Source organism: Kitasatospora sp. NPDC042419 (assembly GCF_056437345.1).
In genome coordinates, this window is sequence record NZ_JBWKAW010000024.1 from 1 (window position 1) to 115343 (window position 115343).

Here is a 115343-nt window from a genome sequence, read left to right on the forward strand (position 1 = left end):
TGCAGGGGGGACCCTGTGGGAGAGTAGGACGCCGCCGAACAATCATTCACAAAGAACCCCCGTCCGGGATCCGGACGGGGGTTCTTTGCGTTGTGGCGGAATCAGCGGAGAACGTGGATCCGGTGGATTCACCGGATCAGGCGGAACGGTACGGACGGTGCTGGGGAGCCGGCAACGGGGGATGACGACGGAGTCCCTGGAGCTTGTCCTTCTCGCAGCGCTTGTGAGGCTCCCGAGAAGGCGTTGCAGGATGCTCGGGGGAGCAGTGGGGAGGCCCTGGCGAGTGTCGGGGAAGGCAGCTGTTTCCCGGCCTTCCTCCTCCCCGTCCCCGCTGGCCTCGCTCAGGCAGCCGCGCGGGGGCCCGCCGGGACGCCGGTAGGCCCGCGTGGACCTTCCCGAGAGATCCGTGCAGGGCAGATGAAAGCCCCGCCACCAGCAGGTGGCGGGGCTTTTCGGCTTTAGGGGGCCGGGGGTGGGGAGCCGCTCAGAGGCGGCCGGCGGCCTTGAGGGCGAGGTAGGTGTCGGCGAGGGCGGGGGCGACGGAGGCGGGCGGGGCGTCCAGGACGGTGACGCCGGCGCGGGTGAGCCGGTCCGCGGTGAGGCGGCGGTCGGCGCGGGTCTGCTCGGCGGCGGCCGCGCCGTAGACGGCCTCGACGGTGCCGCGGCCGGCGGCGAGTTCGTCGAGGTGCGGGTCGGAGACGGACGCGAGCACGACCTCGTGGCGCTTGGTGAGCAGCGGGAGGAGGGGGAGGAGGCCGTCCTCGACGGGGGCCGCGTCGAGGCCGGTGAGGAGCACGATCAGCGAGCGGTGCGGCGCCATCTTCAGGGCGGTGGCGACCAGCGAGCGCATGTCGGTCTCGTACAGGGCGGGCTCCAGGACGGCCATCGCGTTGGTGAAGGCCGGGAGGATCTCGTTGGGGGACCGCCCGGCGACCGAGACCCGCTTGCGCAGGTCGTGGGCGAGCAGGTCGACCCGGTCGCCGGCCTTGGTGGCGAGCGCGGTGAGCAGCAGCGCGGCGTCGAGGGAGGCGTCCAGGCGCGGGGCGTCGCCGACCCGGCCGGCGGAGGTGCGGCCGGTGTCGAGGACGATCAGGATGTGCCGGTCGCGTTCGGGGCGCCAGGTGCGGACGGCGACGGTCTGTCGGCGGGCGCTGGCCCGCCAGTCGATGGAGCGGACGTCATCGCCGGGCAGGTACTCGCGGAGGGAGTCGAACTCGGTGCCCTGGCCGCGGGTCAGGACGGAGGTGCGGCCGTCGAGTTCGCGCAGCCGGGCGAGTCGGGAGGGCAGGTGCTTGCGGCTGTTGAACGGCGGGAGGGCGCGGACCGTCCAGGGGACGAGGTGCGAGCCCTGACGGCCGGCCAGGCCGAGCGGGCCGAGGGAACGGACCGTCACCTTGTGGGCGTGGTGGTCGCCGCGCCGGGTCGGGGTGAGGACGGTGGTGACGCGGCGTCGTTCGCGGCCGGGGACCCGCAGGGTGTGCCGGGAGGCGGCGATCTCGGTGCCCGGCCGCCAGGCGGAGGGGGCCCAGGCGTCGCGGATCCGGGCGCGCAGCGGGCGCCCGGCGGGGTTGGTGACGGTCAGGTCGACGGCGACGGGTTCGCCGAGGCGGACGGTGGTGTCGCCGCCCCGGGTGATCCGCAGGCTGCGGACGGGGGCGGAGAGCACCAGGTCGGCGAGGACGGCGAGCAGGACCGTGCCGGTGACGGTGCCGACTCCGGCCCAGGAGGGCAGCAGCAGGCCCGTGACGAGGGCGCCGAGCGCGGCGAGCAGGGCGGTTCGCCCGGTGAGGGCCATGCGGTGCGTTCCTTCGTCGGGGCCGGAAGCGGGGCGGGAGGCTCGGGGCCGGGGTCAGTGAGGGCTGGAGTCAGTGCGGGCCGGGGGTCAGCGCGGGGCCGGCGTCTGGGCGAGGACGGCCTGGATGACGGAGTCGGCGGTGACGCCCTCCATCTCGGCCTCGGCGCGCAGGGCGACGCGGTGGCGCAGGGTGGGCAGGGCGAGGGCCTTGACGTCGTCGGGGGTGACGTAGTCGCGGCCGGCCAGCCAGGCCCAGGCGCGGGAGGCGCCGAGCAGGGCGGTGGCACCGCGGGGGGAGACGCCGATGGAGAGCGACGGGGACTGCCGGGTGGCCCGGCAGAGGTCGACGATGTAGGCGAGGACCTCGGGGGCGACGGTCAGCCGGGCGATCTGCTCGCGGGCGGCGGCGATGTGCTCGGGGCCGGCGACCGGGCGGACGCCGGCGGCGCCGAGGTCGCGCGGGTCGAAGCCGGAGGCGTGCCGGGCGAGGACCTGGAACTCCTGGTCCCGGTCGGGCAGCGGCAGGACCAGCTTGAGCAGGAACCGGTCGAGCTGGGCCTCGGGCAGCGGGTAGGTGCCCTCGTACTCGACCGGGTTCTGGGTCGCCGCGACCAGGAACGGGACGGGCAGGGCGCGGGGCTCGCCGTCGACGGTGACCTGGTGCTCCTCCATGGCCTCCAGCAGGGCGGCCTGGGTCTTCGGCGGGGTGCGGTTGATCTCGTCGGCGAGCAGCAGGTTGGTGAAGACCGGGCCGGGCTGGAAGGAGAACTCGGCGGTGCGGGCGTCGTAGACGAGGGAGCCGGTGACGTCGCCGGGCATCAGGTCGGGGGTGAACTGGATGCGCTTGGTCTCCAGGCTGAGCGCGGTGGAGAGGGTGCGGACCAGCAGGGTCTTCGCGACGCCGGGGACGCCTTCGAGCAGCACGTGGCCGCCGCAGAGCAGGGCGACGACCAGACCGGTGACGGCGGCGTCCTGCCCGACCACGGCCTTGGCGATCTCGGCGCGCAGGGCGGTCAGCGCCTCACGCGGGTCGCCTACCCGGGGGTCGGTCGAGGGGCCGGGGGTGCCGGGCGCCGTGCCGGGGGTGATGCGGAGCTGGGCGGTGGCCTGTTCGGTCACGGCTTCCGTACCTGCCTTTCGAGGGTGTCGAGGTCGTCGGCGAGCCGCAGCAGCGCGGCGTCGTCGGTGGGGGGCGGGCCGTACAGGAGGGTCCGTACGTCCCCGGCGGGCCGCTCGGGGAGGCGGTCGGCGACGGCCGCGCAGAGAGCGGTGGGGTCGGGTGCGCCGGCGACGGGCGGAACGCCCAGGGCCGGGGCGAGGCGGTGGGCGGCGGCGCGGCGCAGGGCGTCGGCGGCGCGGCCGCGGGCCCTGGCACGGCGGTAGAGGCGGGCGCGGCCCTCGGTGGTCTCCGCGGCGCGGACCACGACGGGCAGGTTCTCGCTGACGACCGGGCCGAGCCGGCGGGACCGCCAGAGGGCGGCGAGCAGGACGGCGACGGTCAGCTGGTAGCCGGCCCACCGCCAGCCCTCGGGGATGTAGTCGTTGAAGGTCTTCAGCCCGCTGCCCTCGGCGACCGGGGCGGTGTAGTCGGGCAGGTGCCAGGTGAGGTGGGGCCGGGCGCCGAGGAGGCCGACGCCGAGGGCGGCGTTGCCGTCCTTCCCGAGCAGCTCGTTGGTGAGGAACTCGCCGCTGCCGAGGACGACGACGTCGGCGTTCCTCCCGGTGGCGACCGCGACCAGCGGGTAGCCGTGGCCGCGCTGGTAGCAGCCCTCGCCGCGGCTGCCGGCCGTGTAGAGCACGCCGCCGAGGTGCGCGGTGCCGGCCCGGACGGCCTCGGGGAGCGAGCACTGGGCGGCGGTGCTGCGGACGGAGGCGTAGGGGAGGCCGCCGTTCTCGTCGGAGGTGCGGACACCGGGGACGAGTGCGCTGAGGGCAGCGGGTCCGGGGGCGATCAGGACCAGCCGGGTGTGTCCGGCGGCGGCGACGGCGCGCAACTGCTCGGGGGTGAGCAGGTCGGGCTCGGGCAGGACGAGGGTGCCGGCGTCGCCGGTCCGGGCGGCGGGGTCGGAGGTGAGGTCGACCTTGAGGCCCTCGCGCTGGAGCAGGGCGATCACGGCGTGGCCGCCGGCGGGCTCGTAGGAGCGCGGGTCGAGCGGCGGGTAGCTGCGGTCCTGGTTGAACGCGGCCAGGACGACGGCCGCGAGCAGCAGGAGGACGGCGGTGAGCAGGTACCAGCGGCCGCGGCGCCAGAGGCCGCGGCCGGTGGGCGCGAGGCTGGTGGCGGCGAGGCCGCCGGCCGGGCCGGTGCCGGGGGGCGCGACGGGCACGGGCGTCGGCCCGGCGGGGGTGGTGCTGGTCATGCGGCTCCTCCGGCGGCCGGGACGAGGACCGGGCGGGCGCGCTCCAGGGTTCGGTCGAGGTCGCGCAGCAGCTGGTAGGCGGCCTGGTCGGCGGTGCGGTCGCCGTAGGCGATGTCGTCGAAGGCGCGGGCGGCCGCGGTGAGTGCCGCGGCGTGCTCGGGCAGGGTGCGGCCGGCTTCGGCGGCTGCCTCGTCGGCGGTGCGGCCGGGGCGGGTGTCGAGCAGGGTGCGCTCCTCCAGGCCGCGGACCAGGGCGCGCATCTGCTCGCGGACGGCCTCGGTCCACTGGCCGGAGGTGGCGTGGCGTTCGGCGTCGGCCCGGTGCTGGTCCGCGGTGCGCGGGCCGACGGCACCGAAGACGTCGAGGGTGGTGCGGGCGGCCCGCTTGGGGGCGCCGAGGCGCCACCAGAGGGCGGCGCCGATCAGGACGGCGACCACCAGGAAGAGCACCAGGCCGGTGGTGCCGGTGGTGCCTTCGCCGGCGATGGCGCCGAGCGCCTCGTCGATCCGGTCCATGATCCAGTCGACGACCCGCTCCTGGAGGCTCGGGTCGTGCCGGTGGTAGTCGGCCTTGACCAGTTCGTCGCGTGCGGCGTCGCGTGCGGCGTCGCGCGGCGTCGTGACCGGGGCGCCGCCCGCGGCCAGGAGCCTCTCCCCCCAGTGCGGCATCGGGCTCAGAGCCTCGCGGACGGGTTCGGGCCGGCCTGCCCGCCCCAGCCGGTGCCGCCGTACTCGGACAGGCCGGCGGCGCGGGCGAGCTCGATGTCCAGGGCCTCGCGGCGGATCCGCTGGTCGACGTAGAGGAGCACGCCGATGGTGGCGGTGAACGGGAGCGTGATGGTGGAGGAGATGACGCCGCCGATCGCCATGGTGACCAGCATGGCGGTGGGCAGGGCGCCGGAGTCCCCGGAGTCGGCCTGGCGGGCGAGGTCGTCGAAGCCGAGGACCAGGCCGGCGATCATGAACGGCGTGCTGATCACGCCCGCGACGAAGGCGGCGATGATCTGGCTGAGCACGTTGATGCCGCAGATCCGCCACCAGGAGCCGCGGACCAGGCGGCGGGAGCGCGAGAGGGCGGTGAGCACGCCCTGCTTCTCCAGCATGAGCGCGGGGGCGGCCAGGCTGAGCTGGATCCAGATCCAGACGGCGACCGGGAAGCTGAGCATGCCGACGACGGCGAGCGGGATCACGATCGCCGGTTCGTCCGCGCCGGCCAGCAGGTAGCCGATCAGCGGGGTGAAGCCGAGCAGCACGATGCCGACGCCGATCAGGCCGGTGAGCAGCGTGAGGCCGGTGAGCTGGAGCAGTCGCGGCCGGGCGTCGCGCCAGGCGTCCCGGACGGTGACGGACTGGCCGAGGATGGCGCGGCTGACGACCATGGTGAGCAGGGCCGCGGCCACCACGCCGAGGAGCAGCGTGACCGGCATGCTGACCAGGGCGGTGACCACGGGGGTGAACTCGCCGGTGTCGCCCTTGACGGCGAGCTGGGCGCCGAGCGAGGCGCCCTGCTGGACGACCGCGACGCCGAGCGAGAGTCCGAGGGTGGTGCGCCAGTGCTTGCGGACGGTGGAGACGGCGCCGTCGAGGATCTCGCCGAGGCCGAGCGGGCGCAGCGGGATGATGCCGGGCTTGGGGCTCTGCGGCACGCCCCAGCCGTACTGGCCGCCGGGGCCGCCGTAGGGGCCGGGCTGCTGTCCGTACCCGCCGGGCTGCTGTCCGTAGGGGGGCTGCGGGGCGCCGGGGGCGGTGCCCCAGGCGGGCGGGGTGTCGTGGGGCGGTACCGACTGGCCGGGCACGGAGGGCACGTCGGCCGTGGGCCGGGTGCCGTCGCGGGGCGGCTCGGACGAGCCGGGCGAGGCCCAGCCCGGAGTGTCGGTCATCACTGCTCCTCGGAGGGCGTCAGGGTTCGCGGCGCCGGGTGGATCTTCACGTGGGCGCAGCGCCCATCGTGCCATGGTGGCCGTACGCGCCCCAGGGGGATCCGGTTGCTGAACGGCAACGGCCCGGCCGCGGACGGTTCGTGGGCTCCCCCGGGGGCCGCGGGGGTGGAGGGGTGCAGGTCTTTCGCCCGGTATGGCCGGAATTCGCCCGGTCGCCAGTTGGCCGTTCTGGAGCAAAGGGACTGCTGTGCGGCAGGTCACAATCCGGTAATGAGAAGATGGACGCATGAAGGGACGCGTCCTCGTCGTTGATGACGACTCCGCACTGGCCGAGATGCTCGGCATCGTGCTGCGTGGTGAGGGTTTTGAGCCGTTTTTCGTCGCGGATGGGGACAGGGCGCTAGCTGCGTTCCGGGAGACCAAGCCCGACCTCGTCCTGCTCGACCTGATGCTGCCGGGGCGGGACGGGATCGACGTCTGCCGGCAGATCCGGGCGGAGTCGGGTATTCCGATCGTCATGCTGACCGCCAAGACCGACACGGTGGATGTCGTGGTCGGCCTGGAGTCGGGTGCCGACGACTACGTCACCAAGCCGTTCAAGCCGAAGGAGCTGGTGGCCCGCGTTCGTGCCCGGTTGCGCCGTGCCGAGGAGCCGACCCCGGAGCAGCTGACCATCGGCGATCTGGTGATCGACGTGGCCGGTCACTCCGTGAAGCGGGACGGCCGGGGCATCCCGCTGACCCCGCTGGAGTTCGACCTGCTGGTCGCGCTGGCCCGCAAGCCCTGGCAGGTGTTCACCCGGGAGGTGCTGCTGGAGCAGGTCTGGGGCTACCGCCACGCGGCGGACACCCGTCTGGTGAACGTCCACGTGCAGCGACTGCGGTCCAAGATCGAGAAGGATCCGGAGCGCCCCGAGATCGTCGTGACCGTCCGCGGCGTCGGCTACAAGGCCGGGCCCAGCTGACGTGATGTACCAGGCTGACGAGACCCCGTCGGGTTCCGCGACCGACGGGGCCGGTGCCGTGCGCGGGGACGTGCTGAGCTCGACCGTGCGCAGGCGGCGCGGTCCGGCGGCCCTGATCGCGTTGCTCGCCCGTCAGCTGCGCCGGCCCGTGCACCGGGTGGCGGCGCTGTACCGGCGCTCGATCCAGCTGCGGGTGGTGGCGGCGACCCTGATGCTGTCGGTCCTGGTGGTGATGGTGCTGGGCGTCGTGGTGGTGGCGCAGGTCCGCACCGGGCTGCTGGACACCAAGCGGGCCTCGGCCCGGGACCAGGCGCTGAGCGGCTTCCAGATCGAGCAGAAGAAGATCGACGAGGCGAAGGAGCTCCGGCAGCGGGGCACGACGACCGATCCGACCACCGAGGAGATCGGCACCTGGCTGCTCAAGCAGGTGGGTGACCTGGCCGCCAGCGGGCAGAGCGTCTACACGGTCATCGCGATGCTGCCGGGCACCACCCAGACCGTCGCGCCGGACAAGACCGGGCTCGGCCCGCGCTACTCCGCGGACATCCTGCCGAGCAGCATCCCGGAGAGCCTGAGGGACCGGGTCGGGCAGGAGCCGGGCCAGAGCTTCAGCCAGCCGACCGTGATCCACCGGTCCGCCGAGAGCGGCAACCGGACCGAGCCGGGCCTGGTCTTCGGCATGCAGTTCGTCGGCCCCACCGACAAGAGCTACCAGGTCTACTACGTCTTCTCCTTCGGCCAGGAGACCAAGACCCTCGGGCTGGTCACCGGCACCCTGGCGACCGCCGGCATCTTCGTGGTGATCATGATGGGCGGCATCGCCTGGCTGGTGGTGCGCCAGGTGGTCACCCCGGTCCGGATGGCCGCCGGGATCTCCGAGCGGCTGGCCGCGGGGCACCTGGAAGAACGGATGAAGGTCACCGGGACGGACGACATCGCCCGGCTCGGCGAATCGTTCAACCGGATGGCGAACGCCCTCCAGGCGCAGATCCGCCAGCTGGAGGAGCTGTCCCGGGTGCAGCGGCGCTTCGTCTCGGACGTGTCGCACGAGCTGCGCACCCCGCTGACCACCGTCCGGATGGCCGCCGACCTGATCTACGACAGCCGCGAGGACCTCGACCCGATGGCGGCCCGGTCGGCCGAGCTGCTCCAGGGCCAGCTGGACCGCTTCGAGTCGCTGCTCGCCGACCTGCTGGAGATCAGCCGCTTCGACGCCGGCGCCGCGGTCCTGGACGCCGAGCCGGTCGACCTGCGCGAGATCGTCGGCCGGGTGGTCGAGGCCGCCGACCCGCTGGCCCAGGCCAAGGGCAGCGCCGTGGTGATCCGCGGCGACGGCGAGCCGGTGCTGGCCGAGGTCGACTCCCGGCGGATCGAGCGCATCCTGCGCAACCTGGTGGTCAACGCGCTGGAGCACGGCGAGGGCCGGGACGTCGTGGTCCGGCTCGGCTCGCAGGACGGCGCGGTCGCGGTGGGCGTGCGGGACTACGGCATCGGGCTCAAGCCGGGCGAGGCGTCCCGGGTGTTCCACCGCTTCTGGCGGGCCGACCCGTCCCGGGTGCGGACCACCGGCGGTACCGGGCTCGGCCTGTCCATCGCCGTCGAGGACGCGCACCTGCACGGCGGCTGGCTCCAGGCCTGGGGCGAGCCCGGCGGCGGCTCGCACTTCCGGCTCACGCTGCCGCGCACCCGCGGCGGGGAGATCAGCCGGGCGCCGTTCCGGCTGGAGCCGGAGGACTCGCGCAACAACCGCGGCCTCGGCACCTACGGGACGCCGTACCGGCGGGCGATCCGTCCGGCCGGCGCCACCGCGCTGACCGCGACGGACGAGCAGGCCGTCCCGGAGACGCCGGAGACCTCCGGCAACGGCTTCGGCGGCGGGCTGGGCAGTGGGCTGGGCGGCGTGCTCGGCATCGGCCCGGGCCTGGGACGCCGGATGCCGGAGGGACCGCGCGCCGACCCGTCGGACGTGCGCCCGGTCGGGGCCGGGTACGGTGCGACCGGCGCCCAGGTCATGGTGGACCCGACGCCGGGCCGGCCGTCGGTGGCACCGCGGACGGCGGAGACCGACGCGATGGACACGATGGACGGCACGGGCGGAACGGACACGGAGGGGTCGCAGCGTGCGAAGGACGAGCGGAAGGACTGAGCCGCGGCCGGCCGGACTGGCCGGGGTGGCCGGCGCGGTGCTCGGCGCTCTGCTGGCGGCCGGCTGCGCGGGGATGCCGGATTCGGGCGGTGTCACCAAGGTCGAGCTGTCACAGGGTTCGGCGGACAAGAACCTGCAGGTCAGGATCTCTCCGGTGGAGCCCACGAAGGGCGCCAAGCCGCAGGAGCTGCTGACCGGCTTCCTGGACGCGCTGACCGCCGACGACGGCTACGTCACGGCGCGCAAGTACCTGACGGCGGGCGCCGGGGCGGGCTGGCACCCGGAGGCGGGCGTCAAGGTGCTGGCGGCCAACCCGGGGCACCTCTCCGTGACCGTGACCGACGCCGACACCGAGGTGCCCATCCCGGTCACCGGGCAGCTGGTCTCGCAGGTCGACGACCGGCACTCGTTCAAGGTGGAGCCGGTCGCGAAGATGGTCACCTTCAACTTCTCCTTCCTCCGGGAGAAGTCGGGGGAGTGGCGGATCGACCAGCTGCCGGACGGGCTGATCATCAACGAGACCAACTTCCGCAACAGCTACCGCCAGGTGGACCGGTTCTTCTACGCGGCGCCGGACCCCTCCGCGCCCACCGCCGCGGCGGCGATCAACCAGGACGTGCTGATCGCCGACCCGATCTACCTGCGGCGTCGAATAGACCCGCTCGTCTCGGCCGCCAAGGCCGTGGTCGCCGGTCCGTCGACCTGGCTCGCGCCGGTGTCGAAGTCGGCCTTCCCGGCCGGCGCGTCCGTCGACGCGGTCACCGTCGACGACAACCGCACCGCGCACGTCACGCTCGCCGACGTGGACCTGGGCGCCGCCACCACCTGCCGCCGGATGGCCACCCAGCTCCTCTACACCCTCGCCGACCAGGGGAACGGGCAGGTCGACCGGCTGGAGCTCAGGGCGAAGCGCGGCGGGCCGAGCTGCCAGGCGGGCCGCAGCGACGAGCCCTTCACCGGGCCCGGCTCGCTGGCCGGCACGATGGCCAGCCGGCAGTTCTACCAGCGGGCCGACGACGGCACGCTGTACGAGACGCACGGCGACGTCGCCAGCGAGCCGGTCCACGGCCCGCTGGGCAAGCCGCAGCCGAACGGCCGGGCGCTCGGTGCCGTCGCGGTGGCGCGGGACGGCGAGCGCGCCGCGGCGATCGGCGCCGACGGCCACCAGCTCTACACGGTGCCGTTCTCGGACGCCGTGGCGGGGATGCCGCAGCCGGTGCTCACCACCCAGGCGCGGCCCGGGGCGAAGGCCGACGACGGGCTGGCCTCGCCCAGCTGGGACGGCCGTGGCGACCTCTACGTGGTGGACCGGGACCCGCAGAACCAGCGGGTGCTGATGGTGCGTGACAAGCAGGTCGTCCCGGTGGCGGTGGAAGAGCTGGGCGGGCGGTCCGTGCAGGCCGTCAAGGTCTCCTCGGACGGCGTCCGGATCGCCCTGCTGGTCAAGGACGGCAAGGACCAGAAGCTCCTGCTGGGCCTGGTCGTCCACGGCGGCACCAAGGAGGCGCCCACCGCCCGGATCGTCGGCCTGAGGCTGGCCAACCCGGTGTTCCAGGAGGTGTTCTCGGTGTCCTGGGTGGAGGCCGACCAGCTGCTGGTGCTGGGCAAGGAGAAGGACCGCCTGCAGCAGCTGTACTACGTCAGCACCGACGGCTCGCTGGGCACGGGGCCGGCGATGCAGGCGTTCGGCGGGATGGCCGTCGCCCAGGCCTCCGAGGCGCGCGGGAACAGCTCGGCGCCGCCCTCGCCGGCGCTCGCCCTGGACACCCAGGGAAAGCTGTACCGGCTGGTCAACAACCAGTGGCGGGAGCTGGCGCTGTCCTACCAGGCGTCCGCCTTCATCTACCCGGGCTGAGGCGTCCGGCCGCCGGTCCGGAGCACCAGTCCGGGCCGCCGGCCCGGGCCGTCCGGTCGTGCGGTGCCGTGGTGCCGTTCCGCTGTGTCGCTGTGTCGCTGTGCCGCGCCGCGCTGCCGTCGGCCGTGCCGCTTCGGGAGTGCCGCTCAGGTGGTGCCGCCCCGGTGCGGGACGGCCGCCGCGACGGTGGCTGCCGCGCGGGGCGGCAGGCCTGCGCCGGCCAGGGCCCGGGCGGCCTCGGCGAGGCTGGAACCGGTGGTCACCAGGTCGTCCACCAGCACCGGGCACCGGCCGGCCGCTCGCCGGTGGGCGCGGGGCCGGACGGTGAGCGCACCGTGCAGGTTGTGCCGCCGCTCCGCCGCGGAGAGCCCGGCCTGGTCGGCGACCGGGCGGGCGTGCCGCAGCAGGGGCGCGGCCCGGGCGTCCAGACCCGTCCGACGCAGCGACCGGGCCGCGGCGTCGGCCAGCCGCAGCGTCGCGTCGTGGCCCCGGGCGCGGACGGCGGACCGGGCGGAGGGCACCGGGACGAGCAGCAGCGGGGCCCGGCCGGCGTCCGGCCCGAGCGAGGAGCGCACCGCGCGGGCGAGGGCGTCGCCGAGCGGGCCGGCCAGCCGGAGCGCGCCGCGTTCCTTGTGGGCGAGCAGCAGCCGGCGGACCGGATCGGCGTACGGCGCCGCGGCGTGCACCCAGGGAAGGGCCGTGGCGGCCCTGGGGACGGCTGTGGCGAGTACGTGCCGGCAGTCCGGGCAGAGTTGCCCCCGGTCGGTGTCGCAACCCGCGCAGCGGGCGGGGAGCAGGACGTCGAGCAGCCCGGCGAGTGCGTGGGCGAACGGCCCGCGGGCGGGCTGGTGACGGGGCGGGGTGGCGGTGGTCGGCACGGCTGCTCCTCGCGGTGACAGGCACGCAGAGTGAGCAAAGAATGCGCCGTACGGGGGGTGTTGTCCAGGTATTTACCTGTGTTTCACTCGCAGGAGGGTAGACAGGGGTCAGCAGCTTGACCGCCAGCCCATAGCACCGGTCATACCCACTGTCCCCGCTGCGGAGGCGAAAACCCCGTGTGAGGTGTTCGATGAGGCTCCAGGGGGTTTCAAGCGTCCCTGGTGGGGAGGAAGTGAGATGAGGGCCAGTCGTTCCCGCCGTTGCCGGCGGGACGGAGGGCCGGCAGAGGATTGGCTGGTCCGGCTGGGTCTCAGCCCGATCCGGTAGCACCCGGATCGGCGACAGAACGAGGGATCGGAGTTCTGCGTGGACATCGTCGTCAAGGGCCGCAAGACCGAGGTGCCCAAGAGGTTCCGGGATCACGTGGCCGAGAAGCTGGAGAAGGTCCAGAAGTTCGACACCAAGGCGATCAGCCTCGATGTCGAGGTGTCCAAGGAACACAACCCGCGGCAGGCCGACCGGTCGGACCGCGTGGAGATCACTCTCCGTACCCGTGGCCCGGTGATCCGGGCCGAGGCCGCCGCCGCCGACGCCTACGCGGCGCTCGACCTGGCCTCGGCGAAGCTCGACGCCCAGCTCCGCAAGTCCGCGGACCGGCGTCGGGTCCACAAGGGCGGCAACGGCCGCACCCCGATCAGCGTCGCCGAGGCGACCGCGGCCCTGGCCGCGCTGCCCGAGACGCCGCCGCCGGGGCGCGAGACCAACGGGGCCGTCCGCAAGACCATGATGGGATCCCTGGAAGTGGAGGGCGAAGGCCCGCTGGTGGTCCGGGAGAAGACCCACCCGGCCGCCCCGATGGCGCTCGACCAGGCGCTCTACGAGATGGAGCTGGTCGGCCACGACTTCTACCTCTTCGTGGAGAAGGACAGCGGCCTGCCGAGCGTCGTCTACCGTCGGCACGGTTACCACTACGGCGTCATCCACCTGAAGGCCGACGGCTCGTCCGTCGAGGGTGGCGGCGCCGGAGGGGCGATCGGCAGCTCCGGCGACGACGACTGACCGTTCGAGCGGGATGGGAGAGTGACCCCGACGGCCGGTGCCGCCGGGGTCACCCGCTTTTCCGGCGCCCGTGCTGTCCTGGCGCCTCGCCCGACGGCCCTTCCCGGTGCCTCGCCCCGGCGCCGTGCCTGACACCCGGTCCGACGCCCCGCCCGGTGCCCTCGTTGGGCTCCTGCCTGACGCTTCGCCGGTCCGGCGCGCCGGACCGGCCGTCAGGTCGGCCCCTTTGCGGCTTCCTCACGGGCTCCCCCACGGTTTCCCGGCAGCTCTCCGGCGCTCCCGGCCGACTTCCGGGCGGTCCGGGGCGGTCCGGGGAGGTGTGCGGAGGGCCGTCCCGGCGGTGCCGGGGGCGGGTCGGCCGGGAGGGTCACCCGATGCGGGCCAATGGCGCCGGAGGGTGACCGTGGGGGCCCCGAGCCGTGGAATGATTGGCGGACGACGACCGGCGACGGGGGAGGAGCGGATGGGGGATCACTTCGGGCTGGGGCCCGCTACAGGGCCAGGTGCGGGGGTGCCGCCGAGGCCCGGGGATGAGCCCGAGTACGACCTCCGCCGCAGGGAGCCGATCCGCGTCCTGGTGGTGGACGACCACGCGCTCTTCCGGCGGGGCCTGGAGATCGTGCTGGCCGAGGAGGAGGACATCACCGTCGTCGGCGAGGCGGGCGACGGCGCCGAGGCGGTCCTCAAGGCGGCGGACCTGCTGCCCGACATCATCCTGATGGACGTTCGGATGCCGCGCCGCAGCGGGATCGAGGCCTGCACCGCGATCAAGGACGTGGCGCCGAGCACCAAGATCATCATGCTGACGATAAGCGACGAGGAGGCCGACCTCTACGAGGCGATCAAGGCCGGTGCCACCGGCTACCTGCTCAAGGAGATCTCCACCGACGAGGTCGCCACGGCGATCCGCGCGGTCGCCGACGGGCAGTCCCAGATCAGCCCGTCGATGGCGTCCAAGCTGCTGACCGAGTTCAAGTCGATGATCCAGCGCCGTTCCGACGAACGGGAGTTGGTACCCGCGCCCCGGTTGACCGACCGGGAGCTGGAGGTGCTGAAGCTGGTGGCCACCGGGATGAACAACCGGGAGATCGCCAAGGAGCTGTTCATCAGCGAGAACACCGTGAAGAACCACGTGCGCAACATCCTGGAGAAGCTCCAACTGCACTCCCGGATGGAGGCCGTGGTCTACGCGATGCGGGAGAAGATCCTCGAAATAGGGTGACCGGCGGGAGCGGGCCGGCGGGGGTCCGCCTCCCGCTCCCGCTCCGCCTCCCGCTCCCGCCGCCCCGGGATTCGCGGCTCGCGCGGCCCAGGGCTCAGCGGCCCGGGACTCAGGCGAGCAGGTGCTCCAGGGCCGGGCGCACCGCCTCGTCGTGCAGCGCCTCCACCCGGACGGCGTCGCAGCCGACCCAGTCGGCCGCCTCGCGCAGTGCGGTGGCCAGCGCCTCGACGTGCCGCGGCGAGTCCAGCGAGACCTGACGGGCCACCAGCGTCCTGCCCTCGCGGGCCGGATCGACCCGGCCGACCAGCCGGCCGCCGGCCAGCAGCGGCATCGCGAAGTAGCCGTGCACCCGCTTGTGCTTCGGGGTGTACGCCTCCAGCCGGTGGGCCATGCCGAAGATCCGCTCGGTGCGCGGACGGTCCCAGACCAGTGAGTCGAACGGCGAGAGCAGCGTGGTGCGGTGGCGGCCGCGGGGCGGGCTCGCGAGCGCCGCCGGATCGGCCCAGGCGGCGGCCGGGGCGCCGCCCGGGCCCCAGCCGGCCACCTCTACCGGGACGAGGCCGGAGTCGGCGATCACCGCGTCGAACTGCTCGGCGCGCAGCCGGTGGTAGTCGAGCAGGTCGGCCCGGGTGGCCACGCCCAGCGCCGCGCCGGACTGGGCGACCAGGGTGCGGAGGCACTCCTCGTCGGTCGGCTCCTGCGCGAACAGCTCGGCGGGGACGGCCTGTTCGGCCAGCGAGTAGACGCGCTTCCAGCTGCGGCGGTCGGCGCAGACCACATCGCCGAAGCTCAGCGCCCGCTCCACCGCGATCTTGGTGTCGGACCAGTCCCACCAGTCGGCGGTCTTCTTGGCGCCGCCCAGCTCGGTGGAGGTGAGCGGGCCCTCGGCGCGCAGCTTGGCCAGCACCGAACGGTAGGTGGTGTCGTCGACCTGCTTGCCCCAGACGTGGGCGCGCTCGCGGTTGTGGCGGCGCCGGAAGGCGAACAGCGGCCACTCCTCGACGGGCAGGATGCACGCCGCGTGCGACCAGTACTCGAAGCTCGTCCCGCTGCCCCAGTACGCGGCCTCGACCGCCGGGCGGCCGACCGCGCCGAGCCGCGCGTACGGGATCAGCTCGTGGGAGCGGGCCAGCACCGAGATGGTGTCGAGCTGGACGGCGCCGAGGTGGCGGAGTACCCCGCGCACGCCGCCGCGGCGGTCCGGGGCGCCGAGCAGGCCCTGTGCGCGCAGGGCGATCCGGCGGGCTTCGTCGGCGCCGAGCGTGGTCACCGGGGCCGGGGCGGCGGCCGGTCCGGCGGGGCGGCCGGCCGGGCGCGAAGTCGAGGCGGTCATGCCGGCGAGCGTAGACCGGGGCACTGACAATCCGCCCGGCCCGCCCGGGGCCTCGGGGTTCGCCGGGGCTGCGGGCGGGTCGGCCGGGAGCGGCCGGGACCGGTCCGCCCGGTCCCGGCCGGTCCTGGCCGGTTCAGCCGGTGGGGTCGGCGGGCTCGGCGGCGAGGTCGGTGGCCAGCAGCGAGCCGATCCAGGCGTCGTGGAACACGCCGCGCTGCTCGGCGTAGGAGCGCAGGGTGCCCTCCAGCCGGAAGCCGACCTTCTCGGCGACCGCGCGGGAGCCGTCGTTGCCCACGTAGGCGATCCACTCCAGGCGGCGCAGGCCCAGCTCGGTGAGGCCGTAGCGGGCGACCGCGCGGGCGGCCTCCGCGGTGTACCCGCGGCCGCGGAACTCCTTGGCGGCCCACCAGCCGACCTCGGCGGCGCCCGGCCGGCCGGGACAGCCGGTGAGCCCCTGGGTGCCGACCAGGGCGCCGGTCTCGCGCTCGACCACGCACCAGATCCGGTTCTCGCCGGTCCGCCAGCCGGCGAGGGCGAGGTCGCGGACGAAGTACTCGGCGTCCTCGCGCCGGTACGGACTGGGTACGACCGTCCACTGCTGGATGGCCTCGTCCTGGCAGGCCGCGAAGACCGCGTCGATGTCGGACTCCTGCGGGGCGCGCAGGACCAGGCGGTCGGTGGTGAGGACGACGGGCTCGCCGCCGCGTGCTTCGGTCTGCTCTTCCGGCTGCTCTTCCATGCGCGGATTATTCCGTGCAGGGAGGAATCCGAGCATCCGATTAACGGATCGAACGGTCCAACTCTCCGGACAGTCGCCCGGTTTGCCCCGGTGGGTGGGGCTATCGGGGCAAGTGCTCGCACGGGTGACACGGGAATACCGTGCTGACGCACCTCCCGGGGCATTGGACTCCTCGCATACGATGGCCCGTGCGGTGGGGTGGATCCGCCGTGCAGTCGTCCAGTGCCAATACAGGCAAGGAGCCCGCTCAAGTGTCCGTCTTCGACAAGATCCTGCGCGCCGGCGAAGGCAAGATCCTTCGCAAGCTGCAGCGGATTGCTGCCCAGGTCAACTCCATCGAAGAGGACTTCGTCAACCTCACCGACGCCGAGCTGCGGGCGCTGACCGACGAGTACAAGCAGCGGCTCGCCGACGGCGAGACGCTGGACGACATCCTCCCCGAGGCGTTCGCCACCGTCCGCGAGGCCGCCAAGCGCGTGCTCGGCCAGCGGCACTACGACGTCCAGCTCATGGGCGGCGCCGCGCTGCACCTCGGCTACGTCGCCGAGATGCGCACCGGTGAGGGCAAGACCCTGGTCGGCACCCTGCCCGCGTACCTCAACGCGCTCACGGGCAAGGGCGTGCACCTGATCACCGTCAACGACTACCTCGCCGAGCGCGACTCGGAGTGGATGGGCCGGGTGCACCGCTTCCTCGGCCTCGAGGTCGGCGTGATCCTCGGCAGCATGACGCCGGCCGAGCGCAAGCGCCAGTACGCGATGGACATCACGTACGGCACGAACAACGAGTTCGGCTTCGACTACCTCCGCGACAACATGGCCTGGTCGAAGGACGAACTCGTCCAGCGCGGCCACTACTTCGCCGTGGTCGACGAGGTCGACTCGATCCTCATCGACGAGGCCCGTACCCCGCTGATCATCTCCGGGCCGGCCGACCAGGCGACCAAGTGGTACGCCGACTTCGCCAAGCTGGTCCAGCGCCTGAAGATCGAGCGCGACTACGAGGTCGACGAGAAGAAGCGCACCGTCGGCGTGCTGGAGGAGGGTGTCGGCCGGGTCGAGGACTACCTCGGCATCGACAACCTCTACGAGTCGGTGAACACCCCGCTGGTCGGCTTCCTGAACAACGCCATCAAGGCGAAGGAGCTGTACAAGCGGGACAAGGACTACGTCGTGATGAACGGCGAGGTCATGATCGTCGACGAGCACACCGGCCGCATCCTGGCCGGCCGCCGCTACAACGAGGGCATGCACCAGGCGATCGAGGCCAAGGAAGGGGTGGAGGTCCAGAACGAGAACCAGACCCTGGCCACCATCACCCTCCAGAACTTCTTCCGCCTGTACGACAAGCTGGCCGGCATGACCGGTACCGGCACCACCGAGGCGGCCGAGTTCCACCAGATCTACAAGCTCGGCGTGGTGCCGATCCCGACCAACAAGACGCCGCTGCGCATCGACCAGCCCGACCTGATCTACAAGTCGGAGCCGGCCAAGTTCGCCGCCGTGGTCGAGGACATCGCCGAGAAGCACGAGAAGGGCCAGCCGGTGCTGGTCGGCACCGTGTCGGTCGAGAAGTCCGAGTACCTGTCGCAGGAGCTCCGCAAGCGCGGGATCCCGCACGAGGTGCTGAACGCCAAGCACCACGAGCGCGAGGCGCAGATCGTCGCGCAGGCCGGCCGCAAGGGCGCCGTCACCGTCGCCACCAACATGGCCGGCCGAGGCACCGACATCATGCTCGGCGGCAACCCCGACCACCTCGCGGCGGCCGAGCTGGCCCAGCGCGGGCTCTCCCCGGTCGACAACCCGGAGGAGTACGAGTCGTCGCTCCCGGCCGCGCTGGAGAAGGCCAAGGCCTCCGTGAAGGCGGAGCAGGACGAGGTCAAGGAGGCCGGCGGCCTCTACGTCCTCGGCACCGAGCGGCACGAGTCCCGCCGGATCGACAACCAGCTGCGCGGCCGTTCCGGCCGTCAGGGCGACCCGGGCGAGTCCCGCTTCTACCTGTCCCTCGGCGACGACCTGATGCGCCTGTTCAAGGCCGGCATGGTCGAGCGCGTGCTCTCCATGGCCAACGTGCCCGAGGACGTGCCGATCGAGTCGAAGATGGTCACCCGGGCGATCGCCTCCGCGCAGACCCAGGTCGAGCAGCAGAACTTCGAGATCCGCAAGAACGTCCTCAAGTACGACGAGGTGCTGAACCGCCAGCGCGAGGTCATCTACGGCGAGCGCCGCCGCGTGCTGGAGGGCGAGGACCTGCAGGAGCAGGTCGGCCACTTCATGGACGACACCGTCGAGGCGTACGTCCGGGCCGCCACCGGCGAGGGCTTCGAGGACGACTGGGACCTGGAGAAGCTCTGGACCGCGCTCAAGCAGCTCTACCCGGTCACCCTGGAGCTGGAGGAGCTGGAGGAGGAGGCCGGCGGCACCGCCGGGCTCACCCCGGAGTTCCTCACCAAGGTCATCCAGGAGGACGTCCAGGCGCAGTACGGCGCCCGTGAGGACCAGCTCGGCGCGGAGATCATGCGCGAGCTGGAGCGCCGGGTCGTCCTCTCGGTGCTGGACCGCCGCTGGCGCGAGCACCTCTACGAGATGGACTACCTCCAGGAGGGCATCGGCCTGCGGGCCATGGCGCAGCGCGACCCGCTGGTCGAGTACCAGCGCGAGGGCTTCGACATGTTCACCGCGATGATGGAGGGCATCAAGGAGGAGTCCGTCGGCTACCTGTTCAATCTGGAGGTCCAGGTCGAGCAGCAGGTCGAGGAGGTCCCGGTCGAGGACGCCGAGGTGCTGCTCGACAAGCTGGAGAAGGACGCCGCCCGTCCGGAGATCAAGGCCAAGGGCCTGGAGGCCCCGAAGCCGCAGCGGCTGCACTACACGGCCCCCTCGGAGGAGGTCGGCGGCGGTGTGGTCGAGGGCGAGTTCGAGGACCTCGGCACGGAGGACGAGGGCGACGGGCTGACCCGCGCCGAGCGCCGCAAGGCCGCGAAGTCGGCCAAGGGCCGCCGCCGCAAGGGCTGAGGCGAGGCCGGCCGGTCCGGCCCGCCGCCGCGCAGGGCGCCGCTCCCGTACGGGGGTGGCGCCCTGCGCCGTTGGCGGGTGCGGGCGCCGGTTCCGGTTCCGGTTTTGGTGCGGCGCGTTCACCGGGCCTCCACGGCGGTGCACTGCCACTGGCCGGCCGGTCCGCGCGGCTCCAGCCGGAACGCCACCACGTGGTGCCGGCTGCCGAGGTCGACCCGGACACAGGCCTCGACCGCGTCCGGCGAGGGCGAGCGGTCGTGCACCGGGCCGAGTCTCGGCCGCTCGCCGGTGCGGCTCCGGCGCAGCGCACCGGCCCGGACCAGGGCGGAGAGCTGGCCGTAGCCGTCCAGCGTGGTGTGGCGCAGCAGCTGGCCGGACGGCCGGGCCCCGGTGAGCACCTCCACCAGCCGGTGGGCGAACCGGGTGCTCAGCCCGCTGCGCGGGTCCTGGGCGGGCGCGGTGGCGCAGGCGGTCCGGGGGTGGCGCGGGCGCCGTTCGGCCTCCGGTGCGCGGCAGCTCCGGGGCGCGGTGCGCGGGCGGTGCGGGCGCGCGGACAGCACCAGGGGCGGTGGGGCGGGCGGGACGGGCGGGACGGCGCGGTCGGGGCACGTGGCCATGGGCCTTCCTCGGAGCGGGTGGTGCGAGTACGGACGGGTCCTTGGTAGCGGGGCCTCGCGCGGGGCGGCAACCGGGTTCCCGACCGGGGCGCGGGCCGTCCGGAAGTTCACCTATCCGGGTGAGTCGGCCGGTGTGGCAACGGGCGACAGGGGCCCCGGGCGGCACACGGCTGACGCGCGCGGTCGCTCCGGAGGGCCCGAAAGAGGACGGTCGGATCGCCGGTACGGCGGCGGGACCGAGGGGGAAGGCGCTCTGGGCGGTGCCGGCGGCGCGGGCGCCGCGTTGCGCGGTCGGCCGGTCGGCGCGCACCATCGGAGCCTGACCCGAACCGGAACCGGAACCCGAACCGGAACCCGAACCGGAACCCGAACCGGAACCCGAACCGGAAGCAGGAACAGGGATCGGGCAGGGACCGGAACCGGAAGAGGGACCGGACGGGATGCGGCGCGTGTCCCGCCCCCGACGACCACCCCGACGACCACCGCCCCGACGACGACAGGCGGCCGGCATGACGACACGGGTACCGACGACACCGCTTTCCGGGACAGGGGCGGCGGCGCCGGGGAGCACCGGCGGCGCTCCCCGGCGCGGCCTGGTGCTGGGCGGCGGGGGCATGCTCGGCGCCGCCTGGACCGTCGGTGCGCTCTGCGCCGTCGAGGAGTCGGCCGGCTGGCGGCCCGGTGACGCGGAGGTCCTGCTCGGCACCTCGGCGGGCGCGATCCTGGCCGCGCTGCTGGCCGCCGGCGTCGACACCGACGGGCTCCGCGACCACCAGCGCGGCCTGCCGGTCACGGAAGGCCCGCTGGCCGGGATCGCCTTCGACTACGACACGGCGGTCGGCGGCGCGCTTCCGCCGCGTCCACGGGCCGGCATCGGCTCGCCGGGCCTGCTGCGGGACGCCGTCCGGCACCCGCGCGAGTACCCGCTGCTGACCATGGTCTCGGCGATGGCGCCGCACGGCCGGGGCTCGCTGGAGCCGGTCGGCGAGCTGGTCGGGGGCCTGTTCGGCCCGGGCGGCTGGCCGGTCGGGGTGCCGGCCTCGGCCCTGCGGGTCGTCGCGGTGGACTACCGCGGCGGGCACCGGGTGGTCTTCGGGGACGCGGACGCTCCGCCCGCCGACGTCGCCGAGGCGGTGATGGCCTCCTGCGCGATCCCCGGCTGGTTCGCGCCGGTCCGGCTGGACGGATCGGCGTACGTGGACGGCGGCTGCTGGTCGGCCACCAACGCCGATCTGGCGCTCGGCCGGGGTCTGGACGAGGTGTACGTGCTCGCTCCGATGGCCCTGCGCAACGATCCGCCGGGGCGTTCGAAGCCCGGACCGGGCGTGTCGGATCCGTCGCGCGCCCGGCGCGTTCGGGACCGTCCGCGAGGTGTGCTGGCCCAGCTGGTGAGCCGCTACCGCCGGGCGGTGACCCGGCAGCTGCTCCGTGAGGCGGGCTTGCTGCGGGCGAGCGGCGTCCGTGTGCACCTGCTCGCGCCCACTCCGGCCGACCTGGCGGCGATGGGGCCGAACATGATGGACCCGGCCCGCCGGGGCCCGGTCCTGGAGAGCGCCCTGGAGACCTGCCGCGCGGCCCTGCAGGCCGCGCGGTGAACGCGGTGCGGCGCCGGGCCCGGCCTGCCGGTCGGAGGGGGTGGGCCGTGCCGACCGGTGTCGGACAGCACGCGGCGGGCGGTGCCGGGCAGGTGCTCGGAGGCGTGCATGGACGGCCGCGCGCCAGGCGTGCACGCCCCTGAATCGGGGTGCCCGTGCGGCCGTCGGGCCGTGCGTCCGGCGGCGGCCGCGGAGGACGGGGACGAGCGGGGTGATCACAGGGCGGCGTTCGGCGCTTATTCTTGGGGCGCTGGAAGCTGTGCCGCTGGACGAACCGGAGAGTGCCACCGATGCGCGTGTACGTGCCCACCACCCTGACCGGCCTGGCGGCGGCGCACTCGGGCGGCGCGCTGGAGCAGTCCGCGGCGTACGCCGTGACGCCCGCGCTGCGCGAGTGGTACGTCAGCGACGACCTGGAGGAGCTGGAGTACGCGGCGCTCAACCGGGCCGCCCAGTCCTCGCTCCGGCTGCTGGCCGCGGAACCGGACGCCCCGCGCCGTCGCGTGGTGGTCGCGCTGGACGTCGCCGACTCGGCGGTGAAGCCGTTCCCCGGCGACGAGTACCAGGACCAGGCCTCGCTCGGCCGGGTCGTGCTGGCCGGCCCCGTGAAGCTGGCCAAGGCGGCCGCGGTGCACGCGGACGTGGCGGACGGGGACGTGGTCGCGGACGTCGAGGCGGCGGTCGCGGCGGTGACGGCGGCCGACGCGGGCGACCAGGACGCCCAGTTCACCGTGGACGGCGCGGAGGACCACGACCTGCTCTGGTTCGCCACCCAGGAGATCACCGCCCTGCTCGGCTGAGCCGCCCTGCCCGGCTGTGCCGCCCCGCCGGCCGGGCCGTCCCCGCCCGGCCGCGCCCGCGGCCCCGACGGGTCCGCAGGCCGGGCCGGGTGAGACCCGTCCTACCGGTCTGTCGGTGCCCGGCGTTACCGTTCCCTGCGTGCGCACTCATATCGTCTGGGACTGGAACGGCACGCTCTTCCATGACATGGAGGCGGTGCTCGGCGCGAGCAACGCCGCATTCGCGACCATCGGCGTCGGGCCGATGACGCTGCAGGAGTACCGCGAGCAGTACGAGATCCCGATTCCCCGTTTCTACCAGCGGCTGCTCGGCCGGCTGCCCTCCGACGCCGAGTGGCTGGAGCTGGACGACGCCTTCCACCGCCGCTACCACGAGCTGAGCGCGGCCTGCGGGCTGACCGAGGGCGCGCGGGAGCTGCTGGACGGCTGGCTGGCGGCCGGGCACAGTCAGTCGCTGCTGTCGCTGTACGAGCACGACCGGCTGCTGCCGGTGGTCGACGGGTTCGGCCTGACCGGGCAGTTCCTGCGGGTGGACGGGCGCAGCGGCCCGGCCGGCGGGCAGAAGGCGGAGCACCTGGTCCGGCACCTGGCGGCGCTGGGCGAGCACGTGGACCCGGCCCGGACGGTGCTGATCGGGGACGCGGCGGACGACGCGCTCGCGGCGCTGAGCGCGGGTGCGCGCGCGGTGCTGTACACCGGCGGCTCGCACACCCGGGAGAAGCTGGAGCCGGTGGGCGTGCCGGTGGTGGACACCCTGGCGGAGGCGGTGGAGCTGGCGGGCCGGCTCGCCGGCTGAGGCGGCACCCGGCCGGAGGACCGCCCGCCCGGGCCGCCCCGGCGGCGTGGCACGCGCCACGTCCACCGTTGGCGTGTCCGGGCGGGCGAACGGGCTCCCCGCTGGTCAGGCTGGAGGGCGTCGGGCCCGTCGTCGGAGCGGGCCGGCCGCCGGACGACGAGCGGAGCCCGCCATGCCCATCGACGCAGTCACCCAGGTCCCGGTCCCGGGCAACGAGCCGGTGCGGACGTACGCGCCCGGCAGCCCGGAGCGGGACCGGCTGGTGCGGCGGCTGGACGAGCTGGCCGCCGAGCCGGTCCCGCTGCCGATGACGATCGGCGGTGAGCAGCGGTTCGGCGGCGGGGAGCGGATCGACGTCGTCCAGCCGCACCACCACGCGGCCAAGCTGGGGGTGCTCGGCAACGCCACCCGGGAGGACGGCCGGGCCGCGGTGGACGCCGCGCTGGCGGCCGGCCGGGAGTGGCGCTCGCTCTCCTTCGACGACCGGGCGGCGGTCTTCCTGCGCGCCGCCGACCTGCTGGCGGGTCCGTGGCGGGACACCCTGAACGCGGCCACCATGCTCGGGCAGTCCAAGACGGCGCAGCAGGCGGAGATCGACTCGGCCTGCGAGCTGATCGACTTCTGGCGGTTCAACGTCCACTTCGCCCGGCAGGTCCTGGCCGAGCAGCCGGTCTCCTCGCCCGGGGTCTGGAACCGGACCGACCACCGCCCGCTGGAGGGGTTCGTCTACGCGGTCACGCCGTTCAACTTCACCGCGATCGCCGGCAACCTGCCGACCGCGCCCGCGCTGATGGGCAACACCGTGGTCTGGAAGCCCGCGCCGACCCAGACCCTGGCCGCGCACCACCTGATGCGGCTGCTGGAGGCGGCCGGGCTGCCGCCCGGGGTGGTCAACCTGGTGACCGGCGACGGGCAGCAGCTCTCCGCGGTGGCGCTCGCCGACCCGGCGCTCGCCGGACTCCACTTCACCGGTTCGACGGCCACCTTCCAGTCGCTCTGGCAGTCGATCGGCGCCAACATCGGCAGCTACCGGACGTACCCGCGGATCGTCGGGGAGACCGGCGGCAAGGACTTCCTGCTGGCGCACCGCTCGGCCGACCCGGAGATCCTGAAGACCGCGCTGATCCGCGGCGCCTTCGAGTACCAGGGCCAGAAGTGCTCCGCGCTCTCCCGCGCGTACCTGCCGCGCAGCCTCTGGCAGCGGATCAAGGACGACTTCCTGGCCGAGGTGGACGCGCTGGCCGTCGGCGACGTCACCGACCTGTCGAACTTCATGGGCGCGCTGATCGACCGGCGGGCGTTCGAGAAGAACCGGGACGCGATCGAGCGGGCCAAGGCCGACCCGACGGTGGAGCTGGCGGCCGGCGGCCAGTACGACGACGCGATCGGCTGGTTCGTCCGCCCGACCGTGCTGGTCTCCTCGGACCACCGCAACGAGATGTTCCGGACCGAGTACTTCGGCCCGATCCTCGCCGTCCACGTGTACGAGGACTCGCGCTGGGAGGACGTGCTCGGCCGGGTCGACTCCGGCGCGCCGTACGGGCTGACCGGTGCGGTGATCGCCCAGGACCGGTACGCGATCGCCAGGGCCGTGGAGGAGCTGCGGTTCGCGGCGGGGAACTTCTACATCAACGACAAGCCGACCGGTGCGGTGGTGGGCCAGCAGCCGTTCGGCGGCGGTCGGGCGTCGGGCACCAACGACAAGGCGGGCGCCGCGCAGAACCTGCTGCGCTGGACCTCGGCGCGGTCGATCAAGGAGACGTTCGTGCCTCCGACCGACCATGTTTACCCGCACATGGGGTGAGTGCTCAAGGCCTTTCGGCTTTCGGCGCAAACCCGCGGGCGGATTGGACAAGGTGTCCAGGACGGACCGATCTTCCTGCGGGTTTGCGCCTCCCTGTCCCCTGACACCTTCGATTGATCCCGTTAGGCTGGCTGGCGTCGTCGGGTGGCTCCGCAGGCCGAACGTCTCGTCCTACCCGCTGTGAGGGTGTTCCATGCGTGCCATGGGCTCCTTTCAGCTGGAGGGTGCGGCAGGATTGCGGAAGACCCGGCGGTGGACACCCACACACCACCGAGTCACGCAACGGCGCGCGACAGGAGCCAAGAAGTCATGCAGACCAAGCTGGACGCAGCCAAGGCCGAACTGCTCAGGAAGGCAGCAGCAGCCGCTGAGAACAGCCAGGTGGGGGGAGCGGCGCCGGGGGAGGGTCTGAGCAACGGCGCTCTGACCGCGTACCTGCACCACTACTACCTCCACACCGCGCCCGAGGACCTGGTCGACCGCGACCCGGTCGACGTGTACGGCGCGGCCGCCTCCCACTACCGCCTCGGCCTCAAGCGGCCGCAGGGTACCGCCGAGGTGCGGGTGCACACCCCCTCGGTGGAGGAGAACGGCTGGTCGTGCGGCCACACCGTGGTCGAGGTCGTCACCGACGACATGCCCTTCCTGGTCGACTCGGTCACCAACGAGCTGTCCCGCCAGGACCGCGCGATCCACGTGGTCATCCACCCGCAGCTGGTGGTCCGCCGTGACATCACCGGCAAGCTGCTGGAGATCGTCGACGTCGACGCCTGCGCCCGCAGCCAGGCCGCCGGCGCCGAGTGGCCGGCCGACGCGATCGTCGAGTCGTGGATGCACATCGAGATCGACCGCGAGACCGACCGCGAGGACCTGCGCGCGATCGAGACCGACCTGCGCCGCGTGCTCGGGGACGTCCGCGAGGTCGTCGAGGACTGGGGCAAGATGCGCGACTCCGCGCTCCGCCTCGCCGACGAGCTCGCCGAGGTGCCCCCGACCGGTCTGCCGGAGCAGGAGGTCGGCGAGGCCTGGGAGCTGATGCGCTGGCTCGCCGACGACCACTTCACCTTCCTCGGCTACCGCGAGTACGACCTGGTCGAGCACGAGGGCGAGGAGGTCCTCAAGGCCGTCGCCGGGACCGGCCTCGGCATCCTGCGCTCCGACCCGATCGGCCACGACGACCAGCACCACGCCGTGAGCGAGGCCTTCGGCCGGCTCTCCGCGCCGGTGCGCGCCAAGGCGCACGAGAAGAAGCTGCTCGTCCTCACCAAGGCCAACAGCCGCGCCACCGTGCACCGCCCGTCCTACCTCGACTACGTCGGCGTGAAGAAGTTCGACGCCAACGGCGAGGTCATCGGCGAGCGCCGCTTCCTCGGCCTGTTCTCGGCCGCCGCGTACACCGAGTCGGTCAACCGCATCCCGGTGGTCCGCCGCAAGGTCCAGGACGTCATCGCCGAGTCCGGCTTCTCCAGCGAGAGCCACGACGGCCGCGACCTGCTGCAGATCCTGGAGACCTTCCCCCGGGACGAGATCTTCCAGACCGCGGCCGACGAGCTGCTCCAGATCGCCACCAGCGTGCTGTACCTGCAGGAGCGCCGCAAGCTCCGCCTCTTCCTGCGCCAGGACGAGTACGGGCGCTACTTCTCGGCGCTGGTCTACCTGCCGCGCGACCGCTACACCACCCGCATCCGGCTGCGCCTGATGGACATCCTGGTGCAGGAGCTCAACGGCGCCTCGATCGACTACACGGTCTGGTCGACGGAGTCGGTGCTGACCCGACTGCACTTCGTGGTCCGGGTGACCCCGGGCAGCGAGCTGCCGCACCTGAGCGACGCCGAGGTCGAGCGGATCGAGGCCAAGCTGGCCGAGGCCGCCCGGTTCTGGATGGACGGCTTCAACGACCAGCTGCACGTCGAGCTGGGCGAGGAGAAGGCCGCCGAGCTGTCCCGCAAGTACGCCAACGCCTTCCCCGACGGCTACCGCGCCGACTTCACCGCGCGCACCGCCGTCGCCGACCTCAAGCAGATCGAGGCGCTGCACGGCGAGGGCGACTTCCGGCTCAACCTGTACCAGCCGGTCGGCGCCGGCGACGACGAGCGCCGCTTCAAGATCTACCGGGTGGGCGGCCCGATCTCGCTCACCGAGGTGCTGCCGGTCCTCCAGCGGCTCGGCGTCGAGGTGCTGGACGAGCACCCGTACGCGCTGACCCGCTCCGACCACACCACCGCGTGGGTCTACGACTTCGGCCTGCGGCTGCGCGAGGCCGTCGAGCTGACCGACGAGGCGCGCGAGCGCTTCCAGGAGACCTTCGCCGCCACCTGGACCGGCAAGGCCGAGAACGACGGCTTCAACGAGCTGGTCCTGACCGCCGGGCTGACCTGGCGCCAGGCGATGATGCTGCGCGCGTACGCCAAGTACCTGCGCCAGGCGGGCTCCACGTTCTCCCAGGACTACATGGAGGACGCGCTCCGCAACAACATGCACACCACGCGCCTGCTGGTGAACCTCTTCGAGGCCCGGCTGAGCCCCAGCCACCAGCAGGGCGCGCTCGAACTGACCGAGGGCATCCTCGAGGAGCTCTCCGGCGCGCTGGACGAGGTCGTCTCGCTGGACGAGGACCGCATCCTGCGCTCGTTCCTGCACCTGATCAAGGCCACCCTGCGGACCAACTTCTTCCAGCACGACGGCGCGGGCGAGTGGCACTCGTACGTGTCGATGAAGTTCGACCCGAAGGCCATCCCGGACCTGCCGGCCCCGCGCCCGGCGTTCGAGATCTGGGTCTACTCGCCGCAGGTCGAGGGCGTGCACCTGCGCTTCGGCAAGGTCGCCCGCGGCGGCCTGCGCTGGTCCGACCGGCGTGAGGACTTCCGGACCGAGATCCTCGGCCTGGTCAAGGCGCAGATGGTGAAGAACACCGTCATCGTGCCGGTCGGCGCCAAGGGCGGCTTCGTCGCCAAGCAGCTGCCGGACCCGTCGGTGGACCGCGACGCCTGGCTGGCCGAGGGCGTTTCGTCCTACAAGACGTTCATCTCGGCGCTGCTGGACATCACCGACAACCTGGTCGGCGGCGAGGTCGTCCACCCGGCCGACGTGGTCCGCCACGACGAGGACGACACCTACCTGGTCGTCGCCGCCGACAAGGGCACCGCGACCTTCTCCGACATCGCCAACGGCGTCGCCGAGTCGTACGGCTTCTGGCTGGGCGACGCGTTCGCCTCCGGCGGCTCGGCCGGCTACGACCACAAGGGCATGGGCATCACCGCCCGCGGCGCCTGGGAGTCCGTCAAGCGCAACTTCCGCGAGCTCGGCGTCGACACCCAGTCCGAGGACTTCACCGTCATCGGCATCGGCGACATGTCCGGCGACGTCTTCGGCAACGGCATGCTGCTCAGCGAGCACATCCGCCTGGTCGCCGCCTTCGACCACCGGCACATCTTCCTCGACCCCAACCCGGACGCGGCCGTCTCCTACGCCGAGCGCCGCCGCCTCTTCGAGCTGCCCCGCAGCTCCTGGGACGAGTACGACAAGTCGCTGATCTCGGCGGGCGGCGGCGTCTTCCCGCGCAGCGCCAAGTCCATCCAGCTCAGCCCGCAGGTCCGGGCCGTGCTGGGCGTCTCCGACAGCCGGCTGACCCCCGCCGAGCTGATGAAGGCCATCCTGCAGGCGCCCGTCGACCTGTTCTGGAACGGCGGCATCGGCACCTACATCAAGGCCTCCGCCGAGACCAACGCCGAGGTCGGCGACAAGGCCAACGACGCCATCCGGGTCAACGGCGAGCAGGTCCGCGCCCGCGTCATCGGCGAGGGCGGCAACCTGGGCTGCACCCAGCTCGGCCGCATCGAGTACGCGGCGACCGGCGGCCCGCAGAGCGCCGGCGGCTGGATCAACACCGACGCCATCGACAACTCGGCCGGCGTGGACACCTCGGACCACGAGGTCAACATCAAGATCCTGCTCAACCAGATCGTCGCCGACGGCGACATGACGGTGAAGCAGCGCAACACCCTGCTCGCCGAGATGACCGACGAGGTCGGCCACCTCGTCCTGCGCAACAACTACGCGCAGAACGTGGTGCTGGCCAACGCCGTCGCCCAGGCGCACAGCATGGTCAACGTCCACTCCCGGATGATCAACCGCCTGGAGGCGGCCGGCCAGCTCGACCGGGGCCTGGAGTTCCTGCCCGCCGAGCGGCAGATCCGCGAGCGCCAGCAGAACGGCCGCGGCCTCTCCCAGCCGGAGATGTCGGTGCTGCTCGCCTACACCAAGATCACCCTGGCCGACGAGCTGCTCGCCACCGAGCTGCCCGACGACCCGTTCTTCCGCACCGCGCTGCACGAGTACTTCCCGAGCGCGCTGCGGGCCCGGTTCGCGGAGCAGATCGACCAGCACGCGCTGCGCCGCGAGATCATCACCACGCTGATCGTCAACGACACGATCAACCGCGGTGGCTGCACCTTCGCCTTCCGCCTGAAGGAGGAGACCGGCGCCACCTACGAGGAGATCGCCCGGACGCACACCGCCGCACGGGCCGTCTTCGGCCTGGAGGAGATCTGGGGCGAGATCGAGGCGCTGGACAACGTGGTCCCGGCCCGCGCCCAGACCAAGATGCGCCTGCACTCGCGCCGCCTGGTCGAGCGCGCCACCCGCTGGATGCTCAACAACCGGCGCCAGCCGCTCGACATCGCCGGCACCATCGAGTTCTTCCACGACCGGGTCAACCTGGTCTGGGGCTCGCTGCCCAAGCCGCTCCGCGGCGAGGACCTGGCCTGGTTCGAGTCGGTCTACAACGAGCTGGCCGAGGCCGGCGTGCCGGAGGCGCTCGCCACCCGGATCGCGGGCCTCTCCTCGACCTTCCCGACCCTGGACATCACCGAGGTCGCGGACCGGTCCGGCAAGGACGTCGCCGAGGTCGCCGAGCTCTACTACGACCTCGCCGACCGCCTGCAGATCACCCACCTGCTCGACCGCATCATCGAGCTGCCCCGCACCGACCGCTGGTCGTCGATGGCCCGCGCCGCCATCCGCGAGGACCTCTTCGCGGCCCACGCGGCCCTGACCGCCGACATCCTGGCCTGCGGCCCCGACGGCGCCACCCCCGAGGAGCGCTACAGCGCCTGGGCGGACCTCAACTCCACCCTGCTGAACCGCGCCAAGAGCACCCTCGACGACATAAGGGGTTCGGACAACTACGAGCTGTCCAGCCTCTCGGTCGCGATGCGCGTCATCCGCACCCTGCTCCGCACGGGCTCGATGCGCTGACGGACGGCTGATCCACGGCGGGCCCGCGTCCTCGGACGCGGGCCCGCCGCTTTGCGCGGCCGCGCACGTTCACCCGGGGGAACCGCCTGCGGTGACCGCGTTGACCGGGTCCGGGTGGCCGCGGAGGGCGGCGCGGGCGCGGGCCGCACCCGTGGCGGCGGCGGGGCCGGTGGCGGCGGGGGTTCTCGGGACGAGGCCGGCGCACGGGCGGCAGATGCCGGGGCGGGGTACCGGGTCGTGGCAGCGGGCGCACTCGGCGTACGAGGCGGGCGGTGCCTCGGTGCGCGGGGGCGGCAGTTTGCGGCGGAGGCGGCTGCGGATCAGGGCGGCCGGGGAGTGCAGGGGCGAGGGCAGGCCGGGGAGCAGGGCGTGCGCCAGGTCGGTGGCGGTGCTGCCGCCGTCGAGCCACCGGGTGACGAGGGGCGCGAGCGTCTGCGCCTCGGCGAGCCCGAGGCGCAGACGCGGTTCGGGCCGGATCGCGCGGAACAGGGCCGCGACGGCGGTGCGGGTCTGTTCGTCGGGCAGCCCGGCGGGGAGGGCGGGTTCTTGCACCGGGTTCTTTACGGGAGGGGCGCCAGCGCGGCCGGTGCTCCGTTCACCGGCGACCGGGTGGGCGGCACACGGTGAGGGGCCGAGCTGAGGGGTGTCGAAGACGTGGGCCTCGGAGCGGATGGTGCCGTCGGGCCGGCGGACCCGGTGGACCCGGTAGTACCCGGCGTCCGTCAGCTCCTTGAGCGCGCGGCGGAGGGTGCCGCGCCCCTGCGGGCTGGTGTCGGCCATCTGGCGCCCGTCCTCGCGCCAGCCGTCCGGGCGGGAGAGCAGGTCGGCGAGCAGGCCGCGGGCGGTGTAGCTGAGGCGGCGGTCCTGCAACAGGCCGTTGGGAAGCACGGTGAAAGAGCGCGCGTGGGCGCTACGATGAATCTGCATCTCGGAGTGTCTGCTCCTGGTGCCGGACCCCGGGGTGTTCCACCACCGCCGGGGTCTTCTATGTTCTGTTGATGATGCGGAAAGTAGCACATCCGACACGGTGAGTGCGAAGCGTTCGGGAGAATCGGAAGAGGGCGGGGCCGACGCGGCGCCTCGGCCCCGCCCTCGGGTATCGGGCTCACGTCGCGTCGCCGATCGACCTGGGGCCGCACTCGCACCAGACCACCTTGCCGATCCCGTCCGGGCGCGGCGCGTGCCCCCACGCGAGCGCGAGGGCCTGATCAAGGAGCCCGGCACATGAAGCAGACCTTCGACCCCTCCGCGGCCGACTGGCGGAAGAGCACCTACAGCGGTGGCGACAACGAGTGCATCGAGGTGGCGGACGGCTTCCCCGGGGTGCTTCCGGTGCGGGACTCCAAGGATCCGCAGGGGCCGGCACTCGTCTTCTCCGCCGCCGCCTGGGCGGCGTTCGGCGCCGGTGTCCGGGCCGGGGAGTTCGGCGCCGGCGGCTGAGCGGACCGCTCCGGCGGGCCCGCGTCCTCGGACGCGGGCCCGCCGTGTTGTGCTGTGGGTGGGAACTCAGGACGGTGCTGCGGACAGGTGGGGGTGTGGAGCTGTCACAGCGGGGCCGGATACGGAATGGGGACCAGTGGGCGTTCGGGGAGCTGTTCGACGAGACGGCAGGTGACCTGTACCGCTACGCGGTGCGGGTGTCCGGGGACTGGGCGGTCGCCGAGGACGTCGTCCAGCTGACCTTCCTGGAGGCGTGGCGACTGCGGCACAAGCTGCACGCGGGCGACGAGCCGGTCCGGCCCTGGCTGTTCGGGGTCGCCGCCAACGTGCTGCGCAACACGGCGCGCGCGGCCCGGCGGCACCGCGCCGCGATGGAGCGGCTGCCGGAGCGCGACATCGTGCCGGACTTCGCCGACGAGCTGGTCGGGCGGCTGGACGACAGCGCCCAGTTGGCCGCCGCCCGACGGGCGCTGGCCCGGCTGCGGAAGGCCGAGCGTGAGGTGTTCGGCCTCTGCGTCTGGGCCGGCCTGGACTACGCGAGTGCCGCCGAAGCCCTCGGAGTGCCGATCGGGACGGTGCGTTCGCGGCTCTCGCGCGCCCGTACCAAGCTCCGGGCGCTGGCCGACGAGGAGTTGAGAAACGGGCGGGAACTCCGCGCGGAGGCCGGACAGGTACGGGTTGGCCGCACCGATGCGGCCCGGTCGATACGGGAGACGAACCGATGAACGAGCACGAGCGTGCCGAGCTGGCCCGGCTGCTGCCGCCGCCGGCGCGGCCCGAACTCTCCTCCGACCGCCACCGGCTGTTGAGGGGACATCTGATGAGTGAGATCCGGGAGACGAAGCCCGCGCGGGTCCGGCGCGGAAAGCTCGGCTGGGTGGCGATCCCCGCCCTCGCGGGCGGCCTGGCACTGGCGATGGTGCTGACCGGCGGGGGCGGCGACGGCAGCCCGCAGAAGGCGCAGCAGGCCCAGGGACAGCAGGCCCAGGGGCAGCAGAGCGGCCAGGCCGGAGGCGACACGTTCAACGCCGCCCCGGTCGCCGCCGTCCAGTTGCTGACCCAGGCCGCCGACACCGCGGCCGGCAAGCCCGACCCGAAGCCCGGCAAGAACCAGTTCGCCTACGTGGACAGCCTGGTGTCCTTCGCGGGCACCAACCTGGCCACCGGCGAGACGACCGTCGACAAGCCGCACCGCCGTCAGATCTGGCTCTCGGTGGACGGCAGCCAGTGGGGCGTCCTGAAGGAGGAGGGCAAGGGCGGCAAGTCCGGCGGGACCGAGGTCCGCAAGGACGGGGACAAGCGCCCCGCGCCGCGCCCCGACGGCGGCCTGTGGCTCGACCCGATCGGCAAGCCGAGCCTGGGCGCCGCCACCTACGAGTACCTGGCAGGGCTGCCGACCGACCCGGACGCGCTGCTGAAGAAGATCTACGCCGAGACCAAGGGCCAGGGTCGCACCCCTGACCAGGAGGCCTTCGTGACCATCGGGGACCTGCTGCGCGAGCAGATCGCCCCGCCGGCCGTCAGTGCCGCCCTCTACCGTGCCGCCGCCAAGATCCCCGGCGTCACCGCGGTCGAGGACTCGGTGGACGCCTCGGGCCGCCACGGCGTGGCCGTGGCGCACGTGGACAGCGGCGTCCGCACCGAATGGATCTTCGACCCGAAGACCCACGAGTTCCTCGGCGAGCGCCTGGTCGTCGTCGGCGAGGGCAGTGAGCTGGGCAAGCCGGGCACGGTGGTCGGCCACTCGGCGGTGCTCGGCCGCTCGATCACCAACCAGCCGGGCGAGGAGGCCGGGCAGCAGAACGCCTGACCATGTCCTGAACGAAGCTGTGGGGCCCGGTGGAAGCGGGCCCCACAGCCGTTTTTGCGCCCGGTGGCCGGTGGCCTGCAGCCGGCGCCGGTGCCGGCGCCTCAGCGTCCGGCCGCCCGCTGCAGCGCGCTGGCGAGCAGGGCGAGGTCGGTCGGCCCGTTGCCGAGCTCGCGGACCGGGCGGCGGGCCGGCGGGGCCCCCAGCTGGAGCGGGTCTATCGCCACGACGGTGGGCCGCAGGGTGGCGGTGCGCGGGATGCGGCCGCTGATCCGGGCGGTCTGGAACGCGGTGACACCGCCGTCCGGAAGCCGCAGGTAGCCGCGGCCCGGGGTGGAGTCCGGCAGCGCGGCGGCGTCGCCGAGGTGGATCAGCAGGTCGGAGTCGGCCGGGTCGTCGGTGCGCAGCGCGATCCGCAGCAGCGCGGCCTCGTCGACCTCGGTGCCGGCGCTCTCCTCCGGGCGGCCGGTGGCCACCGCGAGGTGGACGCCGAGCGGCCCGCCGCGCCGGGCGACGGCGGCGAGCGCCCGGGCCAGCGGCCGGCCCGCCGGGGAGGTGGGGGAGAGCAGCGCGTCGTAGTCGTCCACCACGACGACCAGCCGGGCCGGGACCGGGCCGGCCGGTGCGGCGGTCGGCGCGGGCGGTGCCGGCGGCTCGGGGCTGCGCGGCTGGACGATCCGGGCCACGGACGGCGTGCCGCCCGCTCCGACGGTGGCGGGTACGGGGACGGCCGGGCGGCCGGCGTGGACGGTGTCGCTCTCCGGCACGCCGTCCAGGATGCGGGCGGCGTGCCAGGAGGCGAAGTCCAGCCCGTCGAAGAGCCGCTCGCGCAGGGTCAGCTCGTCCTCCAGCGCCTCGGCGGCGAGCAGGGCGGCGCGCGGGTCGGTGGCGGCGTTGACCAGGCCGGTGACGTGCGGCAGCTCGGTGCACCCGGCCAGGCCGTCCTCGGCGGCCCGGCCCTCGACGATGGTGACGGCGAGCCGTTCGGGGCGCTCCGAGACCGCCAGTGAGGCGACCAGGGTGCGCAGCAGTTCGGTCTTGCCCGAGCCGCGCGCGCCGCCGACCAGCAGGTGCGGGCCGCCCGGGTCGGGGGAGGGGAGGGTGAGCTCCGGGTCGGCGAGGTCGAGGGTGCAGAGCTCGTCACGGGTGGTGCCGAGCAGGGCGGTGGCGGCGCCGATGCCGCCGGCGTGGGCGGCCCAGCGGGCGGAGAGCTTGGCGGGGGTGACGGTGTCGAGCTGGAGCAGGTCGAGCAGGCGCAGCGCGTCCGGGAGCGGGCCGCGGGTGGCGGGGGTGGCCTCGCGCAGCGGGGCGAGGACGCGGGCCAGCCGTTCGGCCCAGGCGTCCGAGACCGCGTCCAGGGAGACCTCGTGCAGGGTCTCGCGGCCGCGGGCGACCGGCCGGTCGAGCGAGAGCTGGGTGCCGACCTCGCCGGTGATCAGCGCGGTGGCGCCGATGCCGCGGGGCAGCAGTTCGGGCTGCTCGGCGAGGCAGACCGGGAAGATCCCGACGGCGGGGCCCTGCCGCAGCAGCAGGTCGAGGGCCTGCCGGGCGGCCTGGGTGTTCGGGCGGCCGTCGACCACGACGACGGTGGCGGGGTGGCCGCCGAGGCCGGTCGGTCCGGCGAGCCGGGTGGTGAGTTCGGTGAGCCGGGCGGTGGCCTGTTCGTCGTCGAGGCCGAGCAGCAGCCGGCAGTCCTGGCCGTCGGTGGGGCGCAGGTGGGGCAGCCAGAGCGCCCAGGCCCAGGTGTCGGCGCGGTCCTGCGGGGTGCGGGCCGGGTCGGCGTCGACGACGACGAGGCTGAGGCCGGTCGGCGGGTGCAGCGCGGCGAGCTGGGCGACGACGGCGCGGGTGAGCGCGTCGAGCCGGTCGCGGGGGCCGCTGAGGCCGAGGCTGCCGGCGGTCTGCAGGTCGAGGGTGACGGGGACGGCGGGCAGCAGGGTGCCGGGGGAGGTGCCGGGGCCGCCGGGGCGGTCGGCGGTGCCGAGGCGCAGGGTGAGCGCGTCGGGGTGGCCGGGGCCGCGCTCCCAGAGCCGGGGGCCGGGGCCGAGCGCGTTGAGCAGCAGGGTGGCGGGGTCGGGCCAGCGTTCGCGCTGGGCGGCGGCCTGCCGGGTGCGGACGGCGGCGTGGTGGCGCTCGGCGCTCTCCTGGCCGGGCGGCTCGGCGGTGGAGCGGCCGAGCCGGAGCGAGAGCAGGCCGCGGCCCCGGCCGGCGGGCGGTTCCGGGGCGGCGGGCGGTTCGGCGGCGGGCGGTGCGGGGCGGGTGGGTGCGGGGGCGGCGAGCTGGAGGTGGCCGTGGCCGTCGGGGAGCGCGGCGCGGGCGGGCGCCCCCGTGGTGTCCCCGGTCTCGGGGCCGGTGACCCGGAGGGTGGACTCGCCGATCCGGAGCAGTCCGGTGCCGTCGAGCGGGACGGCCTCCTCGGGCGGGCCGGCCGGCACGATCCGGCCGTCCACCGTGGTGCCGTTGGTGGAGCCGAGGTCGCGGACGGTCACCGTGCCGTCGTCGGCGAGGTGCAGGGCGAGGTGCAGCCGGGAGACGTCCGGGTCGTCGATCGGGACGTCGGCCTCGCCGGAGCGGCCGACCCGGATCTCCCGGCCGTGCAGGCGGTGCACGCCGCCGGCGTCGGGGCCGCCGACCACCCGGAGCTCGGCGGCGGCGTGGCCGTCGTCGGGGTCGTCGGCGGTCGGGTCGGGTTCGTTGAGGCTGAGGACGGCGCCGTCGAGCAGCGGGGGGTGGCCGAGCAGGGTGTGCTCGTCCACCCGGTGCGCCCCGGCGTACAGGTGCACGTGGGTGGCGGCTCGCGGGCCGCGCACGCCCACGGCGCCCGCGAGGGCGCCCGCGAGGGAGCCGAGCGCGGTGCCGACGGGCGCGGTGACCAGCACGTCGACGTAGGGAATGGCGGAGCCGGCGACTGCCGGGCCGCTGCGCGGTCGGAGGACGGTCAGCCGGATCTGCATCTCGCCCGCGGTCCCTTCTGCTGGTGTGACGCCTTGTGCCGCTGCCCCGGGCCGCCGCGAGTGCGGCCGGAGTGGCCGCGGCCCCGCTTGGGCCACAAGAGTGGCGAGTGTCATCCTGCCATCCGTCACGGACAGTCCGCGCACGGTACCGGATTTGACGATCTTGCGATCATCGCCATGTTGGAGGCGACGGGGGGTCAGGTCAACCGCCGTCCCGCCGGTGGCCGGGGCGGACCGCGCCGGAGGGTCCGGGTCCTCCCCCGGGGGATGTCCCCCAACCCGGGCGAACCCCCTCGCCGGTCGCCTCAAAAACCTGAACGGACACCGTTAGAGTGGCCGGAAACACGGGCCCGGCAGGCTCACCGCACCTGCGGGGGAGCGCCCCGCGCGGGCGGCACGGCGAGGAGTGCGACAGGTGCGGCCAGTCGGCAGCAAGTATCTGCTTGAGGAGACCCTCGGACGAGGGGCCACCGGCACCGTCTGGCGCGGACGGGTCCGCGCCGACGTCGCGGTGCCCGGCAGCGAGCCGGGCCAGTCGGTCGCGATCAAGGTGCTGCGCGAGGAGCTCGCCGCCGACCCCGACGTCGTGATGCGCTTCCTGCGTGAGCGCTCCGTGCTGGTCCGGCTCACCCACCCGAACATCGTCAAGGTCCGCGACCTGGTCGTCGAGGGCGAGCTGCTCGCCCTGGTGATGGACCTGATCGACGGCCCCGACCTGGCCCGCTACCTGCGCGGCAACGGCCCGTTCAGCCCGATCGCCGGCGCCTTGCTGATGGCCCAGGTCGCCGACGCGCTGGCCGTCAGCCACGCCGACGGCATCGTCCACCGCGACCTCAAGCCGGCCAACGTGCTGCTCGCCACCGCCGTCGTGGACGGCACCGAGCAGATGCACCCGATGCTGACCGACTTCGGCATCGCCCGGCTCGCCGACTCGCCCGGCATCACCCGCAGCCACGAGTTCGTCGGCACCCCCGCGTACGTCGCCCCGGAGTCCGCCGAGGGTCGCCCGCAGACCTCCGCGGTGGACGTCTACGGCGCCGGGATCATGCTGTACGAGCTGGTCACCGGCCGCCAGCCGTTCCAGGGCGACAACCCGCTGGCCATCCTCCAGGCCCACCTTGCCCAGGAACCGCAGCGCCCCTCCACCATGCCGGAGCCGCTCTGGACGGTGATCGAGCGCTGCCTGCGCAAGGACCCGGCGCAGCGGCCGAGCGCGGTGACGCTGGCCCGCGCACTGCGGGTGGTCGCGGCCGGGGTGGGCGTGCACGCCTCCCCGGCGGCGGTGGACGCGGCGCTGGCCGTCGGCACGCTGCTCCAGCCCGACCCGCAGCCCGCCGTGGTGCCGGGCGCCCCGATCGGCGTGCCGGGCGGACCGTTCGGCACCCCCGGCGGCCCCGGCGCCGAGGACCGCACCCAGGTGCTGCCGGCCGGCCAGGCCGGGCACCCCGGCGGGCCCGCACAGCCCGGCCACCCCGGTGAGCAGTACGACCCGGCGGCCGCGACCCGCGTGATGGGCACCCAGCCGCCCCCGTACGACCCGGCCGCCGCGACCCGGCTGATGCCGCCCGCCGGCGCCGTGCCGCCGCCCCCGCCCGGTCCGCCGCAGGCCGAGGCGCCGCACCCGTGGCAGACTCAGCTGCGCGCCGCGCGCGACCGCAACCAGCAGACCGAGGTCGGCTACTTCGCCCCCGAGGACTTCGAGGCCCCGCCGGTCGCCCCGCAGCCCTACCAGGCGCCGCCCGCGGGCCGCCCGCCGCAGGGCTACCAGGCCCAGCAGCAGCCCCAGCAGCAGCCGGGCGGCTACCGGCAGGCCCCGCCGCCCGGGTACGCCCAGCGCCCGCCGGTCGCCCCGCCGCCGTACCAGGCGCCGCCCGCGGGCCGCCCGCAGCCGCCCGGCGGCCACAACCCGCAGCCCCCCGGCGGCTACGGCGGGCCGCCGCAGCACGGGCAGCCCCAGCAGGGCCGCCCGCAGCAGGGCCACCAGCCGCCGCAGCCCTACGGGCAGCAGGCGCCGGGCCGCCCCGCGCCGCAGCAGGCCGCCCCGCCCCGGTCCGCCCCGCCCGCGCCGCCGCGCCGGGCCGAGCCGCCCGTCCCCCAGCACCGCGAGCCCCCGCAGCGCCGCGCCGAACCCCCGCAGGAGCCGGCCCGCCGGGAGCCGGCGCCCGCCCGGGAGCGGCGCCCGCGCAGCCGCAACCGGATGTACATCCCGGGCCTCGGCTGCCTGAAGGGCTGCCTGATGGTTCTGCTGGTGCTGGCGGTCGCCGCGGTGGCGCTGTGGAACTTCACCCCGCTGCCGGAGTACTGGGCCAACGTCCAGAGCTGGTTCTCCGACGCGAGCGACTGGGTGAGCCACTTCTTCGACAGCTCCAAGAACTGACGGCGGGTCGGGCACCGGCGATCCGACGACCGGACCGGCCGGGGTGCCCCGGCGGGGTCGCGGCGCGGTTCCGGCGGGGCGCGCGCGGCGGCGCCCGGTGCCGACGGCCCCGACCGGCGGCGGGATTGACGCTATGTCGACAATTCACAAGATTTCTCGGCCCCCAGTACCCGCCGAGCACGCTCAGGCGACCCGCGGAGGGGGTCCGGGCGCGTAGGTTGGACGCTGTTGTCCCGCCCCACCGAGCGCACCGGACCCTCCCGGGACGCTCCCGCCGCCCACGGAGCAGCATTGGCACGCAAGATCGGCAGCCGCTACACCGTCCACCAGGTGATCGGCCGGGGTTCGGCCGGGACGGTCTGGCTCGGTGAGGGCCCGGACGGCCCGGTCGCGGTCAAGCTGCTCCGCGAGGACCTGGCGGCCGACCAGGTGCTGGTCGGCCGCTTCGTGCAGGAGCGCGCGGCGCTCACCAGCCTCGACCACCCCCGGGTGGTCGGCGTGCGCGACATGGTCGTCGACGGCAGCGACCTCGCGCTCGTCATGGAACTGGTCCAGGGCACCGACCTGCGCTCCCGGCTGGAACGGGACGGCGCCCTCGCCCCGCAGACCGCCGTCTCGGTCATCGCGGACGTCGCCGACGGCCTGGCCGCCGCCCACGCCGCCGGCATCGTGCACCGCGACGTCAAGCCGGAGAACGTCCTGCTCGACCTCGCCGCCGCGCCCGGCCCCGGCGGTGCCCCGCGCGCCAAGCTGACCGACTTCGGAGTGGCCCGCCTGGTCGACGCCCCGCGCCGGACCCGCGCCACCCGGATCATCGGCACCCCCGACTACCTCGCCCCCGAGATCATCGAGGGCCTGGAACCGCGCGCCGCCGTCGACATCTACGCCCTCGCCACCGTGCTGTACGAGCTGCTCGCCGGGTTCACCCCGTTCGGCGGTGGCCACACCGGCGCGGTGCTGCGCCGGCACGTCACCGAGCAGGTGCCGCCGATCCCCGGCCTGCCCGACGGCCTCTGGCGGATCATCGCCGAATGCCTGGCCAAGGCCCCCGCCTCCCGGCTGCGCGCCGCCGAACTGGCCACCCGGCTGCGTGAGCAGCTGCCCGCGCTGGCCGGGCTGCCGGTGCTGGCCGTCCCGCAGCAGGGCCGCCCGGCGGCGGAGGAGCAGCTCACCCCGGGCGAGGCGGTGTACGCCGAGGTGGACGCCGGCCCCGGCGTCCACAAGCGCCGCCGCGGCCCGGCCGTCCCGCTGGTCCCCGGGGCGGCCCCGGACTCCACCCGGGACACCCACACCAGCCTGCGCCGCCCCTCCGCGCACGAGCTGGCCTCGTACGCGGCCGAGTCGCGGGCCCAGCGGACCGCCCCCGCGGCCCACCGCCGGGACCGCCAGGCGCTGCTGCGCCGCCGCCGGATGCTGGCCGTCCTGCTGGCCACGGTGCTGCTGCTGGCCGGCGCCGCCGCGGCCTGGACCGCCTTCGCCGCCACCGCTCCCGACGCCGGCCCGGGCCCCCGCCCGGCCACCGTCTCCACGGCACCGCGCGCCCCGTAGGGCGCCCCGGAGCCGCCCCGGGGGCAGCGTCGCGGCGCCGTCCGGGCAGTGTCCCGCGTCCGCGGGGGCGGCCCGGGCGGCGCGGTTCTCGGCCCGGACGCCCCCGGGGTCGTCAGTAGTCCCCCCGGAACCATTACCCTGGGGGCGTGGCAGCCGTCGATCCTTCCGAAGAGCTCAAGAACCTCGAAACGACCATGGGGTCGATCGAGGCCGTCCTCGACCTGGACAAGATCCGGGCCGACATCGCGGTCCTGGAGGAGGAGGCAGCGACCCCCAACCTGTGGGACGACCTCGCGAACGCGCAGAAGGTGACCAGCAGGCTCTCCTTCCTCCAGGGCGAACTGCGCAAGGTCGAGGGCCTGCGCAGCCGCATCGACGACCTGGGCGTCCTGTTCGAACTGGCCGAGGCCGAGGACGACGCGGACACCCGCGCCGAGGCCGAGACCGAGCTGGTGGCCGTCGGCAAGGCGGTCGAGGAGCTGGAGGTCCGCACCCTCCTCTCCGGCGAGTACGACGCCCGCGAGGCGCTGATCAACATCCGCGCCGAGGCCGGTGGCGTGGACGCCGCCGACTTCGCCGAGCAGCTCATGCGCATGTACCTGCGCTGGGCCGAGCGGCACGGGTACGCGACCGAGGTGTACGACACCTCGTACGCGGAGGAGGCCGGCATCAAGTCCGCGACCTTCACCGTCAAGGCCCCCTACGCCTACGGCACCCTCTCCGTCGAGCAGGGCACCCACCGCCTGGTCCGCATCTCGCCGTTCGACAACCAGGGCCGCCGGCAGACCTCGTTCGCCGGTGTCGAGGTGCTGCCGGTCGTCGAGCAGTCCGACCACGTCGACATCGACGAGGGCGACCTGCGCATCGACGTGTACCGCGCCTCCGGCCCGGGCGGCCAGGGCGTCAACACCACCGACTCGGCGGTGCGCATCACGCACATCCCGACCGGCGTGGTGGTCTCCTGCCAGAACGAGCGCTCGCAGATCCAGAACAAGGCGTCCGCGATGAACGTCCTCCAGGCGAAGCTGCTGGAGCGGCGCCGCCAGGAGGAGCGGGCCGCGATGGACGCGCTCAAGGACAGCGGCAGCTCCTGGGGCAACCAGATGCGCTCCTACGTCCTGCACCCGTACCAGATGGTGAAGGACGTCCGGACCGAGTACGAGGTCGGCAACCCGCAGGGTGTGCTGGACGGCGACATCGACGGCTTCATCGAGGCGGGCATCCGCTGGCGCAAGCAGCGCGAGACCGCCGCGCAGTAAGCACGCGCAGAACGAGAAGGCCCCCGACCGTTCCCGGTCGGGGGCCTTCTCGTTCGTCTCGCCCGTACCGCCTCCCGGTCAGGCCAGGGCCTGCCGCGCGAGCAGCGCCACCGCGAGCAGCCCGGCCAGGACGGCCAGCAGCATCGCGGGGGAGAGCGCGGCGAACGGGTTCTGCTGCTCCTGCAGCCTGGCCCGGGTGGCACGGCAAGCGGGGCAGCGGCCCTCGCTCACTCGGCCGTTGCAGTTGGCGCACACCAGATGGTCGCAGGTCATGCGATCTCCTCCTCGCTGCTACAGCCAACGCACCGGACCGGGCCTTGGTTCCTACATGTGCCCTGTGCGGGGGAGCGGTCAACCCCGACCGTCCCCTCCACTCTGCCAGGTTCTGTGCGTTCCGGCCCCCGGGCTGTGAGATGGCTCCCAGTTTTCGGGGCATAACCGCTCATTCTCCCCCAGCTCCGCGGTTCCGTCGCGGTCCGGGCCTGCGGGCCCGGCGTCGCTTCGCGTATGGTCCCAAGCCGGGAGCGGCCCTTTCGCTCCCCTCGCCCGCCCCTGGGCCGGGCAAGCCGAGGGGTGGACCGACCGAGGACTGGCGCCGCCTAGGATGGCCTCCGTGATGCAGCCGTGATCAGATTCGACAACGTCTCCAAGACCTATCCCAAGCAGAATCGTCCCGCCCTGGACAACGTCTCGCTGGAGATCGAGAAGGGCGAGTTCGTCTTCCTGGTCGGCTCGTCCGGCTCGGGCAAGTCCACCTTCCTGCGCCTGTGCCTGCGCGAGGAGCGCCCCAGCACCGGCGAGGTGCACGTGCTGGGCAAGGACCTGGGCAAGCTGTCCAACTGGAAGGTGCCGCACATGCGCCGCCAGCTGGGCACCGTCTTCCAGGACTTCCGCCTGCTGCCGAACAAGACGGTCTCGCAGAACGTGGCCTTCGCCCTCGAAGTGATCGGCAAGCCGAAGAGCGCCATCGGCAAGGTGGTGCCCGAGGTGCTCGACCTGGTCGGCCTCGGTGGCAAGGAGGACCGCATGCCGGGCGAGCTGTCCGGTGGTGAGCAGCAGCGCGTCGCGATCGCCCGGGCGTTCGTGAACCGTCCGATGCTGCTGATCGCGGACGAGCCCACCGGCAACCTCGACCCGCAGAACTCGGTCGGCATCATGAAGCTGCTCGACCGCATCAACCGCACCGGCACCACCGTGCTGATGGCCACCCACGACCAGGCCATCGTCGACCAGATGCGCAAGCGCGTCATCGAACTCGACAAGGGGCTGCTGGTCCGCGACCAGGCCCGCGGCGTCTACGGGTACCAGCACTGATCCTCCAGCGCTGAGCCCGTGGGCAGCCCGCCCGCCTCGCCCGACCAGCAGTACCGACCCTGGAGTTGTTGAACGCATGCGCGCCCAGTTCGTCCTGTCGGAGATCGGTGTGGGTCTCCGCCGCAACCTGACGATGACCATCGCGGTGGTCGTCAGTGTCGCGCTCTCCCTCGCCCTCGCCGGTGCCTCGCTCCTGGTCCGGGACCAGGTGAACTCCATGAAGGGGTACTGGTACGACAAGGTCGAGGTCAGCATCTACTTCTGCACCAAGTCGGACGCCCGCAACTCGCCGCAGTGCGACAAGGGCGCGGCCACCGACCAGCAGATCGCCGAGATCAAGACCCAGCTGGACAAGATGGACTCGGTGGTCCAGTCCTCGACCTTCGAGAACTCCGCCGAGGCGTACAAGCACTGGAAGGAGATGAACCCGGACAACCCGCTCATCTCCGTCCTCGGCCCGGAGGCCATCCCGCAGTCCTGGCGGGTGAAGCTCAAGGACCCGACCAAGTACGACGTCATCCAGAGCGCCTTCGCCGGCAAGCCCGGCGTCAAGTCGGTCGAGGACCAGCGGAAGATCCTGGAGAACCTCTTCGGTCTGCTGAACGGTCTGCAGACGGCGGCGTTCGTGATCATGGTGCTGATGCTCTTCGTGGCCCTGCTGCTGATCGTGAACACCGTTCGGGTGTCGGCGTACAGCAGGCGGCGCGAAACCGGCATCATGCGCCTGGTCGGTGCCTCGAACTTCTACGTGCAGATGCCGTTCATCGCGGAGGCCGCGTTCTCCGCGCTGCTCGGCGCGGTGATGGCCTCGGGCCTCCTGCTCTGCGGCCACTTCTTCGTCCACAGCTGGCTGGCCGAGCGGGTCCAGTTCATCAACTTCATCGGGCTCGGCTCGGTGCTGGCGGTGATACCGCTGCTGGTGGTGGTCGGCATGGCGATGGCGGGCATCGCGGCCTTCTTCACCCTGCGGAAGTACCTGAAGGTCTAGGAGTACCTGAAGGTCCGGCAGCACCCCCGCACCACCCCGAAGGCCCGGCCCGCGCCGGTCCCGACGGCTCCGGAGGACCCTGGGCGGCCCCGGACGGCACTGCGCCGTCCGGGGCCGCCGCCGCTCCGCCGTCCACCGTTCCGGCCCGGTGCGCTCCGTGCTGCGCCTACACTCCGTTTCCATGCCAGTAACTCCGCGCGGGGCACGTCAGGTGGCCACCCTCAGCCTGGTGTTCGGCGTGGTGCTGCTGGCCGGCGCCGCCACCGGTGCCTGGGGTGAGCCGGGCACGCCGGTGCGGCCGCCGTCCGCCGACACCGCCCCGGCCGTCGCCGCCACCCTCGGGGCCGGCCAGGACCCGGCCGGCGCCGACCTCTCCGAGCAGCAGGCCGAGCACCTGATCGGCGCGGTCGGCGACCGCTGGGGCGCCTACTACAGCGCGCAGGAGTACGCCGAGTTCAGCCAGGGCCTGGGCGGGCGCTACGTCGGTGTCGGACTCTCGGTCGGCCGCGGCCAGGACGGCGTCACCGCCGTCTCCCGGGTGCAGTCCGCCGGACCGGCCGCCGCCGCCGGGATCGCGGCCGGGGACCGGCTGCTGCGGATCGGCGCCGACCAGGCCGACCACCTGCCGGTCACCGAGGTGGTCGCCCGGCTGCGCGGGCGCGAGGACGGGGAGCGGGCGGTCGGCTCCGAGGTGGTCCTGGAGGTGCAGCGCGGCGAGGGCGAGGTCCGTGAGGTCCGGCTGCACCGGGCCCTGCTGGACAGTCAGCAGGTGGCCGTCGAGCACCTGGCGGGCGGCGCCGTCCGGATCACCGTCCGGGCCTTCACCAGCGGTGTGGCCGAGCAGGTGCGGGCCGCGGTGCGCGACGCGCGCGCCGGGGTGGTGCTCGACCTGCGCGGCAATTCCGGCGGGCTGGTCGAGGAGGCCGCCGGCACCGCCGGGGTCTTCCTGGACGGCGGCCCGGTCGGCTCGTACCAGGAGCGCGGCGGGACCCGCGAACTGACCGCCCCGCCCGGCGGCGACCAGCACACCCCGCTGGTGGTGCTGGTCGACGGCGGGACGATGAGCGCCGCCGAGCTGCTCACCGGAGCGCTCCAGGACCGCAGCCGGGCCGTGGTGGTCGGGAGCCGGACCTTCGGCAAGGGCACCGTGCAGCAGCCCAGCCGGCTCGCCGACGGCGCGGTGCTGGAGCTGACCGTCGGCCGCTACTTCACCCCGGCGGGCCGCTCCCCGGAGGGCACCGGGCTGGCCCCGGACGTCCCCGCGGCCGCCGGGGAGGACGCCGCCGACCTCGCCCTGCGGGTGCTCACCGGGCTCGGCAGCCGCGCCTGAGCCGCCGCCGGCCGGGCCCGAGCCGAGCCTGTGCCGCGCCCGAGCCGGGCCCGACCCGGGCCCGGGCCGCGGCACGCGCGCCCAAAAGGGGCTGCCCCGACCGGTCCCGAAGTGCGAGAATGGCCGACGCTATGGCAAAGGAAACCGGACAGAAGCTGATCGCGCAGAACAAGAAGGCGCGACACGAGTACACCATCCTCGACACCTACGAGTGCGGTCTCGTGCTCACCGGCACCGAGGTGAAGTCACTGCGCGAGGGTCGGGCCAACCTGGTCGACGGCTACGCCTACATCCAGAACCACGAGGCGTGGATCGACAACGTCTTCATCCCCGAGTACACCCAGGGGACGTGGACCAACCATGCGGCGCGGCGCAAGCGCAAGCTGCTCCTGCACAGGATGGAGATCCACAAGATCGAGGCGAAGGTCCGGGACGCGGGCCACACCCTCGTCCCGCTCTCGCTGTACTTCAAGGACGGCCGGGTGAAGCTCGAACTGGCGCTCGCCGTCGGCAAGAAGCTGTACGACAAGCGCCAGACCCTGCGGGAGAAGCAGGACACCCGCGAGACGGCCCGTGCGGTGGCGGCGGCGCGCCGGCGTCAGGGCTGACACGGGCGGCTCCGGCGTTAATCGGCTGGACCCTCACCCGTCGCCTCGCGTACTATGGCGCCAGCAACACGGACGGTCAACGTCCTGCTGTTTCTCAAAAAAACATGGGGATGATCGGTTTCGACAGGGGACGTCGAAACAGGAGAAGCGAGCCGAGGAACGCGGCAATGATCTCGTTAACCACGTGTCGCAAACAAATAATCGCCAACTCTAAGAGCGATTCCCAGCAGTTCGCTCTCGCTGCCTAATAAGCACCGATAGCGCTTGGGTGTCAGACCGGGGAGTTCCCGACCCGGACCCTGGCATAATCTAGGGAACTCAACCGTCCGCCCGGGCTGCGGGGGTGGATGGGAAATCAAACAGCAGCTGGGCCTGTTGGCGGCTTGTCCGCGTGACCGCCAGGGCCGAGAAAATCACAGCGGACTGCGCTCGGAGAAGTCCTGAATCCACTCCACTGGACCCGGGTTCGATTCCCGGCATCTCCACCACCCCATGTTCACAGTGCAGGCCGTCCACCGCTCAGCGGAGGGCGGCCTGCATGTTTTTCGCTCCCGGTGAGGCGTACTGCGGGGCCACGGCGTAGGATCTTCCGTCCGCTCGTTTCCCAGAGCCGGACTCCCGCCGCAACCACCGAGGCCATGCAGAGCAACACGGACACCAGCAACACGGGCAGCGCTGCCACCGACCACGAGACCGTGCGAGCGCGCGAGATCGCCGGGGAGCAGCGCCACCTGGACACCGTCTACCACCGCCTGGAGGAGAAGCTCGCCGAGGCCGAGTACATCCTGGAGGACGCCGCCAAGCGCGTGCACGTCGGCACCCCCGGCGCGCTCGCCGAGCGGGACGCCCAGGTGTACCGGGCCGGCGCCCACCTCCAGCGGCTCAACAACGAGTTCGAGGACTTCCTCTTCGGCCGCATCGACCTCCAGCAGGCCGATGCCCCGGAGGAGCACGGCATCCCCTCCGACACCCCGCTCGACCCGGCCGACCCGGCCGTCGCCGAGACCCTGCACATCGGCCGGCTCGGGGTGCTGGACGCCGAGTACGGCCCGCTGGTGATCGACTGGCGGGCGCCGGCCGCCGCACCGTTCTACCGGTCGACCCCGCTGGAGCCCGGCCGGGTGATCCGCCGCCGGGTGATCCGCTCCAAGGGCCGCAGGGTGATCGGCGTCGAGGACGACCTGCTCCGCCCCGACCTCACGCCCACACTGGGCGGCGAGGAGCTGGCGGTGGTCGGCGACGGCGCGCTGATGGCCTCGCTCGGCCGCGCCCGCAGCCACTCGATGCGCGACATCGTCTCCTCCATCCAGAAGGAGCAGGACGAGGTCATCCGCGCCGCCGCGGCCGGTGCCACACTCGTCACGGGCGGGCCCGGCACCGGCAAGACCGCCGTCGCGCTGCACCGCGCCGCCTTCCTGCTCTACCAGGACCGCCGCCGCTACGCCGGCGGCATCCTGGTGGTCTCGCCGACCCCGCTGCTGGTCTCCTACACCGAGGGCGTGCTGCCCTCGCTGGGGGAGGAGGGCCAGGTCGCCATCCGCGCGGTCGGCTCGCTGGTGGACGGCATCGAGGCCGGCACCTACGACACCCCGGAGGCGGCCCGGATCAAGGGCTCGGCCCGGATGACGCAGCTGCTGCGCCGGGCCGCCCGGGCCGCGCTGGAGCTGGGCGCGCCGCAGGAGCTGAAGGTGGTCGCGCGCGGCGAGGTGCTGCGGCTGGACGCCGGCCGGCTCAAGGCGGTGCGCGGCAACGTCGTCGGCTCCGGCGGGACCCCGCTGAACCTGCTCCGCCCGCGTGCCCGCCGGCTGCTGCTGGACGCGCTCTGGCAGGAGGTCACCCGGCACCTGCCGAGACCCGCCGACCACTACGCCCGCGAGCAGCGCCAGGAGGAGAAGGAGTCCTTCGACGAGTACGTCTCGGACGAGGCGCCGTTCCTGGACTTCCTGGACGCCTGGTGGCCCGCGGTCACCCCGCGCCGGGTGCTCGGCACGTTGAAGCGGACCCGGCACACCAACCGGATCGCGCGCCGGGCGGTCACCCCCGAGGAGGCGAGGGTGCTGGCCGAGTCCTGGCGGCACCTGTCGGAGCAGGGCGAGGGCGCGCTCTCCGCGCACGACGTGGCGCTGGTGGACGAGCTGCAGGTGCTGCTCGGCGAGCCGGTCCGGCCGAAGGTCCGCGAGGTCGACGCGGTGGACATGCTGACCGGTCTGGAGGAGGTCACCACCTTCGCCGACCGCTCGGCGCGCCAGCGCGAGCGGGTGCCGGTGGAGCGCACCGAGTACGCGCACGTCATCGTCGACGAGGCGCAGGACCTCACCCCGATGCAGTGGCGGATGATCGGCCGCCGGGCCCGGATGGCCACCTGGACCATCGTCGGCGACCCGGCGCAGTCCTCCTGGCCGTTCCCGCAGGAGGCGCAGGCCGCGCTGGACGACGTCCTCGCCGGCAAGCCGCGCCGCCGCTACACGCTGACCGTGAACTACCGGAACCCGGCCGAGATCGCCGAGGTGGCGGCCAAGGTGCTGGCGCTGGCGGCGCCCGGCACGCCGTCGCCGAGCGCGGTGCGGCACGTGGGGGTCGAGCCGCGGTTCGCGGCGGTGACCGACCCCTCGCCGGAGGCGTTCGGCGCGGCGGTCCGGGCGGAGCTGGCGCGGCTGCTGGACGAGGTGGACGGCACGGTGGCCGTGGTGGTGCCGATGGACCGGCGGGCCGAGGCGGCCGGCTGGACCGAGGGGCTGGGCGGGCGCGTGGTGGCGCTGGGCAGCCTGGAGGCCAAGGGCCTGGAGTACGACGCGACCGTGGTGGCCGATCCGACCGGCATCGCGGGCGAGTCGGAGGCGGGCCTGCGGGTGCTCTACGTGGCGCTGACGCGGGCGACCCAGCGGCTGTCGGTGCTGTCCGGTCCGGACGACCTGCCGGACGCGGCCGGGGTGCCGGCACTGCTGCGCGACTGACGGACCGTCGGGGCGGGCCCTTCCGGGGGTCCGCCCCGGCGGGCGCGCCGAAGGCCCGTCGCCCCATGCCGAAGGCCCCCCACCCGTCGGGTGAGGGGCCTTCAGAAGCTACGACACCGACCCGCCATGCTCGCCTCGCGGCAAGTGGTCCCTCGAAGGGACGAAGGTTGGGCCCGGGGGCTTGGATCGAGCCGGTGTCCCGTCCAATGTAACGCATCGGGCCGCTGAGGCAAGAAGTTGTCGGGTCCGCACACTCAATGAACGTTATTTCTGGCTACGCCCTGGTAGGTGCGACGATCGAGGTCTAGCATGCGCAGGCGAGAGCCTTCAACAATTTGTTGAACTCGCAGACGGACGGACGGAAGAAGGAACGTCGATGGCGACGGTGCCCAGTGTCTCGAACTCGATCACGGTGCGGCTGGAGGTTCCGGCCAGAGGCAACGCCGTCAGCGCGATCACCACGGCGGTCGAGTCCTCCGGCGGTTCGGTGACCGGTCTCGACGTGACCGCCTCGGGCCTGGAGGCACTGCGGATCGACGTGACGGTGGCCGCCTCCTCGGTCGCGCACGGCGAGGAGATCGTCGAGAAGCTCCGCACCATCGACGGCGTGGCGATCGGCAAGGTCTCGGACCGCACCTTCCTGATGCACCTCGGCGGCAAGATCGAGATGTCCTCGAAGCTGCCGATCCGCAACCGTGACGACCTCTCGATGATCTACACCCCGGGTGTCGCCCGGGTCTGCCTGGCGATCGCCGAGAACCCCGAGGACGCCCGCCGCCTCACCATCAAGCGCAACAGCGTCGCCGTGGTCACCGACGGCTCGGCGGTGCTGGGCCTGGGCAACATCGGCCCGGCCGCCGCGCTGCCGGTGATGGAGGGCAAGGCGGCCCTGTTCAAGCGCTTCGCCGGCATCGACGCCTGGCCGATCTGCCTGGACACCCAGGACACCGACGAGATCGTGGCCATCGTCAAGGCGATCGCCCCGGGCTTCGCCGGCATCAACCTGGAGGACATCTCGGCGCCGCGCTGCTTCGAGATCGAGGCCCGGCTGCGCGAGGCCCTGGACATCCCGGTCTTCCACGACGACCAGCACGGCACCGCGATCGTGGTGCTGGCGGCGCTCACCAACGCACTCAAGGTGGTCGGCAAGGAGATCGGCGACATCCGGGTCGTGATGTCGGGCGCCGGCGCCGCCGGCACCGCGATCCTCAAGCTGCTGCTGGCCGCCGGCGTCGAGCACGCCACCGTGGCGGACGTGCGGGGCGTGGTCCACGAGGGCCGCGACGACCTCAACGAGAGCCTGCGCTGGATCGCCGAGCACACCAACCGCACGGGCCGCACCGGAAGCCTCAAGGAGGCCGTGGCGGACGCCGACGTCTTCATCGGCGTCTCGGCCCCGAACGTGCTGGACGGCGACGACCTCGCCACCATGGCGCAGGACGCGATCGTCTTCGCGCTGGCGAACCCGGACCCGGAGGTCGACCCGGCGGTGGCCCGGCAGACCGCCGCGGTGGTCGCCACGGGCCGCAGCGACTTCCCGAACCAGATCAACAACGTGCTGGTCTTCCCGGGCGTCTTCCGCGGCCTGCTGGACGCCCAGAGCCGCACGGTCAACACCGAGATGATGATCGCCGCCGCCCGGGCGCTGGCCGCGACCGTCGGCGACGACGAGCGGAACCCGAACTACATCATCCCGAGCGTCTTCCACAAGGACGTCGCCAAGACCGTCGCCGCCGCCGTCCGGGACGCCGCCCTGGCCGCCGCCTCGGAGGCGCCCGTCCCGCCGCGGCCGACCCCGGGCATCGTCGGGACGCTCGACACGGCGTCCTTCCCGGCCGTCAAGCTCTGACCGGCCCGCGCGGCACGTGTCGCGGATCGGTCAAATGACCGAATAGCGACCTTACCCGCCCAATCCCGCCCCGAACCCTTGCGACACAAGGGCGAGGGGCGTGTTTGGGCTTGTCGGACCTAGGGCGTACGGTAGCCCTGCACGGGGCAGGCGTGTCCGACAAGTACGGAACGTCCCCCTGGTCTTCCGGCGCGTCGTCCCGACCGCCGCCCGCGCCCGGTACGCCGGAGCCGACGGAGCGTCACACCTCCGGCGGGCGGGCGCTGTTCGGGTCGTGACGTCGGGGCCCGATTGGCTTTCTCGGGGCCGGTCGGGGCAGGATTCGTATCCGGGCAGGCAGGCGGGCCTTTCACGGGCACGGCGCGCGGCACTGGGTGCGGACCCGGCCCGCGACCACGCATTGCCTGCATGAGCACAGTGTGCGGACCTGCGGCCCATCCGGGTGCCCCCGGTGGGAGCACCGATGGGCCCCCGCACACCGCAAGCGAACAGACCACAGGAGTACACATGAACCGCAGTGAGCTGGTGGCCGCGCTGTCCGAGCGCGCCGAGGTGACCCGCAAGGACGCCGACGCCGTTCTGGCCGCCTTCGCCGAGATCGTCGGCGAGGTCGTCGCCAAGGGCGACGAGAAGGTCACCATCCCCGGTTTCCTGACCTTCGAGCGCACCCACCGTGCCGCCCGCACCGCCCGTAACCCGCAGACCGGCGAGCCGATCCAGATCCCCGAGGGCTACAGCGCCAAGGTCAGCGCCGGCTCCAAGCTGAAGGAAGCCGCCAAGGGCGCCTGAACCACCCCTTGAACGCCCGAGAGGCCGGGCTCCCCGCGTGGGGAGCCCGGCCTCTCGCGTGGGCCGCCGGGCCGGTCAGGCGTCGACCAGCTGACCGTTCGGGAGCTCGCTGGGCAGCTCGACGTGGGCGCCGAGGTCGCGCAGCTTGTCCATGAAGTTCTCGTAGCCGCGGTTGATCAGGTCGATGCCGTGCACGGTCGAGGTGCCCTCGGCCGCCAGCGCCGCGATCAGGTACGAGAAGCCGCCGCGGAGGTCCGGGATGACCAGCTCGGCGCCGATCAGCTTGGACGGGCCGGAGACCACCGCGGAGTGCAGGAAGTTGCGGGCGCCGAAGCGGCACGGGGTGGCGCCCAGGCACTCGCGGTAGAGCTGGATGTGCGCACCCATCTGGTTGAGCGCGCCGGTGAAGCCGAGCCGCGACTCGTACACCGTCTCGTGGACGATGGACAGGCCGGTCGCCTGGGTCAGCGCGACCACCAGCGGCTGCTGCCAGTCGGTCTGGAAGCCCGGGTGCACGTCGGTCTCCAGGGCGATCGCCTTGAGCTCGCCGCCCGGGTGCCAGAACCGGATGCCCTCGTCGTCCACCTCGAAGGCGCCGCCGACCTTCCGGAAGGTGTTGAGGAAGGTCATCATCTCCAGCTGGCGGGCACCGCGGACGTAGATGTCGCCCTTGGTGGCCAGCGCCGCGCACGCCCAGGAGGCGGACTCCAGGCGGTCCGGCAGCGCGCGGTGGTTGTAGCCCGAGAGCTCGTCCACGCCGGTGATGAGGATGGTGCGGTCGGTGCCCATGGTGATGATCGCGCCCATCTTCTGCAGGATGCAGATGAGGTCGACGATCTCCGGCTCGACGGCCGCGTTGCGCAGCTCGGTGACGCCCTCGGCGAGGACGGCGGTGAGCAGGACCTGCTCGGTGGCGCCGACCGACGGGTAGGGCAGCTCGATCCGGGTGCCGCGCAGCCGCTGCTGGGCGACCAGGTAGGTGCCCTGCGGGTGCTTCTCGATGGTGGCGCCGAACTGGCGGAGCACCTCGAAGTGGAAGTCGACCGGGCGGCCGCCGATGTCGCAGCCGCCCAGGCCCGGGATGAAGGCGTGGCCGAGGCGGTGCAGCAGCGGGCCGCAGAAGAGGATCGGGATCCGCGAGGAGCCGGCGTGCGCGTCGATGTCGGCGACGTTGGCGCTCTCCACGTGGGACGGGTCGAGGATCAGCTCGCCCTCCTCGTCACCGGTGCGCACGGTGACCCCGTGCAGCTGGAGCAGGCCGCGGACCACCTTGACGTCGCGGATGTCCGGGACGTTGCGCAGTCTGCTGGGGCCCTGGCCGAGCAGGGCGGCGACCATGGCCTTGGGGACCAGGTTCTTCGCACCGCGGACGCGGATCTCGCCTTCGAGCGGGTTTCCGCCGTGGACCAGCAGGACGTCGTCGGTCATCGTTCTCGCAATCCGGGGTGCCAGAGGTGTGGGTGGGGCTCTGCGAGGAGCCGTGCGGTGGGCCGGTTTCACGGGCGTGTCGGGCCCCCGGCGTGACCGAGTCGGCACCGTGGAGGGGCGTCCACCATCAGTAGATGGTAGTGGTCGTGCCGACGGTTCCCGTGAGCCTCTCCCGTGATGGTGCTCTCCCCGGCCCGTCGGCCGCGCGCCGGTACGGCCGTACGGGTGTTCGCCGGGTGTTCGCCGGGGGCCCACCGGGCGTCCGGGGAAGGGCCCGGGTGGTCCCCGGTTTCGGGTGTCCGCCCGAGGGGGTTCTGCGGGATCATGTGAGGCATGACGGCGGCCCATTCGCACGGAGGTCGGTCCCACACCGGCCGCTTGCTCGTCGCGACGCCCGTGCTCACCGACCCGAACTTCGCCCGGGCGGTGGTGCTCCTCCTCGACCACGACGCCGAGGGGGCGCTCGGCGTAGTCCTCAACCGGCCGACGCCGATCGACGTGGGCAGCGTGCTGGACGGCTGGGGCGTGCTGGTCGGGCAGCCGGCCGTGGTGTTCCAGGGCGGGCCGGTGGCGCTGGACTCGGCGCTCGGGCTGGCCGTCGCGCCGGGGGAGCCGGGCACCGGCGAGCCGCTCGGCTGGCGGCGGGTGCACGGCGCGATCGGCCTGGTCGACCTGGAGGCGCCGCCCGAGGTGCTGGCCGGTGAGCTCGGGGCGCTGCGGATCTTCGCCGGGTACGCGGGCTGGGCGCCCGGACAGCTGGAGTCGGAGATCACGAGCGGGGCCTGGTACCTGGTGGACTGCGAGCCCGGGGACATCTCCAGCCCGGAGCCGGAGCGGCTCTGGCGCGCGGTGCTGCGCCGCCAGCGCGGTCCGGTGGCGCTGCTGGCGACCTACCCCGACGATCCCACCCTGAACTGAGCCGCGGACCGCCCGGGCCGCGGCGCCGGCACGCCCGCCGGGCCGGTGCGGTCGCGACACTGGCCCGGTTTTGCGGGGCGCCCATAGACTTGGCACCTATGAGCACTCTTGAGCCCGAGCGCGGCCTCGGCACCGGCACCCTGGTCGAGCCCGTCCCGCAGGTGTCAAACGGGGACGGCGACCACGAGCGCTTCGCGCACTACGTCCAGAAGGACAAGATCATGGAGAGCGCGCTCTCCGGGTCCCCCGTGGTGGCGCTCTGCGGCAAGGTGTGGGTGCCCGGGCGCGACCCGAAGAAGTACCCGGTCTGTCCGATGTGCAAGGAGATCTACGACGGCATCGGCAAGCCGCAGGGCGGCGACGACAAGTAGCGGTCCGCGCCGCTTGTCAGGACTGGACCATTTTGCAAACTGGTCTATGCCAGTGGGCCGGGCCGGAGGCAGGATGGCGGAATGGACCTCATTCCCGCCCCCTTGAGCTCCGTCCGCCTCCCGGACCAGGACTTCCCCCTCGACCAGACCACCACCCTGACCGCGCCGCCGGCGCTGGCCGGGGCCGAGCGGTGGCTGCGCTCCTCGCTGGCCGCCGCCACCGGCCTGCCGCTGGCCCCGGGGCGTCCCGGCGGGGGAGTCGAACTGGTCCACGACGAGACGCTGGCCGGCGAGGCGTACCGGCTCTCGGTGCGCCCCGGCCACGCCGTGATCACCGCCGGCGGTCCCGCCGGTGCGCTCTGGGGTGCGCAGACGTTGCGCCGGCTGCTCGGCCCGGACGCCTACCGGCGTGCCCCGCTGCGCTCCGCCGGCTGGGTGCTGCCCGGCGCCGACATCGAGGACGCGCCCCGGTTCGGCTGGCGCGGCGCGCTGCTGGACGTCGCCCGGCACTTCCTGCCCAAGTCCGACGTGCTCCGCTTCGTCGACCAGCTCTCCGCGCACAAGCTCAACGTGCTGCACCTGCACCTGACCGACGACCAGGGCTGGCGGCTGGAGATCAAGCGCTACCCGCGGCTCACCGAGCGGGCGTCCTGGCGTGAGCGCTCGATGGTCGGCTACCGGGCCGGCCAGCGCCGCGACGACCGCCCGCACGGCGGCTTCTACACCCAGGACGACCTGCGCGAGATCGTCGCGTACGCCGCCGAACGGGGTGTCACCGTCGTCCCGGAGATCGACCTGCCGGGCCACACCCAGGCCGCCGTGTCCGCCTACCCCGAACTGGGCAACACCGACGTGGTGGACACCGGCGCGCTGGGCGTCTGGACCGACTGGGGCGTCAGCCACAACGTGCTGAACGCCTCCGAGGCCACCCTCCGCTTCTTCGAAGGGGTGCTGGAGGAGGTCCTGGAGCTCTTCCCGTCCGAGTTCATCCACCTCGGCGGCGACGAGTGCCCCAAGGAGCAGTGGAAGGACAGCGCCGCCGCGCAGGCGCGGATCCGGGAGCTCGGCCTGGCCAACGAGGACGAGCTGCAGAGCCACATCATCCGGCACTTCGACGGCTGGCTCGCCGAGCGCGGCCGCCGGCTGATCGGCTGGGACGAGATCCTGGAGGGCGGCTTGGCTCCCGGCGCCGCGGTCTCCTCCTGGCGCGGCTACGGCGGTGGGGTCGCCGCCGCCCAGGCCGGGCACGACGTGGTGATGTGCCCCGAGCAGCACGTCTACCTGGACCACCGGCAGGCCCCGGGCGAGGACGAGCCGATCCCGGTCGGCTTCGTCCGCACCCTGGAGGACGTCTACCGGTTCGAGCCGGTGCCGGCGCAGCTCGACGAGGTCGCGGCCCGACGGGTGATCGGCACCCAGGCCAACCTGTGGAGCGAGTTCATGGACAGCGCCCGGGACGTCGACTACCGGGCCTTCCCCCGGCTCGCGGCCTTCGCCGAGGTCGCCTGGTCGGCCCTGCCCGCCGATCCCGCCGCGCGCGACTTCGCGGGCTTCGAGCGGCGGATGGAGGCCCACCGGGAGGTGCTGGACGCGCTCGGGGTCGAGTACCGGCCGGCCGGCGGTCCGCACCCCTGGCAGCGGTGGCCCGGGGTGCAGGGGCGGCCGATCGAGGGGCTTCCGCCGCTGGTCTGACGACGGCGGTACGACGACCGTCCGACCGCGGCCCCGCCGCCGGTGCGCCGCCGGCGGGGCCCCGCGGTCGGGCGTGTCCGGCGCGCCCGGCGGGCCGGCCCACCGGGCGGGTGTGGCGTACGGGAACTTCTGAGCGGTCGTCGGACGTCAAGAACAGATGAACATCTACTCCGGTTCGCATCGGACCGGAGCAGATACCGCCCGGTATCGGTCCCAAACGGGCAGTACCGTTCGCCCGTCCCGAAATGATCATCGAGCATTGTGTGCCAGAGTTGCCCAACCCGGCCCGATCGCCCGTACCCTACGGGCCAGGCCGGGCTGCCGCAGCGGACACCCCGGCCGAGGGCCGCGGGCGGCAGGCGATCGATGAGCAAGTGGAGCACGGTGGGACCCAGGTGAACCGGACGATCATGCTGCCGGCCTCCCTCGACGAGGCCGTCGAAGCGCTGGCCGCTCACCCGGCCGCGGTGCCGGTGGCCGGCGCCACCGACCTGATGGAGGCCGTCAACGCGGGACGGCTGCGCCCCGCCGCCCTGGTCGGCCTCGGCCGCATCACCGAACTCCGGGGCTGGCGCTACGAGGACGGCGGCACCGCCGTCCTGGGCGCCGGGCTCACCCACGCCCGGATGGACCGCCCCGACTTCGCCGCGCTGATCCCCGCGCTCGCGGACGCCGCCCGCACCGCCGGGCCACCGCAGGTCCGCAACGTCGGCACCCTCGGCGGCAACATCGCCACCGCCGCCCCGGCCGGGGACACCCTCCCGGTGCTCGCCGCGCTGGAGGCCAGCGTCACCCTCGCCAGGGCCGGCGCCACCCGCGAGGTCCCGGTCAGCCACCTGCTCACCGGCCTCGACCCGGTGCGCCCCGGCGAACTGCTCACCTGGGTGCGCGTCCCGCTGCTGCACGCTCCGCAGGTCTTCCTCAAGGCCACCGGCCGCAGCGGACCGGCCCGCGCCACCGCCTCCGTCGCCCTCGTGCTCGACCCCGCCCGGCGCGCCGTCCGCTGCGCCGTCGGCGCCGTCGCCCCGGTGCCGCTGCGGCCGCTGGAGGCCGAGGCCTGGGTGGCCGGCTGCATCGACTGGGACGGTTCGCGGGAGATCGACCCCGCCGCGACGGCCGCCTTCGGTGAGTACGTGGCCGCCGCCTGCGTACCCGACAGCTACGGCGCCGAGGGTGCCTGGGAGGCCGTGACCGAGGGGCCGAGCGCCGCCGCGGTCCGGTTGCGGCGTACCGTATCGGTGCTGGCCCGCCGGGCACTGGGAAGGGCGCTCAAGTGACCACAGACCACCCCATCGAGACCCTCGACGCGAGCCCGCCGGACCACGCGCCGCAGGTCAGCCGGGAACTGCGCCCCTGCACCTCGTACACGCTGCGGGTCAACGGCTTCGAACGGCCCGTCACCGACGCCTGGATCGGCGAGAGCCTGCTCTACGTGCTGCGCGAGCGGCTCGGCCTGGCCGGTGCCAAGGACGGCTGCGAGCAGGGCGAGTGCGGGGCCTGCTCGGTCCAGGTGGACGGTCAGCTGGTGGCCGGCTGCCTGGTGCCCGCCGCCCTGGCGCAGGACAGCGAGATCAACACCGTCGAGGGCCTGTCGGCCGGCGGCGGCGCCAGCGACGTCCAGCAGGCGCTGGCCGAGTCCGGAGCGGTGCAGTGCGGGTACTGCACGCCCGGCCTGGCGATGGCCGTGCACGACCTGCTCCAGCGCAACCACCGGCCCACCGAGGTCGAGGCGCGCCAGGCGCTCTGCGGCAACCTCTGCCGCTGCACCGGGTACCGGGGCGTGCTGGCCGCCGTGCAGACCGTCGCCGACGCGCGCGCCTCGGACGCCGAGCCGGTGGAGGAGACGGCGGCCGCCACGGAGACCGGCCCCGCCGCCGCTCCCGCCGCCTCCACCCCGACGGCCCCGACGGCCGCGGAGCCGGTCGCCGAGGCGGCCGTGCCCGCACCCCTGCCCGCCGACGACGGCCAGGCCGCCGGAGACCTGCCGGTCTACACCGACGGCGACGCCTGGATCGAACACGTTCCGCAGGAGCCCGCCGAGGAGACCCCGACCACGGCCGGCACGGGCGTCGGCGTCGGCATGCAGTACGGCGTCCCCGACGGTCAGGGCGGCTACGACACCGGGGTGTACGACACCACCGTGCTCGCCCCGATCCGGGACGTCCCCGCCCAGCCCGCCGGCGACGGCACCGGCTTCTTCCCGGCCCAGGGCTACCCCGAGCAGCCCTACCCGGGAACCACCCCGGCGCACGGCACCTACCTGCCCGGGCCCGGCGGGTACCCGGACGCGGGCGGCTACCCCCAGCAGCCCGGCTACGACGCCGCCTCGCCGTACGACGGCCCGGTGTACGAGAGCGCCCCGCCGCACGGCACCCCGGCGCACGGCACCCCGCTCCCGGGCTACGAGGGCCAGGCCTACGACGGCCAGGTCTACGACGGTCAGGGCTTCGACGGTCAGGCCTACGACGGCCGGGGCTTCCCGAACCAGGGCTACGACGGCACGCCCGCGCACGGCACGCCGTACGTCCCCATGCCCCCGCACGGCGCCCCGGCCGAGGGCGCCGCCCCCGCCGGCGTCCCGTACGGCGCCACCCCCGCCCACGGCATCCGGCTCCCCGAGGACGACCACGCATCATGACGTCGCCTACCGACATCGGCGCAGCACCCCAGCAGGACGGCGACCAGGGCGGCACGGCGGAGCCGTTCGGGCTGGGCAGCTCCCCGCTGCGCAGCGACGCCCTGCCGAAGGCGCTCGGCATCTACCCGTACGCCGCCGACCTCTGGGCCGAGGGCCTGCTCTGGGGCGCGGTGCTGCGCTCGCCGCACCCGCACGCCCGGATCCGCGGCATCGACACCTCGGCCGCGCTCGCCCTGCCCGGTGTGCACGCCGTGGTCACCGCCGCCGACCTGCCCGCCGGCCCGGACGGCAGCCCCGACGGGGCGCCCGCAGGGCCGATCGTCGCCGACCGGCCGGTGCTGGCCGCCGGCGTGGTCCGCCACCACGGCGAGCCGGTCGCCGCCGTCGCCGCCGACCACCCCGACACCGCTCGGCTCGCGGTCGGCCTGATCGCCGTCGACTACGAGCCGATGGAGGCCGTCACCGACCCGGAGCAGGCCTTCACCGCCCCGCCGCTGCACCCGGACGGCAACCTCTTCCGCCACCTCCCGCTGCGCACCGGGGACCCGGACGCCGCCGGCGAGGTCGTCGTCGAGGGCCTGTACCAGGTCGGCCGGCAGGACCCGGCGCCGCTCGGCGCGGAGGCCGGCCTGGCCGTGCCGCGCCCGGACGGCGGCGTCGAGCTGCACCTGTCCTCCACCGACCCGCACGGGGACCGCGACCGGACCGCAGCCTGCCTCGGCCTGGAGCCGGACCGGGTCCGGCTGGTGGTCACCGGGGTGCCCGGCGCGACCTCCGACCGCGAGGACCTCTCCTTCCAGGTCACCATGGCGCTGCTGGCGCTGCGCACCGGCCGGCCGGTGAAGATGACGCTGACCCGCGAGGAGTCCTTCCACACCCACACCTCGCGCCACCCCGCGCTGCTGCGCTACCGCCACCACGCCGACGCCGAGGGCCGGCTGGTCAAGGTCGAGGCGCAGATCCTGCTGGACGGCGGCGCCTACGCGGACGTCTCCGCCGAGGCACTGGCCGCCGCCACCGCCTTCTCGGTGGGCCCGTACAACTGCCCCAACGTCTTCGTGGACGCCTGGGCGGTGCGCACCAACAACCCGCCGGCCGGCCGGATGCGCGGCGAGGGCGCGCTCCAGGTGTGCTTCGCCTACGAGTCGCAGCTGGACCAGCTGGCCGCCCGGGTCGGCGTGGACCCGGTGGAGATCCGCCGCCGCAACGCGCTGGCCACCGGTGACCCGCTGCCCACCGGACAGGCCGTCACCTGCCCGGCCCCGGTGGGCGCGCTGCTGGAGGCGGTCGCCAAGGAGCCGCTGCCGGCCCTGCCGGTGGACGACCCGGACGCCGAGTGGCTGCTGCCGGGCGGGCCCGGCGGCGCCGGCGACCCGGCGGCGGTGCGGCGCGGGATCGGCTACGCGCTGGGCATGGTGCACATGCTGGGTGCCGAGGGCGAGGACGAGGTCTCCACGGCGACCGTCCGGGTCAGCGGCGACCACGCGACGGTGATCTGCGCGGCGGTCGACGCCGGCCACGGCTTCGCGACGCTGGCCCGGCAGATCGTGCAGACGGTGCTGGGCGTGAGCGAGGTGTACATCGCGCCGGCCGACAGCGACCAGTCGGTGGCCGGGCCGTCCGCCCGGGGCCGGCACACCTGGGTCTCCGGCGGCGCGGTCGAGCGGGCCGCACTGATGGTCCGCCACCAGCTGCTGCAGCCGATCGCCGCCAACTTCGGGATGTCGGTGGAGCTGCTGCAGATCGCCGACGGCAAGATCACCTCGTACGACGGGGTGCTCGGCATGCCGGTCGCCGAGGCGCTGGAGGGCAAGGAGCTCTGGGCCACCGCGCAGTGCCGCCCGCACCCGACCGAGCCGCTGGACGAGAACGGGCAGGGCGACGCCTTCGTCTCCATCGCGTTCTGCGCGATGCGCGCGGTGGTGGACGTGGACATCGAGCTGGGCGCCGTCCGGGTGGTCGAGATGACCGTCGCCCAGGACGTCGGCCGGGCGCTGAACCCGCGCCAGATCGAGGACCGGATCGAGGCGGGTGTCGCCCAGGGCGTCGGCCTGGCGCTGCTGGAGGAGCTGCGCACCGAGGGCGGCCTGCTGGTCAACCCCTCGCTGACCGGCTACCGGCTGCCGACGGCGCTGGACACCCCGGAGATCCGGATCGCCGCGCTGCTGGAGGAGCGTGACGTGGTCGCCTCGTTCGGTGCCAAGGCGGTCAGCGCCGTCCCCGCCGTGACGGCCCCGGCGGCCGTGGCCGCCGCCGTCCGCGCCGCGACCGGTCTGCCGGTCGGCCGGCTGCCGATCCGGCCCGAGGACGCCGTCACCGGCTGAGCCCCGCGGGGCGGCCGGACCGGATTCCGGTCCCGGCCGCCCGGCCGGGCCGGCCGTCGCGGAATTCCCGGAAAACGGCCGGGGGAAATCGGAAAAAGGCACGAAGAATTGCCGGTCGGCCTATCGGGCGCCGACCGGCAATTCTTTTCACGGAGGCCATGACGGGAATCGAACCCGTGTAAACCGCTTTGCAGGCGGTTCCCTAAACCACTCGGGCACACGGCCGTGGGGTGTGACTGGACTGCGGGTGCGGCTCAGGCGCAGCGGCAGCAGCGACAGGCGCGACAACACCGGGGAGCGGCGGCGCAGGTGCGGGGCGCGAGGGCCGCCGTCTTCCTGTCCATGTCCGACTCCTGTCGTCGTTCGCCGTGTTGGTGAATTCAGTTTGGCGGAATGGGCGGTGGAACGTCAATATCCATTTGTAAATTCTGTGTGGCGGGGTGTGCTACGGTCGGAGACAGGTGGCCGCTTCCCGGCCGCCCCGGACGAGCGCGTCGTACCCGGTGACGACAAGACGGCGCAGTACAGCGGCAACCCGGCCGCTGCTGACTGCGGAGGTACGGCCGTCATGGCTTGGCTCGTTCTGATCGTTTCCGGCGTCCTGGAGACCGTGTGGGCGGTCGCCCTGGAGTCGTCGAAGGGGTTCTCCCGGCTGGTCCCGACCGTGGTCTTCGGGGTGGCGCTGGCGCTCTCCATGGGCGGGCTGGCGTACGCGATGCGGTCGATCCCGATCGGTACCGGCTACGCGGTCTGGGTCGGCATCGGCGCGGTGGGGACGGCCCTGTACGGGATGGCCGTGCTGGGGGACGCGGTGACCGCGGCGCGGATCGGCTGCCTGCTGCTGATCGTCTCCGGCGTGGTGGGCCTCAAGGTGCTGCACTGAGCCACCGGTGCCCACCGGGCTGCCGGCTCCGGGTGCTGATCCGTACGGGGGCCACGGGTGCCACGGGCAGTACGGGCGGTCCGGGCGGTTCGGGCCGTCGGACCTAGGTCCAGCGGTGCAGGCGGGCGGCGACCATGGTCAGGGGTCATCGGCGCAGACGGCACTTACGATAATACGTATGACCACTGCCTCCCCCACCTCGGTCGATCCCGCCCCCGTCCCGATACCGGCCGACCCCGGTGGAGGGGTCCTCGGCAGCCGCTACCGGGCCCTCACCCTCGGCATCGTGTCGGTCGTGCTGCTGCTGGCCTTCGAGGCGACGGCGGTCAACACCGCGATGCCGGTGGCCGCCCGGGAGCTGGACGGGCTGGGGCTGTACGCCTTCGCGTTCTCCGGCTACTTCACCACCACGCTGTTCGCGCTGGTCGTCTCCGGCCAGTGGTGCGACCGGCGCGGGCCGCTGCAACCGCTGTTCAGCGGGATCGCGGTGTTCGGCGCGGGCCTGGTGGTCGCGGGCGCGGCGCCCGGCATGTGGATCTTCGTGGGCGGCCGGGCGATCCAGGGCCTGGGCGGCGGACTGGTGATCGTCGCGCTGTACGTGGTGGTCGGCCGGGCCTACCCGGAGCGGCTGCGGCCGGCGGTGTTCGCGGCCTTCTCCTCGGCCTGGGTGCTGCCCTCGATCATCGGCCCGGTGGTCTCCGGGGCGGTCACCCAGCACCTCGGCTGGCGCTGGGTCTTCCTCGCCGTACCGGCGCTGATCCTGCTGCCGCTGGCGGTGATGGGCCCGGCGCTGCGCCGTTCGGAGCGCGAGCAGCCGGTACCGAAGGGCGCGGACTTCGACCGCCGCCGGACCGTGCTGGCCGCGATGGCCGCGCTCGGCGCCGCCCTGCTGCAGTACGCGGGCCAGCGGCTGGACCTGCTCGGCCTGCTCCCGGCGGCGGCCGGTGCGGCGCTGCTGCTGCCCGCCGTGCTGGGGCTGCTGCCCGCCGGGACGCTGCGGGCCGGGCGCGGGCTGCCGACGGTGATCCTGCTGCGCGGGGTGGCGGCGGGGGCGTTCTTCGCGGCCGAGGCGTTCATCCCGCTGATGATGGTGACCGAGCGGGACCTCTCGCCGACGCTGGCCGGGCTGACCCTGACCAGCGGGGGCCTCTCCTGGGCGCTGGGCTCCTGGCTCCAGGGGCGGCCGGGCGCCGAGCGCTACCGCGAGGCGATGATCCGGGGCGGGTTCGTGCTGACCGCGGTGGCGATCGCGGGGGCCGCGCTGGTGCTGGTCCCGGCGGTGCCGGCCTGGGTGGCGGCGGTCGCCTGGGGCGTCGGCGGGATCGGGATGGGACTGACGGTGGCGAGCGTCAGCGTGCTGATGATGAAGCTGTCGGCGCCGGAGGACGCCGGGGCCAACTCGGCCTCGCTGCAGGTGAGCGACGCCCTCGGCAACGTGCTGCTGGTGGGTCTGTCCGGGGTGCTCTTCGCGGGGCTGGGCGGCGGCTCGGTGGCCGCCGCCCACGACGGCGCCGGGGGCACCGGCTCGACGGCCGCGTTCGCGGTGATCTTCCTGGTCATGACCGGGGTGGCGCTGCTGGGGGCGCTCGTCTCCGGCCGGGTCCGGAAGGGCTGAGCCATCCGGAAGGGCTGAGCCGCCCCGGCCGCGGCCGGCGGGACCGGCCGGGCCCGCGGCGGGCTCAGCCCGCCGCGGCGGCGGCCGGGGCGGGGGAGCCGAGGAAGGCCTCCCAGCCGCCGGGCGGCGCCTGGCCGACGGCGAGGCTCTGCAGCTTGCGCAGCACGGCGGGCTCCTGCGCGTCCAGCCAGTCGACCAGCTGCCGGAACGACACCAGCCGGACCTCCGGCCGGCCGGCGATCGTCCTGAGCACGTCCTCGACGGCGTTCATGTAGATGCCGCCGTTCCACTCCTCGAAGTGGTTGCCGATGACGAACGGCGCCCGGTTGGTGGTGTAGGCGCGCTCGAAGCCCATCAGGTAGGCGTCCCGGGCCTGGGTCTGGTAGCCCGGGTGGAGCGCCGGGGCGGCCTTGGTGTTGCTGCCGCACTGGTTGAACATGATGTTGTAGTCCATCGAGAGCACCTGGAAGGTGTGCCCGGGGAAGGGGATGGACTGCAGCGGGAGGTCCCAGAGCGCGCCGCCCTGGATCTTCTGCGGCCAGATCTGCGTCCCGTTGCCGCTGCTGTCGTAGCGCCAGCCGCGCTTGACGGCGGTGGGCAGCAGGTTGCGCTGCCCCTCCAGGCAGGGGGTGCGGCTGCCGATCAGCTCCTTGCGGTAGTCGAAGGGCAGCGCGGGCAGGTCGGTGAAGCCGGTGGTGGTCCGCCAGTTGGTGACGAAGTCCATCGCCTGCTGGATCTCGTGGTCCCACTCCTCCGGCGACCACTGGCCGACGCCGGTGGCGCCGCAGAAGTGGCCGTTGAAGTGGGTGCCGATCTCGTGGCCCTCCAGCCAGGCGGCGTGCACGTTCTCCAGGGTGTCGTGGATGTGCTGGTCGGTGAGGTAGCCGATGTCGGAGGCGCCGACCTTGTGCTGCGGGGGGTGGTAGAGGTCCTTCTTGGACTCGGGCAGCAGGTAGAGGCCGCTGAGGAAGAAGGTCATCGACGCGTTGTGCTCCGTGGCGAGCCGGCGGAACCGGGCGAACAGCCCGTTGTCCAGCTCGCCGGCGCCGTCCCAGGAGAAGACCACGAACTGCGGCGGGCGCCCGCCGAGCGCGAGCGGCTCGGCGGTGGGCTGGTTCGGCTGCGGGCCGGTGTCGGAGGTGGAGCCGTCGCCGAGCAGGGTGACCGGCGGCTTCGCGGCCTCGGTCGGCGGTCCGGCCTGGTCGATCCCCGGGGTGGCCGGTACCGGGTCCGGGGTGCCCACCAGCCCGTCGGCGTCGGTCCGGCCGCAGCCGGCCGCGAGGGCGGCGGCGCCGGCGGCACCCGCGGCCAGCAGGGTGCGGCGGGAGAGGACGTCCATGGTCACTCCGTTCGTGGGGCGTGCGCGGGAGGCGGGGCACGGCAGGCGGGCGCGACCGTCCGAGACGGACGGCGGTCCGGTCGGACAAATGCGGTGATAGGCCTGTGAACGGGGTCAGCATGGCATGTGGTCAAGATCGGTCAAGGTTCCACCACGGACGGTCGGAACTGATCGCCCTAATGGTGCAACCAGGACGGTGTTCCTGAGTGTCCGATGAAGAGGCCACCACGGTTCCCGGCATCCGCCAGGTGACGGGCAGGTGGCTTCGCGATGACATCTCACCCGCTCGGACCAGCCAGGGCCCGCTGGACCCTGCCGAATGGGGGGAGCAAGTACGACCGTCGTATGGATGTGGCATAAGGTCCGATCCGGTTGCATTGGTCTCAGGAAACTTCCAGGAACCGGCAGCCGGTCGTCTCGTCAGCAGAGGGGAGCGCCGGTGGGCGCCCAGCAGAGCAGGAGCCCGTGGCCGGGCACCCTGGCGGTCGGGGCCGCGCTCGTGCTGGGCGCGTGGCTGCTGAACGACGGCGGCCACGGCGCCCTCCCCCCGGCGCCCGGCGCCGGGCAGGCCCTCTCGGGCTTCGCCCCGGTCTCCGTGGTGCCGCCGCTCGGCCCCTCGGCGCCGACCCGGATCCGGATCCCCGCCGTCCGGCTCGACGCCCCGGTCACCGGCCTCGGCCTCGACCGGGAGGGCCACCTCCAGACCCCGCCGGAGTCCGACCGCAACCTCGCCGGCTGGTACCGCGGCGGGGCCTCCCCCGGACAGCGGGGCACCGCGATCATCGCCGGACACGTCGACAACGACAGTGGGCCCGCCGTCTTCTACGACCTGGGCGCGCTGCACCGCGGCGACCGCATCGAGATCCTCCGCGAGGACGGCCGCACCGCCGTCTACCAGCTCTACGCCATCGAAGTGCACAACCGAAAGGACTTCCCGGACGACCGGGTGTACGGCCAGGCTGCCGACGCTCAGCTGCGGGTGATCACCTGCGGCGGCGGATACAGCGAGGACCACGGCTATCAGGGGAACGTAGTCGCCTACGGCTTCCTGGCCGACACCACCCGGCCGGGGAAAGCCGCATGACCTCCCTCTCCGAAACCTCCCAGCTCGCCGTCCGCTGGAACCCGCTCGACTGGCCGCTCACGCACGGCCCGATCCCGTACGCGGTACTGGCCGCCGGCTGGGCCGCGCTGGCCCTGCTCGTGCTCTCGCGCGACCGCCGCTGGCTCGGGCTGCGCCCGGTCGGCGCCACCCTGCTCGCCGCCGCCCTCACCGGCGGGATCAAGTTCGTCGTCGACGGCTGGTGGCACCCCTTCCCCGAAGGCACGCCCGACTACGTGGTCGGCTGGGTCGCCCTCGCGCTGTTCGCGCTGAGCCTGGCCGGCTTCCGCGCCCCGCTGCTCCCCGGACGGCAGCGGTTCCTCGCCGCCGGCGGCGCCGCGCTGGTGGTGCTGATGGCGGCCTCGCAGGTCAACCGGGGCTTCGACCAGTACCCGACGGCCCGGGTGATGCTCGCGCCGAAGACCCAGGCCCTCACCACCGGCAAGGCGCCCGAGGTCGTCACCCCGCCGGCCGGCAAGGTGCTCGCCGAGGTCTGGCAGCCGCCGGCCGGGCTGCCCGAGAAGGGCACCGTGTCGACCGCGGCGATACCCGGGACCAAGTCCGGTTTCGAGGCCCGCGACGCGTACGTCTACCTGCCGCCCGCCTACCAGGCCAGCCCCCGGCCGCTGCTCCCGGTGCTGGTGCTGATGGCCGGCCAGCCCGGCAGCCCGTCCGACTGGGTCAACTCCGGCGGCATGCAGGAGCGGCTGGACGCCTTCGCCGCCGACCACCAGGGGCTCGCCCCGATCGTGGTGATGGTCGACCAGATCGCGACCATGTGGGGCAACAGCCTCTGCATGGACTCCCGGATCGCCCGGTCCCAGACCTACCTGGCCGAGGACGTCCCCGACTGGATCCACGGCCACCTGCAGACCGCCACCGGCCGCACCGCGCGCTCGATCGGCGGCGCCTCGCTCGGCGGCACCTGCGCGCTCCAGCTGGCCCTCAACGCCCCCGACGTCTACGCGTCCTTCATCGACATCTCCGGCCAGGACGAGCCCACCCTGGGCAGCCACGACGAGACGGTGGAGAAGGCCTTCGACGGGGACGAGAACGCCTTCGCCGCCGTCGACCCGCTGCACCTGATGACCACCCGCCAGTACCCGGACACCGCCGGCGTCTTCGCGGTCGGCGCAGGTGACGGGGACTTCCGCCCGCAGCAGGAGAAGATGTACGCCGCCGCGCAGAAGGCAGGGATGAAGGTGGACTTCCAGCCGATCCCGGGCGGCCACAGCTGGACCGTGTTCCGGGAGGCGCTCGACCGGAACCTGCCCTGGCTGGCCCAGCAGACCGGGATGATCCGGTGATCCGGCTCGGCGCCGCCCCGGCCCTCGTCGGGGAGCGCGAACGGGAACGGGAACGTCCGCGCGTCCCCGCGCAGCCGACCGGCCCCGACCGGGCGTCCGGCGGGGCCGCCGCACCCGACCCCCGCCCGCCGCAGCGCGCGAACCGGGCCCTCGCGCTCGCCGGCGGACTGGCGACCCGGCTCGGCGAGGCCCCGCTGACCCTGGTGCTGCTGGTCGCCCTCTGGACGGTCGGCGCCGCCAGCGCCAGCCTGGCCGACGGACCGTCCGACGCCCTGCTGGAGCGGACCGGCGTCGGCCTGCCGACCCTCGCCGAGGGCCGCTGGTGGACGCCGATCACCTCGCTGTTCTGGTGCTCCGGCCTCGGCGCGTACGTCTTCACCAGCTTGCTGCTGCTCGTGGTCGGCCCGGCCGCCGAGCGCCGGCTCGGCCCGCTGCGCACCCTGGGCGTGCTGGTCGGCGGGCAGCTGGCCGGCACCCTGGTCGGCGCCGCGGCGGTCGCGGCCGGCTCCTGGGCCGGTGAGCAGTGGACCGACTCGATCGCGGACCAGACCGCGGTCGGCCCCGGCGTCGGCCTGTTCGCGCTGTCCGGCGTGCTCGGCTACCGGCTCACCGTGCTCTGGCGCCGCCGGCTGCACCTCGTGGTCGTGCTCGTCCCGCTGGTGATGACGCTGTACGTCGGCCACCTGCAGAGCGTCCAGCGGTTCTCCGGCGCCCTGATCGGCCTCGCCGCGGGCGCGGTGCTCAGCAGCGGCCGCCCGCACCTGCGCTCGCACCGCTCCTCGCACACCGAGACCCGGGTGCTGGTCGCGCTCTGCCTGGTCGCCGCCGCGATCGGGCCGATGATCGCCTCGCTGTACGACAACGCGGCCGGCCCGTTCAACACCTTCTCCGAGATCTACCTCTCGCACCGGCTCACCCCGGACGAGGTCGCCGACTTCTGCGCGAGCTCCGCCCACGACTGCGCCCGCGCGCACGCCGTCGAGCGGATCTTCGACACCCCGGCCCGGCTGATGGCCACGCTCTTCCCGGCCCTGCTGCTGGTGCTGGCCGAGGGCCTGCGCCGCGGCCTGCGGCTCGCCTGGCGGATCACGATCGCCACCGAGCTGCTCTGGACCGCCCTGCTGGTCTGGCTCTTCACCGGGACCGGCACCGGCTCGGGCGACGTCGTGCAGTACTTCGTCGAGGCGCTGGTGCTGCCGCTGATCACCACCGGCCTGCTGCTGGCGACCCGGCAGCGGTTCTCGCTGCGGCTGCCGCGCGCCGTCCTCGGCCGGCTGGCCGTGGTGCTCGGCGGCGCCCTGGCCGCCGCCTCCGTCGCCTACACCGGGCCGGGCCTGCTGGTGGCCGGGCAGTTCGAGCCGGGGGCGACCGTCGGCGGGCTGGTCGCCGGGCTGCCGGCCCAGTTCCTGCCGCCCGCCTACAACGACCTGCTGCCCGACTACCCGATCGCGGTCGGCCCGGTCGCGCGGTTCCTGGAGACGTACTGCGGCCTGGCCTTCTGGGCGGTCGCGCTCACCGCGCTGCTGCTCGCGTTCCGGCGGCCGGTGCTGCACGTGGACGCCGAGGACGCCGCACGGGCCCGGGCGCTGCTCACCGAGCACGGCGGCGGGTCGCTCTCCTTCCTCACCACCTGGGACGGCAACCACTACTGGTTCGACGAGGACGGCCGCGCCGCCGTCGCCTACCGGGTGCTCAACACCGTCGCGCTGACCACCGGCGACCCGTTCGGCGCCCCGGACGCGCGCCGCCGGGCGGTGGCCGGCTTCGCCCGGTTCTGCGACGCCCGGGGCTGGACGCCGTGCTTCTACAGCGTCACACCGGAGACCAGGGCCGCCGCCGGGCAGCTCGGCTGGCGCTCCCTGCAGGTCGCCGAGGACACCGTGGTCGCGCTCCCCGGGCTGGCCTTCACCGGCCGCAAGTGGCAGGACATCCGGACCGCGCTGAACAAGGCCGGCAAGCAGGGCATCACCGCCGAGTGGTGGTCCTACCAGGAGGCACCGCTCGCCCTGAAGGAGCAGATCCGGGCGATCTCGGAGGAGTGGGTCTCCGAGAAGGGACTGCCCGAGATGGGCTTCACCCTCGGCGGGCTGGAGGAGCTGGACGACCCGGCGGTCCGGCTGCTGCTCGCCGTCGACGCGGACCGCACCGTGCACGGGCTGACCAGCTGGATGCCGGTCTACGAGAACGGCGAGCCGGTCGGCTGGACGCTGGACTTCATGCGCCGGCGCTCCGACGGCTTCCGGGGCGTGACCGAGTTCCTGATAGCCTCCGCCGCGCTCGGCTTCAAGCAGGAGGGCGCGAGCTTCCTCTCGCTGTCCGGCGCGCCGCTGGCCCGCTCGGAGAAGGAGCCGCCCACCGGGCTGCAGAAGACCCTGGACTGGATGGGCCGGGTACTGGAGCCGGTCTACGGCTTCCGCTCCCTGCTCGCGTTCAAGGCGAAGTTCCAGCCGGAGTACCGGCCGATGTACATGGCCTACCCCGACCCGGCGGCGCTGCCCAGCATCACCCGGGCGATCGGCAAGGCGTACCTGCCGCACCTGACGCCGGCGCAGGGCGTCCGGCTGATGCGCAAGCTCTCGTCCTAGCCGGACGGCCGCGGCCGTCCCGGGCCGCCGCCGTCCGGGGCTCCCCGGCCGCGGCGGTCCGGGGCCGGTCCCGGGCGCCCGCCGACGCCCCGGACCCGCCGCCGCGGACCTGCCGCCCCGTGCGGGCGGCGGCTCAGCCGAGCAGCTCGGCGAGCGCGCGGTCGGCGTCCAGGTGCAGGTGCTCCTCGCCCTCCGGGACGACGAGCCTGCTGCGCCACAGGAAGCGCCGCAGGTCGGCGGAGTCGAACTGGACCAGCGCGGTGCCCTCCGGCGCCCGCAGCTCGACCATGGTGCGGCGGCCGAGCGCGGGCCGGACGTGCACGTCCCCGGCGCCGGAGGGCAGCTCCAGGCCGGCGCTCAGCAGCTGCCGGGCGAAGACCCAGACGATGTCGTCGTCGCGGTCGGAACCGCCGTCGGAACCGCGGCCGGAACCGCGGCCGGAACCGCGGCCGGTGCCGGGCTCGTCGGCCCGGTCGTCCAGCGAGAACTCGGCGGGGAAGGCCATCCGGACGGCGAGGGGGTCCTCCGGCAGGTAGGCCAGGGTCACCCGGAGCCGGGCGGAACGGTGGGGGGAGAGGATCAGACGGGCCTGGACGGTCTCTTCGACGACGGTGTGCACGGCGGGTTCCCTTCGCTGGTGTGAGGCCGGTGACGGCTGTGGAGGGTGGGGCGGCCTCACCCGGATGAGAGACGGTCCGGGGGGTTCCGATTACCCGCTTTTCCCGGGCTTTCGATGTGAGCCGCGTCACATCGCTTTCCGGCCGCGCGAGCCACGCGCGAGCCCGGCCCGGCCGCCCGAACGCCGCCGGGCCCGGTAGGCTGGGCGGGTTGTCCGATCGCCGCCCGACCGCGGGACGGGGCTGCCAGACCGCCTCTGACCTGCGATGATCCCCCCTCGGAGACCGTGAGTACTGCCGCCGCCTCCTCGATGCCGCTCTTCTCCGACGCGGACGAGCCGCATGCGCCCGTCCGGGCCGTCGGCCATGCCGCGCCGACCACCTCGCACCACCTGTCACCGGCCTTCCCCGGCCGCGCGCCCTGGGGTACCGCCGGCAAGCTCCGGGCCTGGCAGCAGGGGGCGCTGGACAAGTACATCGAGAACCAGCCGCGCGACTTCCTCGCCGTCGCGACCCCGGGCGCCGGTAAGACCACCTTCGCGCTGACCCTGGCCTCGTACCTGCTGCACAACCACCTGGTGCAGCAGGTCACCGTGGTCGCGCCGACCGAGCACCTGAAGAAGCAGTGGGCCGAGGCCGCCGCGCGGATAGGCATCAAGCTGGACCCGGCGTACTCCTCCGGCCCGCTCTCCCGGGAGTACCACGGCATCGTGGTCACCTACGCGGGCGTCGGCGTGAACCCGATGCTGCACCGCAACCGGACCGAGGCCCGCAAGACGCTGGTCATCATGGACGAGATCCACCACGCCGGTGACTCCAAGTCCTGGGGCGAGGCCTGCTTCGAGGCCTTCGAGCCGGCCGCCCGCCGGCTGGCGCTGACCGGGACGCCGTTCCGCTCGGACACCAACCCGATCCCCTTCGTCCAGTACGAGGCGGGCGGCGACGGCATCCGCAAGTCGGTCGCCGACTACACCTACGGCTACGGGCACGCGCTCGCCGACCACGTCGTCCGTCCGGTGATCTTCCTGTCGTACAGCGGCAACATGCGCTGGCGCACCAAGTCCGGCGACGAGCTGGAGGCCCGGCTCGGCGAGCCGATGACCAAGGACCTGATCGCCCAGGCCTGGCGGACCGCGCTGGCACCGCAGGGCGAGTGGATCCCGGCCGTGCTCCAGGCCGCCGACCGCCGGCTGGGCGAGGTCCGCAAGGCGATCCCGGACGCCGGCGGCCTGGTGATCGCCACCGACCAGAACACCGCCCGCGCCTACGCCAAGATGCTGCGCGAGATCACCGGGGAGAAGGCCACCGTGGTGCTCTCCGACGAGGCGGAGGCGTCCAAGCGGATCTCCGACTACGCGGCCGGGGACTCGCGCTGGATGGTCGCCGTCCGGATGGTGTCCGAGGGCGTCGACGTGCCGCGCCTGGCCGTCGGCGTGTACGCCACCTCGATCTCCACCCCGCTCTTCTTCGCGCAGGCCGTCGGCCGGTTCGTGCGCGCCCGCAAGCGCGGCGAGACGGCCTCCGTCTTCCTGCCGACCATCCCGACGCTGCTGGGCTTCGCCAACGAGATGGAGCTCCAGCGCGACCACGTGCTGGATCGGCCGAAGAAGGAGGGCGAGGGCCTCTTCGACGAGGAGGACCGGCTGCTCGCCGAGGCCGAGCGGGCCAACGACGGCCCGGACGGCGCCGGCGGCGACGAGTTCTCGTACGAGGCGCTGGGCTCCGACGCGGTCTTCGACCGGGTGCTGTACAACGCCATGGAGTTCGGCATGCAGGCGCACCCGGGCAGCGAGGAGGAGGAGGACTACCTCGGCATCCCGGGCCTGCTGGAGCCGGACCAGGTGCAGATGCTGCTCCAGAAGCGTCAGCACCGGCAGATCCAGCGGAGCAAGGGCAAGCCGGCCGAGGAGGCCGACCTGCTGGAGCTGCCGGCCGAGCAGCGGCCGGTCGTGACGCACCAGGAGCTCCGGGAGCTGCGCAAGGAGCTGAACGCGCTGGTCGCCGCCTGGCACCACCGCACCAGCCAGCCGCACGGCACCATCCACAACGAGCTGCGCCGGGAGTGCGGCGGTCCGCTGACGGCACAGGCGACCGCCAATCAGCTGAAGGCGCGGATCGCCCGGATCCGGGAGTGGGCGAAGTGACGTCCCGTCGGGGTGCGGGGTGCGGGGTGCCGGAGCGCGTGGGCGTCGGGGCCGGGATGCCTTGAACCGTAAGGTCATGTGACGTTCAGGTATACGCGAAGGATTTGTGGAGACAGCCGGTGTGACGATCGGCTAATGTTCCGCGTGCCGAACCGCCGTTGGGCTGTCGAAGCCGTGCGACCACCCGTCCGTGGCCGCCGCCGGAGCCCTCGGTGACATCGGTTCGCGCACCTCACCGACCCGGGACGCGGCCCCGTCGCGCGCGGGCCTGCCTGTCTTCACAAGGAGCACACCGATCGTGTCCTACCCCCCTCACGCCCAGCCCGAGCTGTCCGACAAGTCGAAGGTCGTCGCGGGCGTCCTGACGATCCTGCTCGGCGGCCTGGGCGTCGGCCGCTTCTACACCGGCCACATCGGTATCGGCATCGCCCAGCTGCTGACCTGCGGCGGCCTCGGTGTCTGGTCGCTGATCGACGGCATCCTGTTCCTCACCAGCAACGACCGGACCGACGCCCAGGGCCGGCTGCTGCGCAGCTGACCCTTGCGCCCGTTCGCGAAGGTGCGCCGCCGCCCCGGCTCCGGCCGGGGCGGCTCCGCCGTTCCCGGAAGCGGCCGACCGGAGCGGGCCCGGCCGCGCGCCGACCTGCCGAACGCCGCGTGGCCGCGCGCCGACCGGCTGCGCACCGCCTGGCCGCCGGTGGCGGTGCTCGTCGGCGGCCTGGCCGGCGCCGCGTACCTCTGGTCGCGCAACCCCCATCTGCCGGGACAGGCACTGCCGTTCTGCCCCTGGCGGAAGGTCACCGGCCTGGACTGCCCGGGATGCGGCGGCACCCGGATGACCTACGACCTGATGCACGGTGACCTCGCCGCGGCCTGGCAGGACAACGCGGCACTGCTGCTCTCGCTGCCGGTGGTCGCCGCGGTCTACCTGGTCTGGCTGCGGCACGGCCTGGCGGGGCGGCGCTGGCAGCCGCCGCTCGGCCGCCGCGGGACGGCGGTGCTGCTCGGCACGGCGACGGCCTGGACGGTCCTGCGCAACCTGCTCTGACCGCGGGCGGACGCCGGGCCGGCCGGACCCCGGAGTGTCCGGACTTCGGAGTGTGGTCGAACCTGTGCACCGCCGGGGCGGGCGAAATATTGCTGATTGCCCGGATTTGTCAAGGGCGAAAAAATTGATCTTGCCCGAATTTTGGACAAGCACTTCCGCCGCCGCAATTCCTTCACTACCTTTCCCACACGCTCTCCCGCCGGGTGACCCCCGCGAGACGGGCGCGCAGGGCCCCAGGACGTCAAGGACGACACACCGCGGCCCGAGCGCGGCCACCCACCCTGCGCGCGACATTCGAGTCCCGGACCGGTCAGCCGATCCGCGACCCGCCGCGGAAAGGAATGCGCGTCGTGACTGCAGAGACCTCCCAGACCCTGGACCGTGGTGTCCGGGTCCTCAAACTCCTCGCCGACTCGGAGCGCGGGCTCACCGTGACCGAGCTGGCGGCCCGGCTCGCCGTCAACCGGACCGTCGTCTACCGGCTGCTGGCCACCCTGGAGCAGCACGGGCTGGTACGCCGGGACATCGGCGGCCGGGCCCGGGTCGGCCTGGGCGTGCTGCGGCTCGCCCACCGCGTCCACCCGCTGCTGCGCGAGGCCGCGCTCCCCGCCCTGCGCAGCCTCGCCGAGGACCTCGGCGCCACCGCGCACCTCACCCTGGTGGACGGCAACGAGGCGCTGGCGGTGGCCGTGGTCGAGCCCAGCTGGACCGACTTCCACGTCGCCTACCGGACCGGGCTGCGCCACCCGCTGGGCGAGAGCGCGGCCGGCCGGGCGATCCTGGAGGCGCGGGCCTTCCCGAGCCAGCGCCGGCCGGAGCAGGGGTTCGTCATCACCCGGGCGGAGGAGCAGTCCGGGGCGTCCGGCGCGGCCGCCGCACTGCTGGGGCTGAGCGGGATCGAGGGCAGCGTCGGCGTGGTGATGCTCAACGGCCTCGTCCCGGAGCGGGTCGGCCCGCGGGTGGTGGAAGCGGCCACCGAGGTCGCCGACGCGCTGCGGTAGCGGGCCGCCGCCGGCCGTGCCGCGGCCCGCGCCCGGACGGCCGGCGGCACCTTCGGGCGGCCGTCCGCGCGACCGTCCGGGTGGCCGTGCGGGTGCCCGCCCGGTGGCCCGGGTGTGTTTGGATGCCTCTGTGTCCGACTCCAAGCTGCCCAAGGCCCTGACCGCCCCCCGGACCCGAGCGCTCGCGCTCTGCGGGGTGCTGGTCGCCGCACTGTTCGGCGTGGCCGCCTTCGTCCCGCTGCCGTACACGCTGACCTGGCCGGGCGTGACCGCGGACACCCTCGGCAGCTACCAGGACCGGCCGGTGCTGACCGTCACCGGAGCCCCGGTCCGGACCACCCAGGGACAGCTGCGGATGGTCACCATCTCGGCGACCAACCCGGGGGAGCGGGCCACCCTCTGGCGTTCGCTCCAGGCCTGGTTCGACCAGGACGAGGCCGTCCGGCCGACCGACACCGTCTACCCGCAGGGCGACCCGGTCAAGGCCGAGGAGGTGACGGCCCAGCAGATGGCGGAGTCGCAGGACAGCGCCACCGCGGCCGCCCTCTCCTACCTCCACCTCTCGCCCGACCAGGTGAAGGTGAAGGTCGACCTCGGGGACATCGGCGGCCCGAGCGCGGGCCAGATGCTGGCGCTCGGGATCGTCGACAAGCTCGCGGGCGACGGCAAGGGCGGCGACCTCACCGGCGGGCTGACCGTCGCGGGCACCGGGACCATCGACGACGACGGAGTGATCGGCGCCGTGGGCGGCGTGCCGCTCAAGACGCAGGCGGCCGCGCGGGACGGTGCGACGGTGTTCCTGCTGCCCAAGGACGAGTGCGCGGACGCGAAGGTGAACACGCCCGACGGGCTGCGGCTGGTGCCGGTGGGGACGCTGTCGGAAGCGGTCTCGGCACTGGACGCGCTGCGCTCCGGCGGGACCGTCCCCGGCTGCTGAGCAGCGGCGCCCCGGGCGCGGCCGAGGGGTGCGGCGGGCGGGCCGGTCCCCGCCCGGTCACTCCGCCGCGGCCTGGTCGACCAGCGGCAGGATCCGGTACGGCACCGGGTTCTCCAGCGCGATCGCCGTCGAGGACCGGACGATCCCGTCGAACCCCACCACCCGGTCGATCACCCGCTGCAGGTCGGCGTTGGAGCGGGCCACGATCCGCACCATCATGTCGCCGTGGCCGGTGATGGTGTGCAGCTCCAGGACCTCCGGCACCGCCGCCAGGTGCCTCCGCACGTCCGCGCCCTGGCCCTGGGAGATCTCCAGGGTCGCGAAGGCCGTCACCGGGTACCCCAGCGCCGCCGGGTCCACCTCGGGGCCGAAGCCGCCGATCACCCCCCGCGCCTGGAGCCGGTCCAGCCGCGCCTGCACCGTGCCGCGGGCGACCTGGAGGCGGCGCGAGCACTCCAGCACCCCGATCCGGGGCTCCTCGGCGAGCAGCCGGATCAGCCGGCCGTCCAGCGCGTCGATCGCGTCGTTGGTGCTCCCGGGGGTGCTCCCGGCCGCGCCGCCGGCCACGGCCCCCGGGGCGCCGGCGGGGCCGCCGGTGCCGGCGCCGCCGGGAGCACCTCCGGGCAGGGCGCCGGCAGCGGCTCCGGGCGGGCCGGAATGTCCTTGGCCGGCGGGCGAGTTGGACGATCCGGGGGAGCTGGGGGCGTGGGCGGGGGGCATCGCGGGCTCCTCCTCCGGTGGGCATTCTGTACAGCGGTGCGGCCGATTCTCCCGCCCCGGAGCACACCTTGACCAGGAGGAAACGGAACAGTTGCGTGGAGGTCGGCTCGGCGCCACCCTCCAGCCACAACCCCGTGAGCCGGTCCCCACACCGGCCCGCGGGAGCGGGACCCGTGGTCCGTACACCTACCGGGAGGGCCGGAATGACCGAGACCGCCATTGAACCCGTGCTGCTCACCGCCGGCCTGGGAGAGCCCGACCTCGTCCCGATGGGCCACGCCGACGCGGTGGTCTTCGCGGTCGGCGACGCCGAGCGGGCGGCCCGCCGGTACACCGTCGCGCTCGGCCTCCGCTGTACCGCCTACGCCGGGCCCGAGACCGGCGAGCCGGAGACCGTCTCCTACGTGCTGCGGGCACCCGGGACGCGCTTCGTGCTCACCTCCCTCGTCCAGGTGATCGGCCCGCGCGGCCGGGAACTGGCCGGCCACCTGGCCCGGCACGGCGACGGCGTGATCGACCTCGCGGTCTCCGTGCCGGACGTCTGCTACGCGTACGACTTCGCGGTCGACCGGGGCGCGGCCTCGCTCGCCGAGCCCTACGAGGTGCGGGACGCGTACGGCACGGTGGTGCTCGCGGCGATCGGGGTGCCCGGCGGGACCAGGCACACCCTGGTCGACCGGTCCCGGTACACCGGCCCCTACCTGCCCGGGTACGTCCCCTTCGAGCGGTGGTGACGGGCCGTCCGGGCGCCCGGGGTCAGCGGGTGACGGTGTCGACGACCGGCGGGTGGCCGTTCCAGTAGACGAACACCGAGTTGGCCTGGTCGTCCTTGGTGAAGTCCACCCGCAGCCACTGCGGGCCGTTCCAGACCTGCATCTTCCAGCCCGAGTCCGGCGTGGCGGAGACGAGCGAGGCGTTGTCCGTCCGGAGGTCCAGGGCGACCTTGCCGCCCGGGACGAGATAGCTGCGCACGGAGGACGTGGTGGTGGTGGCCGGTGCCGGTCGGCGTGAGGAGGGCGCGGCGGCCGAGGGGGTCGGGGGCGCCGCGGGGGCGGTGGGGCGCGGGGCGGTCGCCGACGCGGCCGGCGGCGGCGCGGGCGACTCCGGGATGGTCGTCGACTGCGGCTGCGTCGCCGTGGGCGTCGGCGTGGGTCTCGACCCCCCGGCCGAGGCCGGTGACGGCAACGGCAGTGCGGTGGGCTGTTCGAAGGCGGCGCCGGTCAGCACCGCGTGCACGCCGAACCAGGACAGCGCCACCGCCGCCCCGGTGGCCGCCGCCCAGGCGCCGAGCTGTACCAGTCCGTTCCGCATCGTGCGCACATCCTGCCGTACTCCCGGGCCAGGCAGACGGGCGCCCCGGTACTTAGGCAGGGAACTTGCACAAACCCCCGGCGGTTCGGCCGGACCGGTCGCGACCCGCCCCGCGGGCCCGCCCGGAGCCACCCCGAGGTACAGACCATTCGGGGCCGATGGGCTACCGTGCAGCCCCATGGCAACAGTGCTCGTGGTCGAGGACGACCCCTTCGTGCGATCCGCCCTCATCCGCCACCTGTCCGACACCGGCCACGCGGTTCGCAGCGTGGGTACGGCACTTGAGGCGCTGCGCGAGGTCGCCCAGGTCGGCTGCGACCTGGTGATCCTCGACCTCGGCCTGCCGGACCTGGACGGCAGCGAGGCCCTCAAGATGATCCGTGGGCTGACCAACGTCCCGGTGATCATCTCCACCGCCCGCGACGACGAGGCCGAGATCGTCCGGCTGCTCAACGACGGCGCCGACGACTACCTGGTGAAACCGTTCTCCGGGGAGCACCTCAGCGCCCGGATGGCCGCCGTGCTCCGCCGGCTCGGCGGCGGCGCCGCCCCGGTCAGCCAGGTGCTGCGGGTCGGCGGGCTGGCCATCGACCTCCAGCGGCGGGAGGCCTCGCTGGACGGGCGGCTGCTCGACCTGACCCGCCGCGAGTTCGACCTGCTGGCCTTCCTCGCCGCCCGGCCCGGCGTGGTCGTGCCGCGCAAGGAGATCCTGGCCGAGGTGTGGCGGCAGACCTACGGCGGCGACCAGACCATCGACGTGCACCTCTCCTGGCTGCGCCGCAAGCTCGGCGAGACCGCGTCCAGCCCCCGCTACCTGCACACCGTGCGCGGCGTCGGGGTCCGGCTGGAGGCCGCCGGGCACTCCGCCGGGCCCGGGCCCGTCCCCGTGGAGCGCCGGACATGAGGAGGTTCGGACACTCGCTGCGCTGGGCCCTGATCAAGGCCGCCGTGGCCGGGACCACCATGGTCGCGCTGGCCTTCCTCATCCCGCTCGGCCTGATGGTCCAGCAGACCGCCCGGGACCGGGCGTTCACGGCGGCCGAGCGCCAGGCGGCGGCGCTCGGCCCGGCGCTCGCCATCACCACCGACCAGGACGCCATCGCCCGGGCGGTGGCGTCCACGGACGCGGGTGCGCAGGGGCGGATGGCCGTGCACCTGCCGCCGCCGGAGGGGGCGTCGGGCGGTGCGGCGGGTGGTGCGTCGAGCGGTGCGTCCGCCGGCGCGTCGGGTGGTGCGTCGGGCGTCTCGGCCGCGGGTTCGGGCGGTGGTGCGGGCGGGTCGGCCGTGGCTCAGGCCGGGCCCGGGCCGTCCGCCGGTGCGACGATCGGTGAGGTCCGGGCGCTGGACGCCGACGTGGCCACCGCCGGCGTGCAGGGCCGGTCGTTCACCGTCGAGGTCCCGGGCGGGTACGCGCTGCTCCAGCCGGTCGCCGTGGACACCATCCGGACCGCCGTGGTCGAGGTGTTCGTGGCCGACGGCGACCTCACCCGGGGCGTCTCCACCGCCTGGCAGGTGCTCTCCGGCGTCGCGCTGGCCCTGGTCGCCATCTCGGTCCTGGTCGCCGACCGGATGGGCGCGCGGATCGTCGCCTCCGCCCGCCGGCTGGCCGCCGCCGCCCGCTCGCTGGGCTCCGGCGACCTCACCGTCCGGGTGCCGGTGGAGGGCAAGCAGGCCGCGGGCAGCCCCGAGGAACTGCGCGAGGCCGCCCACGCGTTCAACGCGATGGCCGACCGGGTCGTGCAACTGCTGGCAGCAGAGCGAGAGTTGGCCGCCGACCTGTCGCACCGGCTGCGCACCCCGCTGACCGTGCTGCGGCTCAACGCCGCCTCGCTCGGCGAGGGGGACGCGGCGGACGCCACCCGGCACGCCGTCTCCCAACTGGAGCGCGAGGTCGACCAGATCATCCGCTCGGCCCGCCGGGCCCCCGAGGACGCGCCCGCCGTCACGGTCGGCTGCGACGCCGCCGAGGTGATCCGGGAGCGGGTCGGCTTCTGGTCCGCGCTCGCCGAGGACGAGGGCCGCCGCTGGCAGCTGGCCGGCGCCGACCGGGAGACGCCCGTCCCGGTCCAGCGCGGCGACCTCGCCGCCGCCGTGGACGCGCTGCTCGGCAACGTCTTCCGGCACACCACGATCGGCACCGCCTTCTCGGTGGACGTGCTGGCCACCGGGAGCGCGGTCATCGTGCTGGTCGGCGACGCCGGCCCGGGCTTCACCGATCCGGAAGCCGCCCTGAAGCGCGGGGAGGGGCACGGCGGGGACGGCTCCACCGGTCTCGGGCTGGACATCGTCCGCAAGCTGGCCGAGGCCACCGGCGGGGACCTCGCGCTCGGCCGCTCCGCGGTGCTCGGCGGCGCCGAGATCCGGCTCCGGCTGCAGAACCGGCAGGACGGCACCGCGCCGGCCCGGACCGGACGGAACAGCCGGCGCCGCGGCCGGGGTGCGCTGTTCCCGCGCTGATCGCCCTGGCGACCACTTGGCGAAAGGTTTCGGCACCGGTGCGGGGAGGAGACCGCTCCTCTTTCTTAAGTGCACCGTAAGGGAGCTGTACCCCTGGCTCAGCAGGCGGGTTTCGGCCATCCGGCGCCGCTAGCGTCGTCCGCGCCGGTCATCCGACCGTGCCGGTCACCCTCGACCGAGCCGGGTCACTCTCGCCCGCGACGGGTCCACGCACCCGCGCGTCCGGCGGACACCGTGACCCCACCCGGCCCACACCTGCCAGCCGCGGAGGTACGCCCCCATGACGACCCAGCAGCCCAACCGCCGTCCAGGCCGCCGCCGGCGCAGCCGCAAGGGAGCGGTCCTCGCCGCCTCGGCCGTCGCCGCCGCCCTGGTCGCGGGGGGCGTCGTCGTCCTCGCCTCCTCGGCCAGCGCCGCCTCGCTCGGCGCGGTCTACAGCCGCACCAGCAGCTGGGACGCCGGCTACACCGGCCAGTACCTGGTCACCAATCCGGACAGCAGCGCGATCGAGGACTGGACGCTCACCTTCGACCTGCCGGCCGGGGCGAAGATCGACTCGCTCTGGAACGCCACCTACACCGCCGAGGGCCAGCACGTCACCGTCAAGCCGGAGTCGTGGAGCAAGCGGCTGGACCCGGGCAAGAGCATCGTGATCGGCTTCGTCGCCCAGGGTGCCGGTGCGGCGCAGGCCGAACCGGGCAACTGCCTGATCAACAAGGCCTCCTGCAAGGCCGGGGACGGTACGGCACCCACCCCGTCGGGGCGTCCGACCACCACCGCCTCGCCCTCGGCGTCGGCCACCGCCACCGCGACAGCCTCGGCCTCGGCCACCGCGACCGCCTCGGCCACCGCGTCGGCCTCGGCCTCGGCCACCCCGACCAAGCCGGGCACGCCGAGCCCGACCGCCACCACCAAGCCCACCACCCCGGCGCCCACGCCCACCGCGACCGCCACCGCCACCACGCCGGCCCCGACGCCCACCGCCACCGCGACGGGCACCCCCGCCCCGGTCACCGGCGCCGGCTTCGCCCCGTACGTGGACACCTCGCTCTACCCGCCGTACGACCTGGTCGCCACCGCCAAGGCCACCGGCGTCAAGGACTTCAACCTGGCCTTCGTCGTCTCCGGAGGCGGCTGCACCCCGAAGTGGGGCGGCGTCAGCGACCTCGCCGCCGACGCGGTGGCCGCCCAGATCGGCGCCCTGCGCGCGCTCGGCGGCGACGTCCGGGTCTCCTTCGGCGGCGCCAACGGCAGCGAGCTCGCCCTCGCCTGCTCCTCGGTGGCCGACCTGACCGCCGTCTACCAGAAGACCGTCGACACCTTCGGCCTCACCAAGCTCGACTTCGACGTCGAGGGCGGCGCGATCGCCAACGCCGCGGCCAACACCCGCCGCGCCCAGGCCATCACCCAGCTGCAGAAGAACGCCGCCGCCAAGGGCAAGGCCCTCGACGTCTCCTACACCCTGCCCGCGCTGCCCTCCGGCCTGACCCAGGAGGGCGTCAACCTGGTCGCCGACGCCAAGAACAACGGCGTGGCGATCGGCGCGGTCAACATCATGGCGATGGACTTCGGCGACGGCGTCGCCCCGAACCCGCAGGGCCAGATGGGCAAGTACGCGATCGCCGCGGCCACCGCCACCCAGGCCCAGGTCAAGAGCGTGCTCGGCCTCGACGACGCCGCCGCCTGGCGCAAGGTCGCGGTCACCCCGATGATCGGCGTCAACGACGTGGCCAGCGAGATCTTCACCGTCGCCGACGCCAAGCAGCTCGCCGACTTCGCCAAGTCCAAGCACCTGGCCTGGCTGGCGATGTGGTCCGGCACCCGCGACAAGGCCTGCGAGGGCGGCGCCAAGGCCTACGCCGACGCCAGCTGCAGCTCCATCGTCCAGCAGCCGCTGGACTTCACCCGGGCACTCGGCGCCTACACCGGCTGACCTCCCCGGGTACCCGACCGGTACCCGCCCACCGACTCCGGCCGACCGTGCCCCGACCGCAACGGGGCACGGCCGGCCGGCACCATTGATCACTCTCCGTGACGAGCTCCACCGGGTCGGCCCGACGGGCATCAGGTATCGTCGCTGGTTGGCCGAACGGTGGACGGAGCGAACAGTGACAGCGGTGCAAGACGAGCGCAGCGCGGTGCGGAACGTACCGGAGCAGGCGCCCGCCCCCCTGTCGGACCGGCTGCGGACCGCCCTCGGCGCACCCGTCCGCGCCCTGCGGGAGGCCCCGCGCCGCCCGCTGCTGGCCGTCTCCGCGCTGGCGTTGTTCTCCCTGGTCGCCTACGCGGTCGTCCGGCACTTCGCGCACACCTCGATGGTGGACATGATCGTCTACCGGGCCGAGGGCGCGGCCGTCGCCAACGGCGGCGACCTCTACGGGCTGCGCGTCACCCAGTGGAACCTGCCCGCCACCTACCCGCCGTTCGCCGCGATGCTCTTCGTGCCGACGACCTGGTTCCCGGTGCCGTTCCTCCGGGTCGCGGTCACGCTTTGCAACCTCGGACTGCTCGCGCTGCTCACCCACCTGTCGTTCAAGCTGGTCGGCTGGCCGCGCCGCGAACTGCGACCGATCGGCGTGATCCTGGTCACCGGCGCCGGCGTCTGGCTCGAACCCGTCTACACCACGCTGCGCTACGGCCAGATCAACCTCGCCCTCGCCTGCCTGATCCTCTGGGACCTCACCCGGCCCGACGGCCGGCGCAGCAAGGGCATCGCCATCGGCATCGCCGCCGGGATCAAGCTCACCCCCGGCCTGTTCGCCGTCTACCTGCTGATCACCGGCCGGGTCCGCGCCGCCTTCGTCGCCGGCGCCACCTTCGTCGGCACCTTCCTGATCGGCGCCGCCGTCCTGCCCGACGCGACCTGGGGCTTCTGGACCAAGTACCTCTACGACTCCTCGCGCGTCGGCAAGACCGAGATCGTCGACAACCAGGCGCTGAGCGGCGCCGTCGCCCGCCTCCTGCACACCTCCGAGCCGGGGGCGGCGGGCACGCTGGCCGCCGTCGCCGTCGCGGTGGCCGGCCTCGGGATCGCCGCCTGGGCCGCGACCAGCTCCCGCTGGCTGCCGCGCGCCGAGGCCTGGGGCGTCTGCTGCGCCGCCGTCACCGCCGTACTGATCTCGCCCATCAGCTGGACCCACCACTGGGTCTGGTGCGTGCCGATGCTCGCCCTGCTCGCCTGCGAGGCGGCGGTCGAACGGGCGCGTCCGGCCGCCGTCCGGAAGGTCCGCTGGCGGGCCGCCTTCGGGGCCACGCTGGTCGCCTTCCTCTCCTTCGCGATGTGGGCCGCCAAGCCGCAGGGCGCGCTGGTCCTGGAGCTCTCGCCGCTGCGCCAGATCCCGACCTCGGTCTACCCGCTGGTCGGGATCTGCTTCCTGCTGGCCGCCGCGCTACGCATAAGGGCCCGGCGGCTGGCCGCCGGCGCGCCGCTGGTGGCGCTGCCGGGCCAGCGCGACGGCGACCGGCCGGGGCCCGCGCGCGAACGTCAGCAGGCCCCCGCGGCCCGCTGAGTCGCCGGAGGGCACCGGTCCGGCAGATCCGGCTGGTCCGGCTGGTCCGGCCGAGCGGTCGTCGGGCTTGGTCGAGCGGTCGGCGTCCGTCGGTCCGGCGTGGGCGGTCGGACCCTCCGGGGCGGGCCGGGCGTGGTGTGCCCGGGCCGGGCCGATCACGCGAGCAGCTCGGCCAGCGAACCGTCCATGTCGAGCGCGGCCATCTCGCTGCCCGGCGGCACCAGCCGGTGCGCCCGCTCCAGCCAGGCGGCCACCGCCGGCAGCGGCGCCTCCAGCAGCGCGTCCCCGGCCGGGGAGCTCAGTGCCAGGCAGAGCACGCTGCGCCGCCCCGAGCGGGTCGGCCAGATCCGGACGTCCCCCTGCCCGCAGGGCCGGAAGGTGCCCTCCACCAGCAGCTCCCGCGCGAACACCCAGGTGACCGGCGAGCCGGTGTCCAGGTGGAAGGTGATGTGGACGGCGTACGGGTCGTGGCTGCCGTACGACAGCCGGGCCGGCACGGGGACGCTGTGCTCGGGGGAGAGCACCAGGTTGAGCTCCAGCTCGTGCTCGACCACACTCGTCGGGCGCTCCATGATCGGATTCCTCTCTGCCTGCGGTTCATGCCCGGTTGCGGGCCCTGTGACCTTGGAGAGCGCGGCCCGGGGGCGCTCTTACACGTGTTTTCGAGATTTCTTGGCGGACAGCCGTCGACAGGGGGTTCCGGGGAGGTCCGGGGAGTGGTGAACACGGGGAGAGCGGGCGCGTGATCGGGCGTTCGCGCCGTCTTCCTTACCGTGGGCCCGCCCGGGCTGTCCGGCGAACCGCCAACTTCACACCACGGGCCCGCCGAGGTACTACCCTTTGTGACTGTCCGGCGACTGTCCGCCCATCCGGCGGCCACCCCCCTCGCGCGCGCCGGCACCGCCGCCTCCCGCGTCGCCCGAGCCACCGTCGCGCGCACCCCTCGCCGGGCGAGCCGCATCGGCCTGCCAGGAAAGAAGACCCCCATGACGGACCGGCCTCTCGCGGGCGGCAGCACGGAGACGGCCGCCGGCCCCGCGCCGGGCTACTACCCCGACCCCTCCGTCCCCGGTTTCGTCCGCTACTGGGGCGGCACGGCCTGGGTGCCCGGCACCAGCCGACCCGCCCCGGCCGAGGGCGAGGTCCTGGAACCGCCCCGGTACGCGACCCGCCGGCCGGGCGCGGCGGCCGCCGGGGTGGGCGCGCGGTACGTGCCGCCGCCGACGGCGGCCGAACCCGTGCCCGTGCCCGTATCCGTACCCGGCGTGGAGGCCGGACCGGTGCCGGTCGGGGACACCGGTCCGGTCTACCTGGACCAGACGTCGGGCGGGGCCTCGTTCACCTTCGCGGTGGCGGAGGGCGGGCCGGTGTTCCGGTCCGGCGGGGAGGTGGCGGACGGCGGGTCCGGAGTCGGGGCGGGGGTCGGGCGCGCGGGTCTGGCGGTGGAACCGGAGGGTGCGGCCGGGGCGGCCCCGGGTGTCGGACCGCACACCGCCCTGGCCGAGGCGTTGCTGGCGGCGGAGGCCGGTCCGACGGGTGCGGTCGCGGGGGCCGAGTCGTCCGGTGGGCCGGCCGACCTTCGGGCGCGGCACGGGCTGCTGGAGCCGGGAGCCGCACCGCGCTGGGTCTCCTGGGGCGCGGTTCCCGGTACGGGTACGGAGGCGCCCGCCGAGGCGGCCGCGCCGGTCGTTCCGGTCGTTCACGTGGCGCCGGCGGAGGTGTCGGAGGGGGCGGAGGCCGCGGGGCCCGTCGGCCTCGGAGAGCCGCCGACGGCCGAGCCCGTGCGGCCCGCGCCGACGGCCGCCGCCGTACCCGCACCGTCCGCCCCCGCGACTGCCGCCGCCTCCGCCGCCTCTGCGGCCTCGGCGCCCGATGCGTCCTCCGCTCCCGGGGCCTCCGCTCCCGGGGCCTCTGCTGCCCGCCCGTCCGCGTCCCGCCCGTCCGCGTCCCGGCGCCGGACCAGGCCCGCGCCGCGGCCCGCCGGGCTCGGCCGCCGGGCGGCCGCCCGCCTGGTGGACACCGCCGTCCTGGCCGTCGTCGCCACCGCCGCCGGGATCCCGCTCGGCACCTCCGTCGCGGACCACATCCAGGAGAAGCTCGCCCAGGCCAGGATGGCCAGCCGGCTCACCCGCCGTCAGACGGACGTCTGGCTGGTGGACGGCGTGGTGGCCGGCAAGGTCGCCGTCCTGCTCGGCATCCTCCTCTTCGTCGGCCTGCTCTACGAGGTCCTGCCGACCGCCCGCACCGGCCAGACCTTCGGCAAGCGGCTGGCCCGGATCCGGGTGATCGACGCCGCCGCAGCCACCTCGGCCACCACCCCGGCCGCCGCCCGCGCCCGACTGGGCTTCGGTCGCTCACTGGGCCGATGGCTGGTCAGGCAGGCGTCGACGCTGCTGCTGGTCGGCCTGGTCTGGCCGCTGTTCGACCGCCCCGCCCGGCGCGGCTGGCACGACCGGGCGGCCCGCACCCGCGTGGTGCGGCTCTGACGAGGCCGCCCCCGAGGCCCGGTCGGACAAAACCGACCAAATATCCCAAGTTCATAGAATGTGTGATGTTCTACTCGGGGAATGAGCACCCACGACCCCTCAGGCCCCGAGCCGGAGGGGGGCGGTCAGCCCTCCTTCGACAAGAAGCCCCCGCAGCAGGGCGGCGGCACGCCGGAAGGTACGCCGTCGGACCCGTACGGCACCCCGCCACCGTCCGGCAGCCCCTCCGACCGCCCCGGCGCGTACGGCGGCGACTACGGCGGTTCCCCGTACGGCCAGGGACAGCCCCCGCCCGGCCGTTCGCCCTACGACCAGCCCCCGCCGGGCCACGGCCCCGCGGGCTACGGCACGCCCGGCGCCGGCCCCGTCCCCGGGATGCCGCCGCTCGGCAGCTGGCCCAACCGGATCGTCGCCCAGCTGATCGACTACCTGCTGGTACAGGCCGTGGCTGTCGTCCTGGTGCTGCCCTTCGCCAGCCTCTCCGACAGCTCCGGCTCCGCCGGCGCCTTCTGGCTCGCCTGCGCGATCTACCTCGTCTACGACGGAGTGATGCTCGGCCGGGACGGCCAGACCCTCGGCAAGAAGGCCATGAAGATCCGGGTCGCCATGCTGATCGACGGCAGCACCCCGACCCAGTCCGCGGCCTGGACCCGGGCCGCCGTCTTCATCCTGCCCGCCGTCCTCTGCTGCGCGTGGCTCTGGTGGCTGATCGACGGCATGTTCGGCGTCTTCGACAAGCCCTACCGCCAGTGCATCCACGACAAGGCCGCCAAGACGGTGGTGGTCTCCACGGCCTGAGCCGGACCGCCGACACCGCACCCCGTACCGCCCGGTGGCGCCGCCTCAGCGCTGCCGGGCGTACTCGTGCCCGGCGGCCGGCCGGTCCGCACGGCCGGCGGCGGCCCGCAGCGACAGCACCGTCACCAAGGTGCCGAGGGCGAGCGCGAAGCCCACCACCACCGCCACCTCCGGCACGCCATCGGCGCCGGTGGCGGCCAGCAGCGCCACCGTGGCGGCGACGACGGCGAACACACCGAGGGCGAACTGGGCCGGAGTCGGGCGGCGCGGCATGGCGGAGTCCTTCGCACGTCGGGGGGAACGGGCGGGTCGTACCGGATGCCGGAAGACCCACCCGGCAAGGGAGTTCGGGAGCCCCGGCCGACCCTCCGGCATTCCGACCAGGCTAACCCGCGCCGCCCGGGGCACGGGGGGCGCACGGGCTCACCCCGGGGTCGTCCGCCCCGCTGGATACGGTGGGCCCGACCGAACCGGTCCACCGGACCCGACCGAACCGCTCCGCACTCCCAGGGGGAACCGCCGTGCCCATCCCCGCCGACTGGCCCGCCACCGAGGCCGAGGCGCTCGCCGAACAGGAGCGGCTCCGCCCGCTCGTCCAGCCGCACGGGAGCATCGCCGGCGGACCCGGCGGACCCGGCGGCCCTGCTCCGGACGGCACGGACGACCGGCTCATCGCCGGGGTCGACGTCGCCTACGACGACGAACGCGACCTCGTCGTCGCGGCCGCCGTCGTCCTCGACCGCACCACCCTCGACGTCGTCGAGGAAGCCACCGCCACCGGCCGGATCGCCTTCCCCTACGTCCCCGGCCTGCTCGCCTTCCGCGAACTCCCCGCCGTCCTCGACGCCCTCGCCGCCCTCACCCGCCGCCCCGGCACCGTCGTCTGCGACGGCTACGGCCTCGCCCACCCGCGCCGCCTCGGCCTCGCCAGCCACCTCGGCGTCCTCACCGGCCTGCGCACCCTCGGCGTCGCCAAGACCCCGTTCACCTTCGACCACCGGGACCCGGGCCCCGCCCGCGGCGACTGGACCCCGCTCACCGACCCCGCCACCGGCGAAGAGGTAGGCCGCGCCGTCCGCACCCGGCCCGGCGTCAAACCCGTCTTCGTCTCCGTCGGCCACCGCATCGGCCTGACCGAAGCCGTCGACACCGCCCTCGCCCTCGCCCCCCGCTACCGGCTCCCCGAAACCACCCGCCACGCCGACTCGCTCTGCCGCCGCGCCCTCACCACCCTGCAACGGACGACCGCGAACTGACGACACGCCAGAACACCGGAGCCGTCGGGCCGATGGCCGTTCTGCTCGCCCGGACCATGTGTTAGACATGACCCACCGGGCGCGCCACCCGACGGCGGCGCCGCACCGGCACCGCGAACCACACACCGGACGGACGCACGGGGGAGGCGCCGCACGTGGCAACGGGAACCGGAACCGGAACCGGAACCGGATCGACCGGCGGAGGCGGCCGCGGCTACCGCGTCGAGGTCGAGCAACTGCGCGCCTTCGCCGCCCAGGTACGGCTGCTGCTCGCCGAATTCCAGCACCACGCCGACGGCACCGCGACCCACGGCCGCAGCGGCATCGGCCGCAACGCCCTCGGCACCTTCGCCGAAGCCACCGACCTGCACGGCCGCTACCAGACCATGCGGGACGGCCTGCGCGACGTGCTCAACCAGCTCCAGGAAGCCGTCGACGAGGCCCAGAAGAAGGCCGAACTCACCGCCACCAACTACGAGGAGCAGGAACACCGCACCCGGAACAAGCTGAAGCTCGGCGACGACGGCTGGTCCGTCGCCAACCCCTCCGCCAGCAGCGCCGCCGCCTACGCCCGCACCGTGGCCCCCGCCCGGAACGACGACGGAAAGGGCGTCCGGTGAAGTACACCGACTTCAGGAACTACAGCCACGCCGAACTCCACAGGATGGCCCAGGCCCTCAACCCCGGCGAGGTGATGGCCGCCGCCGACCCCTGGCGCCGCGCCGCCGACACCCTCAAGGCCATCCGCACCACCCTCACCCGCGCGAGCACCGAGGCCGCCACCTCCTGGGAAGGCACCACCAGCGACGCCTTCCACACCCGCATGCTCCAGCTCGCCACCACCATCAACAACGCCGCCTCCTACGCCAACGACGCCGCCATCACCCTCAAGGCCGTCTCCGAGGCCATCGCCAAGGCAAAACGCGACATGCCCGAAGAACCCGGCGGCTGGGACCAGTTCACCGACGGCGTCGGCGACACCTTCTCCGCCCTGTTCGGCGCCGACGACGAGGACAGCCGCACCGCCCTCGCCGACCAGAGGAAGCTCGAAGCCGCCACCGTCATGCAGACCCTCGCCATGCACTACCGCACGGCAGCCCCCATGCTGAAACCCCCCAGCCCCCCGGGGAAGCCGGGGAAGGTGGGCAAGGAGGACGTGGAGGACGTTCCGTCTTCCGCGTCCGCGGGCGACAGCGCAGCGGCGGCGGCAGGCGCGGGCGCGACGATGGCCGGGGCGAGCCTTGGCAGGTCCGGTGCAGGGGGCGCTGGGGGCGGTGGCGCCCCGGTGCGGCCTGCGGACCGGAACGGGGGCCAGCTGCCGAAGAAGCCCACCGGTGAAACACCGACGGGCGGTGTCACGCGAGGGGACTCGGGAATCAGGGGCGGTACGCCGCAGGTGGTGCCGAAGCCGCAGTCCACGGCCGGCGGCGTGCCGGGGGTGGTGGGCGGCAGCGCCGCTGCCGCTCCGGTGCCGCCGAGGCCGCCTGCCGTCGGCAATGTCGGGCCGGGCATGGGCATCGACGGCATCGCGCCGGTCGGCGGTGGCTCCGGAAGCGGTGTCAACGGTCCCGCTGCGGCGGGGGCCGGCAATCCCGTCGGTCCGGTCGGTGCCCAGACTGGGGAAGGGACGGGGCCGGGTCTCCCCGGAGCCGTCACGCCGGGACGCGGTTCGAAGGGCGGGTCGGTGTTCGGACCGGGCGAGGGCCCGGGGCGGAGCGGTTCGAGTACACCGACGACCGGTCGGGCCGGCAACGGCTTCGGCGTGGGCGGGGCCCCGGCAGGCGGTTTCTCGACGATCGGACCGGGTGCCTCGTCCGGAAGGCCGGGGGCGGGGCCGTCCCGAAAGGTCGACGGCACGGTCGGAGCCGGGGAGCACCGGACCGGCGGTGCCACGGGAAAGGCGAAGCAGGCTTTCACCGAGGGGGGTTCAGGTCTGGGCGCCCGGAGCCGAGTACGGCCCGACGGTGTTCAAGGGGGCGCGGGGCAGCCGTTCCTGGGAGCGGGCCCCTTCCCGGGCACGGCCGGTGCGCGAACCCGGAGGAACGAGCGGGAGAACGACGGCAGGAGGCCGGACTACCTCGTGGAGGACGAGGAGACCTGGCTGCCGGACCGGCCGGCGAATCCGGACGTAGTGGAATGACAGGTCCTTCCCCGGGAAGGGCAGGCAGATCCGATCAGTCGTCCCGCAGGCCGACGGCCTGCGGGACGACTGCTGTGCTGAGTGAGGTGACCGGGTTGGCAACCGACCGACTGGCGCGTGGCGCGGCGGCGTTCGCCGCCGGGGCCCTTCTGTTGGGCCTGGCCGCCTGTCCGGCAGCGGCGGACCAGATCCGAGACAATCAGTGGGCCCTGCGAACCTACGAAGCGGAGTCGAAGCTCTGGCCCGACAGTCAGGGGGAGGGTGTCGTCGTCGCCGTCGTGGACAGCGGTGTCAGGCCGGACCACCAGGATCTGAGCGGGCAGGTGTTGTCCGGAGCCGACTTCTCCGGGGCCAAGACGGACGGGAGGGTGGACGACGACGGCCACGGCACGGGAATCGCCAGCCTGATCGCCGGGCACGGGCACGGTGCACAGGCCGGGGTGATCGGCCTTGCTCCCAGGGCGAAGATCCTCCCCGTCCGGATCCGATGGAACGGTGAACGGCAGGACCTTCAGCAGTCCGACGTCGCGCAGGCCGTCCGATTCGCGGTGGACCACGGGGCAAAGGTCGTCAACATGTCGATCGGTGAGCTCTCCCGCCTGGACCTCCAGGCCCGTGAGGCGATCAGCTACGCGATCGCCAAGGACGTCGTGGTGGTCGCCTCGACGGGGAACGACGGGGACAAGGCTGCGGCGGTCGAGTATCCGGCGGCTTTTCCCGGGGTGGTGGCGGTGGGTGCGGTCGGTGAACGCGCCGAGCTGTGGGAGCGGTCGACGTACGGACCCGAGACCACGCTCGTGGCGGCGGGCACGGGGATCTATCAAGCCACGGCCAAATCCGACTCGAGCTATGGCGTCGGCAACGGCACATCCGCCGCCACCGCTTACGTGTCGGCGACCGCCGCGCTCATCCGGGCGAAGTACCCGAACCTCTCGGCGGGGCAGGTGATCAACCGGATGATCAGGAGCGCTACGCCGCCCGCCGGTGGGGACGCGGTACCGAATGACCGGTACGGGTACGGATTGCTGTCACCGGCCAGGGCGCTGGAGCCGAATGCCGCGGTCGACGGGGGGCCCAGGGAGAATCCGCTGCTCGGGCGTGCGGAGTCGCAGGGGGCGCCGGCGGTTGCGGGGAGTGACGAGCCGTGGGAGTCTCCGGCGCCGGTTCCGGGGGGCGCTTCCGGGGGGAATCCGGGGGTGACGTACACGCTGCTGGGGGCGTCCGGCGTCGCGGTGGTGGTCGGGGGAGTGGCCGGGGCGGTGCTGGTGGTCCGGGGGCGGCGTCGGCGGCGGGTGGCTGCTGTGGCGGCGGGCGGGTACCAGGGGTATCCGCCGCCGCAACAGCCGCAAGAGCAGCAGTGGCCGCCCCGGCGGGGGTGACCTCGTCCGGGGCGGGGCCTACAGGGCGCGGTGCATGATGTGGAGGCCGACGGGACCCTTGTCGGGGTGGTCGAAGGCGGCGGGGACGGTGGCGAGGATGTCGAAGCCGGAGGACTGCCAGAGGGCGACGGCGCGGTGGTTGGTCTCGACGACGGCGTTGAACTGCATGGCGCGGTAGCCGTCGGCGCGGGCCCGGTCGAGGACGTGGGCGCAGAGGGCGCGGGCGACGCCGCGGCCGGCGTGGCGGGGGTCGACCATGAAGCCCGCGTTGGCGACGTGGGCGCCGCCGCCGGCCTGGTTGGGGTGCATCTCCGCGGTGCCGAGGACGCTCCCGGCCGCGTCCTCGTCGACGGCGACGAGGACGCGGCCGTTGGGCTTGAACCAGGTGGCGCGGGCGCGGTCCTCGGGGGTGTCGCGGTCCCAGCAGTAGGTCTCGCCGGCGGCGATGATGTCGTGCAGGAACGGCCAGATGGCGGGCCAGTCGTCGGGGGTGGCTTCGCGGATGTGCATGGTGCCCAGCATGGACCGGCGTGTCCCGCCCCGGCCAGGGGGTTTCGCCCCGGTGCGGGGCCTCCTGGTCCGTCCGCCCGTCCGCCCGTCCGCCCGACCGGTCGGCGCCCGGGCCCGGCGGGGCTATGCGGCGACGGCGATCTGTTCGCGGTGGCGGGCGGCCGGTCCGGTGAGCTGGTCGGTGACGGCGACGGCGAGGTCGGCCTGGGCGATCCGTTCGCCGAGGACCTGCGGGCCGCCGATCCGGTAGGCGCCGGTGCCGGGGGCGGTGCGGTCGAGGTCGAGGGGCGGGGTGACGGTGACCCAGTCGAGGGTGGCGGGGGAGTCCCGGAGCAGGTCGAGGGCGGCGGCGTGGCCGAGCGAGAAGGCGCGGTAGGCCTCGGGGAAGGCGGGGTCGTCGTGGACGGCGACGCCGGGGGCGGTCTCCAGGGTGGTGGCGACTCCGACGTGGACCAGTCGGCCGACCCCGGCCGTCCCGAGGCCGGTGACGAGGGCGCGGGCGGCGGCGGGGTAGAACTCGGCGGAGGGGACGTCGGGGGTGTAGACGGTGCTGACGGCGGAGGCGTGGCCGCGGGCCGCGGCGGCGACGGCGGCGGGGTCGGTGACGTCGCAGGGCACCAGGGTGACGCCGGGGCCGGCGAGGTCGGCGTGGCGTCCGGGGTCGCGGACGGCGGCGGTGACGGTCAGTCCGCGGCGCCGGGCCTCGGCGACGACGGCGCGGCCGACCTGGCCGCCGGCGCCGAAGACGACGACGTCCACGGGTGCGTCGGTCCGGCTGTCGGTACTGCTCATCGCGGTCTCCGTCCGTTCGTCGGGGGCGCTGTCGCCCGCCGTTGCCGTGACGGTAGACCGGGGGGTGCCGGTTACTTCAACGGTACCGGCGGGAGGCGGGCCGGAAGGGAGCACGGTCGGCGGGAGGCAGGTCGGCTACGGTCGGGGCATGACGCAGACCGGGGGTACCACGCAGACCGCGCCCGCGCCGCTTCCGGCGGACTTCTTCGACCCGGACTGCCCGGTGCAGACGGTTCCCGTGCTGGGCGGGCGGAAGTGGGCCTGGAAGATCATGCGCTGCCTGGAGGGCGGTCCGCGCCGTTTCTCCGAGTTGAGGGTGCCGCTGGCGGGGATCACCGCGAAGGTGCTGGCCGAGTCGCTGCGCGCGATGGAGTACGAGGGCGTGGTCGTCCGCACCGAGTACGACGAGAACCCGCCGCGGGTCGAGTACGCGCTGACGCCGCTCGGGCGGACGCTGCTGGGGCCGATGGACGCGGTCTGTGACTGGAGCCGCGCGAACCTGGCGGAGCTGCTGGCGGCGCGCGAGGCGTACGAGCGGGAGGTGTACGAGCGCGGGGCCGCCGGTTAGCGGCGGTCGCGAGCGGTGAGTGGCGGTCGCGCGCGGCGGGCGTGGCAGCATTTCGGCGACCGCTGGCGCTGACGCCGCTGGTGGGCCCGGTGCGGGCACGGCCATGCTGGACCTATGACCACTTCTGAGCAGGCCGACGCCGCCGACGGGATCGTTCCGGACTCCAAGGACTGGACCTGGGTGCTGGAGCGCCCGTGTCCGGACTGCGGGCTGGACGCGGGGGCGGTGGCCGGGGAGGACGTCGCCGGGATGGTCCGGGCCAACGCGGAGGGCTGGCTGGCCGTGCTGACCGGCGGCGCGGAGGCGCTGCGCCGCCGGCCGCGCCCGGAGATCTGGTCGGACCTTGAGTACGCGTGCCATGTCCGTGACGTCTTCCGGCTGTTCCACGTGCGGCTGAACCTGATGCTGGACCGGGACGACCCGCTGTTCGCGAACTGGGACCAGGACGAGACGGCCGTCGCCGAGCGGTACGGGGAGCAGGAGCCGGCGGTGGTGGCGGCGGAGCTGGCCGAGGCCGCGGAGGTGCTGGCGGGGGCGTTCGAGGGGGTGGCGGGCGCGCAGTGGGCGCGGACCGGCAACCGCAGCGACGGGGCGCGTTTCACGGTGGAGTCGTTCGCCCGCTACCTGATCCACGATCCGGTCCACCACCTGTACGACGTGACGGGCGAGCGGGTCTGAGCGGGTCTGAACGGGTCTGAGCGGGCCGGACGGCCGGGGCCCGGCGGAGCCTGACGGGCCGGTCGAGGTGTGGCGGTGATGGGGGGCGCGACGGGCAGGGCGGCGCGCCCCGGGTCACCAGCCGGAGGCCTCGCGCAGCATGGTGCGGCGCAGTCGGCCGGCCACGCTGGCGGTGTCGGTGCCGATGACGTCGGCGATCTCGGGTGCGGCGAGGCCGACGACGTAGTGCAGGATGGCGAGGTCGTCGTCGGCGGCGTGGCCGGGACGTTCCGGCGGCGGATCGCTCCGCCGGGTGTGCTCGCCCACGGTGCTGCGCAGGATCTGCCAGGCGCGCGCGGTCGGGTTGGAGCTCCCCAGCAACTCGCGCCAGTGGACGGCTATCTCGGCGAAGGCCTGCTGGACGGCGCCGGCGGCCTGGGCCTGGTCCGGGAGCCAGACGTGGGCGTAGCTGAGGTACCGCGGTCGGTGGAGTTCGCAGAACGCCGCGAACTCCAGCGGTACGGCGGGTGGTTCGCCGGGCTCCGGGGGTGGCTCGGCGGTGCTGTCCTGACGATTGGTCATCTCGGCTTCTCGGCAAGTGAGATGGGCATCTGACGGTCGATCATCTGTGCTCACTCTACGGTAGGCGCTCGGTGCGCTGGGTTACCAATCGGATGGAATGCCCGGAAGGCGTCGACGCGCGGCCGGTTCCGGCGGTGGCCGGGTGGGTCCGGCGGGCGGCGCGGCGGTGGTGAGCGGGCGGTGAGCGGTGCGCAGTGGTGTCAGAGGCGTTGCTGCTGGTGCGTCGTGGCCGGTCAGCGGGGTGGCACGGCCAGGGGGGCGGGCCGGTCGGCGCGCCACCGCAGACGGTGTGATGTGCCACCGTAAGCGGTTCGGCGGCTCTCGTCCACGCCTGCGGCGCGAAGCCGCTCGCGCACCACCGTCCGCACCACCGCTCGCGCGCTCGACGGGTCCGGTGGGCTGGGGCGCGGGCCGGGGCGGCGGTTCCGTGGAGGAGGTGGATCGGTGGGCCGGCCCCGTCGCACGCATCCCGCGTGCCCGGCCCTTTGTCGACGCATCGCCGTGTACGAGCAGAGAGTTGACGAACCGTCAACGAGTCCGAGGGGCCTCGGCGGAGGCGGCGGGGGCGATCCGGTCGTCCGCCGCGGTGCTCCGTTCGAGCTGGGCGGGGAACGCCTCGGTGACCCGTCGGAGGGCCAGTCGCGCGGCCGCGGCCGCGGCGGCCTCGGCGGCATCCGCGGCGGCTCCGACGATCTCCATCCGGTCGCGGACGGCGCGGCCGCCCCCGATGCCGTCGGCGACGGCGCCGGCGGCGGTGTCGCGCACGGCGGTGTGCACGACGGTGTCCCGGGCGGCGGCGTCGCGTACGGCGGCACCTCGCGCAGGGGCGTCGCGTCCGGGGGCGTCACGTCCGGCGGCGTCGCGTACGGCGCCCGCGGCCTCGCAGGCGGCCGCGACGGGTTCGTGGACGGCTTCGTGGCCGGCTCCGTCGGTGCCGCGCCGGCCGCGTCCGTGGGCGGCGCGCGCGGCGTGTTCCTCGGCCGCCTGTCTAGCGGCCAGGTAGGCCTGGACGGCGGCCATCCCGTAGACGGGCTGGATCAGCTGGTGCCCCTTGAAGAAGGGTCTGGCGGGGGCGAACCCGGCGGCGACCACCAGGTCGCGGATCTCGGCTATCTCCGCCTCGCTGCGGGCGGTGAAGCGGACCTCCCAGCCCTTCTTGTACGTATGGCCCTGTTCGCCGCTGCGGCGGGCCGGATCCGGCCGGCGGACGTATCCGGGCAGGCGGCCGAGGCGGAGCTGGGCCGCGCGGAGGCCGGCGGTCTCGTCACGTGACATGCACTAAGGGTAGGCAATGCGGAGGGTGGGAGTGACGCCCGGAGGTGACTTCGGCGTATGTGCTTGGTCACGCACGGTCAGACGTCCTGGTCGCCGATCGAGCGCGATCAGCTGTGACAAACATATGATCGCCCATTCCTCCGAATGGGTGAGGGTATGAGGACTTTAGTGCGAGCTGGTCCCGGTTTCGCGACGGTTGGGTAACAGTGCGTCAGGCGGTGACTCCTCGTTCCGGGGGGTTGGGGATGGTGTCGGCATGAGCTACCGGATTCCCACGCCGCCGCCTTCCCTGGAGGAGCTGGCGCGCCGTCAGCAGAACGTCGTCACCGCCGGCCAGCTGCGCGCCCGTGGCGTGCCGGCCCGGATCATCAGTGAACACTGCCGCCGCGGCGGGCCCTGGCAGCGACTGCTGCCCCGGGTCTACCTGTTGCAGTCCGGCGAGCCTTCGCCGGAGCAGCGGATGTGGGCGGCCCTGCTGTACGCGGCGCAGAACGGCCGGGAGGAGGGGCGCCGGGAGCGGGCGGTGATCACCGGCGCCGCCGCACTGGCGCTGTACGGCTTCACCGCGGTGCCCCGGCTGCCCGCCGTCACCGGCGTGGACGTGCTGGTGCCGCGCCAGCGCCGGCTGAAGGACGCGGGCGAGGTCCGGATCCGGCGCACCGAACGGGAGCTGGTGGCGCGCTCGGTGCACGGGCTGGCCTGCGCGCCGGTCGCGAGGGCGGTCGCGGACGCGCTGCGCGAGTGGACGTCCGGGGCGGGCCCGGCCGGCCCGGTGCCGGTCCGGGAAGTGCTGAGCGAGGCGGTCGACCGCCCCGAGCTCCGCTGCACGGTGCGGGAGTTGGCCGCCGAGCTGGCCGAGTCCGGGCTGGTCGCCGACCCCCGGGTGCGGGCGGTGCTGGACGGGCTGCTGGCCGCCGAGCGGGACGCGGTGCTGGACCGGGTCGGCGCCCTGGTGGACGAGTGGCTGCTGCCCGTCCCGCTGACCGGTCCGGAGCTGCGGATGCGCGGCGGCACCTACATCGCCGTCCCCGACCTGTACTGGCCGGCGGCGGGGGTGGCGGTGGAGGTCGACTCGGAGCTGCGCTGCGTCAGCGAGGGAGAGGCCGCCTGGGTGCGCGGCGGCCAGCACCGGATGGAGTACCTCGGCGTGCGGGTGGTCTACGTCTCCGGCCCGCGGCTGGCGGAGGAGCCGGACGCCGTCGGTGCCGAGCTGCGCGAGGCGTTCCGGCTGGGCGGCACCGACGTGGTGGAGCTGCTGGTCACCGAGCGGTGAACCGGGCGGTGAGCCGGCCCGTGTGCCGAACGGCGAGCCGACCCGCGAACCGACCCGCGAACCGACCCGTGTGACGAACGGCGAGCCGACCTGCGAACCGAGCGGTGGACCCGGCGGCGAGCCGACCTGCGAACCGGGCGGTGACCGGCGGGGGCGGGAGGTTCAGCCCCCGACCGTCGGTGTGCCGACCAGCTCCACCCCGGCCGCCCGAAGCTCCGCGAGCGCGGCGGTGGTGGTGGGCTCGGCGACCCCGGCCGTCAGGTCGAGCAGCACCCGGGTGGTGAAGCCGGCCCGCACCGCGTCCAGCGCGGTGGCCTTGACGCAGTGGTCGGTGGCGATGCCGACCACGTCCACCTCGGTGACCTGCCGCTCGCGCAGCCACTCGGCCGGCCCGCGGTTGTTCTCGTCCACGCCTTCGAAACCGCTGTACGCGGCCGCGTAGGCGCCCTTGTCGAAGACCGCCTCGATCGCGCCGGAGGTGACGGACGGCGCGAAGTTGGGGTGGAAGCCCACCCCCTCGGTGCCCGCCACGCAGTGCACCGGCCAGCTGTGCACGTAGTCGGGCTGCTCGGAGAAGTGGTCACCCGGGTCGATGTGGTTGTCGCGGGTGGCGAGGATGTGCCGGTAGCCGGGGGCGGACTCGGCGATGAGGTCGGTGATCGCGGCGGCCACCTCGGCCCCGCCCGCGACGGCCAGGCTGCCGCCCTCGCAGAAGTCGTTCTGCACGTCGACGACGATCAGTGCCCGGTGCATGGCTCGCATTCCTCGGTCTGCTGGGGGCGGCGCGCCGGTGGGGGCGCGTCCGACGGGGGTCCGACGGGGGTCTGACGGGGGTCTGACGGGGTTCGGCGGTGGGGCGGCGGTGTGGGACACGGCGGGGGCTTCGGCGGAGGGCCGGCGTGGGCCCTGCGGGGGACGTCAGGGGACTTCGGGGGGAACTCTACGGTCGACTGTAGGCAGTGGCATCCGGGGGCGGAAGGCCCGGGGCGCGCCCGGGCCCCGCCCCGTGTGCGAACGGTCGTCAGAGGTGCAGCTCGGTCGCCAGCACCGGGTCGCCCTTGGAGAGCTGGGTGGCCGACAGCGGCAGGGCGGCCCGGGCCCGGACGTGCCGGTCGCGCGCGGCGGCCAGCGGCTCGCGGCCGACCACCTCGCCGGCCTTGACCAGCGGCACCGGGACGAGGTGCGGCTCCAGTTCGGCGGGAACCGGTCCGGTGCCGACCACCTCGGCGTCGGCGACGCCGTCCGCGTCGGGCCGCCGGGCCGCCCACTTGCGCCCGCCGATGCTGGTCTTGCCGCCGGCCGCGCGCTTGGCGACCGGGATCATCGGGCCGTCCGGCTCGGCGGCCCGGGCGACCAGCTTGTAGACCATCGCGCAGGTCGGGTGGCCGCTGCCGGTCACCAGGCTGGTGCCGACGCCGTAGCCGTCCACCGGGGCGGCGGCCAGTGCGGCGATCGCGTACTCGTCGAGGTCGGAGGTCACGATGATCCTGGTCGCGGTGGCGCCCAGCTCGTCCAGCTGGCGGCGGACCCGGTGGGCGAGCAGGGTGAGGTCGCCGGAGTCGATCCGGACCGCGCCCAGTTCGGGTCCGGCCACCTCCACCGCGGTGCGGACCGCCTCGCGCAGGTCGAAGGTGTCGACCAGCAGCGTGGTGCCCTTGCCCATCGAGGCGATCTGGGCCCGGAACGCGTCCCGCTCGCTGTCGTGGACCAGGGTGAAGGCGTGGGCGGCCGTCCCGGTGGTCGGGATGCCGTAGGTGAAGCCGGCCTCCAGGTCGGAGGTGGCGGCGAAGCCGGCCACGTAGGCGGCGCGGGCGGCGGAGACGGCGGCCTGCTCGTGGGCGCGCCGGGCGCCCATCTCGATCACCGGGCGGCTGCCGGCGGCGGAGGTCATCCGGGAGGCGGCGGCGGCGATCGCGGAGTCGTGGTTCAGGATCGAGAGGATCACCGTCTCCAGGATCACCGCCTCGGCGAAGCTGCCCTCGACGGTGAGCAGCGGCGAGCCGGGGAAGTAGACCTCGCCCTCGGGGTAGCCGTGGATGTCCCCGGTGAACCGGTAGTCGGCGAGGTAGCGCAGGGTCTCCTCGTCGACCACGTGCTGGCCGGCGAGCCAGTCGAGCTGGGCCGAGGTGAAGCGGAAGTTCTCGACGGCGTCCAGGACCCGGCCGGTGCCGGCCATCACGCCGTAGCGGCGGCCGCCGGGCAGTCGGCGGGTGAACACCTCGAACACGGAGCGGCGGTGCGCGGCTCCGCTGCGCAGGGCGGCCTGCAGCATGGTGAGCTCGTAGCGGTCGGTGAGCAGCGCGGTCGAGCCGGCCGCGGGCACGGAAGTGGCGTCCATGAGGATGATGTTACTACCCCTTAGCGTCAGAGTGACGATTTCTCGGCGGGGTCGGTCGTCCAGCGCGTCGCGGGCGCCGGGGCGGAATCGCCCGCCGGTCCCCCGGATGGCAGCATGGGGGCTGGAGGGGCAGGTGATGCCCCTGTGGGAGCAGGAACTGCGAGGAGGGACCCGTCGGTGAGTGTCGCGCCCGTGGAGATCGAGCGCCCGGAGGTCGAAGGCCTGCCGGTGGTGGAACCGGACACCCCGTGGGTCACCATCGTCCACAACGACCCGGTCAACCTGATGAGCTACGTCCAGTACGTCTTCCAGGCCTACTTCGGCTACCCGAAGGACAAGGCCCGGAAGCTGATGATGGAGGTGCACACCAAGGGCCGGGCGGTGGTCTCCAGCGGGTCCCGCGAGGAGATGGAGCGCGACGTGCAGGCGATGCACGGCTACGGCCTCTGGGCCACGCTGCAGCACGACTGATCCCGCCCGACCGCAGCAGACCACCAGAGACGACGAAGACGGGCTGACCGATACCGATGGCTGGGTTGTTCGAAAGTGCCGGCGGCGGGAGCGCGGCGATCGCGCTGGACGAGCTGGAGGCGTCCATCCTGCGCTCGCTGGAGGTGCAGATGCTGGAGATGATCGGCCCCGGCCCGGGCGGGGTGAGCGACGATCCGCTGGCGGCGCTGTTCGCCGAGGGGCCGAGCGAGGCGCCCGCCGACCCGGCGCTCGCCCGGCTCTTCCCGGACGCCTACGGTGATCCGGCGAAGCCCGAGGACGACGAGTCCCGGGCGGCCTCCGGCGAGTTCCGCCGCTACACCGAGCTGGACCTGCGGGCCCGCAAGCGCGAGGACGCGCTGCACGTCGTCCAGGCCCTGGACGGGCTCGGCGGCGAGGGCGGCGTGCTGAAGCTGGCCGCCGCCGAGTGCCTGCGCTGGCTGGGCGCGCTCAACGACCTGCGGCTGACCCTCGGGGTGCGGCTGGAGGTCACCGAGGAGGACGAGCAGGGCCTTTACGACCTGCCGGACAGCGACGACCGCAAGCCGCTGGTGATGGCCTACCTGTGGCTCGGCGCCCTCCAGGAGTCGCTGCTGGAGTCGATGTCCGACTGACGCCCCCGCCCGGGTGCGGAGGCGTCCCGGCCCGTCCGCGGGCCGCCCGCGCACCGTCGCAGTGCGGAGGCGTCCCGGGCCGTCCGCGCACCGTCCGCGCACCCGTCCGCGCACCGCCCGGAGCGAGCCACGACCCCCCGTCCGCATGCTGGACGGGGGGTCGTGGCTTTTCCGGCCAAAACGGGCGAAACCCTATCGGGACATGCTCAAATATCGCTCAGATGGACACCGCTATCCGGATCCAGCGTGGTACGACTTCACCCCACCCCACGAGACCACCCATCCAGGACGGTGCAGCATGGCCGAGCAGGTTTACGACGAAGTCGTCGACACCGAACCGGACGAGGAGGGCTATCAGCGGGGGCTCGGCAGCCGCCAGATCCAGATGATCGCGATCGGCGGCGCGATCGGCACCGGCCTCTTCCTCGGCGCCGGCACGGCGATCTCCAAGTCCGGCCCCAGCCTGATCCTGTCCTACGCCGTCGCCGGCGTGGTGATCTTCGTGATCATGCGGGCGCTCGGCGAGCTGCTCACCTACCGCCCGGTCGCCGGGAGCTTCGCCGAGTACGCGCGGGAGTTCCTCGGCCCGTTCGCGGGCTACGTCACCGGCTGGACGTACTGGCTCTTCTGGGTTGTCACGGGCATGGCGGAAACCACCGCCGCCGCCGTCTACGTGAAGTTCTGGGCGCCCGACATCCCCCAGTGGCTCAGCGCGCTCACCTTCCTGGTCATCCTCTACGGGGCCAACCTGATCTCGGTGAAGCTCTTCGGCGAGATCGAGTTCTGGTTCTCCATGATCAAGGTCACCGCCATCATCGGCATGATCCTGATCGGCATCGGCGTGCTCACCCTCGGCTTCAGCGACGCCGGCGACACCGCGTCGATCACCCACCTCTGGGCGGACGGCGGCTTCTTCCCCAAGGGCATCGGCGCCACCGTGATGACCCTGCAGATCGTCATGTTCGCCTACCTGGGCGTCGAACTCGTCGGCGTCACCGCCGGCGAGAGCGAGAACCCGCAGAAGACCCTGCCGCGCGCCATCAACACCCTGCCGTGGCGCATCGCGCTCTTCTACATCGGCGCCCTGGTGATCATCCTCTCGCTGGTGCCGTGGACCGAGTTCCAGCCCGGCGTCAGCCCGTTCGTCGCCGCCTTCGGCAAGATCGGCATCCCCGCCGCCGCCGGCATCATCAACTTCGTGGTGCTCACCGCCGCGCTCTCCTCCTGCAACTCCGGCATGTACTCCACCGGCCGGATGCTCCGTGACCTCGCCCTGCGCGGCCAGGCCCCCGGCCGGCTCACCAAGCTCAACTCCAACCGCACCCCGGCCGCCGCGATCACCCTCTCCTGCCTGCTGATGGGCGCCGGCGTGGTGCTCAACTACCTCGTCCCGGCCAAGGCGTTCGAGTACATCACCTCGGTCGCCACCGTCTGCGGCCTCTGGACCTGGGCGATGATCCTGGTCTGCCAGATCCGCTACCGGAAGGCCTGGAAGGCCGGCCACCTGCCGCCGCCCGGCTTCAAGGCGCCCAGCGGCACCTGGAGCAGCTGGGCCGCACTGGCCTTCCTCGTCCTGGTGGTCGTGCTGATCGCCCTGGACGAGAGCAACCGGATCTCCCTGTACGTCTTCCCGGGCTGGGCCGTGCTGCTGGTCGTCGGCTACCAGGTGCTCAAGCGCCGCCGGCCCGAGGCCGTCCACGCCGTCGCGCACGACCACCTGCACGCCCGCAACGGCGCCGGCACCGGGACCGGCACCGGGCACTGACCGGCCCGCGAGACCCCGGCGGACCGGGCGGTGGACACCCCGTCGCCGTCCGCCGGGGCGTGGCTATCCTGGCCGCATGCTGACCATCACCCGAGAACTGCGGGACGCGATCGTCGCCCACGCCCGCGCCGACCACCCGGACGAGGCCTGCGGCGTGGTCGCCGGTCCGGAGGGCGGCGGCCGCCCCGAGCGGTTCATCCCGATGCTCAACGCGGCCCGCTCGCCGACCTTCTACGAGTTCGACTCGGGCGACCTGTTCAAGCTCTACCGCGAGATGGACGAGCGGGACGAGGAGCCCGTGATCGTCTACCACTCGCACACCGCCACCGAGGCCTACCCGTCGCGCACCGACGTGAGCTACGCCTCCGAGCCGAACGCCCACTACGTCCTCGTCTCCACCGCCGACGGCAACGGCCCGGAGGATCCGTACCAGTTCCGCTCGTTCCGCATCGTGGACGGTGCGATCACAGAGGAAGACGTCCAGGTCGTCGAGGCCTACCCGGCCTGACCCGCACCCACCTGGGCGAGGCCCGCCGACCGTCCGCGAGTGGTCGGCGGGCCCTTGTCGTTCCGGGCCGGTCTCACCATCAGGAACGGAATCATCCGAATCCCGAGACGGGCATGGAGGAGCGGGCCCGGGAATCTATACGATGAGCCCATGCGTTCCGTCGATGTGAGCACCCAGGCCCCGGGCACCCGCCTCGTGGCGCGCCTGCACGTCGACCTGTGCCGGCTCGCCAGTGCGATCTGTCCCGGCACGCCGGCGCGCTCGCGCTGAGCAGCCCGCCCCGGCCCGACGCAGGCTCGACGCCCCGGGCCCACCACGCCCTGCCGCGCCCGCTGCGGCCCACCCCACCTCACGACTCGCACAGGAGCGCACCCATGGCCATCGAGGTCCGCATCCCGACCATCCTCCGCACCTACACCGACGGCGCCAAGGCCGTCGAGGGCTCCGGCAGCAACCTCGGGGAACTCTTCCAGGACCTCGACGCCCGCCACCCCGGCATCGCCGCCCGCCTGCTGGACGGCGGCGAGCTGCGCCGCTTCGTCAACGTCTACCTGAACGACGAGGACGTCCGCTTCCTGGAGGGCATCTCCACCGCCGTCGCCGACGGCGACAGCGTCACCATCCTGCCCGCCGTGGCCGGCGGCGCCCGCTGACCTCCCGCCCGCCCCGGCCCCGCGCCCGCCGGCGCGGTCCGCCGGGCCCGGGCGGGCGCCCGACCCGACCCCACCGCCGTTGCCGGAGGCACCCCTTGCGTTACGACAGCCCGCTCGAAGCCGTCGGCAACACCCCGCTGGTCCGCCTGCCCCGGATCTCCGCGGGGATCCCCGGCAACACCGAGGGCCTGGTCACCCTCTGGGCCAAGCTGGAGGACCGCAACCCCACCGGCTCCATCAAGGACCGCCCGGCGCTGCACATGATCGAGCGCGCCGAGGCCGAGGGCCGGCTCACCCCGGGCTGCACCGTCCTGGAGCCCACCAGCGGCAACACCGGCATCTCGCTCGCCATGGCCGCCAAGCTCAAGGGCTACCGGATGGTCTGCGTGATGCCCGAGAACACCAGCGAGGAACGGCGCGAACTGCTCCGCATGTGGGGCGCCGAGATCATCCCCTCGCCGGCCGCCGGCGGCTCCAACACCGCGGTGCGCATCGCCAAGGAGATCGCCGCCGAGCACCCCGACTGGGTGATGCTCTACCAGTACGGCAACCCCGACAACGCCGGCGCCCACTACGCCACCACCGGCCCCGAGATCCTCGCCGACCTGCCCGCCGTCACCCACTTCGTGGCCGGCCTCGGCACCACCGGCACCCTGATGGGAGTCGGCCGGTTCCTGCGCGAGAAGGTCCCCGGTGTGCGGATCGTCGCCGCCGAACCGCGCTACGACGACCTCGTCTACGGCCTGCGCAACCTCGACGAGGGCTTCGTCCCCGAGCTGTACGACGCCGAGGTGCTCACCACCCGCTTCTCGGTCGGCTCCGCCGACGCCGTGCTGCGCACCCGCGAACTCCTCCAGCAGGAGGGCATCTTCGCGGGCGTCTCCACCGGCGCGATCCTGCACGCGGCGATCGGTGTCGGCCGCAAGGCCGCCAAGGCCGGCGAGCGCGCCGACATCGTCTTCGTGGTCGCGGACGGCGGCTGGAAGTACCTCTCCACCGGCATCTACACCGCCGAGTCCACCGAGGCGGCGGTCGAGGCGCTGCAGGGCCAGCTCTGGGCCTGAGCCGCACCGGCCGGCCCGGCGGCCGGCGCCCCGTGCGGCCGTTCGCCGTTCGCCGGTCCGTTCGCACCCGTGACGATCGGGGATTTGTCCGTACCGTGCTCCCGGTCCGTCACGGTACGACCACGGTGTCCGTTCCGCGCCGAAGGTGCCGCCGGGCCCGGAAAAGCTGATCACGCACGTCCCCCCACGCACAGCCGGAGGTGACCCGTGAGCCGCAGCACCGACCTGTGGTCGTACGCCGAGATCGCCCGCCACATCAACGTCCAGCCCGAGACCGTCCGCAACTACCGGCGGCACGGCCTGCTCCCCGAACCGGACGTGACCGACGGCAGCGGCCACCCCCGCTGGTACCCCGACACCATCCGCGCCTGGGCCCGCCGGCGCCCCGGCCACCGCTGAACCACCGCCCGGCCACCCGCCGACCACCGCCCCGACCACCCGACGACCGCTCGTCGACCACTACCGACCACCGCCCGGTCATCCGCCGACCAGGGCACCGGCCCCCGGCTCCCGGCGTTCTGGTGATTCCAGCCACAGCACGGCACGGAGACGGGGGCAAAGTGCCCCTCCGCCCTTACCCTCGACACACGCGAAGGGCAGCGCTACCGGCCGGTTCACCCGGCCCGCTCTGTCATGACCAGCGGCAGCCAGGACGTGTCGGGGCGGAGGGGCTCGGATGAAACTGACCGTGGTGGGGTGCTCGGGGAGCTTCCCGTCCGCCGACTCGCCGTGCTCCAGCTACCTCGTGGAGGCCGACGGCTACCGCGTCGTGCTCGACCTCGGCAACGGCGCGCTCGGCGCCCTGCAGAAGTACGTGTCGATCTACGAGGTCGACGCCGTCCTGCTCAGCCACCTGCACGCCGACCACTGCGTCGACCTCTGCGCCTACTGGGTCGCCCGCAACTACCGCGCCGAAGGCTGTCCCGACCCGATGCCCGTCTACGGGCCGGCCGGTACCGCCGAACGGATGGCCCGCGCCTACGACATGCCCGAGAACCCGGGCATGAAGGAGGTGTTCGAGTTCCGCACCCTCACCCCGGGCCGCTTCGACCTCGGCCCCTTCCGGATCGAGGTCGCCCAGGTCAACCACCCCGTCGACGCCTTCGCCTTCCGGCTGGAGCACGACGGCCGCAGCCTCGTCTACTCCGGCGACACCGGCGAGAGCCCCGAACTCGTCGAACTCGCCCGCGACACCGACCTCTTCCTCTGCGAGGCCGCCTACATCGACGGCCGCGACACCTACCGGGCCGTCCACCTCAACGGCCGCGAGGCCGGCGAGCACGCCACCGCGGCCCACGCCCGCCGGCTCGTCCTCACGCACATCCCGCCGTGGACCGACGCCGAACACAACCTGCGGGACGCCGCCGCCGCGTTCGCCGGCCCCGTCGAGATCGCCCGGGCCGGAGCGGTCTACGAGATCTGAGGCCGCCGGGGCGCACCGGACCCGCCCAGCCCGGGTCCGTCCAGCCAGGACCCGCCCTAGCCGCCGACCGGCGTCAGCCAGTGCCGGTAGCGCGGATCGGCACCCGAGACCGCCGCCTCGTACGCCGCCCGCAACCGCACCGTCAACGGACCCGGCGCGGCCGGCAGCTCCCGGTCGTCCAGCGAACCCACCGCGACCACCCCGGCCGCCGTACCGCACAGGAACACCTCGTCCGCCGCGTACAGGTCCGACCGCAGCAGCGCCTCCACCCGCACCTCCACCCCGAGGTCCCGGGCCAGCGTCAGCACGGTGTCCTGGGTGATCCCCTCCAGCGCGCCCGCACTCGCCGGCGGCGTGCGCAGCACCCCGCCCCGCACCACGAACACGTTCTCCCCGGTGCACTCGCTCACCGCGCCGTCCGGCCCCAGCAGCAGCGCCTCGTCGTACCCCGCGTCGGTCGCCTCCCGGCGGGCCAGCACCGAGTTCAGGTACGGACCGGTCGCCTTCGCGGCCGGCGGCACCGCGTTCGGATCGGTCCGCCGCCAACTGCTCGTCTTCAAACGGATCCCCGCCGCGGCGTCCGGGAGCTGCCCGTGCCACTCCCAGCTCGCGATCGCCGTCGTGGTCGGCGAGAACCGCATGTCCAGGCCCATCGAGCCGTACCCCAGGAAGGCGAAGTGCCGCAGGTAGCACGAACGGTGACCGTTGGCCCGCACCAGCGCCACCGTGGCCTCGGCCAAGTCGTCCACACCGTACGGGAGTTCCATCCGCAGCATGCGCGCACTGCGGTCCAGCCGGCGCAGGTGCTCGGTCAGCCGGAAGACCGCCGGGCCGTCCGCCGTGGCGAACGCCCGGGTGCCCTCCAGCACCCCCGTGCCGTAGTGCAGGCCGTGTGTCAGGACATGCGTCCGCGCCTCCTGCCAGGGCACCAGCGCGCCGTCCAACCAGATCGTCGAAGCTTCGGGAAGAGCTGCCATGCCGCCCATCCTGACCACCCGCCCGCCGCCGGTCAGCCACCCCGGCACTGCCGGAACCGGCCATGACCGGGACCGGAAGCGCACCGTCTCGCCCCTCGGAAACCCCCGCACGGCCCCCCGCCCCCTTCACTAGGCTGCGCCGATGGAGAGCCCCACCGGCGGCGACGCCACCCAGCTCTACGCCCGACTGCTCGCCGGACCGGACCATCCGCCCGCCGAGACCGGCCCCGACTGGGACGAAGCACGACTCGCCGCCGCCACCGCCGAACTGCACGCCCTCGGCCTGCTCCAGCCCACCGCCGCCGGACGTCCCCCCGGCCACGCCGCCGTCTCCGTCGACACCGCCGTCCGCCAACTGCTCATCGACGCCGACGAACAGGTCACCGCCCTGGTCGGCGCGCTGCGCCGGGCCCGCGACTCGGTCGACCACCTGCACACCCGCTACCTGCCGGTCCAGCAGCGCCACCGGGCCGGCACCGCACTCGAAGTCGTCCGCGGCGCCGACCGGATCGCCGCCCTGTTGGAGGACGCCGCGCGCGGCGCCCGCACCGAGGCACTCTCCCTCCGGCCCGGACAGGACCTCTCCGAGGCCGCCCTCGCCGGCAAGCTCGCCCGCGAACGGCTCGCCCTCGCCCACGGGGCCGAGCTGCGCACCATCTATCCGGCCGCGGCCCTGCGCCGGCCGGCCGTGCTCGCGCACGTCCGGGAGTTGACCGCGGCCGGGGCGCGGATCAGGGCCGCCCACTCGCTGCCGCTCTGGCTGATCGTGGTGGACGCCCGGCTGGCGATCCTCCCCGCCCCGGGCGCCGGCGCGGGCGGGGACGCCCCCGCCGCCGGGGCGGCGGTGGTGGTGCGGGAGCCGGCCCTGGTCGCCCTGGTCGCCGAACTGTTCGAGTACTTCTGGTCGGCGGCCTGGATCCCCCCGGAACTCCTCCCGGGAACCGACGACATGACGGACCGTCACATCGAGGTTCTGCGGCTGCTGGCGGCCGGGCTGACCGATGCGGCGATCGCCCGGAAGCTGGAGGTGTCCGAGCGGACGGTGCGCCGGCTGGTCGCCGAACTGACCGCCGGCCTGGGCGCGGAGAGCCGGTTCCAGGCCGGCGTGTACGCGGCCCGCCTCGGCCGCGTCTGACCGCTCCCGGCACGTCCGACCGCCCCGGTGCGGCGGGGCGGTCGGACGCACGAACACACGCACCGGGCGCGGCGGGGCTCAGCGCCGGCCGGGGACCGGCAGTCCGAGGTGGTCGCGCAGCGTCGTCCCGGTGTACTCGGTGCGGAACACCCCGCGCTCCTGGAGCAGCGGCACCACCCGGTCGACGAAGTCGTCCAGCCCGCCCGGGGTGAGGTGCGGGACGAGGATGAAGCCGTCCGCCGCGTCGCTCTGCACGTAGGTGTCGACCTGGTCGGCGACCGCCTCGGGGGTGCCGATGAAGGACTGCCGGCCGGTCACCTCGATCACCAGTTCGCGGCTGGTCAGCTTCTTCTCGGCGGCCACCGCGCGCCACTTGGCGGCGATCTCCAGCGGGTCGCCGAGCGTGGTCCGGCCCTTGACGATGCCGGAGTCCGGGACCGGGTCGACGGCGGGCAACGGGCCGTCCGGGTCGTGGCCGGAGAGGTCGATGCCCCAGACCTGCTCCAGGTAGCCGATCGTGGTCGCCGGACTGACCTGGGCGCGCCGGATCTCGGCGGCGCGCTCGACGGCCTCCTCCTGGGTGTCGCCCAGGACGTAGGTGACCCCGGGCATGATCTTGAGCTCGTCCGGCTTGCGCCCGTACGCGGCCAGCCGGCGCTTGACGTCGGCGTGGAAGGCCTGGCCGGCGGTGAGGGTGTGGTGCCGGCTGAAGATGACGTCGGCGGTGGCGGCGGCGAACTCGCGGCCCTCGTCGGAGTCGCCGGCCTGGATGACGACCGGGTGGCCCTGCGGCGGGCGGGGCGTCGAGAGGGTCCCCTCGACGTCGAACTGCGGGCCCTGGTGGCGGACCGTGCCGCCGTCCGCAGCGTCCCAGAACTCCCGGACCAGCTGCACGAATTCGGCGGCCCGGGTGTACCGGTCGGCGCGGTCGAGGTACCCGCCGCGGCGGAAGTTCTCGCCGGTGAAGGCGTCCGAGGAGGTCACCACGTTCCAGGCGGCCCGGCCGCCGGACAGGTGGTCCAGCGAGGCGAACCGGCGGGCCAGCTCGTAGGGCTCGTTGAAGGTGGCGTTGACGGTGGCGGCCAGCCCGAGGCGGGTGGTGACGGCGGCGAGCGCGTTCAGCACGGTGATCGACTCGGGGCGGCCGACCACGTCCAGGTCGTGGATGCGGCCCTTCACCTCGCGCAGCCGCAGGCCCTCGGCGAGGAAGAAGAAGTCGAAGCGTCCGCGCTCGGCGGTCTCCGCGAGGTGGCGGAAGGAGGCGAAGTCGATCTGGCTGCCGGACGCCGGATCGGTCCAGACGGTGGTGTTGTTGACGCCGGGGAAGTGCGCGGCGAGGTGGATCTGCTTGAGCGGGCGGTCCGTCATCGGGTCACCTCGGCGGGAGCGGCGGCGGGGGCGGCGGCGTCGTTGCCGGCGGCGGGGATCTGGGCGGCGTGGGCGATGGTGGCGGCGACGGCGTACCGGCTGGCCGGGCGGGCCAGGCCGAGGTGCTCGCGCAGGGTGCGGCCGCCGTAGGAGGTGCGGAACAGGCCGAGTTCGCGCAGGGCCGGGACGACGCGGTCGGCGACCGCGGCGAGGTCGCGGGCCGGGTCGGCGGGCACCAGGTGGAACCCGTCGACCCCGCCGCCGCCCTCGGCCAGCTCGCCGATCAGGGCGTCGGCCGCGGCTTCGTCGGTGAGCGAGACCGGGATCCGGGCCAGGATCCGCAGCGACTCACCGGCGTGCAGCCGCAGTTCGGTGGCGGCGGTCAGCCGGGCGGCCCGGTCGGGGGCGTCCAGCAGCACGACGTCCGCGTAGCGGGCCGCCGTGGTGACCCGGGCGCGGCCGCCGGCGGTGGCGTCCGGGGCGAGGTCGGCGGCGGTGACCGTGACGGCGACCACCGGCCGGCCCTGCGGCGGGCGCGGGGTGATCGAGGGGCCGCGGACCGAGAAGTGCGGGCCCTCGAAGTCGATGTAGTGCAGCTTGTCGCGGTCGACGAACCGGCCGGTGGCGGTGTCGCGGATCTCGGCGTCGTCCTCCCAGCTGTCCCAGAGCCGGGCGGCGACCTCGGCGGCGTCGGCCGCCTCGGCCCAGAGCTCGTCGGCCGGCGCGGTGCCCTTGCGGCCGAAGGCCTTCGCCTCGGCCTCGGTGTCGGAGACGCCGACCAGCCAGCCGGCCCGGCCCTCGCTCACCCAGTCCAGGGTGTTGACGGATATCGACGTGTGGAACGGCTCGGTGTGGGTGGTGGTGACGGTCGGCACCAGGCCGAGCCCGCGGGTGACCGGGGCGAGCCGGGAGAAGGTGGCGAGGGCGTCGAGCCGGCGCGGCTCGGGCGCATAGGAGTCGTCGAGGGTGACGAAGTCGAGGGTGGCGCGCTCGGCGAGCCGGGCGAGGGCGGTGAAGTGTCCGGCGTCGACGTGGCCTGGACTGTCGACGGCGGCGGAAAGATGCAGCTGGCGGGGCATGTGTGGCCTTGACTTTCCTCGTACGGAAGCGGTGCGTGCGGAGGCGGTGCGTCGGGCCGCGAGGTGCGCGGACGCGGTGCGTACGGACGCGGGGTGTGCCGTGCGGGCACGCCGCGCGCGGGTTCGCGTGCGGTGCGGCCGGGTGGACGGCGGGGGCCCGGGTCACGGGCGGGACGGGAGGGGTGGTGCGGCCGGGGCGCGGCGGGACGTCAGCCGGGCGGCGGCGGGGGGAACGCTCGGGTCAGGCGCAACACGCCGCGGACCACACGCGACCGAAGTCGATGTGGCTGCGGGTGACCAGCATGCGCGGGGCGTTCACCGCTTCAGTTGACCAGCGATCTTCCCGGTTCGTCAACCACCGTCTCACCGGGCGGCCTCCGGTACGAGACGCGGGGGCGGGGCTCCGCTCCGGGCGCGCCCTGGTACGCGAACGGCCCCGCCCCGCCACCCGGGGGAGCGGGTGGCGGGGCGGGGCCGTGAGCGGCGTCGGGTGGTACTCGGCGTCAGGCCTTGGTGACGTCCTCGATCTCCTCGTCGTCCTCGCGACCGGGGGTCTTGAGGTCGAACTTGACGATCGCGAAGCGGAAGAGGAAGTAGTACAGGGCGGCGAAGGCCAGGCCGATCGGGATGATCATCCACGGGTCGGTGGCCTTGTTCCAGGCGAGCAGGTAGTCGATCAGACCACCGGAGAAGGTGAAGCCGTCGTGCACGCCGAGCGCCCAGGTGAGGGCCATCGAGACGGCGGTGAGGAGCGCGTGGATGACGTACAGCAGCGGGGCGATGAAGACGAAGGAGAACTCGATCGGCTCGGTGACACCGGTGACGAAGGAGGTCAGCGCCAGCGACAGCATCATGCCGGTGACGGCCTTGCGGCGGTGCGGCTTGGCGGTGTGGGCGATGGCGAAGGCGGCGGCGGGCAGCGCGAACATCATGATCGGGTAGAAGCCCGACATGAACTGTCCGGCCGTGGGGTCGCCGGCGAAGAAGCGGGTCAGGTCGCCGTGCACGACGGTGCCGTCGGGCTTGGTGAAGTCACCGGTCTGGAACCAGGCGAAGGAGTTCACGAACTGGTGCATGCCGACCGGCAGCAGACCGCGGTTGACCAGGCCGAAGGCGCCCGCACCGAGCGCGCCGGCGCCGATCAGGGTGTCGTTCAGGCTCTTGATGGCGTCGCCGATCGGGCCCCAGGTCAGGGCGAAGATCACACCGACGGCGGTGCCGACGAAGGCCATGATGATCGGGACGAGGCGGCGGCCGTTGAAGAAGCCGAGCCAGTCGACCAGCTTGGTGCGGTGGTACTTCTGCCACAGCACGGCGCTGAGCAGACCGATCACGATGCCGCCGAGCACACCCGGGTTCTGGTAGGTCGCGGGGACCCACTTGCCGTCCGCGATGTGGCCCTCGGTGATCGGGAACGCGGTCAGCACGTTCTTGTACACCAGGAAGCCGACCAGGGCGGCGAGGGCGGTCGAGCCGTCGGCCTTCTTGGCGAAGCCGATGGCGATGCCCACCGCGAACAGCAGCGGCAGGTTGTCGAAGACACCGTTGCCGGCGGTGGCGAAGACCGCGGCGACCTTGTCCCAGCCGAGCCCGTCCTTGCCGAAGACGTCGTCCTGGCCGAGGCGCAGCAGCAGACCGGCGGCCGGGAGCACGGCGATGGGCAGCTGGAGGCTGCGGCCGATCTTCTGCAGACCCTGGAGCAGGTTCTGGCCGAACTTCTTGGTGGGGCTTGGCGTGGCCGGAGCCGCGGCGGGCGCCGGTGCCTGCGCAGACTGACTCATGGGGGTGGGTTCCTAACGGCAAGGGCGGGTCGGTCGGGGGGTAGGTGCACAGGGGGCCGAACCGCGAACTGGTCTACACCACACGTGGTGTAGACCAGTTTTGTAGCACGGGTGGAGAAGGGGGGGAACCCCTGAAAGCGCTGCTGGTGGGAAGCGCTATGAAATCGAAACCTACTTGCGGATCGACGATCATGATTACCCGCCGTGATTGGGATTTTGGCTATTTGCGCAACAAAAAGCCGGACCCCTTGGCGGGCCCGGCCGCAGGCACCGTCCGGGCCCTGTCCGCGCCCTGTCCGAGCCGCTGTCCGAGCCCCCGCCCGACTCCCGTCGAGGCCTCGTCGAGGGCCCGTCGGGCGCGTGCCCCGGGGGTGCCGAAGGGGCGCCTCGGGGGCGTCGGGGGCCCGGCGCGGGGCCGGGGCCGGAGGGGTCGGCGGCCCGGTCCGGCGGCGGGAAGGGGTGTGGTGTGCGGGGCGTGCGGACGGGGCGGCCGGCTCGGGGGTGCGGTTCGGCGGCGCGCGCGGGTGTCATGCACCCCCCTCGCCCGGCCGCCGGTAATCGTCACCGGGATTGCCGTCCCGCCCGCCGCCGCGATCTCTTCGCGCGGTGAAACCGAAGGCGAAACCGCACGGGGCGGCGGTGCCGGATTGCCGGGCGGCACTTCTGGGCGGCACTTCCGGGCGGGCGGTGATCTTCCCCCCACCCGGGCGCCCGTCCGGAGCCCCACCCGGGCGCCGGCCCGGATCCGCCGCCCGTCGCCCGCCGGTGCCGCGCCCGCCCCGGAGCCGCTTGTGCCCGTCCCGGTACCGCCCGTGCCCGCCCGCGCCCGCGCGGCCCGCGCGTGCCTGCGCCCGGTTCGCCCGTGTCGGGGCAGGCGGGCGGCGGCCGTGCCCGCGCCGGGGCGGGCGGGCACGGGTCGCGCCGGGCCCCGGCCGCCGAATTCGCCGTACCGGAATTGCCCGGAGTTTCGTGTCGGGACCAAAGGCCCGGCCGGGATATACCGAAAGCCCCCGGCCGGTGCTCCGGGGGCTTTATCGGATGGTCCGTGATGACGCTTGGTTTATGCCTTGGTCACGTCCTCGACCTCGTCCTCGTCCTCGCGTCCGGGCGTTTTCATGTTGAATTTCACGATGATGAATCGGAACAGCGCGTAGTACACGACGGCGAAGCAGAGCCCGATCGGGATGATCATCCAGGGCTTGGTGGCCAGGCCCCAGTTGATCACGTAGTCGATCAGGCCGGCCGAGAAGCTGAACCCGTCGTGCACCCCGAGCGCCCAGGTGACCGCCATCGACGCACCGGTCAGCAGGGCGTGCACCGCGTACAGCGCCGGGGCGACGTAGGCGAAGGAGTACTCGATCGGTTCGGTGACACCGGTGACGAAGGAGGTCAGGCCGACCGAGAGCATCAGGCCGTAGATCTCCTTGCGCCGGTGCGGCTTGGCCGCGTGCGCGATCGCCAGGGCGGCGGCCGGCAGCGCGAACATCATGATGGGGAAGAATCCGGAGGTGAACTGGCCCGCCGTCGGGTCGCCGGCCAGGAAGCGCGGGATGTCGCCGTGGACGACGGCGCCGTCCGGTTTCGTGAAGTCGCCGAACTGGAACCAGACGAAGGTGTTCAGCAGCTGGTGCATGCCGATCAGCAGCAGGGCGCGGTTGGCCACGCCGAAGATGCCGGCGCCCCACGCGTCCAGGTCGGCGAGGGTCTGGCTGAAGTCGTTGAACGCCCGGCCGATCGGCGGCCAGACCCAGACCGCCAGGACGGCGACGACCATGCCCACCAGGGCGGTGATCATCGGGACCAGGCGGCGCCCGTTGAAGAATCCCAGCCAGTCGACCAGCCTGGTGCGGTGGAAGCGGACCCACAGCCAGGCCGACAGCAGGCCGATCACGATGCCGCCCAGCACGCCGGGGTTCTGGTACGTCGCGGCGGCGGCCTTGGCCGAGGTGAAGTCCACGCACTGGCTGCCGATCAGGACCGTCGGAAGCTTGCAGTCCTCCGGGAAGGCGTGCAGCACCTGGTAGAAGACGAGGAAGCCCACCACGGCCGCGAGCGCGGTCGAACCGTCCGCCTTCTTCGCCATGCCGATCGCGACGCCGATGCAGAACAGCATGGGCAGGCCGAGCGAGGAGTCCAGCAGTGCGCCGCCCGCCGCCGCGAAGACCTTGGCGACGTCGTCCCAGCCGAGGCCGTCCTTGCCGAACACGTCGGGCTGGCCGAGCCGGTTGAGGATGCCGGCGGCCGGGAGCACGGCGACCGGCAGCTGGAGCGAGCGGCCCATCTTCTGGAGGCCGCCGTAGAAGGTGTGCCACCACGTGGACTGCGGGGCTGTGGCGCCTGCCGAACTCATCCTTCGCCCTCCGGGAGCAGTTGCCGGCCGCGGGCCCCCGCGGGGACCATCGGGCGGGGGTCAGGAACACCCGGGGTGCTTCCTGCGTTCATCGGAGTACACATATATTGGTGTAGACCACTTTGGGACGCAGGCCGCGAGCACCGGGAGCGCGAGCCCCGCTGATCGTCATCCTCGAACGGCGTTCCGGGGCATGCGCGCCGGAATGGGCCAAAAGTGGACTAACGTGGCAAACCGGCCCGGATCGGGTCATGCTGGTCGCGCTGCCAGGCAGCACGATGCGGCACGACCGTCGGCTGACCTCGCGTCAGCACCGGCCGCGACCCACCGCCCCGGCCACCCGCCGGGGTCGGCAGCACAGCGCAGGACGGCACCCGGCAGAGCAGCCGACGGGCCGAGACAGAGGGAGAAAGCAATGGCCAGCAAGGCTGAGAAGATCGTCGCCGGTCTCGGCGGCATCGACAACATCGAAGAGGTCGAGGGCTGCATCACCCGCCTGCGCACCGAGGTCAAGGACGCCTCCCTCGTCGACGAGGCCGCGCTGAAGGCCGCCGGCGCCCACGGCGTCGTCAAGATGGGCACCGCGATCCAGGTCGTCATCGGCACCGACGCCGACCCGATCGCCGCCGACATCGAGGACATGATGTGAGCTGAGCCCACCCAGGCTCACCGCACCTCGGCCCGCCCGCCCCCGTGGCCGGCGGGCCGAGGCGCGTCCGGACCCGCTCGCCCCCGCCTCCGTTCCCACCTCCGTCCCCGTGGTCCGCAGGCCTGCGGGCCCGCGTCCGGAGCACCGCGGCGGGTCCT

Annotated in this window: 95 protein-coding genes, 1 tRNA gene, 1 other RNA gene and 1 riboswitch; of the genes, 66 read left to right on the forward strand and 31 right to left on the reverse strand. The window is 73.8% G+C overall.

From position 1 onward, the window contains the following. Positions 1-484 precede the first annotated feature (484 nt). The 5 genes from AC067J_RS32495 to AC067J_RS32515 form a co-directional block, all read right to left on the reverse strand. Positions 485-1795, reverse strand: a complete 1311-nt coding sequence (locus AC067J_RS32495; RefSeq protein ID WP_478305332.1) for a DUF58 domain-containing protein — start codon at positions 1793-1795, stop codon at positions 485-487. Positions 1796-1882: 87 nt separating this feature from the next. Beyond that, positions 1883-2812 (reverse strand): AAA family ATPase, encoded by a 930-nt coding sequence (locus AC067J_RS32500; protein WP_478305540.1) that lies wholly within the window; start codon positions 2810-2812, stop codon positions 1883-1885. 98 nt (positions 2813-2910) lie between these two features. After that, positions 2911-4155: a DUF4350 domain-containing protein gene (locus AC067J_RS32505; RefSeq protein WP_478305334.1), complete on the reverse strand. Its 1245-nt coding sequence runs from the start codon at positions 4153-4155 to the stop codon at positions 2911-2913. Beyond that, on the reverse strand, positions 4152-4823 hold the full coding sequence (locus AC067J_RS32510; protein ID WP_478305336.1) for a DUF4129 domain-containing protein: 672 nt from the start codon (positions 4821-4823) through the stop codon (positions 4152-4154). Before AC067J_RS32510 ends, AC067J_RS32505 begins: the two co-directional genes overlap by 4 nt. A gap of 5 nt (positions 4824-4828) precedes the next feature. Beyond that, positions 4829-6034 carry a DUF7847 domain-containing protein gene (locus tag AC067J_RS32515; RefSeq protein WP_478305338.1) on the reverse strand — a complete coding sequence of 402 codons (1206 nt, stop codon included), beginning with the start codon at positions 6032-6034 and terminating at the stop codon, positions 4829-4831. 286 nt (positions 6035-6320) lie between these two features. On the opposite strand from AC067J_RS32515, the gene mtrA reads away from it, so the two are divergent. Genes mtrA through AC067J_RS32530 form a run of 3 tightly spaced genes read left to right on the forward strand, consistent with a single transcriptional unit; the run spans position 6321 to position 10999 of the window. Then, positions 6321-6998: an MtrAB system response regulator MtrA gene (gene mtrA / locus AC067J_RS32520; RefSeq protein ID WP_030247322.1), complete on the forward strand. Its 678-nt coding sequence runs from the start codon at positions 6321-6323 to the stop codon at positions 6996-6998. Between the two features lie 4 nt (positions 6999-7002). Next, positions 7003-9144: an MtrAB system histidine kinase MtrB gene (gene mtrB / locus AC067J_RS32525; RefSeq protein ID WP_478305340.1), complete on the forward strand. Its 2142-nt coding sequence runs from the start codon at positions 7003-7005 to the stop codon at positions 9142-9144. Continuing rightward, positions 9119-10999 carry an LpqB family beta-propeller domain-containing protein gene (locus tag AC067J_RS32530; RefSeq protein ID WP_478305342.1) on the forward strand — a complete coding sequence of 627 codons (1881 nt, stop codon included), beginning with the start codon at positions 9119-9121 and terminating at the stop codon, positions 10997-10999. The genes mtrB and AC067J_RS32530 overlap by 26 nt, the downstream gene beginning before the upstream one ends. Before the next feature lie 146 nt (positions 11000-11145). Here the strand turns inward: AC067J_RS32530 and AC067J_RS32535 are convergent, their stop codons facing one another. Next, entirely contained in the window at positions 11146-11877 is a 732-nt protein-coding gene (locus AC067J_RS32535; protein WP_478305344.1) for a ComF family protein, read from the reverse strand. Between the two features lie 367 nt (positions 11878-12244). Between AC067J_RS32535 and hpf the strand changes: the two genes are divergently transcribed. Continuing rightward, positions 12245-12937: a ribosome hibernation-promoting factor, HPF/YfiA family gene (gene hpf / locus AC067J_RS32540; protein WP_478305346.1), complete on the forward strand. Its 693-nt coding sequence runs from the start codon at positions 12245-12247 to the stop codon at positions 12935-12937. Positions 12938-13400: 463 nt separating this feature from the next. Further along, entirely contained in the window at positions 13401-14159 is a 759-nt protein-coding gene (locus tag AC067J_RS32545; protein WP_478305348.1) for a response regulator, read from the forward strand. A gap of 109 nt (positions 14160-14268) precedes the next feature. Here AC067J_RS32545 and AC067J_RS32550 read toward each other — a convergent pair whose 3' ends face one another. Together AC067J_RS32550 and AC067J_RS32555 are read right to left on the reverse strand one after the other, a co-directional pair. Then, complete coding sequence (locus tag AC067J_RS32550) at positions 14269-15492, reverse strand: winged helix-turn-helix domain-containing protein (protein ID WP_478305350.1); 1224 nt, start codon at positions 15490-15492, stop codon at positions 14269-14271. Between the two features lie 133 nt (positions 15493-15625). Continuing rightward, positions 15626-16231, reverse strand: coding sequence for a GNAT family N-acetyltransferase (locus AC067J_RS32555; RefSeq protein WP_478305351.1), 606 nt, complete (start codon positions 16229-16231; stop codon positions 15626-15628). A gap of 251 nt (positions 16232-16482) precedes the next feature. On the opposite strand from AC067J_RS32555, the gene secA reads away from it, so the two are divergent. Next, positions 16483-19245 carry a preprotein translocase subunit SecA gene (gene secA, locus AC067J_RS32560; protein ID WP_478305353.1) on the forward strand — a complete coding sequence of 921 codons (2763 nt, stop codon included), beginning with the start codon at positions 16483-16485 and terminating at the stop codon, positions 19243-19245. A gap of 119 nt (positions 19246-19364) precedes the next feature. Here the strand turns inward: secA and AC067J_RS32565 are convergent, their stop codons facing one another. After that, on the reverse strand, positions 19365-19862 hold the full coding sequence (locus AC067J_RS32565; RefSeq protein WP_478305354.1) for an Rv3235 family protein: 498 nt from the start codon (positions 19860-19862) through the stop codon (positions 19365-19367). A gap of 509 nt (positions 19863-20371) precedes the next feature. Between AC067J_RS32565 and AC067J_RS32570 the strand changes: the two genes are divergently transcribed. From AC067J_RS32570 to AC067J_RS32590, 5 genes are all read left to right on the forward strand, one after another. After that, complete coding sequence (locus AC067J_RS32570; protein WP_478305356.1) at positions 20372-21457, forward strand: patatin-like phospholipase family protein; 1086 nt, start codon at positions 20372-20374, stop codon at positions 21455-21457. A gap of 290 nt (positions 21458-21747) precedes the next feature. Beyond that, complete coding sequence (locus tag AC067J_RS32575) at positions 21748-22257, forward strand: DUF6912 family protein (RefSeq protein WP_478305358.1); 510 nt, start codon at positions 21748-21750, stop codon at positions 22255-22257. 139 nt (positions 22258-22396) lie between these two features. Beyond that, positions 22397-23053 (forward strand): HAD family hydrolase, encoded by a 657-nt coding sequence (locus tag AC067J_RS32580; RefSeq protein ID WP_478305360.1) that lies wholly within the window; start codon positions 22397-22399, stop codon positions 23051-23053. Between the two features lie 178 nt (positions 23054-23231). Beyond that, positions 23232-24857 (forward strand): L-glutamate gamma-semialdehyde dehydrogenase, encoded by a 1626-nt coding sequence (pruA, locus tag AC067J_RS32585; RefSeq protein WP_478305542.1) that lies wholly within the window; start codon positions 23232-23234, stop codon positions 24855-24857. A 309-nt stretch (positions 24858-25166) separates the two neighbouring features. Beyond that, positions 25167-30113, forward strand: a complete 4947-nt coding sequence (locus AC067J_RS32590) for an NAD-glutamate dehydrogenase (RefSeq protein WP_478305361.1) — start codon at positions 25167-25169, stop codon at positions 30111-30113. Positions 30114-30182: 69 nt separating this feature from the next. On the opposite strand, the gene AC067J_RS32595 is transcribed toward AC067J_RS32590, so the two are convergent. Beyond that, complete coding sequence (locus tag AC067J_RS32595; RefSeq protein WP_478305363.1) at positions 30183-31040, reverse strand: hypothetical protein; 858 nt, start codon at positions 31038-31040, stop codon at positions 30183-30185. Between the two features lie 297 nt (positions 31041-31337). On the opposite strand from AC067J_RS32595, the gene AC067J_RS32600 reads away from it, so the two are divergent. The 3 genes from AC067J_RS32600 to AC067J_RS32610 all read left to right on the forward strand — a co-directional run bounded on the left by AC067J_RS32600 (position 31338) and on the right by AC067J_RS32610 (position 33363). Continuing rightward, positions 31338-31553, forward strand: a complete 216-nt coding sequence (locus AC067J_RS32600) for a DUF397 domain-containing protein (protein ID WP_478305365.1) — start codon at positions 31338-31340, stop codon at positions 31551-31553. 95 nt (positions 31554-31648) lie between these two features. Further along, a complete protein-coding gene (locus AC067J_RS32605) occupies positions 31649-32278 on the forward strand; it encodes an RNA polymerase sigma factor (protein WP_478305367.1) in 630 nt (209 codons plus the stop codon). After that, a complete protein-coding gene (locus AC067J_RS32610; protein WP_478305368.1) occupies positions 32275-33363 on the forward strand; it encodes a CU044_5270 family protein in 1089 nt (362 codons plus the stop codon). Before AC067J_RS32605 ends, AC067J_RS32610 begins: the two co-directional genes overlap by 4 nt. A 101-nt stretch (positions 33364-33464) precedes the next feature. Here the strand turns inward: AC067J_RS32610 and AC067J_RS32615 are convergent, their stop codons facing one another. Further along, positions 33465-36314, reverse strand: coding sequence for an FtsK/SpoIIIE domain-containing protein (locus tag AC067J_RS32615; protein WP_478305370.1), 2850 nt, complete (start codon positions 36312-36314; stop codon positions 33465-33467). 415 nt (positions 36315-36729) lie between these two features. On the opposite strand from AC067J_RS32615, the gene AC067J_RS32620 reads away from it, so the two are divergent. The 3 genes from AC067J_RS32620 (at position 36730) to prfB (ending at position 41498) form a co-directional block, all read left to right on the forward strand. Further along, positions 36730-38691, forward strand: a complete 1962-nt coding sequence (locus AC067J_RS32620; protein WP_478305372.1) for a serine/threonine-protein kinase — start codon at positions 36730-36732, stop codon at positions 38689-38691. Positions 38692-38982: 291 nt separating this feature from the next. After that, the gene (locus AC067J_RS32625; RefSeq protein ID WP_478305374.1) at positions 38983-40239 is read left to right on the forward strand and encodes a serine/threonine-protein kinase; all 1257 of its coding nucleotides are present in this window, start codon (positions 38983-38985) and stop codon (positions 40237-40239) included. 146 nt (positions 40240-40385) lie between these two features. Further along, complete coding sequence (prfB, locus tag AC067J_RS32630) at positions 40386-41498, forward strand: peptide chain release factor 2 (protein ID WP_478305376.1); 1113 nt, start codon at positions 40386-40388, stop codon at positions 41496-41498. Between the two features lie 78 nt (positions 41499-41576). Here the strand turns inward: prfB and AC067J_RS32635 are convergent, their stop codons facing one another. Further along, complete coding sequence (locus AC067J_RS32635) at positions 41577-41771, reverse strand: hypothetical protein (protein ID WP_327677399.1); 195 nt, start codon at positions 41769-41771, stop codon at positions 41577-41579. 351 nt (positions 41772-42122) lie between these two features. Between AC067J_RS32635 and ftsE the strand changes: the two genes are divergently transcribed. The 8 genes from ftsE (at position 42123) to AC067J_RS32675 (ending at position 51330) form a co-directional block, all read left to right on the forward strand. After that, on the forward strand, positions 42123-42812 hold the full coding sequence (ftsE, locus tag AC067J_RS32640) for a cell division ATP-binding protein FtsE (RefSeq protein WP_478305378.1): 690 nt from the start codon (positions 42123-42125) through the stop codon (positions 42810-42812). Positions 42813-42888: 76 nt separating this feature from the next. Next, positions 42889-43800: a permease-like cell division protein FtsX gene (gene ftsX / locus AC067J_RS32645; protein WP_478305380.1), complete on the forward strand. Its 912-nt coding sequence runs from the start codon at positions 42889-42891 to the stop codon at positions 43798-43800. Between the two features lie 181 nt (positions 43801-43981). Then, entirely contained in the window at positions 43982-45130 is a 1149-nt protein-coding gene (locus AC067J_RS32650) for a S41 family peptidase (protein WP_478305382.1), read from the forward strand. Between the two features lie 131 nt (positions 45131-45261). Further along, positions 45262-45738, forward strand: coding sequence for an SsrA-binding protein SmpB (smpB, locus tag AC067J_RS32655; protein ID WP_478305384.1), 477 nt, complete (start codon positions 45262-45264; stop codon positions 45736-45738). Between the two features lie 106 nt (positions 45739-45844). Beyond that, positions 45845-46226: a transfer-messenger RNA gene (gene ssrA / locus AC067J_RS32660) on the forward strand. 150 nt (positions 46227-46376) lie between these two features. Continuing rightward, positions 46377-48692 carry a HelD family protein gene (locus tag AC067J_RS32665; protein WP_478305385.1) on the forward strand — a complete coding sequence of 772 codons (2316 nt, stop codon included), beginning with the start codon at positions 46377-46379 and terminating at the stop codon, positions 48690-48692. Positions 48693-49068: 376 nt separating this feature from the next. After that, positions 49069-50541 (forward strand): NAD-dependent malic enzyme, encoded by a 1473-nt coding sequence (locus AC067J_RS32670; protein ID WP_478305387.1) that lies wholly within the window; start codon positions 49069-49071, stop codon positions 50539-50541. 507 nt (positions 50542-51048) lie between these two features. After that, the gene (locus tag AC067J_RS32675) at positions 51049-51330 is read left to right on the forward strand and encodes an HU family DNA-binding protein (RefSeq protein ID WP_030308200.1); all 282 of its coding nucleotides are present in this window, start codon (positions 51049-51051) and stop codon (positions 51328-51330) included. A gap of 75 nt (positions 51331-51405) precedes the next feature. On the opposite strand, the gene murA is transcribed toward AC067J_RS32675, so the two are convergent. Continuing rightward, complete coding sequence (murA, locus tag AC067J_RS32680; RefSeq protein ID WP_478305389.1) at positions 51406-52758, reverse strand: UDP-N-acetylglucosamine 1-carboxyvinyltransferase; 1353 nt, start codon at positions 52756-52758, stop codon at positions 51406-51408. A gap of 333 nt (positions 52759-53091) precedes the next feature. Between murA and AC067J_RS32685 the strand changes: the two genes are divergently transcribed. The 6 genes from AC067J_RS32685 to AC067J_RS32710 all read left to right on the forward strand — a co-directional run bounded on the left by AC067J_RS32685 (position 53092) and on the right by AC067J_RS32710 (position 60701). After that, entirely contained in the window at positions 53092-53676 is a 585-nt protein-coding gene (locus AC067J_RS32685) for a YqgE/AlgH family protein (protein WP_478305391.1), read from the forward strand. A 98-nt stretch (positions 53677-53774) separates the two neighbouring features. Continuing rightward, a complete protein-coding gene (locus AC067J_RS32690; protein ID WP_327677380.1) occupies positions 53775-54047 on the forward strand; it encodes a DUF3039 domain-containing protein in 273 nt (90 codons plus the stop codon). A gap of 81 nt (positions 54048-54128) precedes the next feature. Then, the gene (locus tag AC067J_RS32695) at positions 54129-55739 is read left to right on the forward strand and encodes a beta-N-acetylhexosaminidase (RefSeq protein ID WP_478305393.1); all 1611 of its coding nucleotides are present in this window, start codon (positions 54129-54131) and stop codon (positions 55737-55739) included. Between the two features lie 410 nt (positions 55740-56149). Beyond that, positions 56150-57016, forward strand: coding sequence for an FAD binding domain-containing protein (locus AC067J_RS32700; RefSeq protein WP_327683874.1), 867 nt, complete (start codon positions 56150-56152; stop codon positions 57014-57016). Then, positions 57013-58377, forward strand: coding sequence for a (2Fe-2S)-binding protein (locus tag AC067J_RS32705; protein WP_478305395.1), 1365 nt, complete (start codon positions 57013-57015; stop codon positions 58375-58377). Before AC067J_RS32700 ends, AC067J_RS32705 begins: the two co-directional genes overlap by 4 nt. After that, complete coding sequence (locus tag AC067J_RS32710) at positions 58374-60701, forward strand: xanthine dehydrogenase family protein molybdopterin-binding subunit (RefSeq protein ID WP_478305397.1); 2328 nt, start codon at positions 58374-58376, stop codon at positions 60699-60701. Before AC067J_RS32705 ends, AC067J_RS32710 begins: the two co-directional genes overlap by 4 nt. 153 nt (positions 60702-60854) lie before the next feature. Here the strand turns inward: AC067J_RS32710 and AC067J_RS32715 are convergent. Beyond that, positions 60855-60926 (reverse strand) — tRNA-Cys (locus AC067J_RS32715). A 233-nt stretch (positions 60927-61159) separates the two neighbouring features. Then, positions 61160-61225, forward strand: a riboswitch (guanidine-III (ykkC-III) riboswitch). A 44-nt stretch (positions 61226-61269) separates the two neighbouring features. Here AC067J_RS32715 and AC067J_RS32720 point away from each other — a divergent pair. Next, positions 61270-61584 carry a DMT family transporter gene (locus AC067J_RS32720; protein ID WP_478305399.1) on the forward strand — a complete coding sequence of 105 codons (315 nt, stop codon included), beginning with the start codon at positions 61270-61272 and terminating at the stop codon, positions 61582-61584. A 178-nt stretch (positions 61585-61762) separates the two neighbouring features. Next, positions 61763-63199 carry an MFS transporter gene (locus AC067J_RS32725; RefSeq protein WP_478305401.1) on the forward strand — a complete coding sequence of 479 codons (1437 nt, stop codon included), beginning with the start codon at positions 61763-61765 and terminating at the stop codon, positions 63197-63199. 64 nt (positions 63200-63263) lie between these two features. Here the strand turns inward: AC067J_RS32725 and AC067J_RS32730 are convergent, their stop codons facing one another. Further along, positions 63264-64538: a polysaccharide deacetylase family protein gene (locus AC067J_RS32730; protein ID WP_478305403.1), complete on the reverse strand. Its 1275-nt coding sequence runs from the start codon at positions 64536-64538 to the stop codon at positions 63264-63266. A 439-nt stretch (positions 64539-64977) separates the two neighbouring features. Here AC067J_RS32730 and AC067J_RS32735 point away from each other — a divergent pair, with 439 nt between their 5' ends. From AC067J_RS32735 to AC067J_RS32745, 3 genes are read left to right on the forward strand one after another with little or no spacing between them, the layout of a single operon-like run. Then, complete coding sequence (locus AC067J_RS32735; protein ID WP_478305405.1) at positions 64978-65622, forward strand: class F sortase; 645 nt, start codon at positions 64978-64980, stop codon at positions 65620-65622. Beyond that, positions 65619-66947: an alpha/beta hydrolase gene (locus tag AC067J_RS32740; protein ID WP_478305407.1), complete on the forward strand. Its 1329-nt coding sequence runs from the start codon at positions 65619-65621 to the stop codon at positions 66945-66947. The genes AC067J_RS32735 and AC067J_RS32740 overlap by 4 nt, the downstream gene beginning before the upstream one ends. Continuing rightward, positions 66944-69532 (forward strand): rhomboid family intramembrane serine protease, encoded by a 2589-nt coding sequence (locus AC067J_RS32745; protein WP_478305409.1) that lies wholly within the window; start codon positions 66944-66946, stop codon positions 69530-69532. The genes AC067J_RS32740 and AC067J_RS32745 overlap by 4 nt, the downstream gene beginning before the upstream one ends. Positions 69533-69665: 133 nt before the next feature. On the opposite strand, the gene AC067J_RS32750 is transcribed toward AC067J_RS32745, so the two are convergent. Continuing rightward, positions 69666-70151 carry an SsgA family sporulation/cell division regulator gene (locus AC067J_RS32750; RefSeq protein ID WP_478305411.1) on the reverse strand — a complete coding sequence of 162 codons (486 nt, stop codon included), beginning with the start codon at positions 70149-70151 and terminating at the stop codon, positions 69666-69668. A gap of 309 nt (positions 70152-70460) precedes the next feature. On the opposite strand from AC067J_RS32750, the gene AC067J_RS32755 reads away from it, so the two are divergent. The 5 genes from AC067J_RS32755 to AC067J_RS32775 all read left to right on the forward strand — a co-directional run bounded on the left by AC067J_RS32755 (position 70461) and on the right by AC067J_RS32775 (position 75279). Continuing rightward, the gene (locus AC067J_RS32755) at positions 70461-72293 is read left to right on the forward strand and encodes a DEAD/DEAH box helicase (RefSeq protein ID WP_478305544.1); all 1833 of its coding nucleotides are present in this window, start codon (positions 70461-70463) and stop codon (positions 72291-72293) included. A gap of 298 nt (positions 72294-72591) precedes the next feature. Continuing rightward, on the forward strand, positions 72592-72831 hold the full coding sequence (locus tag AC067J_RS32760) for a TM2 domain-containing protein (protein WP_478305413.1): 240 nt from the start codon (positions 72592-72594) through the stop codon (positions 72829-72831). A gap of 3 nt (positions 72832-72834) precedes the next feature. Continuing rightward, positions 72835-73341, forward strand: coding sequence for a DUF2752 domain-containing protein (locus AC067J_RS32765; protein WP_478305415.1), 507 nt, complete (start codon positions 72835-72837; stop codon positions 73339-73341). 350 nt (positions 73342-73691) lie between these two features. Next, entirely contained in the window at positions 73692-74342 is a 651-nt protein-coding gene (locus AC067J_RS32770; RefSeq protein ID WP_270146684.1) for an IclR family transcriptional regulator, read from the forward strand. 130 nt (positions 74343-74472) lie between these two features. Beyond that, the gene (locus AC067J_RS32775; protein ID WP_478305417.1) at positions 74473-75279 is read left to right on the forward strand and encodes a S16 family serine protease; all 807 of its coding nucleotides are present in this window, start codon (positions 74473-74475) and stop codon (positions 75277-75279) included. A 57-nt stretch (positions 75280-75336) separates the two neighbouring features. On the opposite strand, the gene AC067J_RS32780 is transcribed toward AC067J_RS32775, so the two are convergent. Further along, positions 75337-75846, reverse strand: coding sequence for an Lrp/AsnC family transcriptional regulator (locus tag AC067J_RS32780; RefSeq protein ID WP_478305546.1), 510 nt, complete (start codon positions 75844-75846; stop codon positions 75337-75339). 356 nt (positions 75847-76202) lie between these two features. Between AC067J_RS32780 and AC067J_RS32785 the strand changes: the two genes are divergently transcribed. Then, complete coding sequence (locus tag AC067J_RS32785) at positions 76203-76733, forward strand: VOC family protein (protein WP_478305419.1); 531 nt, start codon at positions 76203-76205, stop codon at positions 76731-76733. A gap of 22 nt (positions 76734-76755) precedes the next feature. On the opposite strand, the gene AC067J_RS32790 is transcribed toward AC067J_RS32785, so the two are convergent. Next, positions 76756-77310, reverse strand: coding sequence for a hypothetical protein (locus tag AC067J_RS32790; protein ID WP_478305421.1), 555 nt, complete (start codon positions 77308-77310; stop codon positions 76756-76758). Between the two features lie 178 nt (positions 77311-77488). On the opposite strand from AC067J_RS32790, the gene AC067J_RS32795 reads away from it, so the two are divergent. The 4 genes from AC067J_RS32795 (at position 77489) to AC067J_RS32810 (ending at position 83276) form a co-directional block, all read left to right on the forward strand. After that, the gene (locus tag AC067J_RS32795; RefSeq protein WP_478305422.1) at positions 77489-78214 is read left to right on the forward strand and encodes a response regulator transcription factor; all 726 of its coding nucleotides are present in this window, start codon (positions 77489-77491) and stop codon (positions 78212-78214) included. After that, positions 78211-79767, forward strand: a complete 1557-nt coding sequence (locus AC067J_RS32800; RefSeq protein ID WP_478305424.1) for a sensor histidine kinase — start codon at positions 78211-78213, stop codon at positions 79765-79767. Before AC067J_RS32795 ends, AC067J_RS32800 begins: the two co-directional genes overlap by 4 nt. Positions 79768-80047: 280 nt before the next feature. After that, positions 80048-81700, forward strand: a complete 1653-nt coding sequence (locus tag AC067J_RS32805; protein WP_478305426.1) for a glycoside hydrolase family 18 protein — start codon at positions 80048-80050, stop codon at positions 81698-81700. A gap of 175 nt (positions 81701-81875) precedes the next feature. Beyond that, a complete protein-coding gene (locus AC067J_RS32810) occupies positions 81876-83276 on the forward strand; it encodes a glycosyltransferase 87 family protein (protein WP_478305428.1) in 1401 nt (466 codons plus the stop codon). A gap of 155 nt (positions 83277-83431) precedes the next feature. On the opposite strand, the gene AC067J_RS32815 is transcribed toward AC067J_RS32810, so the two are convergent. After that, entirely contained in the window at positions 83432-83848 is a 417-nt protein-coding gene (locus tag AC067J_RS32815; RefSeq protein ID WP_327677346.1) for an SsgA family sporulation/cell division regulator, read from the reverse strand. 414 nt (positions 83849-84262) lie between these two features. Here AC067J_RS32815 and AC067J_RS32820 point away from each other — a divergent pair, with 414 nt between their 5' ends. Further along, entirely contained in the window at positions 84263-85762 is a 1500-nt protein-coding gene (locus AC067J_RS32820) for an RDD family protein (RefSeq protein WP_478305430.1), read from the forward strand. Between the two features lie 81 nt (positions 85763-85843). Beyond that, a complete protein-coding gene (locus AC067J_RS32825; protein ID WP_478305432.1) occupies positions 85844-86560 on the forward strand; it encodes an RDD family protein in 717 nt (238 codons plus the stop codon). A gap of 45 nt (positions 86561-86605) precedes the next feature. Here AC067J_RS32825 and AC067J_RS32830 read toward each other — a convergent pair whose 3' ends face one another. Then, on the reverse strand, positions 86606-86833 hold the full coding sequence (locus AC067J_RS32830) for a hypothetical protein (RefSeq protein ID WP_478305434.1): 228 nt from the start codon (positions 86831-86833) through the stop codon (positions 86606-86608). Between the two features lie 248 nt (positions 86834-87081). On the opposite strand from AC067J_RS32830, the gene AC067J_RS32835 reads away from it, so the two are divergent. The 4 genes from AC067J_RS32835 (at position 87082) to AC067J_RS32850 (ending at position 91335) form a co-directional block, all read left to right on the forward strand. Further along, positions 87082-87816 (forward strand): endonuclease V, encoded by a 735-nt coding sequence (locus tag AC067J_RS32835; protein ID WP_478305436.1) that lies wholly within the window; start codon positions 87082-87084, stop codon positions 87814-87816. Between the two features lie 155 nt (positions 87817-87971). Further along, a complete protein-coding gene (locus tag AC067J_RS32840) occupies positions 87972-88436 on the forward strand; it encodes a hypothetical protein (protein ID WP_478305438.1) in 465 nt (154 codons plus the stop codon). Next, the gene (locus AC067J_RS32845; RefSeq protein ID WP_478305440.1) at positions 88433-89956 is read left to right on the forward strand and encodes a WXG100 family type VII secretion target; all 1524 of its coding nucleotides are present in this window, start codon (positions 88433-88435) and stop codon (positions 89954-89956) included. The genes AC067J_RS32840 and AC067J_RS32845 overlap by 4 nt, the downstream gene beginning before the upstream one ends. A gap of 95 nt (positions 89957-90051) precedes the next feature. Further along, complete coding sequence (locus tag AC067J_RS32850; RefSeq protein ID WP_478305442.1) at positions 90052-91335, forward strand: S8 family serine peptidase; 1284 nt, start codon at positions 90052-90054, stop codon at positions 91333-91335. An 18-nt stretch (positions 91336-91353) separates the two neighbouring features. Here the strand turns inward: AC067J_RS32850 and AC067J_RS32855 are convergent, their stop codons facing one another. Then, positions 91354-91845: an N-acetyltransferase family protein gene (locus tag AC067J_RS32855; RefSeq protein WP_478305444.1), complete on the reverse strand. Its 492-nt coding sequence runs from the start codon at positions 91843-91845 to the stop codon at positions 91354-91356. 123 nt (positions 91846-91968) lie between these two features. After that, on the reverse strand, positions 91969-92637 hold the full coding sequence (locus AC067J_RS32860; RefSeq protein WP_478305446.1) for an NAD(P)-dependent oxidoreductase: 669 nt from the start codon (positions 92635-92637) through the stop codon (positions 91969-91971). Between the two features lie 148 nt (positions 92638-92785). On the opposite strand from AC067J_RS32860, the gene AC067J_RS32865 reads away from it, so the two are divergent. Further along, complete coding sequence (locus AC067J_RS32865; protein ID WP_478305448.1) at positions 92786-93205, forward strand: winged helix-turn-helix transcriptional regulator; 420 nt, start codon at positions 92786-92788, stop codon at positions 93203-93205. A 114-nt stretch (positions 93206-93319) separates the two neighbouring features. After that, positions 93320-93883 carry a DinB family protein gene (locus tag AC067J_RS32870; protein WP_478305449.1) on the forward strand — a complete coding sequence of 188 codons (564 nt, stop codon included), beginning with the start codon at positions 93320-93322 and terminating at the stop codon, positions 93881-93883. A 114-nt stretch (positions 93884-93997) separates the two neighbouring features. On the opposite strand, the gene AC067J_RS32875 is transcribed toward AC067J_RS32870, so the two are convergent. Both AC067J_RS32875 and AC067J_RS32880 read right to left on the reverse strand, forming a co-directional pair. After that, complete coding sequence (locus tag AC067J_RS32875) at positions 93998-94444, reverse strand: hypothetical protein (RefSeq protein ID WP_478305451.1); 447 nt, start codon at positions 94442-94444, stop codon at positions 93998-94000. 528 nt (positions 94445-94972) lie between these two features. After that, complete coding sequence (locus tag AC067J_RS32880) at positions 94973-95719, reverse strand: hypothetical protein (RefSeq protein WP_478305452.1); 747 nt, start codon at positions 95717-95719, stop codon at positions 94973-94975. A 256-nt stretch (positions 95720-95975) separates the two neighbouring features. Here AC067J_RS32880 and AC067J_RS32885 point away from each other — a divergent pair, with 256 nt between their 5' ends. Beyond that, the gene (locus AC067J_RS32885) at positions 95976-96992 is read left to right on the forward strand and encodes a hypothetical protein (RefSeq protein ID WP_478305454.1); all 1017 of its coding nucleotides are present in this window, start codon (positions 95976-95978) and stop codon (positions 96990-96992) included. 162 nt (positions 96993-97154) lie between these two features. Here AC067J_RS32885 and AC067J_RS32890 read toward each other — a convergent pair whose 3' ends face one another. Together AC067J_RS32890 and AC067J_RS32895 are read right to left on the reverse strand one after the other, a co-directional pair. Beyond that, positions 97155-97745, reverse strand: a complete 591-nt coding sequence (locus AC067J_RS32890; protein WP_478305456.1) for an isochorismatase family protein — start codon at positions 97743-97745, stop codon at positions 97155-97157. Positions 97746-98013: 268 nt separating this feature from the next. Further along, complete coding sequence (locus AC067J_RS32895; RefSeq protein ID WP_478305457.1) at positions 98014-99330, reverse strand: nicotinate phosphoribosyltransferase; 1317 nt, start codon at positions 99328-99330, stop codon at positions 98014-98016. A gap of 177 nt (positions 99331-99507) precedes the next feature. On the opposite strand from AC067J_RS32895, the gene clpS reads away from it, so the two are divergent. From clpS to AC067J_RS32940, 9 genes are all read left to right on the forward strand, one after another. Further along, a complete protein-coding gene (gene clpS / locus AC067J_RS32900; protein ID WP_327677315.1) occupies positions 99508-99801 on the forward strand; it encodes an ATP-dependent Clp protease adapter ClpS in 294 nt (97 codons plus the stop codon). A gap of 56 nt (positions 99802-99857) precedes the next feature. Next, positions 99858-100433 carry a DUF2017 domain-containing protein gene (locus AC067J_RS32905; RefSeq protein WP_478305460.1) on the forward strand — a complete coding sequence of 192 codons (576 nt, stop codon included), beginning with the start codon at positions 99858-99860 and terminating at the stop codon, positions 100431-100433. 298 nt (positions 100434-100731) lie between these two features. Beyond that, the gene (locus tag AC067J_RS32910; RefSeq protein WP_478305462.1) at positions 100732-102198 is read left to right on the forward strand and encodes an amino acid permease; all 1467 of its coding nucleotides are present in this window, start codon (positions 100732-100734) and stop codon (positions 102196-102198) included. Between the two features lie 76 nt (positions 102199-102274). Beyond that, positions 102275-102706, forward strand: coding sequence for a M67 family metallopeptidase (locus AC067J_RS32915; RefSeq protein WP_478305463.1), 432 nt, complete (start codon positions 102275-102277; stop codon positions 102704-102706). A 150-nt stretch (positions 102707-102856) separates the two neighbouring features. After that, positions 102857-102976, forward strand: coding sequence for a putative leader peptide (locus AC067J_RS32920; protein WP_327677307.1), 120 nt, complete (start codon positions 102857-102859; stop codon positions 102974-102976). 104 nt (positions 102977-103080) lie between these two features. Continuing rightward, complete coding sequence (locus tag AC067J_RS32925; RefSeq protein WP_344324737.1) at positions 103081-103359, forward strand: MoaD/ThiS family protein; 279 nt, start codon at positions 103081-103083, stop codon at positions 103357-103359. A 95-nt stretch (positions 103360-103454) separates the two neighbouring features. Then, the gene (locus AC067J_RS32930) at positions 103455-104423 is read left to right on the forward strand and encodes a PLP-dependent cysteine synthase family protein (RefSeq protein WP_478305466.1); all 969 of its coding nucleotides are present in this window, start codon (positions 103455-103457) and stop codon (positions 104421-104423) included. Positions 104424-104630: 207 nt separating this feature from the next. After that, entirely contained in the window at positions 104631-104822 is a 192-nt protein-coding gene (locus tag AC067J_RS32935; protein WP_478305468.1) for a MerR family transcriptional regulator, read from the forward strand. A gap of 277 nt (positions 104823-105099) precedes the next feature. Then, entirely contained in the window at positions 105100-105846 is a 747-nt protein-coding gene (locus AC067J_RS32940) for an MBL fold metallo-hydrolase (protein ID WP_478305470.1), read from the forward strand. Between the two features lie 56 nt (positions 105847-105902). Here the strand turns inward: AC067J_RS32940 and AC067J_RS32945 are convergent, their stop codons facing one another. After that, positions 105903-106823 (reverse strand): branched-chain amino acid transaminase, encoded by a 921-nt coding sequence (locus AC067J_RS32945; RefSeq protein ID WP_478305471.1) that lies wholly within the window; start codon positions 106821-106823, stop codon positions 105903-105905. A 142-nt stretch (positions 106824-106965) separates the two neighbouring features. Between AC067J_RS32945 and AC067J_RS32950 the strand changes: the two genes are divergently transcribed. Then, positions 106966-107958: a LuxR C-terminal-related transcriptional regulator gene (locus tag AC067J_RS32950; RefSeq protein WP_478305472.1), complete on the forward strand. Its 993-nt coding sequence runs from the start codon at positions 106966-106968 to the stop codon at positions 107956-107958. Between the two features lie 78 nt (positions 107959-108036). Here AC067J_RS32950 and AC067J_RS32955 read toward each other — a convergent pair whose 3' ends face one another. The 4 genes from AC067J_RS32955 to AC067J_RS32970 all read right to left on the reverse strand — a co-directional run bounded on the left by AC067J_RS32955 (position 108037) and on the right by AC067J_RS32970 (position 114536). Further along, positions 108037-109326 carry an LLM class flavin-dependent oxidoreductase gene (locus tag AC067J_RS32955; RefSeq protein ID WP_478305474.1) on the reverse strand — a complete coding sequence of 430 codons (1290 nt, stop codon included), beginning with the start codon at positions 109324-109326 and terminating at the stop codon, positions 108037-108039. Continuing rightward, positions 109323-110405, reverse strand: coding sequence for an LLM class flavin-dependent oxidoreductase (locus tag AC067J_RS32960; protein WP_478305476.1), 1083 nt, complete (start codon positions 110403-110405; stop codon positions 109323-109325). The genes AC067J_RS32955 and AC067J_RS32960 overlap by 4 nt, the downstream gene beginning before the upstream one ends. A 503-nt stretch (positions 110406-110908) precedes the next feature. After that, complete coding sequence (locus tag AC067J_RS32965) at positions 110909-112186, reverse strand: PTS transporter subunit EIIC (protein WP_478305478.1); 1278 nt, start codon at positions 112184-112186, stop codon at positions 110909-110911. A gap of 1060 nt (positions 112187-113246) precedes the next feature. Beyond that, positions 113247-114536 carry a PTS transporter subunit EIIC gene (locus AC067J_RS32970; protein ID WP_478305480.1) on the reverse strand — a complete coding sequence of 430 codons (1290 nt, stop codon included), beginning with the start codon at positions 114534-114536 and terminating at the stop codon, positions 113247-113249. Positions 114537-114951: 415 nt separating this feature from the next. Between AC067J_RS32970 and AC067J_RS32975 the strand changes: the two genes are divergently transcribed. After that, positions 114952-115185, forward strand: a complete 234-nt coding sequence (locus AC067J_RS32975; RefSeq protein ID WP_030060521.1) for a PTS sugar transporter subunit IIB — start codon at positions 114952-114954, stop codon at positions 115183-115185. Positions 115186-115343: the final 158 nt, after the last annotated feature.

Coding starts and splice junctions, on each gene's coding strand:
- AC067J_RS32495 (WP_478305332.1), bottom strand. CDS start 1,795: ATGGCCCTCACCGGGCGAACCGCCCTGCTCGCCGCGCTCGGCGCCCTC.
- AC067J_RS32505 (WP_478305334.1), bottom strand. CDS start 4,155: ATGACCAGCACCACCCCCGCCGGGCCGACGCCCGTGCCCGTCGCGCCC.
- AC067J_RS32510 (WP_478305336.1), bottom strand. CDS start 4,823: ATGCCGCACTGGGGGGAGAGGCTCCTGGCCGCGGGCGGCGCCCCGGTC.
- AC067J_RS32515 (WP_478305338.1), bottom strand. CDS start 6,034: ATGACCGACACTCCGGGCTGGGCCTCGCCCGGCTCGTCCGAGCCGCCC.
- mtrA (WP_030247322.1), top strand. CDS start 6,321: ATGAAGGGACGCGTCCTCGTCGTTGATGACGACTCCGCACTGGCCGAG.
- mtrB (WP_478305340.1), top strand. CDS start 7,003: ATGTACCAGGCTGACGAGACCCCGTCGGGTTCCGCGACCGACGGGGCC.
- AC067J_RS32545 (WP_478305348.1), top strand. CDS start 13,401: ATGGGGGATCACTTCGGGCTGGGGCCCGCTACAGGGCCAGGTGCGGGG.
- AC067J_RS32550 (WP_478305350.1), bottom strand. CDS start 15,492: ATGACCGCCTCGACTTCGCGCCCGGCCGGCCGCCCCGCCGGACCGGCC.
- AC067J_RS32555 (WP_478305351.1), bottom strand. CDS start 16,231: ATGGAAGAGCAGCCGGAAGAGCAGACCGAAGCACGCGGCGGCGAGCCC.
- AC067J_RS32565 (WP_478305354.1), bottom strand. CDS start 19,862: ATGGCCACGTGCCCCGACCGCGCCGTCCCGCCCGTCCCGCCCGCCCCA.
- AC067J_RS32570 (WP_478305356.1), top strand. CDS start 20,372: ATGACGACACGGGTACCGACGACACCGCTTTCCGGGACAGGGGCGGCG.
- AC067J_RS32575 (WP_478305358.1), top strand. CDS start 21,748: ATGCGCGTGTACGTGCCCACCACCCTGACCGGCCTGGCGGCGGCGCAC.
- AC067J_RS32590 (WP_478305361.1), top strand. CDS start 25,167: ATGCAGACCAAGCTGGACGCAGCCAAGGCCGAACTGCTCAGGAAGGCA.
- AC067J_RS32595 (WP_478305363.1), bottom strand. CDS start 31,040: ATGCAGATTCATCGTAGCGCCCACGCGCGCTCTTTCACCGTGCTTCCC.
- AC067J_RS32600 (WP_478305365.1), top strand. CDS start 31,338: ATGAAGCAGACCTTCGACCCCTCCGCGGCCGACTGGCGGAAGAGCACC.
- AC067J_RS32610 (WP_478305368.1), top strand. CDS start 32,275: ATGAACGAGCACGAGCGTGCCGAGCTGGCCCGGCTGCTGCCGCCGCCG.
- AC067J_RS32615 (WP_478305370.1), bottom strand. CDS start 36,314: ATGCAGATCCGGCTGACCGTCCTCCGACCGCGCAGCGGCCCGGCAGTC.
- AC067J_RS32635 (WP_327677399.1), bottom strand. CDS start 41,771: ATGACCTGCGACCATCTGGTGTGCGCCAACTGCAACGGCCGAGTGAGC.
- ftsX (WP_478305380.1), top strand. CDS start 42,889: ATGCGCGCCCAGTTCGTCCTGTCGGAGATCGGTGTGGGTCTCCGCCGC.
- AC067J_RS32650 (WP_478305382.1), top strand. CDS start 43,982: ATGCCAGTAACTCCGCGCGGGGCACGTCAGGTGGCCACCCTCAGCCTG.
- smpB (WP_478305384.1), top strand. CDS start 45,262: ATGGCAAAGGAAACCGGACAGAAGCTGATCGCGCAGAACAAGAAGGCG.
- AC067J_RS32665 (WP_478305385.1), top strand. CDS start 46,377: ATGCAGAGCAACACGGACACCAGCAACACGGGCAGCGCTGCCACCGAC.
- AC067J_RS32670 (WP_478305387.1), top strand. CDS start 49,069: ATGGCGACGGTGCCCAGTGTCTCGAACTCGATCACGGTGCGGCTGGAG.
- AC067J_RS32675 (WP_030308200.1), top strand. CDS start 51,049: ATGAACCGCAGTGAGCTGGTGGCCGCGCTGTCCGAGCGCGCCGAGGTG.
- murA (WP_478305389.1), bottom strand. CDS start 52,758: ATGACCGACGACGTCCTGCTGGTCCACGGCGGAAACCCGCTCGAAGGC.
- AC067J_RS32685 (WP_478305391.1), top strand. CDS start 53,092: ATGACGGCGGCCCATTCGCACGGAGGTCGGTCCCACACCGGCCGCTTG.
- AC067J_RS32690 (WP_327677380.1), top strand. CDS start 53,775: ATGAGCACTCTTGAGCCCGAGCGCGGCCTCGGCACCGGCACCCTGGTC.
- AC067J_RS32695 (WP_478305393.1), top strand. CDS start 54,129: ATGGACCTCATTCCCGCCCCCTTGAGCTCCGTCCGCCTCCCGGACCAG.
- AC067J_RS32700 (WP_327683874.1), top strand. CDS start 56,150: ATGCTGCCGGCCTCCCTCGACGAGGCCGTCGAAGCGCTGGCCGCTCAC.
- AC067J_RS32710 (WP_478305397.1), top strand. CDS start 58,374: ATGACGTCGCCTACCGACATCGGCGCAGCACCCCAGCAGGACGGCGAC.
- AC067J_RS32720 (WP_478305399.1), top strand. CDS start 61,270: ATGGCTTGGCTCGTTCTGATCGTTTCCGGCGTCCTGGAGACCGTGTGG.
- AC067J_RS32725 (WP_478305401.1), top strand. CDS start 61,763: ATGACCACTGCCTCCCCCACCTCGGTCGATCCCGCCCCCGTCCCGATA.
- AC067J_RS32730 (WP_478305403.1), bottom strand. CDS start 64,538: ATGGACGTCCTCTCCCGCCGCACCCTGCTGGCCGCGGGTGCCGCCGGC.
- AC067J_RS32740 (WP_478305407.1), top strand. CDS start 65,619: ATGACCTCCCTCTCCGAAACCTCCCAGCTCGCCGTCCGCTGGAACCCG.
- AC067J_RS32755 (WP_478305544.1), top strand. CDS start 70,461: ATGCCGCTCTTCTCCGACGCGGACGAGCCGCATGCGCCCGTCCGGGCC.
- AC067J_RS32785 (WP_478305419.1), top strand. CDS start 76,203: ATGACCGAGACCGCCATTGAACCCGTGCTGCTCACCGCCGGCCTGGGA.
- AC067J_RS32790 (WP_478305421.1), bottom strand. CDS start 77,310: ATGCGGAACGGACTGGTACAGCTCGGCGCCTGGGCGGCGGCCACCGGG.
- AC067J_RS32795 (WP_478305422.1), top strand. CDS start 77,489: ATGGCAACAGTGCTCGTGGTCGAGGACGACCCCTTCGTGCGATCCGCC.
- AC067J_RS32800 (WP_478305424.1), top strand. CDS start 78,211: ATGAGGAGGTTCGGACACTCGCTGCGCTGGGCCCTGATCAAGGCCGCC.
- AC067J_RS32805 (WP_478305426.1), top strand. CDS start 80,048: ATGACGACCCAGCAGCCCAACCGCCGTCCAGGCCGCCGCCGGCGCAGC.
- AC067J_RS32815 (WP_327677346.1), bottom strand. CDS start 83,848: ATGGAGCGCCCGACGAGTGTGGTCGAGCACGAGCTGGAGCTCAACCTG.
- AC067J_RS32820 (WP_478305430.1), top strand. CDS start 84,263: ATGACGGACCGGCCTCTCGCGGGCGGCAGCACGGAGACGGCCGCCGGC.
- AC067J_RS32825 (WP_478305432.1), top strand. CDS start 85,844: ATGAGCACCCACGACCCCTCAGGCCCCGAGCCGGAGGGGGGCGGTCAG.
- AC067J_RS32830 (WP_478305434.1), bottom strand. CDS start 86,833: ATGCCGCGCCGCCCGACTCCGGCCCAGTTCGCCCTCGGTGTGTTCGCC.
- AC067J_RS32855 (WP_478305444.1), bottom strand. CDS start 91,845: ATGCACATCCGCGAAGCCACCCCCGACGACTGGCCCGCCATCTGGCCG.
- AC067J_RS32860 (WP_478305446.1), bottom strand. CDS start 92,637: ATGAGCAGTACCGACAGCCGGACCGACGCACCCGTGGACGTCGTCGTC.
- AC067J_RS32865 (WP_478305448.1), top strand. CDS start 92,786: ATGACGCAGACCGGGGGTACCACGCAGACCGCGCCCGCGCCGCTTCCG.
- AC067J_RS32870 (WP_478305449.1), top strand. CDS start 93,320: ATGACCACTTCTGAGCAGGCCGACGCCGCCGACGGGATCGTTCCGGAC.
- AC067J_RS32875 (WP_478305451.1), bottom strand. CDS start 94,444: ATGACCAATCGTCAGGACAGCACCGCCGAGCCACCCCCGGAGCCCGGC.
- AC067J_RS32880 (WP_478305452.1), bottom strand. CDS start 95,719: ATGTCACGTGACGAGACCGCCGGCCTCCGCGCGGCCCAGCTCCGCCTC.
- AC067J_RS32885 (WP_478305454.1), top strand. CDS start 95,976: ATGAGCTACCGGATTCCCACGCCGCCGCCTTCCCTGGAGGAGCTGGCG.
- AC067J_RS32890 (WP_478305456.1), bottom strand. CDS start 97,745: ATGCACCGGGCACTGATCGTCGTCGACGTGCAGAACGACTTCTGCGAG.
- AC067J_RS32895 (WP_478305457.1), bottom strand. CDS start 99,330: ATGGACGCCACTTCCGTGCCCGCGGCCGGCTCGACCGCGCTGCTCACC.
- AC067J_RS32905 (WP_478305460.1), top strand. CDS start 99,858: ATGGCTGGGTTGTTCGAAAGTGCCGGCGGCGGGAGCGCGGCGATCGCG.
- AC067J_RS32910 (WP_478305462.1), top strand. CDS start 100,732: ATGGCCGAGCAGGTTTACGACGAAGTCGTCGACACCGAACCGGACGAG.
- AC067J_RS32915 (WP_478305463.1), top strand. CDS start 102,275: ATGCTGACCATCACCCGAGAACTGCGGGACGCGATCGTCGCCCACGCC.
- AC067J_RS32920 (WP_327677307.1), top strand. CDS start 102,857: ATGCGTTCCGTCGATGTGAGCACCCAGGCCCCGGGCACCCGCCTCGTG.
- AC067J_RS32925 (WP_344324737.1), top strand. CDS start 103,081: ATGGCCATCGAGGTCCGCATCCCGACCATCCTCCGCACCTACACCGAC.
- AC067J_RS32940 (WP_478305470.1), top strand. CDS start 105,100: ATGAAACTGACCGTGGTGGGGTGCTCGGGGAGCTTCCCGTCCGCCGAC.
- AC067J_RS32945 (WP_478305471.1), bottom strand. CDS start 106,823: ATGGCAGCTCTTCCCGAAGCTTCGACGATCTGGTTGGACGGCGCGCTG.
- AC067J_RS32950 (WP_478305472.1), top strand. CDS start 106,966: ATGGAGAGCCCCACCGGCGGCGACGCCACCCAGCTCTACGCCCGACTG.
- AC067J_RS32955 (WP_478305474.1), bottom strand. CDS start 109,326: ATGACGGACCGCCCGCTCAAGCAGATCCACCTCGCCGCGCACTTCCCC.
- AC067J_RS32960 (WP_478305476.1), bottom strand. CDS start 110,405: ATGCCCCGCCAGCTGCATCTTTCCGCCGCCGTCGACAGTCCAGGCCAC.
- AC067J_RS32965 (WP_478305478.1), bottom strand. CDS start 112,186: ATGAGTCAGTCTGCGCAGGCACCGGCGCCCGCCGCGGCTCCGGCCACG.
- AC067J_RS32970 (WP_478305480.1), bottom strand. CDS start 114,536: ATGAGTTCGGCAGGCGCCACAGCCCCGCAGTCCACGTGGTGGCACACC.
- AC067J_RS32975 (WP_030060521.1), top strand. CDS start 114,952: ATGGCCAGCAAGGCTGAGAAGATCGTCGCCGGTCTCGGCGGCATCGAC.